The sequence below is a fragment of the Microbispora catharanthi genome (assembly GCF_006334915.2).
Classification (GTDB): domain Bacteria; phylum Actinomycetota; class Actinomycetes; order Streptosporangiales; family Streptosporangiaceae; genus Microbispora; species Microbispora catharanthi.
This window is the reverse complement of sequence record NZ_VDMA02000004.1, coordinates 1-111,553: the sequence shown is the minus strand read 5'-3', so window position 1 is coordinate 111,553 and position 111,553 is coordinate 1. Positions and strand designations below refer to the sequence as shown.

General features: G+C 70.0%; 116 protein-coding genes, 2 tRNA genes and 2 pseudogenes (1 of these 120 cut by a window edge). 68 read left to right on the top strand and 52 right to left on the bottom strand.

Translation table 11 applies throughout. The features are described 5' to 3' along the window. The 4 genes in view from FH610_RS08870 to FH610_RS08855 are tightly spaced (at most 13 nt apart) and all read left to right on the top strand, a layout consistent with a single transcriptional unit that may run on beyond the window. Positions 1–2,538, top strand: the 3' portion of a protein-coding gene (locus FH610_RS08870; protein WP_161627951.1) for a sensor histidine kinase. It extends 81 nt beyond the left edge of the window; 2,538 of the gene's 2,619 nt are visible here — the last part of the coding sequence; its start codon lies off the left edge, out of view; its stop codon occupies positions 2,536–2,538. Next, the gene (locus tag FH610_RS08865) at positions 2,535–2,942 is read left to right on the top strand and encodes a roadblock/LC7 domain-containing protein (RefSeq protein WP_030507694.1); all 408 of its coding nucleotides are present in this window, start codon (positions 2,535–2,537) and stop codon (positions 2,940–2,942) included. The genes FH610_RS08870 and FH610_RS08865 overlap by 4 nt, the downstream gene beginning before the upstream one ends. A gap of 13 nt (positions 2,943–2,955) precedes the next feature. Continuing rightward, a complete protein-coding gene (locus FH610_RS08860) occupies positions 2,956–3,321 on the top strand; it encodes a DUF742 domain-containing protein (protein ID WP_139573806.1) in 366 nt (121 codons plus the stop codon). Next, positions 3,302–3,877: a GTP-binding protein gene (locus tag FH610_RS08855; RefSeq protein ID WP_139573805.1), complete on the top strand. Its 576-nt coding sequence runs from the start codon at positions 3,302–3,304 to the stop codon at positions 3,875–3,877. Before FH610_RS08860 ends, FH610_RS08855 begins: the two co-directional genes overlap by 20 nt. 145 nt (positions 3,878–4,022) lie before the next feature. On the opposite strand, the gene FH610_RS08850 is transcribed toward FH610_RS08855, so the two are convergent. Next, positions 4,023–4,235: a DUF4287 domain-containing protein gene (locus FH610_RS08850; protein WP_139573804.1), complete on the bottom strand. Its 213-nt coding sequence runs from the start codon at positions 4,233–4,235 to the stop codon at positions 4,023–4,025. Between the two features lie 137 nt (positions 4,236–4,372). Between FH610_RS08850 and FH610_RS08845 the strand changes: the two genes are divergently transcribed. After that, the gene (locus FH610_RS08845) at positions 4,373–5,398 is read left to right on the top strand and encodes a PLP-dependent cysteine synthase family protein (protein ID WP_139573803.1); all 1,026 of its coding nucleotides are present in this window, start codon (positions 4,373–4,375) and stop codon (positions 5,396–5,398) included. Between the two features lie 134 nt (positions 5,399–5,532). On the opposite strand, the gene FH610_RS08840 is transcribed toward FH610_RS08845, so the two are convergent. The 3 genes from FH610_RS08840 to xylA all read right to left on the bottom strand — a co-directional run bounded on the left by FH610_RS08840 (position 5,533) and on the right by xylA (position 8,880). Further along, positions 5,533–6,186 (bottom strand): DUF998 domain-containing protein, encoded by a 654-nt coding sequence (locus FH610_RS08840; RefSeq protein ID WP_240808848.1) that lies wholly within the window; start codon positions 6,184–6,186, stop codon positions 5,533–5,535. 149 nt (positions 6,187–6,335) lie between these two features. Then, a complete protein-coding gene (gene xylB, locus FH610_RS08835) occupies positions 6,336–7,706 on the bottom strand; it encodes a xylulokinase (protein ID WP_139573802.1) in 1,371 nt (456 codons plus the stop codon). Between the two features lie 28 nt (positions 7,707–7,734). Next, the gene (gene xylA, locus FH610_RS08830; protein ID WP_139573801.1) at positions 7,735–8,880 is read right to left on the bottom strand and encodes a xylose isomerase; all 1,146 of its coding nucleotides are present in this window, start codon (positions 8,878–8,880) and stop codon (positions 7,735–7,737) included. A gap of 189 nt (positions 8,881–9,069) precedes the next feature. On the opposite strand from xylA, the gene FH610_RS08825 reads away from it, so the two are divergent. Together FH610_RS08825 and FH610_RS08820 are read left to right on the top strand one after the other, a co-directional pair. Further along, complete coding sequence (locus FH610_RS08825) at positions 9,070–10,422, top strand: ROK family transcriptional regulator (protein WP_139573800.1); 1,353 nt, start codon at positions 9,070–9,072, stop codon at positions 10,420–10,422. Between the two features lie 166 nt (positions 10,423–10,588). Continuing rightward, the gene (locus FH610_RS08820; RefSeq protein ID WP_139573799.1) at positions 10,589–11,002 is read left to right on the top strand and encodes a hypothetical protein; all 414 of its coding nucleotides are present in this window, start codon (positions 10,589–10,591) and stop codon (positions 11,000–11,002) included. A gap of 102 nt (positions 11,003–11,104) precedes the next feature. Here FH610_RS08820 and FH610_RS08815 read toward each other — a convergent pair whose 3' ends face one another. Then, positions 11,105–11,317 carry a hypothetical protein gene (locus FH610_RS08815; RefSeq protein WP_139573798.1) on the bottom strand — a complete coding sequence of 71 codons (213 nt, stop codon included), beginning with the start codon at positions 11,315–11,317 and terminating at the stop codon, positions 11,105–11,107. Positions 11,318–11,511: 194 nt separating this feature from the next. On the opposite strand from FH610_RS08815, the gene FH610_RS08810 reads away from it, so the two are divergent. The 5 genes from FH610_RS08810 (at position 11,512) to FH610_RS08790 (ending at position 18,788) form a co-directional block, all read left to right on the top strand. Beyond that, positions 11,512–12,015, top strand: a complete 504-nt coding sequence (locus FH610_RS08810; protein ID WP_139573797.1) for a VOC family protein — start codon at positions 11,512–11,514, stop codon at positions 12,013–12,015. Between the two features lie 163 nt (positions 12,016–12,178). After that, positions 12,179–13,036 (top strand): SAM-dependent methyltransferase, encoded by an 858-nt coding sequence (locus tag FH610_RS08805; protein WP_139573796.1) that lies wholly within the window; start codon positions 12,179–12,181, stop codon positions 13,034–13,036. A gap of 199 nt (positions 13,037–13,235) precedes the next feature. Further along, positions 13,236–13,586, top strand: coding sequence for an STAS domain-containing protein (locus tag FH610_RS08800; protein ID WP_139573795.1), 351 nt, complete (start codon positions 13,236–13,238; stop codon positions 13,584–13,586). A gap of 442 nt (positions 13,587–14,028) precedes the next feature. Further along, complete coding sequence (locus FH610_RS08795; RefSeq protein ID WP_139573794.1) at positions 14,029–18,429, top strand: HAD-IC family P-type ATPase; 4,401 nt, start codon at positions 14,029–14,031, stop codon at positions 18,427–18,429. A 146-nt stretch (positions 18,430–18,575) separates the two neighbouring features. Beyond that, a complete protein-coding gene (locus FH610_RS08790; protein ID WP_139573793.1) occupies positions 18,576–18,788 on the top strand; it encodes a hypothetical protein in 213 nt (70 codons plus the stop codon). 143 nt (positions 18,789–18,931) lie between these two features. On the opposite strand, the gene FH610_RS08785 is transcribed toward FH610_RS08790, so the two are convergent. Both FH610_RS08785 and FH610_RS08780 read right to left on the bottom strand, forming a co-directional pair. Then, positions 18,932–19,465: a hypothetical protein gene (locus FH610_RS08785; protein ID WP_139573792.1), complete on the bottom strand. Its 534-nt coding sequence runs from the start codon at positions 19,463–19,465 to the stop codon at positions 18,932–18,934. Between the two features lie 129 nt (positions 19,466–19,594). Then, the gene (locus FH610_RS08780; RefSeq protein WP_240808847.1) at positions 19,595–21,025 is read right to left on the bottom strand and encodes an aldehyde dehydrogenase family protein; all 1,431 of its coding nucleotides are present in this window, start codon (positions 21,023–21,025) and stop codon (positions 19,595–19,597) included. Positions 21,026–21,125: 100 nt separating this feature from the next. Here FH610_RS08780 and FH610_RS08775 point away from each other — a divergent pair, with 100 nt between their 5' ends. Then, a complete protein-coding gene (locus FH610_RS08775) occupies positions 21,126–21,668 on the top strand; it encodes a hypothetical protein (RefSeq protein ID WP_139573791.1) in 543 nt (180 codons plus the stop codon). A 90-nt stretch (positions 21,669–21,758) separates the two neighbouring features. Here the strand turns inward: FH610_RS08775 and FH610_RS08770 are convergent, their stop codons facing one another. Next, positions 21,759–22,367 (bottom strand): cupin domain-containing protein, encoded by a 609-nt coding sequence (locus FH610_RS08770; protein ID WP_167538704.1) that lies wholly within the window; start codon positions 22,365–22,367, stop codon positions 21,759–21,761. A 205-nt stretch (positions 22,368–22,572) separates the two neighbouring features. On the opposite strand from FH610_RS08770, the gene FH610_RS08765 reads away from it, so the two are divergent. After that, positions 22,573–23,661: a L,D-transpeptidase gene (locus FH610_RS08765; protein ID WP_139573790.1), complete on the top strand. Its 1,089-nt coding sequence runs from the start codon at positions 22,573–22,575 to the stop codon at positions 23,659–23,661. An 85-nt stretch (positions 23,662–23,746) separates the two neighbouring features. Here the strand turns inward: FH610_RS08765 and FH610_RS08760 are convergent, their stop codons facing one another. Beyond that, positions 23,747–24,235 carry a DUF5946 family protein gene (locus FH610_RS08760; protein ID WP_139573789.1) on the bottom strand — a complete coding sequence of 163 codons (489 nt, stop codon included), beginning with the start codon at positions 24,233–24,235 and terminating at the stop codon, positions 23,747–23,749. 131 nt (positions 24,236–24,366) lie between these two features. On the opposite strand from FH610_RS08760, the gene FH610_RS08755 reads away from it, so the two are divergent. From FH610_RS08755 to FH610_RS08735, 6 genes are all read left to right on the top strand, one after another. Next, positions 24,367–24,858, top strand: a complete 492-nt coding sequence (locus FH610_RS08755; RefSeq protein WP_139573788.1) for an SRPBCC domain-containing protein — start codon at positions 24,367–24,369, stop codon at positions 24,856–24,858. Positions 24,859–24,953: 95 nt separating this feature from the next. After that, a complete protein-coding gene (locus tag FH610_RS08750) occupies positions 24,954–25,577 on the top strand; it encodes an RNA polymerase sigma factor (RefSeq protein WP_240808846.1) in 624 nt (207 codons plus the stop codon). Beyond that, complete coding sequence (locus FH610_RS08745) at positions 25,570–26,931, top strand: CU044_5270 family protein (RefSeq protein ID WP_139573787.1); 1,362 nt, start codon at positions 25,570–25,572, stop codon at positions 26,929–26,931. The genes FH610_RS08750 and FH610_RS08745 overlap by 8 nt, the downstream gene beginning before the upstream one ends. Positions 26,932–27,106: 175 nt before the next feature. Then, positions 27,107–27,232: a hypothetical protein gene (locus tag FH610_RS45120; RefSeq protein ID WP_276607641.1), complete on the top strand. Its 126-nt coding sequence runs from the start codon at positions 27,107–27,109 to the stop codon at positions 27,230–27,232. 113 nt (positions 27,233–27,345) lie between these two features. Beyond that, the gene (locus FH610_RS08740) at positions 27,346–28,185 is read left to right on the top strand and encodes a CDP-alcohol phosphatidyltransferase family protein (RefSeq protein ID WP_338104525.1); all 840 of its coding nucleotides are present in this window, start codon (positions 27,346–27,348) and stop codon (positions 28,183–28,185) included. Positions 28,186–28,243: 58 nt separating this feature from the next. Further along, positions 28,244–28,690 carry a hypothetical protein gene (locus tag FH610_RS08735; RefSeq protein WP_139573785.1) on the top strand — a complete coding sequence of 149 codons (447 nt, stop codon included), beginning with the start codon at positions 28,244–28,246 and terminating at the stop codon, positions 28,688–28,690. Positions 28,691–28,819: 129 nt separating this feature from the next. Here the strand turns inward: FH610_RS08735 and FH610_RS08730 are convergent, their stop codons facing one another. Then, positions 28,820–29,161 carry a winged helix-turn-helix transcriptional regulator gene (locus tag FH610_RS08730; RefSeq protein ID WP_139573784.1) on the bottom strand — a complete coding sequence of 114 codons (342 nt, stop codon included), beginning with the start codon at positions 29,159–29,161 and terminating at the stop codon, positions 28,820–28,822. 97 nt (positions 29,162–29,258) lie between these two features. On the opposite strand from FH610_RS08730, the gene FH610_RS08725 reads away from it, so the two are divergent. The 7 genes from FH610_RS08725 (at position 29,259) to FH610_RS08695 (ending at position 35,942) form a co-directional block, all read left to right on the top strand. Continuing rightward, a complete protein-coding gene (locus FH610_RS08725) occupies positions 29,259–30,137 on the top strand; it encodes an NAD(P)-dependent oxidoreductase (RefSeq protein WP_139573783.1) in 879 nt (292 codons plus the stop codon). 92 nt (positions 30,138–30,229) lie between these two features. After that, a complete protein-coding gene (locus FH610_RS08720; RefSeq protein ID WP_139573782.1) occupies positions 30,230–30,745 on the top strand; it encodes a DnaJ family domain-containing protein in 516 nt (171 codons plus the stop codon). Positions 30,746–30,874: 129 nt separating this feature from the next. Next, complete coding sequence (locus tag FH610_RS08715) at positions 30,875–32,359, top strand: serine hydrolase domain-containing protein (protein ID WP_240808878.1); 1,485 nt, start codon at positions 30,875–30,877, stop codon at positions 32,357–32,359. Between the two features lie 29 nt (positions 32,360–32,388). Further along, on the top strand, positions 32,389–33,063 hold the full coding sequence (locus FH610_RS08710; protein ID WP_139573780.1) for a response regulator: 675 nt from the start codon (positions 32,389–32,391) through the stop codon (positions 33,061–33,063). Between the two features lie 4 nt (positions 33,064–33,067). After that, positions 33,068–34,681, top strand: a complete 1,614-nt coding sequence (locus tag FH610_RS08705; protein WP_205825637.1) for a sensor histidine kinase — start codon at positions 33,068–33,070, stop codon at positions 34,679–34,681. 166 nt (positions 34,682–34,847) lie between these two features. Next, positions 34,848–35,501 carry a DUF6461 domain-containing protein gene (locus FH610_RS08700; RefSeq protein WP_139573778.1) on the top strand — a complete coding sequence of 218 codons (654 nt, stop codon included), beginning with the start codon at positions 34,848–34,850 and terminating at the stop codon, positions 35,499–35,501. A gap of 45 nt (positions 35,502–35,546) precedes the next feature. After that, positions 35,547–35,942, top strand: a complete 396-nt coding sequence (locus tag FH610_RS08695; RefSeq protein WP_139573777.1) for an ACT domain-containing protein — start codon at positions 35,547–35,549, stop codon at positions 35,940–35,942. Positions 35,943–36,007: 65 nt separating this feature from the next. On the opposite strand, the gene FH610_RS08690 is transcribed toward FH610_RS08695, so the two are convergent. Continuing rightward, on the bottom strand, positions 36,008–37,450 hold the full coding sequence (locus FH610_RS08690) for a pectinesterase family protein (protein ID WP_240808845.1): 1,443 nt from the start codon (positions 37,448–37,450) through the stop codon (positions 36,008–36,010). Positions 37,451–37,768: 318 nt separating this feature from the next. Then, positions 37,769–38,254: a DUF2000 domain-containing protein gene (locus FH610_RS08685; protein WP_139573775.1), complete on the bottom strand. Its 486-nt coding sequence runs from the start codon at positions 38,252–38,254 to the stop codon at positions 37,769–37,771. 110 nt (positions 38,255–38,364) lie between these two features. Here FH610_RS08685 and FH610_RS08680 point away from each other — a divergent pair, with 110 nt between their 5' ends. Further along, positions 38,365–38,817: an Lrp/AsnC family transcriptional regulator gene (locus FH610_RS08680; protein WP_139573774.1), complete on the top strand. Its 453-nt coding sequence runs from the start codon at positions 38,365–38,367 to the stop codon at positions 38,815–38,817. A 276-nt stretch (positions 38,818–39,093) separates the two neighbouring features. After that, positions 39,094–39,795, top strand: coding sequence for a helix-turn-helix domain-containing protein (locus FH610_RS08675; protein ID WP_139573773.1), 702 nt, complete (start codon positions 39,094–39,096; stop codon positions 39,793–39,795). 18 nt (positions 39,796–39,813) lie between these two features. Here the strand turns inward: FH610_RS08675 and FH610_RS08670 are convergent, their stop codons facing one another. Next, positions 39,814–40,317, bottom strand: a complete 504-nt coding sequence (locus FH610_RS08670) for a nucleotidyltransferase domain-containing protein (protein ID WP_139573772.1) — start codon at positions 40,315–40,317, stop codon at positions 39,814–39,816. A 72-nt stretch (positions 40,318–40,389) separates the two neighbouring features. Then, the gene (locus FH610_RS08665) at positions 40,390–41,424 is read right to left on the bottom strand and encodes a zinc-binding dehydrogenase (protein WP_139573771.1); all 1,035 of its coding nucleotides are present in this window, start codon (positions 41,422–41,424) and stop codon (positions 40,390–40,392) included. Positions 41,425–41,595: 171 nt separating this feature from the next. Between FH610_RS08665 and trpD the strand changes: the two genes are divergently transcribed. Then, positions 41,596–42,648: an anthranilate phosphoribosyltransferase gene (trpD, locus tag FH610_RS08660; protein ID WP_139574111.1), complete on the top strand. Its 1,053-nt coding sequence runs from the start codon at positions 41,596–41,598 to the stop codon at positions 42,646–42,648. Positions 42,649–42,694: 46 nt separating this feature from the next. Here the strand turns inward: trpD and FH610_RS08655 are convergent, their stop codons facing one another. After that, positions 42,695–43,681, bottom strand: a complete 987-nt coding sequence (locus FH610_RS08655; protein WP_139573770.1) for a LacI family DNA-binding transcriptional regulator — start codon at positions 43,679–43,681, stop codon at positions 42,695–42,697. Positions 43,682–44,197: 516 nt separating this feature from the next. Here FH610_RS08655 and FH610_RS45450 point away from each other — a divergent pair. Beyond that, positions 44,198–44,602, top strand: a pseudogene (locus FH610_RS45450) (cellulose binding domain-containing protein); the annotation flags it as partial. A gap of 222 nt (positions 44,603–44,824) precedes the next feature. Beyond that, positions 44,825–46,405, top strand: a complete 1,581-nt coding sequence (locus tag FH610_RS08650) for a cellulase family glycosylhydrolase (protein ID WP_240808877.1) — start codon at positions 44,825–44,827, stop codon at positions 46,403–46,405. 228 nt (positions 46,406–46,633) lie between these two features. Here FH610_RS08650 and cpt read toward each other — a convergent pair whose 3' ends face one another. The 4 genes from cpt to FH610_RS08630 form a co-directional block, all read right to left on the bottom strand. Next, positions 46,634–47,170 carry a chloramphenicol phosphotransferase CPT gene (cpt, locus tag FH610_RS08645; RefSeq protein WP_240808844.1) on the bottom strand — a complete coding sequence of 179 codons (537 nt, stop codon included), beginning with the start codon at positions 47,168–47,170 and terminating at the stop codon, positions 46,634–46,636. Between the two features lie 182 nt (positions 47,171–47,352). Beyond that, on the bottom strand, positions 47,353–47,811 hold the full coding sequence (locus FH610_RS08640; RefSeq protein WP_139573769.1) for a nuclear transport factor 2 family protein: 459 nt from the start codon (positions 47,809–47,811) through the stop codon (positions 47,353–47,355). A gap of 196 nt (positions 47,812–48,007) precedes the next feature. Further along, entirely contained in the window at positions 48,008–48,655 is a 648-nt protein-coding gene (locus tag FH610_RS08635) for a hypothetical protein (RefSeq protein WP_139573768.1), read from the bottom strand. Further along, positions 48,652–49,200: an RNA polymerase sigma factor gene (locus FH610_RS08630; RefSeq protein WP_205825635.1), complete on the bottom strand. Its 549-nt coding sequence runs from the start codon at positions 49,198–49,200 to the stop codon at positions 48,652–48,654. Before FH610_RS08630 ends, FH610_RS08635 begins: the two co-directional genes overlap by 4 nt. A 364-nt stretch (positions 49,201–49,564) precedes the next feature. Here FH610_RS08630 and FH610_RS08625 point away from each other — a divergent pair, with 364 nt between their 5' ends. Next, positions 49,565–50,608: an NBR1-Ig-like domain-containing protein gene (locus FH610_RS08625; RefSeq protein ID WP_240808876.1), complete on the top strand. Its 1,044-nt coding sequence runs from the start codon at positions 49,565–49,567 to the stop codon at positions 50,606–50,608. Between the two features lie 60 nt (positions 50,609–50,668). Here FH610_RS08625 and FH610_RS08620 read toward each other — a convergent pair whose 3' ends face one another. The 3 genes from FH610_RS08620 to FH610_RS08610 are packed head-to-tail and all read right to left on the bottom strand — an operon-like array spanning position 50,669 to position 53,437. After that, positions 50,669–51,619: a SpoIID/LytB domain-containing protein gene (locus FH610_RS08620; protein WP_139573766.1), complete on the bottom strand. Its 951-nt coding sequence runs from the start codon at positions 51,617–51,619 to the stop codon at positions 50,669–50,671. 34 nt (positions 51,620–51,653) lie between these two features. Beyond that, the gene (locus FH610_RS08615; protein WP_139573765.1) at positions 51,654–52,550 is read right to left on the bottom strand and encodes a peptidase inhibitor family I36 protein; all 897 of its coding nucleotides are present in this window, start codon (positions 52,548–52,550) and stop codon (positions 51,654–51,656) included. Positions 52,551–52,591: 41 nt separating this feature from the next. Then, complete coding sequence (locus tag FH610_RS08610) at positions 52,592–53,437, bottom strand: peptidoglycan-binding domain-containing protein (protein ID WP_139573764.1); 846 nt, start codon at positions 53,435–53,437, stop codon at positions 52,592–52,594. A gap of 499 nt (positions 53,438–53,936) precedes the next feature. Here FH610_RS08610 and FH610_RS08605 point away from each other — a divergent pair, with 499 nt between their 5' ends. After that, the gene (locus FH610_RS08605) at positions 53,937–54,653 is read left to right on the top strand and encodes a Clp protease N-terminal domain-containing protein (RefSeq protein WP_139573763.1); all 717 of its coding nucleotides are present in this window, start codon (positions 53,937–53,939) and stop codon (positions 54,651–54,653) included. Between the two features lie 196 nt (positions 54,654–54,849). On the opposite strand, the gene FH610_RS08600 is transcribed toward FH610_RS08605, so the two are convergent. The 4 genes from FH610_RS08600 to FH610_RS08585 all read right to left on the bottom strand — a co-directional run bounded on the left by FH610_RS08600 (position 54,850) and on the right by FH610_RS08585 (position 57,214). Then, entirely contained in the window at positions 54,850–55,722 is an 873-nt protein-coding gene (locus FH610_RS08600; protein ID WP_139573762.1) for an IS3 family transposase, read from the bottom strand. After that, positions 55,719–56,024, bottom strand: coding sequence for a transposase (locus FH610_RS08595; protein ID WP_139573761.1), 306 nt, complete (start codon positions 56,022–56,024; stop codon positions 55,719–55,721). Before FH610_RS08595 ends, FH610_RS08600 begins: the two co-directional genes overlap by 4 nt. Before the next feature lie 506 nt (positions 56,025–56,530). Further along, positions 56,531–56,603, bottom strand: a tRNA-Arg gene (locus FH610_RS08590). 152 nt (positions 56,604–56,755) lie between these two features. Further along, entirely contained in the window at positions 56,756–57,214 is a 459-nt protein-coding gene (locus FH610_RS08585) for a MaoC family dehydratase (protein WP_139573760.1), read from the bottom strand. 209 nt (positions 57,215–57,423) lie between these two features. Between FH610_RS08585 and FH610_RS45115 the strand changes: the two genes are divergently transcribed. Further along, entirely contained in the window at positions 57,424–57,546 is a 123-nt protein-coding gene (locus FH610_RS45115; RefSeq protein ID WP_276607638.1) for a hypothetical protein, read from the top strand. A gap of 53 nt (positions 57,547–57,599) precedes the next feature. On the opposite strand, the gene FH610_RS08580 is transcribed toward FH610_RS45115, so the two are convergent. Continuing rightward, positions 57,600–58,115: a DUF4142 domain-containing protein gene (locus tag FH610_RS08580; protein WP_139573759.1), complete on the bottom strand. Its 516-nt coding sequence runs from the start codon at positions 58,113–58,115 to the stop codon at positions 57,600–57,602. 110 nt (positions 58,116–58,225) lie between these two features. Beyond that, on the bottom strand, positions 58,226–59,047 hold the full coding sequence (locus FH610_RS08575; protein WP_167538697.1) for a glycoside hydrolase family 16 protein: 822 nt from the start codon (positions 59,045–59,047) through the stop codon (positions 58,226–58,228). 153 nt (positions 59,048–59,200) lie between these two features. Here FH610_RS08575 and FH610_RS08570 point away from each other — a divergent pair, with 153 nt between their 5' ends. Beyond that, positions 59,201–59,614 (top strand): ribonuclease domain-containing protein, encoded by a 414-nt coding sequence (locus FH610_RS08570; RefSeq protein WP_041952780.1) that lies wholly within the window; start codon positions 59,201–59,203, stop codon positions 59,612–59,614. Positions 59,615–59,622: 8 nt separating this feature from the next. Beyond that, complete coding sequence (locus FH610_RS08565) at positions 59,623–59,991, top strand: barstar family protein (RefSeq protein WP_139573758.1); 369 nt, start codon at positions 59,623–59,625, stop codon at positions 59,989–59,991. Between the two features lie 28 nt (positions 59,992–60,019). On the opposite strand, the gene FH610_RS08560 is transcribed toward FH610_RS08565, so the two are convergent. Together FH610_RS08560 and FH610_RS08555 are read right to left on the bottom strand one after the other, a co-directional pair. Beyond that, complete coding sequence (locus FH610_RS08560) at positions 60,020–60,649, bottom strand: GNAT family N-acetyltransferase (protein ID WP_240808843.1); 630 nt, start codon at positions 60,647–60,649, stop codon at positions 60,020–60,022. Between the two features lie 127 nt (positions 60,650–60,776). Next, positions 60,777–61,472, bottom strand: coding sequence for an SDR family NAD(P)-dependent oxidoreductase (locus tag FH610_RS08555; RefSeq protein ID WP_139573757.1), 696 nt, complete (start codon positions 61,470–61,472; stop codon positions 60,777–60,779). A gap of 113 nt (positions 61,473–61,585) precedes the next feature. Between FH610_RS08555 and FH610_RS08550 the strand changes: the two genes are divergently transcribed. Continuing rightward, positions 61,586–62,446: a helix-turn-helix domain-containing protein gene (locus FH610_RS08550; RefSeq protein ID WP_139573756.1), complete on the top strand. Its 861-nt coding sequence runs from the start codon at positions 61,586–61,588 to the stop codon at positions 62,444–62,446. A gap of 12 nt (positions 62,447–62,458) precedes the next feature. Here FH610_RS08550 and FH610_RS08545 read toward each other — a convergent pair whose 3' ends face one another. Then, positions 62,459–63,100, bottom strand: a complete 642-nt coding sequence (locus tag FH610_RS08545; protein WP_139573755.1) for a hypothetical protein — start codon at positions 63,098–63,100, stop codon at positions 62,459–62,461. 233 nt (positions 63,101–63,333) lie between these two features. On the opposite strand from FH610_RS08545, the gene FH610_RS08540 reads away from it, so the two are divergent. Together FH610_RS08540 and FH610_RS08535 are read left to right on the top strand one after the other, a co-directional pair. Then, positions 63,334–65,406: a sensor histidine kinase gene (locus FH610_RS08540; protein WP_139573754.1), complete on the top strand. Its 2,073-nt coding sequence runs from the start codon at positions 63,334–63,336 to the stop codon at positions 65,404–65,406. Then, positions 65,396–66,052, top strand: a complete 657-nt coding sequence (locus FH610_RS08535; protein ID WP_139573753.1) for a response regulator — start codon at positions 65,396–65,398, stop codon at positions 66,050–66,052. The genes FH610_RS08540 and FH610_RS08535 overlap by 11 nt, the downstream gene beginning before the upstream one ends. 21 nt (positions 66,053–66,073) lie before the next feature. Here FH610_RS08535 and FH610_RS08530 read toward each other — a convergent pair whose 3' ends face one another. Together FH610_RS08530 and FH610_RS08525 are read right to left on the bottom strand one after the other, a co-directional pair. Next, complete coding sequence (locus tag FH610_RS08530; RefSeq protein WP_139573752.1) at positions 66,074–66,847, bottom strand: SDR family NAD(P)-dependent oxidoreductase; 774 nt, start codon at positions 66,845–66,847, stop codon at positions 66,074–66,076. Between the two features lie 168 nt (positions 66,848–67,015). Further along, entirely contained in the window at positions 67,016–67,717 is a 702-nt protein-coding gene (locus FH610_RS08525) for a GntR family transcriptional regulator (RefSeq protein ID WP_139573751.1), read from the bottom strand. A 150-nt stretch (positions 67,718–67,867) separates the two neighbouring features. Between FH610_RS08525 and FH610_RS08520 the strand changes: the two genes are divergently transcribed. Continuing rightward, positions 67,868–68,401 carry a YbhB/YbcL family Raf kinase inhibitor-like protein gene (locus FH610_RS08520; RefSeq protein WP_041952786.1) on the top strand — a complete coding sequence of 178 codons (534 nt, stop codon included), beginning with the start codon at positions 67,868–67,870 and terminating at the stop codon, positions 68,399–68,401. A 56-nt stretch (positions 68,402–68,457) separates the two neighbouring features. On the opposite strand, the gene FH610_RS08515 is transcribed toward FH610_RS08520, so the two are convergent. Beyond that, complete coding sequence (locus tag FH610_RS08515; protein ID WP_139573750.1) at positions 68,458–69,081, bottom strand: TetR/AcrR family transcriptional regulator; 624 nt, start codon at positions 69,079–69,081, stop codon at positions 68,458–68,460. A 122-nt stretch (positions 69,082–69,203) separates the two neighbouring features. On the opposite strand from FH610_RS08515, the gene FH610_RS08510 reads away from it, so the two are divergent. Next, on the top strand, positions 69,204–69,599 hold the full coding sequence (locus FH610_RS08510) for an ester cyclase (protein WP_139573749.1): 396 nt from the start codon (positions 69,204–69,206) through the stop codon (positions 69,597–69,599). Positions 69,600–69,624: 25 nt separating this feature from the next. Here FH610_RS08510 and FH610_RS08505 read toward each other — a convergent pair whose 3' ends face one another. Beyond that, complete coding sequence (locus tag FH610_RS08505; protein WP_139573748.1) at positions 69,625–70,215, bottom strand: hypothetical protein; 591 nt, start codon at positions 70,213–70,215, stop codon at positions 69,625–69,627. Positions 70,216–70,527: 312 nt separating this feature from the next. Here FH610_RS08505 and FH610_RS08500 point away from each other — a divergent pair, with 312 nt between their 5' ends. The 10 genes from FH610_RS08500 (at position 70,528) to FH610_RS08450 (ending at position 80,791) form a co-directional block, all read left to right on the top strand. Further along, positions 70,528–72,162, top strand: a complete 1,635-nt coding sequence (locus tag FH610_RS08500) for a WD40 repeat domain-containing protein (RefSeq protein WP_139573747.1) — start codon at positions 70,528–70,530, stop codon at positions 72,160–72,162. Between the two features lie 1,729 nt (positions 72,163–73,891). Next, complete coding sequence (locus FH610_RS08490; protein WP_139573745.1) at positions 73,892–75,328, top strand: hypothetical protein; 1,437 nt, start codon at positions 73,892–73,894, stop codon at positions 75,326–75,328. A gap of 171 nt (positions 75,329–75,499) precedes the next feature. Beyond that, the gene (locus FH610_RS08485; protein ID WP_161627950.1) at positions 75,500–76,342 is read left to right on the top strand and encodes a Scr1 family TA system antitoxin-like transcriptional regulator; all 843 of its coding nucleotides are present in this window, start codon (positions 75,500–75,502) and stop codon (positions 76,340–76,342) included. A 96-nt stretch (positions 76,343–76,438) separates the two neighbouring features. Next, the gene (locus FH610_RS08480; protein WP_161627949.1) at positions 76,439–76,855 is read left to right on the top strand and encodes an ATP-binding protein; all 417 of its coding nucleotides are present in this window, start codon (positions 76,439–76,441) and stop codon (positions 76,853–76,855) included. Further along, a complete protein-coding gene (locus tag FH610_RS08475) occupies positions 76,855–77,130 on the top strand; it encodes a hypothetical protein (RefSeq protein ID WP_139573742.1) in 276 nt (91 codons plus the stop codon). Before FH610_RS08480 ends, FH610_RS08475 begins: the two co-directional genes overlap by 1 nt. A gap of 146 nt (positions 77,131–77,276) precedes the next feature. Beyond that, positions 77,277–78,119, top strand: a complete 843-nt coding sequence (locus tag FH610_RS08470; RefSeq protein WP_240808842.1) for a sigma factor-like helix-turn-helix DNA-binding protein — start codon at positions 77,277–77,279, stop codon at positions 78,117–78,119. Next, complete coding sequence (locus FH610_RS08465) at positions 78,119–78,937, top strand: integrase (protein ID WP_139573741.1); 819 nt, start codon at positions 78,119–78,121, stop codon at positions 78,935–78,937. Before FH610_RS08470 ends, FH610_RS08465 begins: the two co-directional genes overlap by 1 nt. A gap of 73 nt (positions 78,938–79,010) precedes the next feature. Next, on the top strand, positions 79,011–79,577 hold the full coding sequence (locus FH610_RS08460) for a hypothetical protein (protein ID WP_139573740.1): 567 nt from the start codon (positions 79,011–79,013) through the stop codon (positions 79,575–79,577). A gap of 190 nt (positions 79,578–79,767) precedes the next feature. After that, complete coding sequence (locus FH610_RS08455; protein WP_205825634.1) at positions 79,768–80,049, top strand: hypothetical protein; 282 nt, start codon at positions 79,768–79,770, stop codon at positions 80,047–80,049. Positions 80,050–80,095: 46 nt separating this feature from the next. Next, positions 80,096–80,791, top strand: coding sequence for an FtsK/SpoIIIE domain-containing protein (locus FH610_RS08450; protein WP_420813672.1), 696 nt, complete (start codon positions 80,096–80,098; stop codon positions 80,789–80,791). Between the two features lie 8 nt (positions 80,792–80,799). On the opposite strand, the gene FH610_RS08445 is transcribed toward FH610_RS08450, so the two are convergent. Beyond that, a complete protein-coding gene (locus FH610_RS08445; protein ID WP_139573739.1) occupies positions 80,800–81,297 on the bottom strand; it encodes an Imm21 family immunity protein in 498 nt (165 codons plus the stop codon). Between the two features lie 78 nt (positions 81,298–81,375). Between FH610_RS08445 and FH610_RS42785 the strand changes: the two genes are divergently transcribed. Genes FH610_RS42785 through FH610_RS08435 form a run of 3 tightly spaced genes read left to right on the top strand, consistent with a single transcriptional unit; the run spans position 81,376 to position 82,711 of the window. Continuing rightward, complete coding sequence (locus tag FH610_RS42785; RefSeq protein ID WP_161627947.1) at positions 81,376–81,531, top strand: hypothetical protein; 156 nt, start codon at positions 81,376–81,378, stop codon at positions 81,529–81,531. Beyond that, positions 81,528–82,502, top strand: a complete 975-nt coding sequence (locus FH610_RS45445; protein ID WP_338104523.1) for a replication initiator — start codon at positions 81,528–81,530, stop codon at positions 82,500–82,502. The genes FH610_RS42785 and FH610_RS45445 overlap by 4 nt, the downstream gene beginning before the upstream one ends. After that, positions 82,460–82,711 (top strand): tyrosine-type recombinase/integrase, encoded by a 252-nt coding sequence (locus tag FH610_RS08435; RefSeq protein ID WP_240808840.1) that lies wholly within the window; start codon positions 82,460–82,462, stop codon positions 82,709–82,711. The genes FH610_RS45445 and FH610_RS08435 overlap by 43 nt, the downstream gene beginning before the upstream one ends. Before the next feature lie 77 nt (positions 82,712–82,788). Here the strand turns inward: FH610_RS08435 and FH610_RS08430 are convergent. Both FH610_RS08430 and FH610_RS08425 read right to left on the bottom strand, forming a co-directional pair. Beyond that, positions 82,789–82,878: transfer RNA gene (locus tag FH610_RS08430), tRNA-Ser, on the bottom strand. 191 nt (positions 82,879–83,069) lie between these two features. After that, complete coding sequence (locus FH610_RS08425; protein ID WP_041952791.1) at positions 83,070–83,633, bottom strand: YceI family protein; 564 nt, start codon at positions 83,631–83,633, stop codon at positions 83,070–83,072. Positions 83,634–83,731: 98 nt separating this feature from the next. Between FH610_RS08425 and FH610_RS08420 the strand changes: the two genes are divergently transcribed. Together FH610_RS08420 and FH610_RS08415 are read left to right on the top strand one after the other, a co-directional pair. Next, complete coding sequence (locus FH610_RS08420; RefSeq protein WP_139573737.1) at positions 83,732–84,229, top strand: MarR family winged helix-turn-helix transcriptional regulator; 498 nt, start codon at positions 83,732–83,734, stop codon at positions 84,227–84,229. Positions 84,230–84,366: 137 nt separating this feature from the next. Beyond that, the gene (locus FH610_RS08415; RefSeq protein WP_139573736.1) at positions 84,367–85,386 is read left to right on the top strand and encodes a thermonuclease family protein; all 1,020 of its coding nucleotides are present in this window, start codon (positions 84,367–84,369) and stop codon (positions 85,384–85,386) included. A 3-nt stretch (positions 85,387–85,389) separates the two neighbouring features. Here FH610_RS08415 and FH610_RS08410 read toward each other — a convergent pair whose 3' ends face one another. After that, positions 85,390–85,890, bottom strand: a complete 501-nt coding sequence (locus tag FH610_RS08410; protein ID WP_139573735.1) for a SigE family RNA polymerase sigma factor — start codon at positions 85,888–85,890, stop codon at positions 85,390–85,392. 275 nt (positions 85,891–86,165) lie between these two features. On the opposite strand from FH610_RS08410, the gene FH610_RS08405 reads away from it, so the two are divergent. Then, entirely contained in the window at positions 86,166–87,155 is a 990-nt protein-coding gene (locus FH610_RS08405; RefSeq protein ID WP_240808839.1) for a hypothetical protein, read from the top strand. A gap of 3 nt (positions 87,156–87,158) precedes the next feature. After that, entirely contained in the window at positions 87,159–87,989 is an 831-nt protein-coding gene (locus FH610_RS08400; protein WP_139573734.1) for a MauE/DoxX family redox-associated membrane protein, read from the top strand. Positions 87,990–88,094: 105 nt separating this feature from the next. Here the strand turns inward: FH610_RS08400 and FH610_RS08395 are convergent, their stop codons facing one another. Next, the gene (locus tag FH610_RS08395) at positions 88,095–89,276 is read right to left on the bottom strand and encodes an ATP-binding protein (RefSeq protein WP_041952796.1); all 1,182 of its coding nucleotides are present in this window, start codon (positions 89,274–89,276) and stop codon (positions 88,095–88,097) included. A 386-nt stretch (positions 89,277–89,662) separates the two neighbouring features. Further along, complete coding sequence (locus FH610_RS08390) at positions 89,663–90,538, bottom strand: oxidoreductase (RefSeq protein WP_139573733.1); 876 nt, start codon at positions 90,536–90,538, stop codon at positions 89,663–89,665. Between the two features lie 82 nt (positions 90,539–90,620). Here FH610_RS08390 and FH610_RS08385 point away from each other — a divergent pair, with 82 nt between their 5' ends. Both FH610_RS08385 and FH610_RS08380 read left to right on the top strand, forming a co-directional pair. Next, a complete protein-coding gene (locus tag FH610_RS08385) occupies positions 90,621–91,286 on the top strand; it encodes a helix-turn-helix transcriptional regulator (RefSeq protein ID WP_139573732.1) in 666 nt (221 codons plus the stop codon). Positions 91,287–91,361: 75 nt separating this feature from the next. Continuing rightward, positions 91,362–92,414, top strand: coding sequence for a BUD32 family EKC/KEOPS complex subunit (locus FH610_RS08380; protein ID WP_139573731.1), 1,053 nt, complete (start codon positions 91,362–91,364; stop codon positions 92,412–92,414). A gap of 51 nt (positions 92,415–92,465) precedes the next feature. On the opposite strand, the gene FH610_RS08375 is transcribed toward FH610_RS08380, so the two are convergent. The 4 genes from FH610_RS08375 to FH610_RS08360 are packed head-to-tail and all read right to left on the bottom strand — an operon-like array spanning position 92,466 to position 95,777. Next, the gene (locus FH610_RS08375) at positions 92,466–92,810 is read right to left on the bottom strand and encodes a hypothetical protein (RefSeq protein WP_240808838.1); all 345 of its coding nucleotides are present in this window, start codon (positions 92,808–92,810) and stop codon (positions 92,466–92,468) included. Further along, complete coding sequence (locus tag FH610_RS08370; RefSeq protein ID WP_139573730.1) at positions 92,807–94,375, bottom strand: radical SAM protein; 1,569 nt, start codon at positions 94,373–94,375, stop codon at positions 92,807–92,809. The genes FH610_RS08375 and FH610_RS08370 overlap by 4 nt, the downstream gene beginning before the upstream one ends. Beyond that, positions 94,372–94,947, bottom strand: coding sequence for a hypothetical protein (locus FH610_RS45110; protein WP_205825633.1), 576 nt, complete (start codon positions 94,945–94,947; stop codon positions 94,372–94,374). Before FH610_RS45110 ends, FH610_RS08370 begins: the two co-directional genes overlap by 4 nt. Then, positions 94,944–95,777 carry a prolipoprotein diacylglyceryl transferase gene (locus FH610_RS08360; RefSeq protein ID WP_139573728.1) on the bottom strand — a complete coding sequence of 278 codons (834 nt, stop codon included), beginning with the start codon at positions 95,775–95,777 and terminating at the stop codon, positions 94,944–94,946. Before FH610_RS08360 ends, FH610_RS45110 begins: the two co-directional genes overlap by 4 nt. Positions 95,778–95,952: 175 nt before the next feature. On the opposite strand from FH610_RS08360, the gene FH610_RS08355 reads away from it, so the two are divergent. Further along, a complete protein-coding gene (locus tag FH610_RS08355) occupies positions 95,953–96,798 on the top strand; it encodes a M15 family metallopeptidase (RefSeq protein ID WP_240808837.1) in 846 nt (281 codons plus the stop codon). 181 nt (positions 96,799–96,979) lie between these two features. Here the strand turns inward: FH610_RS08355 and FH610_RS08350 are convergent, their stop codons facing one another. After that, on the bottom strand, positions 96,980–97,624 hold the full coding sequence (locus FH610_RS08350) for a hypothetical protein (RefSeq protein WP_139573727.1): 645 nt from the start codon (positions 97,622–97,624) through the stop codon (positions 96,980–96,982). Positions 97,625–97,902: 278 nt separating this feature from the next. Here FH610_RS08350 and FH610_RS08345 point away from each other — a divergent pair, with 278 nt between their 5' ends. Continuing rightward, on the top strand, positions 97,903–98,232 hold the full coding sequence (locus FH610_RS08345) for a hypothetical protein (protein ID WP_139573726.1): 330 nt from the start codon (positions 97,903–97,905) through the stop codon (positions 98,230–98,232). A 396-nt stretch (positions 98,233–98,628) separates the two neighbouring features. On the opposite strand, the gene FH610_RS08340 is transcribed toward FH610_RS08345, so the two are convergent. Continuing rightward, the gene (locus tag FH610_RS08340) at positions 98,629–100,263 is read right to left on the bottom strand and encodes a cellulose-binding domain-containing protein (RefSeq protein WP_240808836.1); all 1,635 of its coding nucleotides are present in this window, start codon (positions 100,261–100,263) and stop codon (positions 98,629–98,631) included. Positions 100,264–100,974: 711 nt separating this feature from the next. Between FH610_RS08340 and FH610_RS08335 the strand changes: the two genes are divergently transcribed. Genes FH610_RS08335 through FH610_RS08325 form a run of 3 tightly spaced genes read left to right on the top strand, consistent with a single transcriptional unit; the run spans position 100,975 to position 103,288 of the window. Beyond that, a complete protein-coding gene (locus tag FH610_RS08335; protein WP_139573723.1) occupies positions 100,975–101,226 on the top strand; it encodes a hypothetical protein in 252 nt (83 codons plus the stop codon). A gap of 39 nt (positions 101,227–101,265) precedes the next feature. After that, a complete protein-coding gene (locus tag FH610_RS08330) occupies positions 101,266–102,141 on the top strand; it encodes an NUDIX hydrolase (protein WP_139573722.1) in 876 nt (291 codons plus the stop codon). Positions 102,142–102,178: 37 nt separating this feature from the next. After that, positions 102,179–103,288 (top strand): calcium:cation antiporter, encoded by a 1,110-nt coding sequence (locus FH610_RS08325; RefSeq protein WP_139573721.1) that lies wholly within the window; start codon positions 102,179–102,181, stop codon positions 103,286–103,288. Between the two features lie 22 nt (positions 103,289–103,310). On the opposite strand, the gene FH610_RS08320 is transcribed toward FH610_RS08325, so the two are convergent. From FH610_RS08320 to FH610_RS08305, 4 genes are all read right to left on the bottom strand, one after another. Then, a complete protein-coding gene (locus FH610_RS08320; RefSeq protein ID WP_139573720.1) occupies positions 103,311–104,540 on the bottom strand; it encodes a glycoside hydrolase family 16 protein in 1,230 nt (409 codons plus the stop codon). 168 nt (positions 104,541–104,708) lie between these two features. After that, positions 104,709–105,554: an MBL fold metallo-hydrolase gene (locus FH610_RS08315; RefSeq protein WP_041952808.1), complete on the bottom strand. Its 846-nt coding sequence runs from the start codon at positions 105,552–105,554 to the stop codon at positions 104,709–104,711. Between the two features lie 72 nt (positions 105,555–105,626). Next, positions 105,627–106,052 carry an ester cyclase gene (locus FH610_RS08310; RefSeq protein ID WP_139573719.1) on the bottom strand — a complete coding sequence of 142 codons (426 nt, stop codon included), beginning with the start codon at positions 106,050–106,052 and terminating at the stop codon, positions 105,627–105,629. A gap of 179 nt (positions 106,053–106,231) precedes the next feature. After that, positions 106,232–107,653 (bottom strand): MFS transporter, encoded by a 1,422-nt coding sequence (locus FH610_RS08305; RefSeq protein ID WP_139573718.1) that lies wholly within the window; start codon positions 107,651–107,653, stop codon positions 106,232–106,234. Positions 107,654–107,773: 120 nt separating this feature from the next. Between FH610_RS08305 and FH610_RS08300 the strand changes: the two genes are divergently transcribed. Next, a complete protein-coding gene (locus FH610_RS08300; RefSeq protein ID WP_139573717.1) occupies positions 107,774–108,724 on the top strand; it encodes a sigma-70 family RNA polymerase sigma factor in 951 nt (316 codons plus the stop codon). A gap of 8 nt (positions 108,725–108,732) precedes the next feature. Beyond that, a pseudogene (locus FH610_RS45590) lies at positions 108,733–109,035 on the top strand (ISAzo13-like element transposase-related protein); the annotation flags it as partial. Positions 109,036–109,363: 328 nt separating this feature from the next. On the opposite strand, the gene FH610_RS08290 reads toward FH610_RS45590, so the two are convergent. Continuing rightward, a complete protein-coding gene (locus FH610_RS08290) occupies positions 109,364–111,400 on the bottom strand; it encodes a ThuA domain-containing protein (protein ID WP_139573716.1) in 2,037 nt (678 codons plus the stop codon). Positions 111,401–111,553 lie beyond the last annotated feature (153 nt).

Sequence of the window (111,553 nt, the reverse complement as noted above, 5' to 3'; positions counted from 1 at the left end):
GTGGCCTCCACCGACCTGGGCACCCAGATCCAGGTCGAACGCGCGCTGACCGCCGGCGTCCTCAGCAGCGGGCAGACGACGTCCGCCGGGCTCACCGCCCAGCAGGCCAAGACCACCGCCGCCGCGGACAGGTTCAAGAGGTCCGCCGACGACGAGGCGGCCCGCGACGCCATGAGCGACGAACTCCTGGCGCCCCTGGAGTCCCTGCTGTCCTCCCTCGAACGCCTGCCCACAATCCGGGAGGGCGTCTCGCTCGGCAGGTCCGACAGGCTGACCGCGATCACCGCGTACAACGCGATCATGGACGACCTCTTCGCGCTCTACGAGCGGCTCGTCTCGGTGCCCGACCTGGTCACCTTCCAGCAGGCCAGCGCCATGCAGGGGATGGGCAACGCGCACGAGATGATCACTCGTGAGGACGCCCTCGTGCGCGGGGCGCTCGCCAGCGGCACGATGACGGCCGACGAGCAGAACGCCTTCAGCGAGTGGGTCGCCACCCGGCGGTTCCTGTACGGCAAGAACCGGCCCGTCCTCAGCGGTGAGATGCGGGCGCCGTACGAGCAGGTGCTCACCTCGCCGCTGTTCGACCGGTTCACCGCCCTGGAGAACCAGATCGTCAACCAGGTGCGCTCCGGCGGCCCGCTCCCCGCGGACGCCGAGAAGTGGTCGCCGACCATCGACCAGCTGATCCTCCGGCTCGACTCGGCCCGGGTGAAGGCCTCGGAGGCGCTGAGCGGCTCCGCCACATCGGTCGCCACCGGGATCATGCTCCGCATCCTGGTCGCCGGCGGGCTCGGCCTCGTGGTGATCATCGCCACGATCGTCTTCTCCGTCCGGTTCGGCCGCCGTCTCGCCCGCGACCTCGCCGGCCTGCGCGACGCCGCGCTCGAACTCGCCGACGTACGGCTGCCGCAGGTCGTCGAGAAGCTGCGGCGGGGCGAGGACGTGGACGTCGAGGCCGAGGCGCCCCCGATCAAGGCGACGGGCTCCAACGAGGTCGAGGACGTCGCGCACGCGTTCAGCTCCGTCCAGCGCACGGCGGTGGAGGCCGCCGTCGGCCAGGCCGCCCTCCGCCGCGGCGTCAGCCAGGTCTTCCTCAACCTGGCCCGCCGCAAGCAGACCCTGCTGCACCGCCAGCTCACGCTGCTCGACACGATGCAGCGCCGCGCCGAGGACCCGGAGGGCCTGGAGGACCTCTTCCGGCTCGACCACCTGACCACCCGCATGCGCCGCCACGCGGAGAGCCTGATCATCCTGTCCGGCTCCGCGCCCGGACGCTCGTGGCGCAAGCCGGTGCCGCTCATCGACGTGGTCCGCGCGGCGATCTCCGAGGTCGAGGACTACACCCGCGTCTCGATGGCCCCGATGCCGAACGCCGCCATCGTCGGCGCGACCGTGGCCGACGTGGTGCACCTGATCGCCGAGCTGCTGGAGAACGCCACGGTCTTCTCGCCTCCGCAGACGAAGGTGGCGGTGCGCGGGGAGGTCGTCGCCAACGGGCTCGCGGTGGAGATCGAGGACCGCGGTCTCGGCCTGACGCCCGAGGAGTACGACGAGATCAACGCGCGGCTGGCCGACCCGCCGGAGTTCGACCTGGCGGACAGCGACCGGCTCGGGCTCTTCGTCGTCGGCCAGCTCGCCGCCCGGCACGAGATCGGGGTTGTCCTGCGGGGCTCGCCCTACGGCGGGACGACCGCGATCGTGCTCATCCCCCGGACCCTGATGATGGAGGAAGGCTCGCCCGGGGCGCTCGCGGGCCCGGCTTCCCGCGGCGCCCACGCGAAACCCGCGCTGGCACCCGGCGGCAACGACACCGACATCTCGCTCAGCGACACGCTCCAGGCCGATCTCGGGCTGGGCGGCCCCGCCGGTGAGCTCCGGGAGGTCCGCACGCTCGCCGGGGAGCTCGCGGGGGACGTGCCCGGCAGCGTTCCGGGCGGCGCTCCGGGCGGCGTCCCTGAGGGCGTTCCCGGGGAGTTTCCCTGGGAGACGGAGGACCGGGAGGAGCGTACGGGCGCGTCAGAGCCGTCCCCGTTCTTCACGCCGGCCGCCCAGCGGACCGAGGCCGTGCCCTCCGCCGCGCGCGACGACCTCTCGTCGCGGTCCCTCGGCTCCGGCTTCGAGAACCCGCGCCCGGCCGCCGCACCCTCCGCTTCGCCGTCCGTTGCGCCGCCCGTTCCGCCGTCCTCCGAGCCGGCGACCGCCGCCGCGGGGGTGTCGGCGAACGGCCTGGCGCAGCGGACGAGCAAACAGCGGGCCAGGGGCCCCGTCCCGAACGGAACCCACGCCGGCCTGCCGCGCAGGGTTCGCCAGGCCAACATCGCCCCGCAGCTGCGCGCCCAGTCCCAGGAGACGGCGCCGCAGACGCCGCCGCTGTCCGCCCCGACCGTGGAGGAGCGGTCGCCGGAGGAGGCCAGGGCGATGTTCAGCGCCTTCCAGCGCGGCGCGCTGCGGGGCCGGGAGGACTCCGATCAGCCGGGTGGGGCCGCACCCGGCGACCACGTACACAACACGCACGGCGAGAAGGGTGACGAATGACCGGCAAAGCGACGTCGACCGGCGAACTGAACTGGCTGCTCGACGATCTCATCAGCAGGGTCGCCGCCGTCCGCCAGGCGGTGATCCTCTCCACCGACGGCCTCGTCGTTGGGGCCTCCCAGGGGCTGAGCCGAGAGGACGCGGAGCACCTGTCCGCGGTCGCGGCCGGGTTCCAGAGCCTGGCGCGGGGCGCGGGGCGGCACTTCGGCGGGGGCGAGGTCAGGCAGACCATCGTGGAGATGGAGGCCGCGTTCCTGTTCGTCACGGCCGCCGGCCAGGGCACCTGCCTCGCCGTCCTGGCCGCCTCCGACGCCGACGTCGGGCACATCGCGTACGAGATGGCGATGCTGGTCAAGCGGGTGGGCCAGCACATCTCCACCAACCCGCGGCGGATCTCCCCATGAGATGGGCGGCCACATGACGGGACCCCAGTGGATGGACGAGGAGGCCGGGGCGTTGGTCCGGCCCTACGCGCTGACGGGGGGCCGGGCGCGGCACTCCGGGGCCAAGCTCGACCTGATCACCATGGTGACGACCACGGGCTCACCGAGGGACGTCCCCGGCATTGGCCCCGAGCAGCGGCGGATCCTCGAGCTCGCGCGCCGCGGCGCGTCGGTGGCGGACATCGCGTCCGACATCGACCTGCCGCTGGGCGTGGTCCGCGTCCTGATCGGGGATCTGCACGACCTCGGGCTCGTCGACGTACGGGCTCCGGGCAAGGTGGCGCCGCTGCCAAGCGAGCGCATTCTCAAGGAAGTGATCAATGGCCTTCGCGCCCTCTGAGGAGCCGGTCGCCCTCAAGATATTGGTGGCCGGCGGCTTCGGCGTCGGCAAGACCACGCTGGTCGGCGCGATCAGCGAGATTCGCCCCCTGCGCACCGAGGAGGTGCTGTCCGATCGCGGCGTCGGCGTCGATGACACCGACGGCGTGGAAGGCAAGACGACCACGACGGTGGCCATGGACTTCGGCCGCATCACCATCAGGGAAGGGCTCGTGGTCTACCTGTTCGGCACCCCCGGACAGGAGCGCTTCTGGTTCATGTGGGACGAGCTGTCCTACGGCGCGCTCGGGGCCGTCGTGCTGGCCGACACCCGCAGGCTGACCGACTGCTTTCCGTCGATCGACTACTTCGAGCAGCGCGGCACGCCGTTCATCGTCGCGGTCAACTGCTTCGACGGCGCCGACCGGCACGAGCCCGACGACGTGCGGATCGCCCTCGACCTCGACCCGGAGGTCCCCGTCCTGCTCTGCGACGTACGGCGCCGCGCCTCGGCCAAGGTCGTGCTCGTCACGCTCGTGGAGCACGCGCTCAAGATGCTGACGGCCGCCCAGCGCTGATCGGCCCAGCGCTGACCGGCCCAGCGCTGACCGGCCCGGTTCTGATCGGCTTGGTTCTGATCGGTGCAGTTCTGATCGTCCGGTGTGGCCGGGGCCCGGCTCGGCCCCGGCCCCCGGCTCGGTCCCAGCCACGCGGACGTGTCCGCTACTTGACGCCGTCCTCGGCCAGGGTGTGCGCGACGAGGGCGTTCGCGTGACCGTGTCCCAGCCCGTACTCCGCCTTGAGCCAGGAGACGAGTTCCATGTGCTTGGTCAGCGGCGAGCGGCGGATGAGCTCCTTCCACTCGGCGATCGGCCGGCCGTGCTTCTTCTCGATGGAGGGGAAGTAGCTGGCGGGGCCCTTCACGGCTTCGGTCATGTGGTGTCCCGTTCATCCTCGTTCGCGGTCAATTGCCGCGTGCGACAGTGTGCCTCACAGGAGCACGGAAGGCATACGCAGGTGGACATCAGCCGCGGTACGGCGATGGCCGGAGAAACCGATCTCAGGGACGGAACATGATCGACGGATGGGCGGCCGAGGCCGTCGCGCGCCTGGACCGGGAGCGCGAAGACGCGGGCCCCACGCCGCTTCGCGACTTTCCGCTGCCCGAGGCGTGGGGCGTGCGGCTGCGGCTGAAGGACGAGTCGGCGCAGCCCACCGGTGGTCTCAAGCACAGGCTCGCACGCGCCCTGTTCGCCCAGGCCATCGCCTCCGGGCGGATCACCGAGGGGACGACCGTGGTCGACGCCACCGGCGGTCCCATGGCCGTCGCCGAGGCCTATTTCGCCCGGCTGCTCGGCCTGCCGTACATCGCGGTGATGCCGAAGAAGTCCTCCGGGGCCGGTGTCGAGCGGCTCGGCGGGACGTGCCGGTACGTCGATCCCCCGCTCGCCGTGTACGAGCAGGCCGCCCGCCTGTCCGAAGAGATCGGCGGTCACCACCTCGACCACTACCGCTCCGCGGCCGAGGTCGACTGGCGTGGCGCGAGCCTTGCCGACGAGCTGTTCGGGCAGGTCGGCGACTGTCCCCGATGGATCGTGGCCGGGGCGGGCACCGGCGCGACGTCCGCCGCGATCGGCCGGCTCCTGCGGGCCCGCGGCCTGCGGGGAAGGCTGGCCGTGGCCGATCCGGAGAACTCCGCCTACTTCCCCGGCTGGGCCACCGGCGCCCCCGACTACGCCACGGGCATGCCGAGCCGCATCGAGGGCGTCGGCCGGCCGCGGATGGAGCCCGCCTTCGACTCGGCGGTCGTCGACCTGGTCGTCCCCGTGCCCGACGCCGCGAGCGTGGCCGCAGCCCGGCACGTACGGCAGGTGACCGGGCTCGCGGTCGGCGCCGCCACGGGGACGAACCTGTGGGCCGCCCTCGAACTGATCACCCGGATGCGCGACCGGGGCGAGCGCGGCGAGGTGGTCGGCGTGATCGGCGACGCGGGCGAGCGCCATCTCGCGACCTGCCACGACGACGCCTGGGCGGCGGCCAGGGGCCTCGACTGGCGGCCGTACGCCGAGCGCCTGCGCGACCTGCTCGGCGAGCCCTGACGCCGCGTTCCGCACTCGCCTGCCCCCTCGGACCCGGGCGGCCCGGCGGCCGATGACGCGCACCCGGGCCGTGCGGCGCCCCCGCGCCCGCACGATCCGGAGTGCCGCCCCGCCCGGCCGGCGGTGAACACGGCTCAGCGGTGGACCAGGAAGTCGCGCGCGGCGTGCCGGTCGCCGATTCGCTCCCTGAGCGACGGCCCCCACGTGAGCTGCACGAGCCTCACGGCGAGCACTCCGAGGACGGCCACCTCCGCGGTCAGCAGCAGCCGTTCCACCAGGCCGATCATGACGCCGTGGCCGGGCAGCGCGACGTACGTGATGGCCGCCAGGCCGAGACCGGAGGCGAGCGTCAGCCACTCCAGCGGCCGGGCGGTGGCCTTCCACCGCTCGTCCTGTCCCAGGCGGCCCACCAACTGGATGGCGGCGGCGGGCACGCTCACGAAGGCCGCCGCCGACAGGACACCGTGCAGCTCTCCCTGCCAGACCGTGCCGGACGGGACCACGGCCGCGCCGATGAGCGAGACGCTCCAGAGGCCGATCAGGCGGGCGGGCCAGCCGTGCACCGGCGCGTCGAGCGCGCGCATCCCGGCCAGCAGCGCGAGCGAGGCCAGGCCGAGGACGGCCATGGCCGTCTCGATGGCGCCGCCCCCGTCGCGGGCGGCGTACTGGCTGATCGTCATGGAGACGGGGTCCAGGGAGGAATCCCCGCTCACCTGCGCCGCCACCACGGTGACGACCGCGAGCAGGATGCCGCCACCGGCGAGCAGGGGATAGAACCTCTTGACCATAAGGTGAGGATCCCGCGTACAGCCCGTTCCTAACATCCGGGACAACGCGTAGATCCCCCCGAGAAGGGGTCAGGGTCGTCTCAGGGTGGGGCCCGAACTTTCCGGGCGCGGTCCTTCGAGGACGCGGCCCGCGGGCCCCACCCGGGACGTCACTCCTGCGCGGCCTCGTGGTAGCGCTCGCGCAGGCCGGAGGTGGGATCGGCCTCGTAGCGCTCGGCGGCGCCCGCGTCCCACAGCGGCGGTTCCGGCTCCCCCGACAGCAGCCAGGCGGCCTGCTTGGCCGCGCCGTCCGCGACGTACTCCCCAGGGGTGGGCACGAGCACCGGGCGCCCGAAGACGGTCGGCGCGATGCGGCGCACCGCCTCCGAGCGGGCGCCGCCGCCGATGAGCAGCACCCGCTGCGGCTCGACCCCGAGAGCGTCCAGCGCGTCGGCGAGGCCGCAGAGCATGCCCTCGACCGCGGCCCTGGCCAGGTGCTCAGGGGTGGACGTGGCCAGCCTGAGGCCGTGCAGCGACCCCGTGGCGTCGGGACGGTTCGGGGTGCGCTCCCCCTCCAGGTAGGGCACCAGCACCAGCCCGTCCGCGCCCGCCGGCGCCCGCAGGGCGAGGTCGCTCAGCCCCTGGGGGCTCACCCCGAGCATCCGGGCGGCGGCGTCCAGCACCCGTGCCGCGTTGAGCGTGGCGACCAGCGGCAGGTAGCGGCCGGTGGCGTCGGCGAACCCGGCGACCCCTCCGGACGGGTCGGCGGACGGCGCGTCGGAGACGGCGAACGCCGTACCCGAGGTGCCGATGGACACCACCACGTCACCGGGCCGCATGCCGACGCCGAGCGACGCCCCCATGTTGTCCCCGGTGCCGGGGGCGAGCAGCGCACCGCCCTGCTCGGCCGTCCCGGCCTGCTCGGCCGGGCCGAGGACGCGGGGCAGGCCCGGCACCCGGCCCATGGCCAGTTCGAGCAGGTCCGTCCGGTAGTCACCGGTGGCGGGCGACCAGTAACCGGTGCCGGAGGCGTCGCCCCGGTCGGTCGTGATCACATCGGGCCGGCCGGCGAGCCGCCAGGTGAGCCAGTCGTGCGGCAGGCACACCGAGCGCGTACGGCGGGCGTTGTCCGGCTCGTTGCGGGCGAGCCAGCGGAGCTTGGTAACCGTGAAGGAGGCCACCGGGACGCTGCCGACGGCCTCGGCCCACGCCTTCGGGCCGCCCAGCTCGGCGACCAGCTCGGCCGCCGCCCCGGCCGAGCGGGTGTCGTTCCACAGCAGGGCGGGCCGGACCACCTCGCCGTCCTCGTCGAGGCAGACCATGCCGTGCTGCTGGGCCGCCACGCTCACCGCCGCGACGTCCGCCAGCCCTCCGGCCTGCTCGATCGCGCTCTGCAGCGCGGTCCACCAGTGCTCGGGATGGACTTCGGTGCCGTCGGGGTGGGAGGCGCGGCCCTCACGCACGAGGGCCCCGCTCTCCGCGTCCCGGATGACGACCTTGCAGCTCTGGGTCGACGAGTCGACCCCCGCGACCAGCGTCACAGTCGTCCCTTCGCTCTCGTCGTACCGGTCAGCCGCGCACGCCGAGGAGGTGCTCCAGCGCGAGCTGGTTGAGCCGGGTGAAGTGGAAGCCGCGGGCGGCCACCTCGTCCACGTCGATCGACTCCGCGAGGACGTCGTCGTAGGTCTCGCCCTCGGCCAGGGTCGGCTGGGCCAGCTCGGTGAGCTTGCTGGCGGCCAGCGCCTCCTGCACCTCGGGGTCGGCGCGGAAGGCCTTCGACTTCTCCTTGAAGATGAGGTAGGTCCGCATGTTCGCGGCCGCCGACTCCCAGACGTCTTCCTTGTCCTCGGTGCGCAGCGGCTTGTAGTCGAAGTGGCGCGGGCCGTCGTAGCCGCCGTTCTCCAGCAGGTCGACGAGGAAGAACGCGCTCTTCACGTCGCCGTGGCCGAAGACGAGGTCCTGGTCGTACTTCGGGCCGTGCTGGCCGTTAAGGTCGAGGTGGAACAGCTTGCCGTGCCACAGCGCCTGGGCGATGCCGTGCACGAAGTTCATCCCGGCCATCTGCTCGTGGCCGACCTCGGGGTTGAGGCCCACCATCTCCGGGTGCTCCAGCGAGTTGATGAAGGCCAGAGCGTGGCCGATCGTCGGCAGCAGGATGTCGCCGCGCGGCTCGTTCGGCTTGGGCTCGACGGCGAATCGGATGTCGTAGCCCTTGTCGATCACGTACTGGCACAGGAGGTCGAAGCCCTCCTTGTAGCGGTCGAGCGCGACCCGCACGTCCTTGGCGGCGTCGGACTCGGCGCCCTCACGGCCGCCCCAGCACACGTACGTCGTGGCCCCGAGCTCGGCGGCGAGGTCGATGTTGCGGATGACCTTGCGCAGGGCGTACCGCCGGACGTCGCGGTCGTTGCTGGTGAAACCGCCGTCCTTGAAGATCGGGTGGGTGAACAGGTTGGTCGTGGCCATCGGCACCTTCATGCCGGTCTCGCTGAGCGCCTTCTTGAAGCTCTCGATGGCCTTGGTGCGGTCCTGCTCCACCGCGAGGAGGTCGTCGTCGTGGAAGGTCACACCGTACGCGCCGAGCTCAGCCAGGCGGTGAACGCTCTCGACCGGGTCCAGCGGGGCCCGGGTGGCGTCGCCGAACGGGTCGCGCGCCTGCCAGCCGACGGTCCACAGCCCGAACGTGAAGCGGTCCTCGGGAGTGGGGGTGTACATGAATCGCCTCCGAATTAGTCTACGTTGTGGACTAAATATCCGACGTGATGAGGCGCAGGGTCAAGAGGGCGTGTCCGTATTCTCAACGCCCGGCAGTGGAGGATGTGATGAGGCAGCCCGTACGGCGTGACGCGGCTGGCGCGTGGAGGTGCGGATGACGCGGGCCGTTCGGTGTGCGCGGAGGGTGCGATGACGCAGGCCCTGCGGCATGACGCGATGCGCGCGCGGAACCTGGCGCTCGTCCTCGGCGCGGTCGGCGCCCGGGGATCGGTGACCCGGGCCGCCCTCGCCGAGATGACCGGCCTGACCAAGACGACCGTGTCCAAGCTCGTCGGCGACCTCATCGAGGGCGGGCTCGTGGTGGAGACCGGCACGGTCCGGGACGGCGAGCGCGGCCGGCCGGGGGTCGAGATCCGGATCAGCGGGCAGCGCGTCGCCGCCCTCGGGCTGGAGATCAACGTCGACTACCTCGCGGTGTGCGTGGTCGACCTCGCCCGGACGGTGCGGCTGCGTCGTACACAGGCTGTGGACAATCGGGCCGCGCCTCCTGTGGATGTGATCGCGCGACTTGGGGATTTGGCCTCCGCGGTTGTGGACGAAGCTGTGGAGAAGGGCCTGCGGGTGGTCGGCGGCGTGCTGGCCGTGCCCGGCCCTGTGGACATGACCAGCGGGGTCGTCCACAACGCGCCGAACCTCGGCTGGCGCGACGTGCCACTGGCGTCGCTTCTGCGGTTCCCCTTCCCCGTACGTGTGGAGAACGAGGCCAACCTGGCCGCGCTCGGCGAGCTGTGGTTCGGGTCGGGGCTGCCCGACTTCCTGCACGTGTCGGGAGAGATCGGCATCGGTGCGGGCCTCGTGGTCCGCGGCCGGCTCTTCCGGGGCGCGCACGGCTTCGCCGGGGAGCTCGGGCACGTCGTCGTCTCCCCCGCCGGACCGCCGTGCCGCTGCGGCGGCCGGGGCTGCCTCGAACAGTACGCCGGCCAGGACGCCCTCCTGACCGCCGCCCGCGCCGCCACCTCGGTCCGGGCCGCCACCTCGGTCCGCCCCGCCGCCGATACGCCCCCGGCCGGAGCGTCCAGGAACGTGCCAGCCGGGATTCCGCACGAGGACGCGGCCGAATCGGCCGGAGCGGCACACGAGGGGCCGGCCGAAGCGGCCGGAGCCGCACGCGAAACACCCCCGCCCGAGATGCTCCTGCCCGCGCAGCAGGGCGTGTCGTGGGTGCTGTCCCGGCTCCGGGAGGGCGACGAGAACGCGCGCGCCGCCTGTGAGCGGGCGGCCTGGGCGCTCGGCGTGGCCCTGTCGTCGGCGGTCAACCTCGTCGATCCCGACGCGATCGTCCTCGGCGGGATCTACGCGCCGCTCTTCCCCTGGATCGGCCACATGGTCGCCGACACTCTGAAGGCCCGCCTCGGTCAGATGCGCGGCGCCGTGCCGCCCGTGGTCGTGTCACGGCTCGGGGCCGAGGCGGCCGCCCTCGGCGCGGCCGGCCAGGTGATCGAGCAGGTCATGGCCGACCCCGCCGCGCTCCTGCACACCTGACGCGACGCGAGCGCTCCGGCCGGGCGCCAAGAACCCGTAAGGAGCTGCGCCGATCTTGTCCAGCTCGGGGCACGGCCCTGCTCCGGCGGGGTATGAGGCCGCCGTTCCACAGAACCGGACGGGCGACGCTCACCGTCGGTCGTCCAGCAGGAAGGCGTATACCGATATGTCCCGCTACTGGACGCGGCCCCCCATCGACACCGTGGTCCTCACGGCCCGGCGGCTGGCCCTGGCCGCGCTCGTGATCCCGGCGACGGGGATCTGCGCCGCGCAACCGGCGACGGCGCGTGTCACCCCGCCGCCCCTACGAGAGGGGCTCGCGGCCTTCCGTGTCCACGGGCCCGGTGGAGGCGGAGGTCAGGTGATCAAAGGAGGGCGAGCGAGCGGCAGCCAGAGCAGGTCCGGCGCGGGCAGGTTCAACCAGAGCCTCAACGGGGCCGTCTCCCCCACCTTCGTCATGGGACAGTCGCAGCAACCGATCACCAAGACCCGCTCGCTCGACCTGCAGGCCGCCTTCTGCGGATCGCAGCCCACCATCTGCGCCACGGGACAGAACATGCCGATCCACTGGAGGAACTGACACTTCCGCCGTCCGCGCGCCACGGTTTCGGCGGGGACCCGCTCCGGTTCCACCGCGTGCGTCCCGAGAGGCTGGGACGGTCACGCGCAGGCGCTCAGCGGCTCACAGGCCGGAGGGGTCGCGGCCGAGGCTGATCTCCTCGGCGATGCGCCGCAGTTCGTCGGCGGCCAGCCGGGGCGTGCCGGGCAGGTCGGCGGTCAGCGCCGAGATCACCTGGTGATAGGGCGCGCCGGCATGACGGACCGCGACCTCGTGCACCGCCCGGAACAGCACCAGATTGTCCTCGTGCTCCCGCGTCGCCCTGTCCACGATCATGACGTCCCCCCTATGCCGGCCTCGTCACCGGCACCCCTCGCCGGACCGCCCTTCGGCGCCGTGCGGTGCGCCGGTGGGCGGCTGCGCCACCCCTGGCGCCTGCCCGGTGGCCACGGTACGACCTGCCACCGACAGTTTCCGGGAAACCCACCGAGGTACAATTACTTGAGAGTTCAAGTTTTCGGGAGGGCGTCATGCCGGTCCAGCGACTCAACCACGCCGTGCTGTACGTGCGGGACGTCTCCCGCAGTGTGGCCTTCTACCAGGAGGCCCTCGGGTTCCGCGTCGTGCAGGCGTTCCCCGGGGCGGCGTTCCTGCAGGCCGAGGGCTCCTCGAACGACCACGACCTCGGGCTGTTCCAGATCGGGGCGCAGGCGGGGCCGTCGTCCGCCGGGCGCGCGACGGTGGGCCTCTACCACCTCGCCTGGGAGGTCGACACGCTCGCCGAGCTGCACCGGATCGCGACCAGGCTGACGGAGATGAACGCCCTGGTCGGCGCGTCCGACCACTCCACCACCAAGGCCCTCTACGCGAAGGATCCGGACGGGCTGGAGTTCGAGGTCTCCTGGCTGGTGCCCGCCGATCTGCTCACCGACGAGATCCTCGACGGGCGCGCCCAGATCAAGCCGCTCGACCTCGCGAAGGAACTGGAGCGATACGGCGCGCAGACGCGTGGCGGGGTCGGCGTCAGCGTCTGATCCGGCGCTCGTGGGCGGCCTCTTCCCGCGGCCGCCCACCGCGGCCGGCCTTATCCGTTGACCGACCTGTTCGCGCCACTTATCGCAAACATCCTTCATGCGGCGCCCGGCGGCCTTACCATGATCATGATCTGAACCGGTGCAGCGAGGGACAGGACGGGTCATGGCCGACAACGACCAGCACGCGGGCGACGCCCCGGCCGAGCACGACCGGGATAACACCAGGATCGACACGAGCAAGCCGAGCATCGCCCGTGTCTACGACTTCTTCCTCGGCGGCAAGGACAACTTCGCCATCGACCGGCAGGTGGGCGAGGCGACGCTGCGGATCGCGCCGGACGCCCCGGCGGCGGGCCGGGCCAACCGCGCCTTCCTCCGGCGCGTCGTCCGCCACCTGGCGGCCGAGGCGGGCATCCGGCAGTTCCTCGACATCGGCTCGGGCCTGCCCACGCAGGGCAACGTGCACGAGGTGGCCCAGGAGGTCACCCCGGGGGCTCGCGTCGTCTACGTCGACAACGACCCCATCGTGCTCGTGCACGGCCGGGCGCTGCTCGCTACCAACGGGAGCACCACGGTCGTCGAGGCCGACATCCGCGACCCTGAGTCGATCCTGACGCACCCCGGGATCCGCGCGCTCATCGACTTCGACCAGCCGGTGGCCCTGCTGCTGTTCGCGATCCTGCATCACGTCAACGACCACGAGGACCCCCAGGGGATCGCCGCACGCTTCCGCGAGGCTCTGCCCTCCGGCAGCTATCTGGCGCTGTCCCACTTCCACAACCCGGGGCCGGGCATGCCCGAGGTGTCGGCGCAGGCGACCTCGGCCGAGAAGCTGTTCAACGAGAACCTGGGCACGGGCCGGTGGCGCACCCGCGACGAGATCCTGGCCTTCTTCGGCGACATGCCGCTCCTCGAACCCGGCCTGGTGCCGCTCGCCGAATGGCGGCCGGAGCCCGACGCGTTCGTCGAGCGCGGCATCACTTACCACACCTTCGTCGGCGGCGTGGCGCGCAAACCCTGAAACGTTCTTCTTGCGATAAACGTGATTTGCGTCACTGCTGAGCCGTACGGCCGGGAGCGCGTCGTCGCAGGCAGCGGGTCTGCGACGACGGAGCGGCGATCGGGCGTACGGCCGCCCGGACGGCCGTTCGGTTGACATCGGTGAGCAGCGACGGTGATGCTCGGAGGTGGCTGCCCCTCTACAGGAAGGCGGCACCGACATGATGACCGTCAACGGGTCGTTCGAATCGGCTCTGAACAAGAAGACCTTGCTCTACCTCGACAAGCAACTGGTCGTACGCACCTCCAGGAACGGCTCCGTACGGCTGATCGGGCAGATCGACCTCACCAACGGCGACGCCATCGCCGACACTCTGCACAGGGAGTGGACGAGGCCGGGGACAGGAACCGTGGACGTCGCCGAACTCCAGTTCATCGACCTCTACGGCCTGCGCGCCCTGGCCCTGCTGTCCGACATCCCCCTGGGCCGGCCGATCCGGCTGCGCAACGTCAAGCCCGGCCTGCACAAGCTGCTCACCCTGCTCGACTGGCCCGCCTTCACCATCGGGTGACCTAGCGGCCCGGCGCGGACCCCCCACCGCGCCGATCGCGGGCGGCGCCTTTCTCGCACCCCCGCGTCTCTCACACCCCCCTGCGGCTCTCGTACTCCGGCGTTTCTCGCACTCCGGCGTTTCTCGTGCTCCGGATGGAGGAAAGGTATCCCAGGACGGTCGTACGACCGTTATGACCAGCGCCTGAGCCTTCGTACGGGTTCGGGTGAAATCCATCCGTGAGTTCCCCCCGACTCTCGCGAGGAGGGGTGATGAGTTGTTTCCGGGTACTCCGGCAGCCCGCCACCGATGTCGGCGGCCATCCGCCGACGTGGCGCAGCCACCGCCGCGCGTTCGCGCCGCGGTGACGAGGCGACCTGGCCCGACCGGCTGATCCGCCGGTGCGGCCGCCCGCTCCGCCCCGGACCCGGCGTCCGGGCGCTCCCGTCTGCTGGAGAGCCGAATGTTCCTGAATCAGGTGCTCACGACGTCCGCGGCCCTGCTGCGCGGCGTGCTGCCCGAGCCGTTCCGCGACCTGCTTCCTTGCCCTCGTGAGGTGCACGTCTGCCCCGGCGGGTTGCGCATCCACCTGCGCGGGATCGGCCGGCCCGGCTCCGAGGCGGCGGCCGGCCTGCTGGAAGAACAGCTCGAGGCGGTCCCCGGCGTCGAGCGGGCAGAGGTCAACGGCCGCATCGGCGCCGTCTTCGTCGCCTGCGACCCGGAGCGGGTCGACCAGGACGAGCTGGTGGCCGTCACCGCGAAGCTCGACGAACAGGAGGAGCACGCCCACGAGAGCCCCGTCCACCTCGTGGAGGAGCACCTGCGGGCGACCGTGCGGCTGACGGCCGGCGTCACCGGAATCGGGCTGATCTTCCTGGGCAAGGCGATCCGGGCCCCGCGGCTCCCGGCGGTCGTGCCCGCCTTGCTGCAACTGGCCAACGCCACGCCGGCGATCCGCGAGCAGCTCGACCACCGGCTGGGGCGCCGTCCCACCGACGCCCTTTTCACCACCGCCAACCTCGTCACCCAGACCCTCACGCTTCGCCCCGTCGCGTTGTTCGTGCAGGCCGTCGCGAACGTGGGCCGCTACATCGAGGCCAGGGCCAGCCGATACGCCTGGGAGGGCCTCGAGGAGCGGCTGGCCGCACGGCCAGGGGCCTACCACCACATCCGGGCGGCGACCCGGCCGCGCCCGGTCCACCTGCCGCACGGTCCGATCGAGCGCTACGCCGACGTGGTCGCCCCGATCAGCGCCGCCGCGTACGCCGTGACGCGGGTGCTCACGCGGGGCGAACGGTCCGTGTCCATCCTCATCTCCGCCACTCCGCGGGTCGCCGACCTCAGCCGGGAGGCGTTCGCGGGCGCGATCAGCCGCGCGCTGGGCAGGCACGACACGGTCGTCTTCGACGCCGACTGCCTGCGCAAGATGGACCGTGTCGACACCGTCGTCCTGCACGCCGACGCGCTGACGACCGGCTCGTGGACGATCGACCGGGTCGAGCCGCTGCGTGAGGGGGAGGACACCGACGAGCTGTACTCCCGGCTCTACTCCCTCATCGACTTCTCCGACCCCGGCCACGCCAGGACCGTGGAGGGCTGGTCGGTCCGCCCGCTGCCGGACCCCGATCCCCTGCTCTCGGACGCCGGCCTCTGGCGGTCACGCGGGCTGCGTGCGGTGGAGGTGTCCAGGGACGGCGCCCGGGTCGCCGTCGCCGGTCTCGCCCCGGAGATCGACGCCCTGGCCGTACCCGTCGTCGGGGCGGCCAAGGCGGCCGGCACGGTCCTGCTCGCGGGCGGCGACGAGGGCCTGGCGCAGCGCCTCGCGATCGGCCGGACGCTGCCCGGAGGCCCCGAGCTCGCCGAGCACGTGCACGACCTGCAGGCGGCGGGCCACTGCGTGGTCGTCGTGTCCACGGGTGCCTGTCACTCGCTCGCCCAGGCCGACATCGGCCTCGGGGTGGTCGATCCCGCGGCATCCGAGCCCGGACGCATGGTGCCGTGGGACGCCGACATCGCCGGCGAGCTGCACGGCGTCCACCTGTTCCTGCGCTGCCTGCCCCGGGCGCGCGGCAACAGCGGGAACGGCGTGAAGCTCGGCGCGGCGGGCGCGTGCGTCGGCACCCTGCTGGCCGTCGCGGGCCCGGCCGGCACCGCCCTGCGCCGGGCGCAGCTCGCCAGCGCCGCCGTGTCGCTGGCCGCCATCGTGCTGGGCGAGTGGGACGGGCAGAACGCCGGCCGCATCCCCACGCCGGCCCGCGCCGACACCACCCCGTGGCACGCCATGTCCGCGCGTGAGGTGCTCTCCCGGCTCCGTTCCTCCTCCGAGGGCATCGCCGAGCAGGAGGCGGGCAGGCGCCGCGCGGAGGCCGCGCCCGAGGAGGTGGAGGGGCCGCACTCACTGGCCCGGGCCACGGTGGAGGAGCTGGCCAACCCGCTCACGCCTGCCCTCGCCACCGGCGCGGGCATCTCGGCCCTCGTCGGCTCGGCCCTCGACGCCGTGCTGATCGGCGGCGTCATGGTCATCAACGCGTTCCTCGGCGGCGTGCAGCGGTTCAAGGCCGACAGGGCGCTGCACCGCCTGACCGAGTCCACCGAGGTCCTCGTACGGCTGCGCCGTCCCGAGGGCGTCGTCGAGACGACGAAGGACGAGCTCGCGCCCGGCGACGTCATCGAGCTGCGCGCCGGGGACGCCGTGCCCGCGGACGCCCGCGTCATCAAGGCCGTGGGGCTGGAGGTGGACGAGTCCACGCTCACCGGCGAGTCCCAGCTCGTCGCCAAGACGGCCGCGCCGACCGTGGCGGCGGCCATCGCCGACCGCAGCTCGATGGTCTACCAGGGCACCTCGATCGCGGCGGGCAGCGGCCGGGCGGTGGTCGTCGCGACCGGCGACATGACCGAGTCGGGGCGCAGCGCGAGGCTCGCGGGCGAGCCGAGCCCGCCGACCGGCGTCGAGCTGCGCCTGCGGGAGCTGAGCAGCCGCATCCTGCCGCTGTCGATCGCCTCGGGTGTCGTGCTGCTCCTCACCGACCTCCTGCGCGGACGGCCGCTGGCCGCGGCGCTCACGCCCGCCGTCAGCCTGACGGTCGCCGCCGTGCCCGAGGGGCTCCCGTTCGTCGCCACCGTGGCGGAGCTGGCCGCTGCGCGGCGGCTGTCCAGGCGCGCCGCCCTGGTGCGCAACCCGTCCACCATCGAGGCCCTCGGCCGGGTCAACGTGCTGTGCTTCGACAAGACGGGCACGCTGACCGAGGGCCGCATCAGCCTGCGGCACCTGTCGGACGGGCGGGCGGGCCGTCCGATCGAGGAGGCGGACACCAGGCTACGGCGCGTCCTCGCCGCGGCCGTCCGGGCCAGCCCCAAGTCCGGCGGGGGACGGGTGATCGCCCATCCGACCGACCGCGCCGTGCTGGACGGCGCGCACCGGCTCGACGTCACGCCCCAGGAAGGGTTCGAGAGCTGGGAGCGCGTGGACGAGATGCCGTTCGAGCCGGGCCGGGGCTACCACGCCGTGCTCGGCCGCACCGAGCACGGGCACCTGCTCAGCGTGAAGGGCGCCCCCGAGATCGTGCTCACCCACTGCACCACCGTGCACCGCGACACCGGCCCTGTCGCCTGCGACGAGACCGTGCGCATGGAGCTGGAGCGCGAGGTGGAGCGGCTGGCCCGGCAGGGCTACCGCGTGCTCGCCGTCGCGCAGCGACCCGCCTCCGACCGGCGGGACCTCGACGAGTCGCGCATCGAGGAGCTGTGCTTCCTCGGCTTCCTCGGCCTGGCCGACCCGGTCAGGTCGACGGCCGCGGAGAGCGTCAGGCGCCTCGTGCGGGCCGGGGTCCGGATCGTCATGGTCACCGGCGACCATCCCAGCACCGCCGAGGCGATCGCGGTCGAACTCAACGCGCTGAACGGCCAGCGCGTCATGACCGGCCCCGAGCTGGACGAGCTCGACGACGAGACGCTGACCAAGGTGCTGCCCGACGTGGCGGTCTTCGCCCGCACCACGCCCGCGCACAAGGCCAGGATCGTCACGTGCCTGCGCCGCGCGGGTGAGGTCGTCGCCGTCACCGGCGACGGCGCCAACGACGCGCCCGCCATCCGCACCGCCGACGTCGGGATCGCCCTGGGGTCGCGCGCGACGCCCGCCGCGCGGGCCGCCGCCGACCTCGTCGTCACCGACGACCGCATCGAGACGATCGTGGACGCCATCGTCGAGGGCAGGGCGATGTGGACCTCGGTGCGCGACTCGCTGAGCATCCTTCTCGGCGGCAACATCGGCGAGATCGCGTTCACCGTGGGGACCAACCTGCTGGCCGGCGGGAGCGCGCTCAACGCCCGGCAGCTCCTGCTGGTCAACCTGCTCACCGACATGGTGCCGGCCATGGCGGTCGCCGTACGGCCGCCCGCCTCGACCGATCCGGACAAGCTGCTCGCCGAGGGCCCGGAGGCGTCGCTGGGCGCGTCGCTGACCCGCGACATCTACCTTCGCGCGGCGGTCACGACGGCGGCGGCGACGGCCGCGTGGATCCTGGGACGCATGACCGGCACCCGCGTGCGCGCGAACACCATCGGTCTGGTGGCGCTCGTGTCCGCGCAGCTCCTGCAGACGCTCGCGGGTGGCGGCCGGGACAGGATCGTCGTGCTCGCGGCGCTGTCGTCGCTGGCCGTCCTGTGGCTCATCGTCACGGTGCCGGGAGTCAGCGCCGTCTTCGGATGCCGGCCGCTCGGCCCGGCGGGCTGGGTCATCGGGCTGGGCAGCGCGGCCGCCGCCACGCTGGTGGGGATGCTCGTGCAGCGCCCGGTCAGGGAGGCGACGACCCGCGCCGAGGCCGAACGTCGCAGGACCACGGCCCACCTGCCCGTCCCGGCCTGACCGCGCCGGCCGCCGCCCGCCGGTGGGTCCGTACGGCGGTCAGGGGCGGGCCGCCTCCGCCGGCCGTATGGACGTGCGCGTGGTCCGTGCCCCGGCGGCGGGGTGGCCGGGCCACCAGAAGCGGTCGCCCCGCGCTCACCGTGATCATGGACGCCTCGCGCGAGGGGCGACCGCTCACCCCCGGGGCTCTGGGCGCGGCGGCCCTCGCGAGCCGGTTCTTCGCACCGCTCGGGCGGCGGATGTCGGCGGCGCTCGAAGATTTCACCCCAGAGGAGCGCCGGGTCATCGGACGCTTCCTCGGACGGGGCATCGAGGCCGTCGTCGCGGCCAGGCAGGAGACGGCCGACGACGACGCGTGACGGCGGAGCGGCCTCAGTGGATCACGGCCGACCGGGAGACCGCCCTCACCACGGGACCGGGTTCCGTCTCACCTGGCCCACAGACGCTTCCTGTGACGTCACCACGAGAGTTCGAGCACCGATCGTGGCGGCCGGCCTGATCCTCAGCGGTGGCGGCGCAGGCCCTTGCCGCCGTGACGGTGCTTCTTCCCCTCTCCCCGGATTGCACGGTGCTGCCGCGCCGTGTGGTCGTGGGACTTGTGCGTGCGCGGGGTGTGGGCGTGCGGAGTGTGGGCGCGCGGCTTGTCCGTCACCTGGAACTTCTGGAACCCGAAGTCGGGCAGCGTGATCGGCTTGGAGGGGTCGTCCGAGATCGGGACGATGAACACGTCTTTCCGCACGCCGTCCTTGCTCTTCGTGTGATAGACGGCCTGCTTCGGCTCGCCGGCCTGCCCCATGAGGGGAGCGGGGCCTGCGGCGACGGGCATGGCGACGGGCATGGTCACGGGCGCGTACCCCGGGCCGTTGTCAGGGCCGGAAGGGCCGTAGTAGGGGTTGTAGACCGCCGTGTCGGGCGGCGCCGCGATCGGCGCCGTGCCGCCCGTGGAAGGGCCCGCGGGCGGCGCGGGGTCCGCGGACGCGACCGGTCCGGCGATCAGGGTCGCGGCGAGGGCGGCGGCGGCCGAGCAGATGATCATGAGTCTCCCCCGAGGTCACGGATCGTACGAGGAAGACGGTAGGCAGCACGCCGCCGCCGATCGCGCGCCCCGTGCTCAGTGTCGGGTCAAAGCTCAGAATCTCTTGGCAGCGGGCCCCCGACGATCGACTCAGGGGAGCGGGCTCAGGTGGACGACCTTGGTGTGGGTCATCTCGTCGAGCAGCTCCGGGCCGTACCCGAAACCGTGCCCGCTGGCCCGGAGCGGCTGGGCCGCGCCGCCGGGCGCTCCGCCGAAGACCGCGTTTATCTTCACCGTGCCCACCGGCAGCTCGCGCCAGGCCCGCTGGGCGTTGGCCATCGACGGGGTGAGGACGGTGGCCGCCAGGCCGTACCTCGACTCGCGGGCCAGTTCAAGCGCCTCGTCGAACGACTCGACCACCCGCACCGCCGCGACCGGCCCGAACGTCTCCTCGCGCATGACGTCCATGTTCTCCGTGCAGTCGGCCAGGACGGTCGGCGGATAGAAAGCCCCCGGCCCCTCGGGCACGTATCCGCCGGTCAGCAGTCGTGCCCCCGCCTCGATCGCGCCGCGTACGTGCCGGTCCACGACGTCGCGCTGGGCCCGGTCGACGAGCGGCCCGAGCGCCGTCTCCTCGTCCATGCCGGGCCCCATGCGCAACTCCTCGGCCCGCTGCGCGAGCGCGGCGAGGAACTCCTCGGCGACGTCGCGGTGGACGTAGACGCGCTCGGCGGAGGTGCAGATCTGCCCGGCGTTAGCGAAGCAGCCGGTCGCCGCCTGCCCCGCGGCCCACTTCACGTCCACGCCCGCGTCCACGATCAGCGGGTCCTTGCCGCCGTTCTCCAGCAGGGTCTTGGCGCCGGTGCGCGCGGCCACGGCGGCGATGGCCCGGCCCGCGGCGGTCGAGCCGACGTGCGCGACGAGGTCGAGGCCCGGGTGCGCCGCCAGGGCCTCGCCCGGGTGGCGGTCGCCCGGCACCATGGTCAGCACCCCCGGCGGCAGCTCCGCCGCCATCAGCTCGGCGAGCAGCGCCCCGGTGTGCGGCGTGCGCTCCGACGGCTTGTGCACGACCGTGTTGCCGGTCACCACGGCCGCGCCGACGAGCCCGCAGGCGATGGCCACCGGGTCGTTCCACGGCGTGATCACCGCGACCACGCCGCGCGGCTCGTGGACCATCAGGTCGGTGGCGTCCCAGCCGCCCTGCAGGCTCCGTCCCCGGTGCAGCGGCCCCAGCTCGGCGTACTGCCGGAGCGTGCCGATCCCCGCCGCCACGCCGCCGCGGCTGTCGCCGATCGGCTTGCCCATCTCCCTGGTCACCAGCTCGGCCAGCTCGTCCGCGCGGGCCTCGATCCGGTCGGCCATCCGGTGCAGGCACGCGGCCCGCTCGGCGGGAGCCGTACGGGCCCAGCCGGGCTGGGCGCGGCGGGCCGAGTCGACCGCCCGCTCCACGTCCTCGGCGCACCCGGCGGGGAAGTCGCCCACCGGTTCCCCGGTCGCCGGGTCGGCGACCGTGCGGTCCCGCTCGCTCGCGCTCGCCGTCCACGCGCCGTCGGTCAGCACCCAGCGATCCCTGTCCCGCACCCCGGTTCTCCTCCCGTTACTCGCACAGCCGCGGTCGCTCTACCCGTGCTCGCTACCCCCCGGCACGTACGGTTATCACCCGGCTTCCTACACTTCCCGTATGCGACGGCTGAGCAGCACAGTGGTCGTGGTGGCCGGGGAGCGGGCCGCCGAGGTGATCTCCGGGCTCGTCGGTCTGCACAACGTGCGGGCGATCACCCGGGGAGAGCGGACCCCCGCCGAGATGACCGACGTGGTCACACGGGCGAGCGCGACGTACGTGCTGCACGACGCCGATCCCCTGGCCGAGGTCGGCGAGGCGTGGACCGGCTTCTTCGACGGGACGACGCCGGTGGGCGGCCTGGAGGTCGCCGTCGAGGCGGCGGTCGGCGCGCTGCGCGCCGAGCGGCTGGTGCTGCCCGACTACTACATCGTCCTCGACCCCGACGGCCTGACGCCCACCCGGCGGCACTGGTGGCTCGGCGTGCTCGCCGGGGCCGCGCCGACCCGGGTGGTGCCGAGCCCCGCCTCGGCCGGCGCCGTGAAGGAGACGTTGCGCGGGCTGTCCGCGGGTCGCTGGTGGCCCGCCGACGTGGAGGGGTGGCTGCGCGGCCTGCCCCGCCAGGTGCCCGACCGGGTCGGCCTCCCCGGCGCCACCGCCTGACCGGCGGCCCGGGGCCGCGCCGGGCCGATCACCGGGCTGATCACCGGGCCGGTCGCGGGCTGATCACCGGGCCGGTCGCGGGCCGGTCGCTCAGAGGGCGGTGAAGTCGGCGAAGTCGAAGCCGGGTGACACGACGCAGCTCACCAGCACGCCCTCGGCCCCCGCCGGACGGGCCGCCTGCCAGGTGCCCGCCGGCACCACCGCCTGCGGGACCTGTCCGTTCTCCACATCCGGGCCCAGGACGACGACGTCCTCCCGGCCGGGCCGCTCGCCCGCGCCGCCGAGCACGAGCGTGAGCGGCCCGCCCCGATGCCACAGCCACACCTCGTCGGACCGCACGGCGTGCCAGACCGACTCCTCGCCCGGCTCGAGCAGGAAGTAGATGCCCGTCGCCGTCGCCCGCGCGCCGCCGTACCCGGGAGGCTCGACGGAGGCCGCCGCCCGCCACGTCTCGCGATACCACCCGCCCTCGGGGTGGGGCAGCAGGCCGAGAGCCTCGGCGACCGGGGGACGCGCCTGGATCGCCACGAACGCCCCGGAGACGTCCCGGCGCAGGAAGCGGAGGGGGGCGCCCGGGTCGTCCTCGTCCACCGCCACGACGGGATCCGTGCCGGCGAAGGCCGCGGCGGCGATCCGCAGCGCCTCCTCGTCGTCGCGGGCGGACAGCCCGGGGCCGCCGGGGTAGGCGTCCAGCGTCATCAGCAGCACGCGGCCGATCGTACGGCAGGGCGGCGCGCCGGGTCCGCGGGCCTGGCGGGGCCGCCTCGACGGGAACGCATGCGCCGACGGCGCCGTCCAAACCGGCGTTACTTGATCGTTATGGAATCGGCCGCACAAAACAGCGGTTTCGCACGTTCCAAGTCAGTGCAATTCCCTGTGAAACACCCCCAATGAGGAGTAGACCGTGAATACCCTCCGGCGGGCGGCCCACGTCACACTGACCGTCGCCGCCATCGCCGTCGCTACGGCCTGCTCGGCGGGAGGCACAACCACTCCCGCCGCATCAGTCACTGGTGCGGCCGGTACGGCCACTCAGGCTCCGGCCACTCAGGCCCCGGACGCCAAGGCGGCGGCACTCGCCCCGCGCGCGGCGTCCCAGACGGCACGCAAGGCAGGAAAGCCGAAGCTCGGCATCGCCGACATCACGCCCATGGGCGAGAAGGTCGAGCGGGTCGGCGTCGGTTTCCCCATCATCGTCACCTTCGACCGCGCGGTGCGCGACAGGGCGGCCGCGGAAGCGGTGCTGCAGGTCCAGGCGGAAAAGCCCGCCGAGGGCGCGTGGCGCTGGGTCTCCGACCGCAAGGTCGTCTACCGCACCAAGACCTACTGGAAGCCGCACCAGAAGGTCCTGTTCACCGCCAGGCTGAGCCAGATCCCCGGCAACGAGGCCGCCAAGGACGTCTCGCGCCGCTTCGCCGTCGGCACCGCCAACATCTCGGTGGTCGACACCAGGAAGCACGTGATGAAGGTGCGCCGCGACGGGAAGCTCGCCAAGACCATCCCGATCAGCGCGGGCCGCGGCGGCCTGCCGCGGGGCGGCGTCGACGTCTACCTCACGACCACCGGCGTGCACCTCGCGATGGGCAAGAAGCGGGTCGAGACGATGACCTCGTCCTGGCTCGGCGTCACCGACCCCAAGGACCCGCTCTACTACAAGCTGGAGATCCCCTGGGCGGTCCGGATCTCCGACAGCGGCGAGTACGTCCACCAGAGCGCGGGCGACTACCAGTTCCTGGGCAAGTCGAACCAGAGCCACGGCTGCGTGCGCGCCACACCCGCGGGTGCCAAGTGGTTCTACGGCATCAGCCAGCGCGGCGACGTCATCGAGGTCACCGGCACCAAGCGCAAGCTCGACTGGCGCAACGGCTGGAGCTACTGGCAGCTGAACTGGAGCCAGTGGAAGCGGGGCAGCGCGCTGCCCGCCGGCTCGGCCTCGGCCTCGGCATCGCCCTCGGCCTCTCCGTCCGCCGACCAGGACGCCCTGCAGGGATAGGCCCTCCGCTCCGCACGGCGCTCCCGCCCCCGGTCCGTACGGCCCAGGGCGGGAGCGCCGCCTGCTTTCCTGCGCCTTTCGAGCCTCAGGTCGTGAGGGTTCTCCAGGACTCCACGGTCGCCTCGGCGATGCTCTCCACGCGGCGGCCGTACGCCGGGTATCCGTCGGAAACGAGGCTGCCGTCCTTGAACGGCAACCCGCAGAAGCCGGCGCGGAAGGGCCCGGGGGATCCGCCCCGCGGGAGCGGCGCATACTCCGCGAGCGGGGCCATGTCATAGCCCGACCGCGCCCCGTGCCTGTTCCGCGCCACCTGATGCGCCGCCACGCGGAGCAGCGCGTCGAGGCCCTTGTCCAGGTAGAGCTGCAGCAGGCGGAACTGACCGTCGAGGTACTTGTCGTGGGCCCTGGCGGGGTGCTGCAGGAGATACGCGCAGACCACGGGCGTGTGCCACCTGTACATCTCAGGATCGGCCTGCTCTTCGGCCAGGATCGCGTGGTAGTAGTCCGCACACTCGCCCAGCGGACCCGCGGGCGCGCCGCACTCGCACCGACCCATACCGGAGCTGTCCGTCATGCCCCGCACCATAGGCAGCCGGCGACAGCCGTGTCGACGGCATTTCGCGCAACTCAGAGAGCACTGCTCTTGACATGTCTCACGGAGAAGAGAGAGCATTGCTCTCGTTAAAGAGCACTACTCTCTCGGAGATGTCCATGTCGCTGCTCTATTCGGGTCCGTCCCTGGCCGTCCTGCACGACGAGTACGCCGCGCGGGGACGCGTCGACCCCGACGCCCAGCTGACCTCCTCGTCCCGGCTGGTCGTGGACGTGCCCGTGGACCGGGTCTGGGCGGTCATGGCCGACCTGCGGACGTGGCCGTCGTGGGTCTCCGGCATCCGGATCCTCGAACTCGGCGACGTACGCCCCGGTGCGTCCTTCCGGTGGCGCCTGAACGGCGTGCCCCTGCGGTCGCGGTTCGCGGTGGTCGACCCCCAGCGGGAACTCACCTGGACGGGCACCTTCCTCGGCCGCTACCGGGCGGTGGACCGGCACGTCCTGGAGCCGCTGGAGGGCGGGCGCACGAGGATCACCGTGGAAGAGTCGCTCGCCGGTCCGCTGCTGCCGCTCTTCTACCGGAAGTCCATGCTCCGGGCCAACCACGAGCAGTGGCTCGCGGATCTCGCCCGCGCCGCCGCCTGAGCCGTCCCGCCCCGCCGCCGGTCTGGGGAGCGGGGAGTGAGCCTCCTGGAAAGACCGGCGTGAAAGCGATCGGGCCCTGCGGCGGAGTAGAGGTGATGACCCACAGAAGGGACGCCTCGCGAATGCCCGCTCCCCCGGAAGCTCCGGCGGATCTCGACGACGCCGTGCTCATCGAGCGGTCGTGGCATCGGCCGGAGCTGTTCGCTGCGCTTTACGAGCGCTATTTCGGCGAGATCCACCGTTATGCGGCGGCGCGGCTCGGCACGCAGGTCGCCGACGACCTCGCCGCCGAGACCTTTCTCGTCGCGTTCCGCAAGCGCGACGGCTTCGACCCCGCCCGCGGCTCCGTACGACCCTGGTTGTACGGCATCGCCACGAATCTCGTCGCCCAGCACCGCAGGAGCGAGCGCCGGAGGCTGGAGGCGTTCCAGCGGGCGCCGGTGGACCGCGGAGCGGTGTCCGGCCACGAGGACCGGGTGGCGGCGCGGGTCACCGCCGCGAGCGCACAGGGGCCGCTGGCAGCGGGGATCGCCGGGCTGTCCAACGGCGACCGGGACGTCCTGCTCCTGGTGGCGATCGCCGGACTGAGCCATGAGGAGATCTCCCAGACCCTCGGCATCCCCGCGGGCACCGTCGGTTCCCGGCTCAGCCGGGTGCGCCGGAAGCTTCGCGGGGCTCTGGGAGGCGTCAACCCCCTGATCGGAGGCACCGATGGATGACCTGACCCGCCCGACGGGCTCCCCCCGGACCTCCGAACCCGACGAACTGGCCGCCGTCCGCGACCTCCTCGTCGAGCCAGCACCCACCGCCGCAGCCTTCGACGCGGGCCGCGCCCGGCTGATGGCCGCGCTGGCCCTCGCCGCCCAGGACGGTCCGTACGCGCCGGACGGCGACCCGCACCGGGACGGAGCGGGTCCCGGGCCGGATCACGGCCCGTCGGAGCCGGAGCCGGCACGCTTCGGGAGGGGCCGGCGACAGTCTCGGGCAAGGGGCGTGCGCCGCTCCCCCGAAAGCCGCTCCCCCGAGCACCGCCTCACCGGGCGGCGGGTCACCGTGGGAGCACTGCTGGCGGGGGCGGCCGCTGCGGCCGCCCTGATCGTCACCACGGCCGTCGCACCTGAAGGCCGGGTGGTGCTCACTCCCACCAGTGGGGCATCGACGGGAACGCCGGCCGCCGAAACCATGGGCGGTGCGGGGAACGCCCGACAGATCCTGCTCGCCGCCGCCTCCGCCACGGCCAGGACGTCCGACCGGCCCGGCGCCTACTGGCGCATGAATACGACCTATATCCAGCGATTTCTCTCGCCCGACCGTCGCTACCTCCTCCAGAGGGGAGTGTCCGGGGAGATGTGGCTCGCCCCCGACCCCGCCCGGCCGAGCTGGAGGATCACGCGGCCTCTCGGTGTGAAGCCGGCGACTCCCGAGGACGAGGCGGCCTGGCGCGACGCCGGTTCGCCCCGCGAGTGGCGCTATCCGCACGACGTCGACGGCCTCGGCGACCTCGGCCCGGAAGAGGAGGTCCGTTCCGCACCGGAGGAGCCCACAGGGTCACGGCTTGCCGGGCGGTGGATCGGCTCGGCCGGTGTCCTGGCCAAGCAGCCGATCACCTGGGCGGAGCTGGGTCGCATTCCCAGCGGCACGGAGAAGCTCAGGAACTACCTGAAGGCACGGATCAGCCGGCAGACGAAGAAGTATCACGCGCTCGACCCGCAGCGGGAGATGGACAACCGGCTGCAGGGAGCCTGCGTGGAGATCCTCAGGGGGCTGCCCGTCTCTCCCGAGGTGCGGGCGTCGGCGTACCGGATCCTGGCCGAGCTGCCCGGCATCACCGCCGTGGGAGAGGTCACCGACGCGCTGGGCCGTACCGGCCAGGGCCTCACCTATCGGGCGGGCGCGGAGGGCACCGACGTCACGATGGTGGTCGACCCCGGCAGCGGGCTGTTCCTGTCGGCGGAGACCCGCAGCGCGGGCGTGGACGCCGGTGGCCGGACGGTGACCGTCGGCACCTTCGTCGCGTACGACGACAGCAGCTGGACCGACGAGGAGCCCGACCTGCCGGCTCAGCACGACTGACCCGCGCCCGACCCGCAGACGAAACGTAGATATACCGAAAAAGCCGAAATTCGGCTCTTCGGATAATTCCACATACCCAGAGGGGCTGTGGAAAAAGTCGACGGGCGATGCCGGGCGATGCTTTGATGAGCAGTAGCGAAACAAACGCCGGCCAAAGGGCAAAAACATGCTTAAGATGCTTCTCCAGCAAATGGCGGCACTGCTCGAACCCGACGACGACCTGCACCTGGGCGACGACGCGCACGCCCTTGACCAGAATGACGACGCGGACGAAACGGAAGATCTGGACGACGACTTCTGACGTTTCCCCTGAAATCCCCCCACAATCTAGAAAGCCCCCAAATGACGTTCACGCTTCATGACGTACGCTCTCGGACATATAAGGCGCGCGACGCCTGGTGGACCGTTTTCCTGGTGGATCCCCTGGCGGGCCGGCTGGTGCTGACGACCGCCAACCGCACGTCCATCACCCCCAACCAGATCACCTGGGGCGCTTTCGTGCTCGGCCTCGGCTCGGCCTGGTGCTTCCTTCAGGCCGAGTGGCCGTGGCTGGCCGCCGGGGCCGCCGTCTACCACGTGAGCTTCGTCCTCGACTGCATGGACGGGAAGATCGCGCGACTCAAGGGAACGGGGACGGTCCTCGGCGGCTGGCTCGACTACGTGTTCGACCGGATCCGGGTGCTGGCCTGCACCGCCGCGCTCATGTGGGGGCAGTACCGCGCGACCGGGCAGGAGGTCTATCTGCTCCTCGGCATCGCAGTGGTGTTCCTCGACATGCTGCGCTACGTCGACGCCCTGCAGATCGCGAAGGTCCGGCGCCAGATGCGCCGCACACTACGGCACGCCTACGAACAGTCGGTGTCCGGCGATCCGGCCGCGCTGCCGGCGTCCCTGTTACACGAGGACCTTGACACCGACCCCGACGAGATCAGGGTCCGCCTGACGCAGGCCGTGGACCTGCAGCAGGAGTTCCGCAGCCGCTTCTCCTGGTACCCCGGCATGCGGGAGTGGCTGCGCGAGCACCGGATCCGCACACACCTGGTCAGCGGCATCGAGTTCCAGATGGCGGTGTTCATCGTCGGCCCGCTGCTCGGCGCGGTCATCCCGGTCACGATCGGCGCGGCCGCCCTGCTGCTCCTCTTCGAGGCCCTCATCATGTACAAGCTCCTGCTGTCGTCGCGTGATCTGAACCGCGCGCTGGCCGCGATCCGCACGTCCGCCGAACCGTCCGCCTCGGGGACGCCCGCCGGTTGAGCGTCCTCACCGCTGACCGCACGGATAGAGGTGCCGCCGCGAGGGGTAGCGGTGGGACATGACCGAACGCGAGGAGCCCGCCGGCCGGCCCGATCCCGGCCACCGCCGCCCCGAGGGGCTGGACGACGTCACCGTCGACGCGCTGGGCAGGCTCAGCAAGGCACTGGAGACGATCCATCGGGTCAGAGGCCACCTGTACTCCTTCCACCAGCTCACCGGGACGGCGGACTTCGAGCTGGACAACGCCGTACGGCTGCTGCGGCAGGCCGGGCACGACAAGTGGGCCGACCGGATCGAACGCGAGCTGATCGGCCGCAACGTCATCCAGGGCCGCTGGACCTTCCAGATCGTCGAGGAGTACGACGACGGCTACTACGCGACCTTCCAAGAGCTGGAACGCCAGGCCCGCAACGAACTGGCCGGAGGGCGCCGCCACCTCTACGAGGCCGAGTTGAAGCAGCAGCGGCGCACGCCCGGGCAGCCCGGCCACGAGACCACACCCTGAGACCCGGATTCCCGTCCGGTAGTCCACGAACGTTCACCGGGAGCGAGGGAGGGAGCGGAAGGAGCGAGGACCGGAGGTTGCTTCCGGCGCAGCGACCGACCCGGCCAAGGTCCGTGAACACCCCACTGGTCAGTGATCGTCGCGTCCGCCGAGGAGATGCACCCGTCCCCACACGCCGAGCGGCGCCAGCGCCTCGTTCAGCGTGACGCCGAGCGGGGTCAGCGAGTATTCGACGTGCGGCGGCACCTCGTCGTACACCTCGCGGTGCACGATGCCGTCGGCCTCCATCTCGCGCAGGTGCGAGGCGAGCACCTTCTCGGTCACGCCCGGGAGCATCCTGCGCAGCTCCCCGAAACGGCATGGGCGTTCGTTCAGCGTCCAGAGGATCGAGCTCTTCCACTTGCCGCCGATCACCTCCATCGCCGCGTCGATCCCGCATTCGGCCGCTCCCGGACGCCGCGCGGTCCGCATGGTTCATCCCCTCCTGGCTGCTCGCTCACCCCGGGGTAAGCACCCACTTCGAAGTGCGTACTTGATCGTCTCGGGGCTCGTGACCAGCCTAATCGGCATGACCCACAACACTGAGAAGTCTCCGCTGTCCCTTCTCGGGCTGGGCGCGATGGGCGGCGCGCTCGCCCGCGCCTGGCTCGCCGCCGGGCATCCGCTGACCGTCTGGAACCGCACCGCCGGCCGGGCCGAGGCCCTCGCCCGCGAGGGGGCGCGCGTCGCCGCGACCGCCGCCGAGGCCGTGGCCGCGAGCGACCTGGTGGTCGTCTGCCTGCTGGACCACGCCTCGGTGGACGACGCCCTCGCCGTCGCCGACCTGTCCGGCAAGGACCTGGTCGACCTCACCACCGGCACTCCGGAGGAGGCCCGCACCCGCGCCCGGTGGGCCGAGGAGCGCGGCGCCCGGTTCCTCGACGGCGGCGTCATGGCGGTCCCGCCCATGATCGGGGTGCCGGGCTCCGGGGCGTACGTCTTCTACAGCGGCTCCCCGGCGGTGTTCGAGGCCCACGCGGGCACGCTGGCCGCACCCGCCGCCACCGTCTACACGGGCGAGGACCCCGGGCTCGCCGCCCTCCACGACGTGGCGCTGCTCAGCGCGATGACGGGCATGTTCGCGGGGGTGGCGCACGCCTTCGCGCTCGTCCGGGAGGAGATCCCCCCGAAGGACTTCGCCGACCTCGTCGTGAGCTGGCTGAGCGCGATGACCCCGTACGCGTACGGGATCGCCGAACATCTGGACAGCGGCGACTACACGAAGAACGTCACGTCCAACCTCGCGATGATGGTGCGGGGCAACGCGACCCTGCTGCGTACGGCCGAGGAGCAGAAGGTCAGCCCCGAACTGCTCACGCCCTTCACGACCCTCATGGAGCGGCGGCTCGCGGACGGCCACGCCGACGAGGGCACCACGGGGGTGATCGACCTGCTGCGGGTGCCCTGATCCGTCTCCTGGCCCGTCCCCTGGCCCTGGCCGCCCGCGCGGGAAAGTTATCCTCACAGGAGGATGCCGACCACGTCGAGCGAGGTGAGGCCGTGACCGAACGCAAGCCCCTCGGAGTGAGTTTCGAGTCGTGGATCGACCGGCAGATCCGCGAGGCCACCGAGCGTGGTGAGTTCGACGACCTGCCGGGCGCCGGCAAGCCGATCCCCGGCCAGGGCGAGCCGCACGACGAGATGTGGTGGATCAAGCAGAAGATGCGCGCGGAGAACCTGTCGTTCCCGCTGCCGGGGACGCTGGCGCTGCGCAAGGAGGCCGAGGAGGCGAGGGCGGAGGCGCTGGGCGCGCGCACCGAGGCCGAGGCGCGCAGGATCACCGAGGAGATGAACGCCAAGATCCGCGACAGCTACCGCACGCCCCTGTCCGGTCCGCCCGTCGTGCAGCCGCTCATCGACGTGGACGAGGTCGCCGCCGAGTGGCGGGCCCTTCATCCGGTCGCCGAGAAGAAGCCCGCTCCTCCGAAAGACCCGAAAGACCCGAAAGACCCGAAGCGCCCGAAGCGCCCGAAGCGCCCGAAGCGCTCCTTCCTCCGATGGTTCGGCCGCCGCTGACCCGCCCGGTCCACGACCTGACGAAAGTCAGGTGAGGACCTCCCGATCGCCCGCTGTGCCGCCCCTCCGGCCGCTCGTACCGTACGTGACCTGCGAACGGAAAGAGCTCGGAGGGGAACCACGGTGCGCATGCGCGAAATCGCCGCGACCGCCGGTCTGGCCGGTGTGCTGCTGCTCACGACGGGAGCGACGGCGGTGAGCGCCGCGACGCGGGCGGCACCCCCGGACGGACGGCGCGGCCTGACCGCGGAGTCCGTCGACCGCTACGTACACGACTACATCCGGCGCACGGACCTGCCCGGTGCCGTCGTGACGGTCGTCAAGGGCGACCGGGTCGTGTACGCCGCCGGGCACGGTCACACGGCCGGCGGCGAGGCGATCACCGCGGACACTCCCATGCCGCTCGCCTCGCTGTCGAAGTCGTTCACCGCCCTGGGGGTGCTGCGCCTCGCCGACGAGGGCAGGATCGACCTCGACGCGCCGGTTCGGCGATATCTGCCCGAGTTCACCATGGCCGACGCCCGGGCTGAGAAGATCACCGTGCGGCAGCTTCTCCAGCAGACCTCGGGCATGAGCGACCGGACCTTTCCCGAGCTGACGCTCCCCGCGCCGGACGACCTCAAAAGCGCCGTCGCGATGCTCAGGACCGCGCCGCTCGCCGCGGCGCCGGGCACCAGGATGATCTATCACAACCCCAACTACGCGGTCGCGGCGCGGCTGGCCGAGGTGGTGTCGGGGATGCCGTTCGCCGACTTCATGGCCGCCACGGTGTTCACGCCGCTCGGCATGACGTCCACCCGGACGGTGGACACCACGGAGGAACTGCCCGGCGCCGGCGCCGGATACGTCCGCGCGTACGGCCGGGTCGTCGAGCGCGCGCACCCGAAGTGGTTCGTCAACGGCTCCTACGGGGTCGTCAGCACCACCCACGACCTGGCCAAATGGCTGATCACGCAGAACGGCCACGGCGGCGTCCTCCCCCGGGACCTCGTCGAAGCCACCCAGACCCCGTCCGGCGTGGGCGGCAGCACGTACGGCATGGGGTGGTCGGCCGAGCGCACGGCCGGAGGGGCGCCGATGCTGCGGCACACCGGCTGGCTGCTCACCCACAACTCCGCGCAGACCCTCCTGCCCGGGAGCGGGTGGGGCATCGCGGTCGTCACCGACACCGGGATGATCTCCGGCGACGACGCGCTGATCATCAGCGACGGCCTGGTCGACCTGATCGAGGGACGGCCCGACGCGGGCGCGGCGCCCTTCACCACGAAGGCGGACCCCTGGCTGGGTGGCCTTTCGCTGCTCAACCTGGCCCTCGGCGTGACCGGAGTGCTGCGCTCCGGCCGCTGGGCCCGCCGCCGCGCACACCGGCGCGCCTGGCGGGTGATCGCGCGGCTGGTGCCCTACGCGCTGCCGGTCGCGTTCTACCTGGGGCTGGCGGAGCTGGCCGGGGTGCTGCTGAACCGGGTGGGCACGCTGGACCAGCTCACCTACGTCTGGCTCGCGCTGTACGTCTGGGCCGCCACCGGCGCGCTGGCCGCCGTCACCGTCGTGGCCGCCCGTCTCGTCCACGCCGTACGCCTCCGGCGACGGGCCGTTGGTAACGTCCACATATGAGAGGTAGGGCGGATTTTGGGCAGAATGCGATGATCCGCGTCCTGCTGGCGGACGACGAGGCACTGATCCGCGCCGGCATCGCGAGCATCCTCGCCACGGCCGGCGACATCGAGGTCGTCGCCGAGGCGGCCGACGGGCACGAGGCCGTCGACCTCGCCCTGCGGCACCATCCCGCCATCTGCCTGCTCGACATCCGGATGCCGCGGCTCGACGGGCTCAAGGCCGCCGCCGAACTGCGCCGGGTCCTCCCCGAGGTCGCCGTCGTGATGCTCACGACGTTCAACGAGGACGACTACGTGACGAGCGCGCTCGGTTCCGGCGCGTCGGGTTTCCTCCTCAAGTCGGGCGACCCACGCGAACTGATCGCGGGGGTCCGCGCCGTCGCCGCGGGTGGCGCCTATCTGTCCCCCGCCGTCACGCGGCGGGTCATCACCCGCCTCCGGGCACGCCCGCTCGGCACGGAGGCCGCCGCCCGCGCCCTCGTGGACGAGCTCGGCGACCGCGAGCGCGAGGTGCTCACGCTGGTCGGAGCCGCCATGTCCAACGCCGAGATCGCCCGGCGCCTGCATCTCGTCGAGGGCACGGTCAAGGGGTACGTCAGCCAGATCCTCAGCCGTCTCGGCCTCCGCAACCGCGTCCAGGCCGCGATCCTCGCGTACGAGGCGGGTCTCGTGGCCGATGCTCCGCTCGACCGGAGGGCGTGAGGTGGTGCGGCCGTCCCGTCTGCTCGACCTCGGGCTGTGGCTGGCGGTGTGCGGGCCGCCCGTCGCGCTGGCCGTCGATGACGCCGACGCCCGGCAGGTGGCGGTGGCGGCCGTGGCCGTGCCGCTGTTCGGGGCCGCCACGGCAATGAGCCGGAGGTGGCCGCTGGCGGCGCTCGCCGTACCGGTGGCGGTGAGCCTGGCCCTGGACGTGCAGATGTTCGGCCCCCTGTCCTGGACGTGGGCGGCGCTGGTGGTCTTCGGCTACCTGGCCGGGCACCGGATGGCGACCGCCCGGCCGGCGCTGTGGTTCTTCGCGGCCGTCGCCCTCGCCGGGCTGCCGCTGTCCGCGCTCGTCCTGCGCGACCTGTGGGGCTGGCCCACGCAGCTCATCACGCTGCTGCTCGCGGTGGTGGTGCCCTGGCTGCTCGGCCGCTGGCGCCGCCAGCACGCCGAACTGGTCCGCACGGGCTGGCTGCTCGCCGACCGGCTGGAGCGCGAGCAGCGGGCCGTCGCCGACCGTGCCCGCCTGCGGGAGAGGGCGCGCATCGCGGGCGACATGCACGACTCGCTCGGCCACGACCTGACGCTCCTCGCGGTGCGCGCCGGCGCCCTGGAGCTCGATCCGGGCCTGGACTCGCGGCAGCAGACGGCCGTACGCGAGCTGCGTGAGGCCGCCGCGGCCGCGACCGAGCGGCTGCGCGAGATCATCGGCGTGCTGCGTGCGGACGACGACGAGGACGTCGCCGTGCCGCCACGTGAGGAGAGCGTCGAGACGCTCGTCGAGCGCGCCCGCGACTCCGGTGTGCCGATCGTCGTCGAGCACCCGGACGACCCCCCGGGCGACCACCGGGGCGACCACCGGGGCGACCACCGGGGCGACCACCGGGGCGACATCGACGGACTGCCCCCGATGACCGCGCTCGCCGTGCGCCGCGTGCTTCAGGAGGCCCTGACGAACGCCGCCAAACACGCTCCCGGCGCGACCGTACGCGTCCGGCTCGCGTCCGGCGACGGCGTCGTCACGCTCCGCGTGGTCAACGACCCGGCCCCGGCGGCGGCCCCACCGGGCGTGGCCTCGGGCGGTTCCGGGCTCGTCGGGCTGGCGGAACGGGTGCGCCTGGCGGGCGGCGTCCTGGGGGCCGGCCCGGCTCCCGGCGGGGGTTTCGAGGTCACGGCCGAACTGCCCGTCACCGGCGTCCGGGCGGCTCACGAGCAGGTGCGGACAGCGGCCGGCCCCGGCACGCCCGAGACCACGGCGACCCGGGAACTGCACCTCGCCCGGCGGCGGGTGCGGCGGCGCCTGGCGCAGGCGGTGGGGATTCCCACGGCCGTGCTGACCGGGATCTTCGCGCTCCTGATCCCGTTGCACTTCGTCAGCTCGTCGTTCTCCGTCCTCGACCCGGCGACGTACGAGGGGCTGAAGGTGGGCGAACCACGCGACGACGCGCGGTCCCGGCTGCCCGCGTTCACCAGGGACGGCCCGCCGGACGGCACTCCGGCTCCACCACGCGGCCAGGACTGCGTCTACTACACCATGAAGACCGGTCCCGACCGCGCCTACCGCCTGTGCTTCGCCCGCGACCGGCTCGTCTCGAAGGCCGTCGTGCCCACCCCGTGACGACGCGGGTTTCAGCAAGATCCAAGCCGGTTCCAGGAGCGCGCCGCGATCCTCTTGACATCGGCGGCGTCCCGCTGCCGGAGGACAGGAACGCGGCGAACGGCCATGGCCCCGATTTTGTCGGCGGCGGCTGCCACGATGTCGCGAAACGACCAAGGGAGCCCAGGTGCCCGATCGTCTCGCCCCCTTCCGGTGGCTGACGGCCCCGGCGACGGACAACGTGCGCAACCCGCTGGGCGACATCTTCACCGTGTCGTTCTTCCACGGGGTGGAGCCCGCCGATGTCGCGGCCCGTTTCGAGCCCGCCGGAGCGGCGGTCCGCTCGATGAGCTTCGGCGAACTCGACGACGAGATCGCGGAGTTCATCGAGGAGACCGACGGCGGCGACGGCGGCGGATACGTCGGCATCACCCGCATCGGCGAATGGAGCATGGCGATCGAACCGTGTGGCTGGCACACCGCGCTGGGCGAGAACCTCGCGCGCCTCGCGCAGGGATGCGAGGCGGTGGCCGTCGGACGTCACGACTACGCCGAGCACAGCTTCCTGTACGCCGTGGACGGCGAGATCCTCACCGCCTTCACACCGCACGCCTCGGTCAACCGCTGGGGCAGCGACCCGGACCGGCTGAAGGAGCCGATGCGCAGGGTCGGGCTGCCGCTGACCGCCACGACCGGCAAGGCGGCCTGGGACACCCGGTGGGACGACGCGCTCCCCAAGGCGTTCGCGCTCGCCGCCAGGATCACCGGGGTGGCCCTCGCCCCGGACTCCTTCGACGGGCCGCTGCTGGTCGCCTCCATCACCGAGTGGTCCCAGGTCTAGGCGTCTTGTCTGTGTCTTGTCGGGGGGCTCTGCTACACACGGGTCATGACCTCACCCGCCGCCCAGCAGCTCGGCATCGTGCCGTCCGTGTTCGCCGTCCAGCACCTGCCGCAGGCCACGTTCCCCGAAGACGACGACTGGATCGCGCTCGTCCGCGCCCCGGAGGGCCTCACCGTGATCCGCGAGGCCTGGCCGACGGGGTCCGGCGACCGGTGGATCGGTCTGTACGGCGGGGGCACGGGACACGAACTGGACGTCCCGGGCATGCTGGCGGCGATCCTGAACCCCTTGGCCGAGGCGGCCGTCCCGGTGTTCGTCGCCTCGACGTTCCACGCCGACCTGGTCCTCGTGCCCGAGCCGAGGATCAAGCAGGCGATCACCGTCCTGGAGGAGGCGGGACACCGGGTGGACACCCGCCACCTGCGCACGCCCGACTCGTAGTGCTCGACGTCGTCGGTCATCCGGGTGTCCCGGACGGCATGCGAACCGGATGCCTCAGCCGGGACTCACCCGATCGGGTTCCAGCCGTCGGATCCGGCCAGGTACTTCTGCGGTGTGTAGTTGGACGCCTGCGAGTCGCTCATCTGCGGGCGGTTGGAATTCACCGTGGCGCCCGCGCCGGTGTTCTTGTATTCGAAGAAGCGGGCGTTCTTCCAGGAGTTGCCGGACATGTCGGTCCAAGGCTGGGAGGTCTTGATGGTCGAGCTGAGCGACGACTCCCGGTAGAGCACCTGAGCGCTGGGGCCCCAGGGCCTCCCCAGCTGGGTGGTGTTTCCGGCCGCGCCGGTGATGCGGGACCGGTAGACGAGGAAGCCGTAGGTCTTGGCGGCGTCGGTCCTGGCGGCGGTGATGGGGGCGCCGCTGCTGCGCTTCTCGTAGATGTCGCAGTCGTTCAGAACCGCGGTGCCACCCCCGAAGATGAAGTCGACGGTGCCCTCGATGTAGGAGCTCTTGACGTAGGTGCGGGCGGAGTCGTTGATCAGGAAGGTGTCCTGGTCGCCGAGCAGGCGGACGTTCGACAGGACCGCCCGGTCGGCGTTGAGGTTCAGCGCGACGGCCTGCTGGTTGACGGTGGTGCCGTCCTCCACGTAGTCGTTGGAGATCGTCAGGTTGGTCAGGGCGGAGTCGTGGCCGTTCACGAACGCGGTGGCGCTGTTGAAGGTGCCGCCGTTCCCCCCGGCGTAGTGGTTGTCGACGATCACGACGTCCCCGGGCGACGAGCCCAGACCCTGCAGCGTGATGTACGGCTTGTTCGCCGGGATCGTGACGATCTCCCGGTACGTGCCCGGCTTGATCGTGATCACCTTCCGGCTGGAGTTGCCCGAGGCCACCGCGTCGATCGCCGCCTGCACGGTCCGGTACGTGCCGGTCCCGTCGGCCGCCACCGTGGGCTTCCCGCTGGTGGGCGAGGGTGTGGGCGACGGCGAGGGTGAGCGCGTGGGTGAGGGCGAAGCCGAGGGCGAGAGCGTGGGGGTGGGCGAAGCCGAGGGCGAGAGTGTGGGGGTGGGCGACGGTGTGGGTGAGGAGGTGATGGTGGAGCCGGTGCAGGTGACGCCGTTCAGGGTGAAGGAGGCCGGCGTGGGGTTGGATCCCGACCAGCTGCCGTTGAAGCCGATGGACACCGATCCGCCGGTGGCGATGGCGGCGTTGTAGTCCACGTTCGTGGCCGTGACGTTCTGCCCGCTCTGGCTGAAGGTGGCCGACCATCCGGTGTCGACCTTCTGGCCGCTGTCGGGGAAGGTGAACCCGAGGGTCCAGCCGTTGATCGCGCTGCCCAGGTTCTGGATCGTGATGGCGGCGGTGAAGCCGCCCGGCCAGTCGTTGGTGGTGTAGGTCACGGCGCATCCGGTCGCGGCCTGCGCCGTTGTGGCGGTGGCCAGGCCGGTCAGGGCGGTGACTCCGGCGAGGACGCCGATCAGCCCGGCGCCGGTTGTGGTTCTGCTTTTCAAACCCGAGCTCCTTGCAGGTCGTGCAGGGCCCCTGACCGAGGATTGATTCCTGGCCCCACAAGGGTTTTCATGCACCTGAACAACGTTCATCTACAGGAACATCGCGCATCAAGTTACGAGCCCATCGATCACCGGTCAACGACGCGCCGCGGCGGCTTTCCGCGTACGACGGCTCTCACTTGCACAGGAACCACCGAAGACGACGGACGGGATCCAGGACCGGCTGAAACTTTCAGGGAGAATATTGGAAAGTCAGGACGCACCACGCCGTCCGCCGACAGCTCCCGCACCGAGTCGGCACCGTCCCGGCATGCCCGGTCACGGCATCAGGGGCAGCTTTCCCACGATCTTGTCCACCCGGTTGCGCGGCCCGACCACGCCGACCGCGTAGTACTCGACGTCGTCGGCCGCGGTCTCCTTCATCGTCGCGAGGTAGTCGGCGTAGACCCGCGTCCGCTGGGCCGCGGCGGGCATGTCCGCCACGAAGCACCCGGCGGACGACGCGGCCTTGGCACGGATGACGCGCAGCGTGGCGGCGTCCGCGGCCAGCACCGAGCAGCCCGCCCACGGCAGGCCGGGGTGGGCGCCGCCGTCGGCGTCCACCGCGTCGTCGCCGAGGAGCCCGGTCACCGTCGTCGAGGTCGCCGCGGCCACGCAGACGGCGGCGTTCACGGCACGGCCCGCGGGAAGGTCGCGGTCGACCACGATCACCCACTTCAGGCGGGCCGCCCGGGTCGGGAGGGCCGGGTCGATCTCCTCGGGGGCGAACCCGATACCCGAGGTCGTCTGTTCATCGGCCGTCATCCAAACCTCCTGTGCATGCGTTCGGGCGTACGCGGTTGATGCTAGGCACACGTACGATTGGGCTGCAAGGAATCCGTATTTATATCGAAAGCAAGGACGTGCAGGCGGGCATGGACGAACTTGATAAGGCGATCCTGGCGGAACTGCAGTCGGATGCACGGAAGACCAACCGTGACGTCGCCGCCTCGGTCGGGGTCTCGCCGACCACGGCACTCGACCGCACGCGGGCGCTCCGTCAGCGCGGCGTCATCCGGGGAGCGATCCTCGACGTCGACCTGGCGGAGATCGGGCGGCCGGTCCAGGCCCTCATCGCCATCCGCGTGCGTCCCCCCTCACGGCGCAACATCGAGGGCTTCCGCAACTGGGTCAGCGCGCTCCCCGACACCCTGGGCGTCTATGTGACGACCGGCACGGAGGACTTCATCGTGCACGTGGCGGTGCCGGACAACGCCAGCCTGTACGCGTTCGTGATCGACAAGCTCACCGAACGGCCCGAAGTCGCCGACGTCCGCACGTCGATCGTCTACGAGCACATCCGCAACACCCGGATCAGCCCCGTGTGAGAGCGGCATCGGCCCACCCTCCGGATACCTCGCCGGCGCACGTGCCGCAGGCGCTCCCCGGCCTCGGCGCCTACCGGGGCGCGGGGCTTCTTCGAGATCGTCCTGCCCGGCCCCGCGGGAGCGTTCCGACCCGGGACCGCACGGATGACCGGCGGCACGGCTCGGCGGGTGCCGCCTGCTCATCGCTCTGTCGTCCAGGGGACGTACCATGATCGGGTAAACGGCCTGGGCAGGGCCCGCATGACCATGTTCCGCGAGTCAGGGGGGAGCCACCGGATGGGCCTGCACATCGAGAGTAGATCGTCCGACTCGCCCTACATCGAGCGGGTGTGGCGTAGCAGCAGCCGTGACGTGGAACAGATGACGGCGGTCGCGACGGCCCATTGGGACCTGGTCTTCTGGGAGCACCGCGGCCAGGTCAGCGCCTCCGTCCAGGGGCCGGAGACGAGGGCGAGCCAGGCACCCGTTCCCGAGGAGGCCACCTTCTTCGGGATCAGCTTCTCCCTCGGCACCGCGATGCCCCATCTTCCCCTCGGCCGCCTCGTGGACGGGTCCGCGGAGATTCCCGGCACGACGCGCAGGTCCTTCTGGCTGAAGGGTTCCACCTGGCACCTGCCCGACTGGGACAACGCCGAGGCGTTCGTGCGGCGGCTGGTGCGCGAGGGTGTCGTGGAGCGCGACCCGCTCGTCGCCGCGGTGCTCCGCGGCGCGCCGCCGGACGTGTCCGAACGCACCGTGCAGCGGCGCTTCCAGGCGGCGACCGGGCTCACCCGCGGCGCGGTCCGGCAGATCGACCGCGCCAGGCGGGCGGCGGTCCTGATCCAGGAGGGCGTGCCGGTCCACGACGTGATCCACCGGCTCGGATACTTCGACCAACCGCACCTGGCACGGTCCTTGAGCCGTTACATCGGGCGGACCGCCACGCAGCTGGGCGATCGGAAGCCGGCGCAGCCGCTGTCGCTCCTGTACGCGACCTGACCGCTCGCCCCGGCGCGTTCAGAAGTGCGTGGTGACGCCGAACGCCGCGCGCAGGCTCGCCATGTCGTGCAGGTCACGGTCGCGAGGATCGTAGCCCTGGTGGAAGGCGACCTGCTGGCCGGCGGACAGGCAGCGCACCCGCACGCCCTCGATCGTGCCCGTGACGAAGGCCGCGGCCGGGTAGTGGAGCGCCGCGCCGCGGTCGTCCAGGTGCTGCACGGCCGAGCCGTCCTCGGCGACGTGCAGCGGATGGAGATCGAGCTCGTGCCCATGGCCGTCGGCCATGACGAACCTGGCCGGCCGCCCGGGCACCGCGCCGGGCCGCTCGGCGTACCCGGACGACTCCAGCTCGCCGATCACCAGCCGCTCCTGTTCGGCCCGATGGAGCAGGTCGAGGTCATGATGGTCCCGGGTGACGCGTCCGACCAGGACGTCGATCCCCCAGCCGCCGGCGACCCAGACCTCGCATCCGGCGGCCTCCAGCGCGTTCAGCACCCGCAGCATCTCGCCGATCGGCAGCACCGGTCCGCCCCCCTCAACTCGATCTTCGAGCCACGCTACCCCCGCGGAACCGGGGACAGCGCGGGGGACGGGTCAGGGCGTGATGAGCACCTTCAGCGCCTGACGGGCGGCCATGGCACGGTAGCCGTCGGGCACCTCCTCCAGGTTCACGGTGCGGTCGAACACGCGACCCGGCTCGATCGTGCCGTCGAGCACGTCGGGCAGGAGTTCCTCGATGTAGGCGCGGGCCGGTGCGACACCGCCGGTCAGGGTGATGTTCCTCATGAACTCCCGGGACCCCATCGGCACCTTCTCGTACTGCGGGGCGCCGACCCGGCCGACCACGCCGCCGTCGCGGACCACTCCGAAGGCGGTGTCCACGGCCTGCTCCAGCCCGACGCACTCCAGCACCGCGTGGGTGCCGTCGCCGCCGGTCAGTTCCCTGACCCTTTCGACGCCCTCCTCACCGCGTTCGGCGACCACGTCGGTGGCGCCGAACTCGCGGCCGAGGTCGGTGCGGTCCTTGTGCCGCCCCATCAGGATGATCCGCTCGGCGCCCAGGCGCCTGGCCGACAGCACCGCCGACAGGCCGACCGCGCCGTCGCCGATAACGGTCACCGTCGTACGCGCGTTCACACCGGCCCTGACCGCACAGTGGTAGCCGGTGGGGAACACGTCGGACAGGGTGAGCAGCGACGGCAGGAGAGCCGAGTCCTCGCTTACCGGCAGCCTCACCAGCGTGCCCTGCGCCTGCGGCACGCGCACGGCCTCGCCCTGGCCGCCGTCGACGCCGTTCCTGGCCCACATCCCGCCATGCCGGCACGACGTCTGCAGGCCCTCCGAGCAGAAGTCGCAGGTGTTGTCGGACCAGACGAACGGCGCGACCACCACGTCACCCCGGTGCAGCCCGCGCACCTCGGAGCCGGTCTCCTCGACCACGCCGAGGAACTCGTGGCCGATGCGGTCGCCGTGCTCTGTGGCGGCCCGCGACCGGTAGGGCCAAAGGTCGCTGCCGCAGATGCAGGCGCGCAGCACCCGCACCACGGCGTCCGTGGACTGCTCGATCACCGGGTCGGGCACGTTCTCCACCCGCACGTCGCCGGCGCCGTAAATCAAGGTCGCTCGCATGACAGCCTTCCGTCTCTCGCGTTCGTGTCACCGCTACCCGGAAACGGCCGACGCTCGCCCGGATCCATGAAGTTCGGCCAGGTCACAGGCTTGCGCCAAGGACTCACGATGCCGGTCACTACGCTGGGAGCGAGCACGCCCGACCGCCGTGCCCATGTCGAGAGGACCTTGATGACCGAGCCGTCCCGATCCTGGCCCCGCCTGCTCGCGACGCTCCTGCGCGGGCACGATCTCGACGCGGACGACACCCGATGGGCCATGCGGCAGGTCATGGACGACGCGGCCGATCCCGCCCAGCTCGCCGGGTTCCTGGTCGCCCTGCGAGCCAAGGGTGAGAGCACCGCGGAACTGCGGGGCATGCTCGACGCCCTCATGGAACGGGTCGTGCCCCTGCCCGTCGACGGCGCGGAGGTCGTCGACATCGTCGGCACCGGCGGCGACGGCGCCCACACCGTGAACGTGAGCACCATGGCGGCGATCGTCGTGGCCGCCGCCGGCGCCCCGGTCGTCAAGCACGGCGGCCGCTCGGCGTCCAGCAAGGCCGGTGCCGCCGACGTCCTGGAAGCCCTGGGCCTGCCGCTCGATCTCACGCCCGACGACATCGCCCGGTGCGTGCGCGACGTCGGCATCGGCTTCACCTTCGCCCCGCGCTTCCACCAGGGGCTGCGTTACGCCGGTCCGGTGCGCAAGGCGCTCGGCGTCCCCACCGCCGTCAACTATCTGGCGCCGCTGACCAACCCCGCCAGTCCCCGTGCCGCCCTGGTCGGCTGCTCCAATGCCGCCCTCGCCCCGGTCCTGGCGAACGTCCTCGCGGAACGGGGCGCGAGCGCCCTGGTCGTGTGCGGGCAGGACGGCCTCGACGAGATCACCACCGCCGCGCCCACGAGCGTCTGGATCACCGAGAGCGGCGGCGTCCGGCAGGAGACGCTGGACGCCGCCGACTTCGGACTGGCCCGCAGCGCGCGGGACGCGCTCCGGGGCGGTGACGCAACCTACAACGCCTCGGTCGTCCACCGGGTCCTCGCCGGTGAAGCGGGCGCCGCACGTGACGCCGTCCTCGCCAACGCGGCCGGCGCCCTCGCCGCTCATCGCGGCTTCGGCGGGGGCCTGCGTGACGCCTTCGCGACCTGCCTGGAGGACGCGCGCCGCGCCGTCGACAGCGGTGCCGCCGCCACCACCCTCGAAAGGTGGCTGAAGCTCGCGTCGTCCCTGGCCGGCCGGTAGCGCCGACCGGCCTTCCACCCAGACGGACTGTTACTGAGACGGACCTCTACTCAGGCGGACAGACCGGCGGGGAGGTGCTCTCCCGGACCGTGAGGGTGGTGGCCAGCTCGAGACCCACCTGCGGCGTCTCCTCTCCCCGGCCCAGGGCGAGTGCCAGCTCGGTGGCGGCCGCGGCCATCTCGGTGAGCGGCTGGTGGACGGTGGTCAACGGTGGATCGACGAGGGCGGTGATGGGCAGGTCGTCGAAGCCGACCACGCTCAGGTCCACCGGAATCCGCAATCCCAGCTCGCGGGCGGCCTGGTAGACGCCGAGCGCCTGGAGGTCGTTGCAGGCGAAGATCGCCGTTGGGCGTTCCGCGCGGTTCAGCAGACCGATCGCAGCCGTCCGCCCGTCCTCCCTGGTGAGGTCGGTGCGGACGACAAGGCCGGGGTCGGCGGAAAGGCCGGCGGCCTCCAGGGCGGAGCGATACCCGTCCAGCCTGGCCCGGCAGCACAGGACCCGGTCCGGACCGGCGATCATCGCGATCCGGCGGTGTCCAAGCTCGATCAGATGGCGAGTGGCCGCCCGGCCACCCGCCCAGTTCGTCGCGCCGACGAAGGGCACGCCGTCCGGCAGTTCGGTAGTGGGATCGAAGACCACGAACGGAATGTCCTTGGCGCGCAGTTGGTCGCGCTGCTCCTCCGACAGCTGGGCCACCGTCACGACGCAGGCAGGGCGGCGGGCCAGCGTCTCGTCGATCGGATGTTCCCCCGTGTCGCGTCGTGGGCCGAACTCCGTCAGGACGACCCCCACGCGGTGCTCGCGGGCCACCCGCTCGACCCCGCGGATGACCTCGATTCCCCACATGTCCTCGAGCTCGCCGAAGACGAGTTCCATCATGTTCCTGCGGTTGACCTTGCGGTATCCGTACTCGCTGATCAGTGCTTCGACGCGGGCGCGGGTATCCGGAGACACGCCGGAACGGCCGTTGATGACCTTGGAAACAGTGGGGATCGACACCCCGGCGGTCTCTGCGATGTAGGAGATGGTCACGGGTCGGGCCGGGTCGCCTTTCGGGCGCTCGTGGTCGGCAACCGGCCCATGCGACTCGGCGTACGACAACTGGCCCCCTTCCTCACCGGCCCGGCGCCGGCATCGCGCCCCGCCGTACCGTCCCCCGCCCGGTCAGTCGCCGCGGGCCATTTCACGGCGCAAGGATAACCCGTCGGGCCTCACATGGACGTCGCGCTGCTCGTGTGGTCGAACCGGTCGAATCTGCGGCGCACATGCCGATATCCGCTCCGGTGAGCCGGCGGTTCCCTCCGTCGGCACGTAGCGGCATGTCTGAAACTTTCAACACTTTTCTCCAGAAAATTTCTCTCTTGAGTTTCTGGATATTGGAAGAGGAAGGGTGATCATGCTACGACCTCGACAGAGACGGAGCCGAGCGACTTCTGCCACAAACACTGCAGATCTCCGCGTACGCCCACCCGAGGCCACAGAAGTGGATAGTGGTCGTTGACAGTCCCTGGTGCTATGTTTCCAGCGATTTTTTAGAAAGTTTCTCATGTGACGATCGGCGCCACCAAAGACTGGCGCGCACAGGGGAGAGTGACCGTGGATCCGTTCAATGTACGAAGAGCCCGTCTGCGAGTCAGCGCGGTCATCGGGGTCTTGATCGCACTGTTGTCGGCAGCGACAGTGACGGCCGTCAACGCCCAAGCGGCCGTCGGCTGCCGGGTGGCGTACGCGGTCTCGACCCAATGGCCGGGCGGATTCACCGCCAACGTGAGCGTCACCAACCTCGGCGACCCGATCAGCGGCTGGAAGCTCGCCTGGACGTTCCCCTCGGGGCAGCAGGTCACCCAGGCATGGAATGCGACGACCACCGTGTCGGGCGCGCAGGTCACCGCCGTCAACGCGAGTTGGAACGCAGCCATCGCGACCAACGCGACGGTCTCCTTTGGCTTCAACGGATCGTGGTCCGGAGCCAACACCGCTCCGGACACCTTCACGCTCAACGGCGTCACCTGCACCGGGAACACCGGCGGGCCGTCGCCGTCCCCGAGCCCGTCGCGATCCCCCAGCCCCTCGCCGTCGGCCAGCCCGTCGCGATCCCCTTCGCCGTCTCCCTCGCCGTCGCCGTCGCCCAGCCCGTCACCGTCCCCCTCGCCGTCGCCACAGCCGGGTGACGCGATGGCCACGGTGGCCGCCATGCAGCCCGGCTGGAACCTCGGCAACACCTTCGACGCCATCCCGGACGAGACCGCGTGGGGCAACCCGCCGACGACCCGGGCCATGCTGCACTACGTGCGGTCCCAGGGGTACAACAGCATCCGGATCCCGGTGACCTGGAACGACCATCAGGGCCCGGCGCCTGACTACACCATCGACGCCGCCTGGCTGAGCCGCGTCCGTCAGGTCGTCGACTGGTCTCTGGCCGAGGGCTTCTACGTGATGATCAACCTGCATCACGACTCCTGGGAGTGGATCAACGGGTACCCGGGTGACCGTACGACCGTGATGAACCGGTACACCGCGCTGTGGACGCAGATCGCCGGCACGTTCCGCGACTACTCGCCGAAGCTGGTGTTCGAGAGCATCAACGAGCCGCAGTTCACCGGCACCTCGGGAGACAGCGAGAGCGATCAGGTGCTGAACGAGCTCAACACCGAGTTCGTCCACCTCGTACGCGAGTCCGGCGGCGGCAATGCCACCCGGCTGCTCGTGCTGCCCAGCCTGAACACCAGCTCCGAGCAGGCCCGGGTGGACGCGCTGGCGGCGACCTTCACCCAGCTGCACGACCCCAACCTCGCCGCGACGGTGCACTTCTACGGATGGTGGCCGTTCAGCGTCAACATCGCCGGCGGCACCCGGTACGACAGCAACGTCGAGCAGGACCTGGTCGGCAGCTTCGACCGGGTGTACAACACGTTCGTGTCCCGCGGGATCCCCGTGATCGTCGGAGAGTGGGCGCTGCTCGCCTACGACTACACCCGGCCCGGCATCATCGAACGCGGCGAGTTCCTGAAGTACATCGAGGCCGTCGGCTACCACGCCCGCATCCGGAAGCTCACCACCATGCTCTGGGACGCGGGTTCGTTCCTGGACCGCAACGAGCTGCGCTGGCGGGACCAGGGCGTGTACGAGATGATGAAGGCCGGCTGGACCACACGATCCGGCACGGCCTCGTCAGATCAGGTGTACGTGCCGCGCAACGGCGCGATCACCAGCAAGGCGCTCACCCTCAACCTCAACGGCACCTCGTTCCAGGGCCTGCGGCAGAACGGTGTCAACCTCGCCAACGGCGCCGACTACACCGTGTCCGGCAACACCCTGACCCTCACGGCGGCGGCCCTCACCCGGCTGGCCGGAAACCGTGCCTACGGCGTGAACGCCACCATCGAGGCCCGCTTCTCCCAGGGCGCTCCGTGGCAGATCAGCATCATCACCTCCGACCCGCCGACCCAGTCCGCCGCCACCGGCACAACCTCCTCGTTCGCCATCCCCACCCAGTTCCGCGGCGACCAGCTCGCCACCATGGAGGCCAAGTACGCCGACGGCAGCCCCGCCGGACCGGCCAACTGGACCCCGTACAAGGGGTTCTGGGACCACTTCCAGCCCGACTACAGCGCCAACACCGTCATCCTCAAACCGGATTTCTTCGCTGAGGTGAACGACGGCCGCGTGACCCTCACCTTCCACTTCTGGAGCGGGGCGCAGACCACGTACTACATCACCAAGTCCGGCACCACGGTGACCGGCGGCACCAGCTGACGAACCATACGGCGCACGCCGCGGCCCTACCGGCCGCGGCGTAGGTCGTCGAGGAGCGCCGACTGGAGTGACCGGTTGGCGGCGGCCTCCATGACGGCTTCACCGAACGGCTCATCAACCACAGGCGTCGACATGTTCCTGAACTACTACCGGGCTCACGCGTCGCCGATCACTGCTCGTGACGATTGGCGACAGCGGCCGTCTGCCGAACTGCCGGAAACGCCGGCGTCAGCGGCGCACCCGGGCGGCGATGGTCTGCGCGCACGCCAGGGACTCCGTGTGCGTGGTGTCCACCACGAGGTCGTAGACCACGCCCTCGTGAACCACCTCCGCCTGCAACTCCGCCATCCCCCTGACACGGTCGCCCCGCGCGATCTCTCGCCCTGCGGCGACCGCGCTGTCGCACCTCACACCGACCCAGAGCACCTCCAGCCCGGCGAGGACTTTCTGCCAGCGTTGCTGAGACGCCGCTCCGCCGAGGAACACGTCGTCCACGATGACCCGGGCGCCCGCAATGGCCATCGCGGCGACCCCCGTCGTCCACGCCGCATCCAGCGTCATGAATGCCGGCCCGACATCGACCCGCCCGTCCGATGCGAAAGTGATCCCCGCATCCGATGCCCGCATGGAGGCAGGCATCGCGTCGACCATGGTGTCGACCGAGAGGGCAAGCCACGGATCCGGCAGGACCGCCTGCAGGCACCGGGAGATCCCCGACTTGCCCGAACTGGAGCCGCCGTTGAGGACAATCACCTGTGTCGCCACCGCGTCACCCTAGAGGGTGGCCCTGCACGTCTCAAACGGTTTTCGCGTGGCGCATCCGTGCCGTCCACCGGCCGGCGGCAGAGGCGCTCCACCCGGGGTGCGGCAAGCGAACGGCCATGGAGCGTGTCTGTGGGAGCCACCCTGGAAGACGGCCGTTACGGCCGGACCGGCAGAGCGGCTTCTCATGGCGCGGACTCGGCGTGCACCTGGTCGAAGAGCTGGGTCAGACGCCCGAGCCCGGCCGCGGTCCGCAGCACGTCCGAGTAGTCGCGCAGGTGGACGATACGGCCGTCGCGGGCGCGCAGGACGAGCACGAATCGGGAGGTGAAAGGCCGCCCGGTCGCATGGTTGACAGCGTCCATCTCACCCTCAGAGATGATCACTTCGGCGTCGGCCGTCTCGTGAACGCACACCGCGCGGACTCCGGTCAGCGGTGGATCGGATACCGACCCCCATGCCGCCCTGAAGCCGGCGCGGATCTCCTCGCGCCCGTCGTACCGCTGCGACGGACCGCGATGCGGCGCCCAGAACACGAACTCATATATCGCCTCATCGGCGAACAGATCGGCCAGCGCGTCGGGTGAGAAGTCCAGCATCGCCTGCTGGAAGCGATCGAGCAGGTCGCGTGGAGTCGCGGGCATCCCGCCCCCTTCATCGGCGCAGTTCTGGGCTCAACAAACGTAGACCGAAGGACAACCACGGTCAACAAGCGTAGAGCGAGCGCATGGCCGAGGCATTCCAAAAGCCGTGGGGTCCTCGGGCTTTCATCGGGTGGCTCCCGGGAACCGGGGCAGGTGAGCTCACCAGAGGCCGGCTCCCTACGAGAAGCTTCTTTTCCTAACTTCCCGCCATCTCTCTCGCCTGCTCCGCGTCGGTCCCTCCCTCATCCACGAGCGCGCAAGGCCGCACAGGGCTGCCGGGCTTCGCCAGATAGGTTCCCAGGCTCCAGCCCACTCCCGGGGCGTTGCCAAGCCTGAACTCCAAGACCAAGGTCTCTCCAGGCTGCATCAACTTCGGTGAGATCATGAACTTGTCCCTGGTGATGGGACGGGTGACATCCCTGGAACGCCAGTGCTCCGGCCGGTTGAACTCCTCAAGCTGCTCTGCGGTCATGTTCTTGGGATTGGGCGAGACGTAGCCATAGTCCGCACCGATGAATCGTCCGGGCGCGCACTTCTTATCCCGTGGGGTGTAGGTGACATCGGCCCTGATGCCCTGGGCGTTCAGCTCAGCCTGGAGACCTTCGGGGTCCTGCAGTTCCTTGACCGTCACGATGAGTGTGCCGTCAGGGTTCTTCACCACCGCGTAGGCGGCCGCTCCTCCCCCCAGCGTCAGGGGAACCGCGACAGCGGCCGCCGTTATCCCCGCCACCGCGAGGATACGTGCGCGGGTCATGATCCCTCGCGGCCTGCGGATGGGTTCCTGCGTCGCTCGCGTAGCCATCTCGGCCTTGAGCTCCATGAGCAGCCTCTCCTCGAAGTTCATCGGAGTCCTTCCAAGACGGCGGGAGGCATCACGCCGGGAGCCTGGCGTAATGCTTGACGGGCACGGTGTAGGCGGACCCTGGCGGCCCCCTGTCTGATCCCGAGAGCCGCTGCCGCCTCTCCTACGGTGAGCTGGTCGATGGCCACCAACTCCAGGACGGCCCGCTCACTCTCGGGCAGCACAGCCATGGTGGCGAGCGCCTGTCGCGCAGGACTCTCCGCGTCCAGGCGCTCTTCAAGACGCGACAGATCGTCGGCGTCGAGCAGCCTGCGGCCACTGATCCGCTGAGTCAGCCGGAACTCACGCGCAGAGCGCTGCCGTTCAGCGGAGAGCATGTTGCGCGCGATGCCGTACAGCCAGCCGACCTCACTGCCCAAACTGGGACGGTAGGTATGCGCCGAGTCGAGCACTGCCATGAAGACCTCTGCAACCAGATCGGCGACTGTGTGAGGATCGTCGACCCGCCGGGCCATGAACCGCGTGACGGCTTCGACGTGCCTTCTGTAGAAGGCTTCGAAAGCCACGGGATCGGTGGAGATCTCCACCGATCCCTTTCGTCTGAGGCGCACGGCCGGCTCCCCTTCGTGGTCCTCCCGCGTTACACCCCTACTTGAAAGAAGCGGGACGAAGCGTTACATGGGGCCATTGCCGAAGCCTGCTACGCCGGCCGCTCTCTTCTCGGTCGCTACAGGTCATCCCGGCGCAGGGGGGCGGTGCCTGCCCCGGACTCCGGACGGACGAGGCCTGGACACTGACGGTCGATGAGGCGCGCGAGCTCCTCTTCGAGCGGCCGAGAGGACTCGAACCCCTGATTGCCGCGGCGAGGCGAGGCGCGCGAGGACGTATGCGAGATGCTCCATAAGCTTGAGTGGTTACCGTGGGCGCTGTTAGCTTCACCCGGTGGACGACATGCCTGCACGGGCGGAGGCGATCGAGGACTTCGCGGCGGCACTGCGAGAACTTCGCAAATCGGTCGGCAACCCACCTTTTCGAGAAATGTCTGGCCGGTCGGGGGCGATTTCACACACGACGTTGCACGAAGCCACGAAGGGCAACCGGCTCCCGAGTTGGGAGACCACCGTCGAGTTCGTCAAGGCGTGCGGCGCAGACCCGGCCGCGTACCGCGAACGCTGGGAGAGGGCGAACTTAGCGGTCAGATCGGCGAGCGCCGGAGATCCTTCGAGCCGCGCGGGCACCTTGGGGGCCCGGCCGCCTGACGGATTCGAAGCCTCCGCCACGGATGTCGCGGAAGGTCGCACCGTGCACAGCGCCACCGGGTCGCAAGCCCCACGGTGGGCTGGTCAGACCCCGGCATCTCTGCCTATGCCGCCGCCACCGCCCGACGAGATCGCGGGAGACGTCCAGCCGGTCCCGTCCGCGTCAGGGGGCCGGGGGCGATTCCGACCAACCCGCCCGGCTGCGGCCGCGCTCGCAGTAGCGGCCGTCGGTGTGGCGACAGTCCTCATCGCGGTCGCCGTCAATCGTGGCTCCGGGACCGACGGGCACAGCTTGAACCCGTCCGAGAGCCCATCGAGGACCGGGCTGTCGGCAGCCGACTGCCCGGTGCGCGCCACCAACCCGCCGTGGAGCCCGCCTGCGCACGAGGGTGATTCTGCGAAGTTCATCGGGGACATCACGCTGCCCGACTGCACGCGCGTCGACCCCCGCCAGACCGTGACCAAGGTATGGCGGCTCAAGAACGCCGGAACCGTGCCGTGGAAGGGATATTCGTTGCATCGCCTCGACCTCCCGCAGCAACCTGATCAATGCCAGACCGTCTCCGACGTACCGATCAAGGACACGCGACCCGGAGAGATGGTCGACATCCGGACCGCCATCACCACGCCGAGGAACCCCGGCTTGTGCTACGTGCGGTTCAAGATGATGGACGGTTCGGGACGGGTCGCCTTCCCCGGCGGCCGGCCGCTCAACTTCCAGGTCATCGTCGGCTGACAGCGATTCCCCGCCGTGTGTCACACGGCGGGGAACCAGGAGCGGACGGTCTCCGCGGGTTCAGGATGTGAGAACGATCCCCTTGTAGTAGTACTTCAGGATCCTGGAGTAGCTCCAGCCCGCCTCGGCCTTGTCGCGAGAGCCGTTCTGCGACATCCAGTCACCGGTGACCCAATGGCGGCAGGCCGTCGTCGTGGAGCAGTACTGCGCCTTGAAGATCTTCCCGTTGCGCGTCATCCGGATGCCCCAGGTCGCGTCCACCGCGGCGTTCGTCGCCGCCGTCGCCGAACCCGGCTTGTACATCTGGCTGGACGTGTGGTCGGTGACGTCGTAGCACTGGCCGCTCGGCGTCTTGCTCGCCGACCTCAGCGCCCAGTACCAGCCGAAGTTCTTGACCGCGATCGCCCCGGCCCTGAGAGACTCCCTCGGCCAGTGCGACCGCCACTCGTTGGGCAGGACGTTCTTGATGTAGGTCTTGAACTCCACCCGGTCCACGCGATTGAGGGATTCCCGGTAGACGAGGATCGTCGTGGGCAGTCTGCTGTCCGTGCCGTCGGTCTTGCACCCGGTCGGCGGTGCGGAGCTCAGGAACCGGTGGGAGGCGTTCTGGTTCTTGAGGCCGGGCTTGAGGTTGCCCTTGGCGCCGGGCGCGAAGTCCTGGTAGACGCTGCCGCCGTAGTTGCTGTTGAAGTAGACCCGGACGGTCTTGCCGCTGCGGTTCCAGACCGAGGCGGCGGCGTTCTTGACGCACTTGCCCTTACCGGCGCCGGGTCCCTTGAAATCGAAGCAGGAGGGCTGCCGGGTGCCGTAGTCGCCGACGGATCCGGCGAAGTCGGAGAGCGATCCCTGGTTGTTGCTGTTGAAGTAGTAACAGAACTCGCCGGCCTCGCACACGCCGTTGCGGGTGGCCGCCGAGGCGGGCGAAGCGGTGGCGAGCACCGCCCCGCCGACCACCATCGCGGCGGCCGCCGCGGCGAGCCGCGAGATCAGCCGTGCAGTTCGTGGAGACACAGTTGCCTTCCTCTTCGTCAGGGGCCGCGCTGCGCTAGCGGACGTTGTAGCCCTGGGAGTTCCAGAACGAGTTCGGGTTCGGGTTGCTCAGATTCGGGTCGCCGACGCTCTTGGCGGCGAGCGTCTGCCGTCCGGGGCGCATCTCGACGTGGGTGTGCGCGGCCTTCTTGGACGACACCCCGTGCCACGCCTCGTTCGCGATGATCTGGCCGCGCGAGATCTGCTGGCCCACACGCAGCGAGGACAGCGGAGCGGAGTGCAGGTAGATGATCGTCTTGTTCAGCGAGGCGTTGTAGACGGCGATCGTGGAGAGCCCGGAGCCGCCGTTGCGCCCGTACACGACGTTGATGATCTGACCGCTCACCAGGGCGTGGACAGTCGAACCCACGCTGCGCTTGATGTCGATGCCCTCATGCCGGCCGGAGGTGTGGACGTAACCGTCGAAACCGCAGCTGATGTAGCCGCCGCCGGTCTGGTACAGCGCGTACGACATGTTGGCACGCGCCGATGACGACGGGCCGAACTGGTGGGAGGCGTTCTGGTTCTTGAGGCCGGGCTTGAGGTTGCCCTTGGCGCCGGGCGCGAAGTCCTGGTAGACGCTGCCGCCGTAGTTGCTGTTGAAGTAGACCCGGACGGTCTTGCCGCTGCGGTTCCAGACCGAGGCGGCGGCGTTCTTGACGCACTTGCCCTTACCGGCGCCGGGTCCCTTGAAATCGAAGCAGGAGGGCTGCCGGGTGCCGTAGTCGCCGACGGATCCGGCGAAGTCGGAGAGCGATCCCTGGTTGTTGCTGTTGAAGTAGTAACAGAACTCGCCGGCCTCGCACACGCCGTTGCGGGTGGCCGCCGAGGCGGGCGAAGCGGTGGCGAGCACCGCCCCGCCGACCACCATCGCGGCGGCGGCAGTGGTGAGGATCTTGTTGAGCGTTCCCATGGTGTTCTCCTTCGTGTCTGTGCAGCCTGGGTTTCGGATGGTCAGCGGCGCTGGTACTCCTCCCAGGTGCGGATGGTCACCTTCGGGCCGTCGTCCGGGCCACGGCCGGCGAGCCCGTTCAGGCCGAGGTAGTAGTCACCGATCTGATGCTGGGCCTGGCTGGAGAGGTCGGTGTCGTTGATGGCGGCGGCGTGGATGTGCCACGGCCAGTCGGCTTGATCGGGGCTACGCACCCATGCCGCGAAGCCGACACGTCGCAACGCACGGACGGCGGCGACGCGGGTGGCGGAATTCATCCCCTTGACCGAGATGTCGACGACGCCGCCGCCATCGTGGGTGCCCGCGGACGTGGGGTCGCCGCCGCGGTTGTACGACCCCTGCAACAGCACGAGGTCGCGGCCGAGCAGCCGCTTCGCCTCGACCAGCATGCTCCGCGTGCGGGTGTCGATGACGGCGCCGCCGGCGGACACCCGAGCACCCGGCCCGATGATGTGGGTGACCGTGAAACGGCCGGCTCCGAGCCGGGTGAGCGACGCCTTGCCCGGAAGGCCGTTGGCGGCGAGGCCGGTGAAGCCGAGCGACTTTTGGAACTTCGTGAAGGCGACGACCGTTGTGGTGCCGAAATAACCGTCCACCCACTTCGCGTCGAGCAGGTGCCGGTCGCGCAGCGCCTGCTCGACGAGGAGCACGCCGGCCTTGGCGCCCGGGGTCAGCGTGTCGTCAGACCGCCGCGGGTCGATCTGGGCCGCCTTGACAGTGGCTTCCATGTTCACGCTCGGAAGGGCCCCGGCGTCGGCTGCCTGTGCCGCCGACATCCCGGACGCTCCGGTCAAGCAAGCGAGCAGGGCGGCCGCCCCGAGGGCGGCGGCGCATGGCGGCAGCTTCATCGTTTCTCCTGGTGTCGAACGCCGGCAGGTGATTCCTGCGGCGGATCCACGGTTTCGGATCGCTCGCGCTGTCCACAACGAGATCGTGTTGTCAGCCTGTCCGACGGGCTTCCCGTACAGGCGTACGCGCCGCCTGACAGGTAATCCCACGGCGAGCGAGACGCACAGCCTGACGTAGGGCGGTGCTCAGGCAGGTCGACGCCATCAGGACGCTGGATGCTGCATCCGGTCCTGGCACCGCAGGTAGCTTCGGAGCTCATGGCAGACGAGGACGTGTTGCAGGACGCCCCGCACCGCAGGGTGGTACGTGTCGGTGACACCGTCCGCAGGCCGACCCACCCGTGGACACCCGCCGTTCGCACAGCGACGGGCGTCATCGGCCATTCCGCCGAAGCACCGGCTTACCGCCACCACTTAAGGCGTCAAGGCGCACCCTTACATCGCAAGAAGTGTCAACGTTAGCATTGACGATAATGAAAGCGTCAAGCATGATATTGACATGAGCGACCTTATCGAGCTGTACGCACTCATCGAACGGGTCGACCGCAACGAAACCGACCCGCTCACCAAGATCACTAAAGCGGAGGAACTCAGCGCCGAACTGAACCGCCTCGGCGACCGGCTTGTCGGCTACTTCATCGAACAGGCGCGCGCCGCCGGCCACTCATGGTCGGACATCGGGGCACACCTGGGCATGAGCCGGCAAGCCGCCCAGCAGCGGTACACGCCACGCCAGTCCGCACTGACCATGGATGACGTTCTGCACGGCGGCGCATTCAAGGGCCTCGCACCGCGGGCGCGCGCCGCGGTAACCGACGCCGTCGAGCACGCCCGGCGGTTAGACCATCCCACGGTACGACCGACAGACCTGCTCCTCGGCCTGCTCGGAGACCCCCAAGCACTCGCCGTACAAATGATCATCCGCCTCGGCGCCGATCCAGACACGATCCGTTCCGGACTACGACAGACCGGCGACGGCGCACCGGTCGTCATCCCGGTCGAACCGGCGACCCGCACTGCCCTGGGCAAGGCACTGAGCGAGGCCATCGGGCTGGGACACAACTACATCGGAACCGAGCACCTGCTCCTCGGCATTCTGAACGACCCGAACAGTGAAGCAAGCCAGGCGCTCACCACAGCAGGCGTCACGCTCGACGCCGCCCGCGAAACACTCCGACGGATCGTCGAGGAGATCGTGCGCAGCCGCACTGACTAGACCATTTCCCACCGCCGCGTCCGGATCTGCCGAGATCCGGGCGTCTACACGCACTACTTCGGCGAAGGAGGCCATCGGGACCCGTGGGCGGAAGTGAAGCCAGAGCGGTACGGGCTGTGATCAGGGGCCTCACGGGAAGCCGCGGGAGCGGTGAGGTGAGCTTGTTCCGCTTTGACGGACACCGTTGGTGTGGTGGTCAGGCCGCGCGAGTTTCTTCGTAGGCGGCGGGGCTAACGTAGCCGAGGCTGCTGTGGAGGCGGCGGAGGTTGTACCAGCTTTCGATGAATTCGAAGATCGCGCTGCGGGCGGCGGCCCGGGTGGGCCAGCGGCGTTCGTCCAGGAGTTCGACCTTGATCGTGGCGAAGAACGACTCGGCCAGCGCGTTGTCCCAGCATTGGCCCCGGCGGCCGACCGACAACCAGACTCCGAGCCGCTCCGCCAGGCGGGTGTAGGCGGTGCTGGTGTATTGGCAGCCGCGGTCCGAGTGGAAAATCACTGGTGTGGTGGGGCGGCGGTTGCGCCACGCCTGCTGCAAAGCGTCCGCGACCAGTTCCGTGCGCAGGTGGTCGGCGGTGGCCCAGCCGACCACCCGGCGTGAGGCGATGTCGATGACTGTGGCCAGATACAACCAGCCCTCATCAGTGGCGATATACGTGATGTCGCCACACCAGCGAGTGTCGACCCCGTCGGGTTCCGGCTGGAAGTCGCGGCCGATCAGGTCCGGCCGCTTGGCGGCGTCCGGATCGGGGATCGTGGTGGTCTGCCGGCGGCGCCGATACCGGCCCTGCAATCCCAGCGCGCGCATCAGCCGCGCGACGCGACGGCGTCCGCATCGTTCGCCTTCGTGCTGAAGGGCCGCGTGGATGCGTGGCGCGCCGTAGGTTCCACGCGATTCACGGTGGACACCACCGATGCGTTCGCTCAACTGTTTGTCGCGGACAGCGCGGGGGCCGGGTGTGGGGTTGCGGCGGGCGTAGAAGGCGGCGCGGGAGACTTCCAGCAGTTCACACGCCCGTTTGACGTTGTGACCGCCCTGCTTCTCCGCCTCGATGAACGGGTCCACGCTCACCGGGTCTCCCGCACGAAGAAAGCCGTGGCCCGCTTGAGGATGTCGACGTCCTCGCGTAGCCGGCGGTTCTCCCGCCGCAACGCGGCCAGTTCCTCCCTTTCGCTGCTGGTCAGCCCGTCAAGCTGCCCGGCGTCGACCTCGGCCTGGCGGACCCAGTCCCGCACCGCGGTCTCGGTCAGGTCGAAGTCCTTGGCCACCTGACCGATCGAGCGATCACCGCGCTGGCACAGCTCGACGATCTCGGCCTTGAACTCCGGCGTGAACGAGCGGCGAGGACGCTTCTTCTTCCCCATGCTCTCCATCTTGGACATCCTTCCGGGGACGAACCCCTGATCTCAGATGTCCGTCAAACCGGATCAAGCCCAGAGGCTCGTCAGGTGATCCACCTGGCGGGCCTTTCGCTGCTCGGGGACGTGACGCCAGGCCGGGCAACCTGTTCGAGCTCACCACCGCATCATGGTTCGCCGCAGCGCTGTGACAGCTCACAACAAACAGTGGCTGCGCCGCGCCTTCACGCGCGCATTGTGTGACCTGCTCTTGCGTCAGATTGCAAGGAGAGCTGCCAGCGGCATGCTTATCAGCGCCAATACCAACCACTGTCTCGGGATTATCACTTTCCGAATCGACTGGGTCTCTCGTCTCCGCAAGTCCCTCGGCGACGAGTGAGACGGTCGGTCATCTCGCCCCGGCAACGGTGCGCCTTTGGCGGGCCGGCGATTGACGGTGGTAGAGCCGGTTGCTGTATGGGACTGCTATACAAAGATCAAAAAGGCCCATCCCGGTGATCGGAATGGGCCTTTGAGCTGGGCGCGGCCGAGAGGACTCGAACCCCTAACCTTCTGATCCGTAGTCAGATGCTCTATCCATTGAGCTACGGCCGCTTTGCTGCCTGTTCACCTGCGGTGCCCTGCAACGGGTGTAACTCTACCAGACCCGTCACCCCTGCTTGCGCCAATAAGTCGCTCCGCCCCCGGTCAGGCCGACTCCGTACGCACGGAGCGCGGCGAGCGGACGGACCGAGGGCGCGGCGGAGTCACTCCTGCGGAACGAAGAGCGTGAGCATGTCGGCGATACACGCCGGCCTGTCGACTCCCTCGACCTCGATCGTGACGCGGAGGTTCGCGAGGGTGCCCGAGGGAGTGCCCTTGACGTCGGTGACCTCCGCCCCCGCCCGCACGCGGGACCCGACAGGAACCGGCCGGGGGAAGCGCACCTTGTTCAGCCCGTAGTTGATGGCCATGCGCAGGCCGTCCACGCGGTACATCTCGCCGAGCAACGACGGCAGCAGCGAGAGCGTGAGGTATCCGTGGGCGATGGTGCCGCCGAACGGGCCGTCCTTCGCCCGGTCGGGGTCCACGTGGATCCACTGGTGGTCGTCCGTCGCGTCGGCGAAGGCGTTCACCCTCTCCTGACCGATCTCTCGCCAGTCGCTGTACCCGAGATGCTCGCCCTTGGCCGCCTTGAGTTCGGCGAGGTTCGTGAAGATCCGCATGACCGCACCCTATTCACGCAAACCCGGGACCGGCAGGAATCGGGGGACTCGGAGCGCGTTGCCGTCCACACTGGTTCCATCGGGGAGCGAGCGAGGGTCGCCACTCATGGCTACACACCCATAACTGTCAGTGACGAACGGGTCCTGACCTGCGGGGTATCAGCACAAGGCGGGGTGCACGCCGGAACACACCCCGACGTGGAGGAGACGTGGACGAGCAACCCGGCTCACCCGGCAAGCGGTATCGGCTCCGCGGACTCATCGCGGTCGTGGTCGCGGGTCTCCTCTGCTGGGCGCTCATCATCCTGCTGCTGGTCAAGCTGTTCGGATGAGGTTGCGGGAGGGGACGTGCCGGCCGGAGACCAGCCCCGGCCGGCACCGGTCGTCACTCACCGCTCTGAATGCTCTCGACCAGGTTGAGATGCTCCCGGACCACCGGCTTGGCGTCCCGGGCCAGGTTCTTCACGTCCTGGGAAGAACCGGTCGAGATCTCCTTGTCCAGGGAGTCCAGGGTCTTGCGGTGGTCCTTGACCTGCGCGTCGATCCACGCACGGTCGAACGCGGTGCCGCTCTTGGCGGCGAACCGCCGCAGTTCGGCCTGCTGCTCCTCGCTCGGCCGGCTCGGCAGGTCCACGCCCAACTGCTCGGCCACCCGCTTGAGCTGGTCGTCGAGAGAGGTGTGGTCCTCCACGAACTTCCTGCCGGCGTCCCTGACCGACTGCTTGCCGGCCTGCCGCTCGGCGAGCTGCCCGCCCTGGATCTCCGCGAGGTTGTCCTGGTGCGCACCGACCAGGAATGCCTTGTCCTGGTCGCTGACATCCGGCGGTGCCGCATACCCTGCGGTGACCCCTGACAGCGCCGCGACCACGGCCGCCACCAGGACGATGAGCCATCTCAGCATCAGATCCCCCGATCCTTCACCGGACGGCCGAGCACCGGCTGATCGGCCTCGACCATCCGGGCATGACGCTTCAAATGCCTCATACCCATCAGCCGCGCCTCTCGTACGGCTCAATCCGTCACGGGCCGATAGCCCCTCACGTAGTCGACCACGAACTCCTTGGGGTAAGGCCCCACCCGCTCGGGCCCCTCCGCGTCGGGAAACTCGTAGATCCCGAGCATGAGCTGCATCGGATAGTCCGGCGACTGCCGGATGGTCTTGACGTGCCGGCCGTCCACGAAGAACGTCACCCGATCCGGGGTCCACTCGACCGCGTACACGTGGAACTCGCGCGCGTCGATGGGGAGGACCTCGGCGGTGAACTCGTCGGTGATCGTGGGATCGCCGAACGGGTGGACCCCCATGCCGACCGCCGTCGCGTCCGGCCGCACGTCACGCCCGAAGATCTCGCAGACGCAGATCTCCGCGGACCGCTCGGGCGCGTCCTCGAAGCCGATCATCCAGAGCGCGACCATGGCACGCGGATCGTCGGTGGCCCGGGCACGCATCTCGATCAGGCCGAAGTGCGGGGTGTAGAGCCGCGCCTCGTCCTGCGCCTCGCGGACGACGGCCCGTCCGCCCCGCCCGTGCTGGCCGACGACGCTGCCCACCGGCCCGGAGAACACGCCTGTCTGCAGTGAGGACACGCGCATCCGGCCCTCCGTCTCCGGCGACCACGGCGGCTGATCCTCCTCGATCAGCAGGCGCAGGCGACCGTCACCTACGCGATAGCGGGCCGCCGAGGCGGCGCGTGTGGTCCATTGGGGCAGATAACGCGGGATCCAGCGACTCTCGTCGAGCCCCTCCCCGTCAAAGGCGTCCTCGAACTCCAGCACGTAGCCGGCCTTCGTCGTCGAGTCCGGCGCGTACGTACCGTTTGTGGCTTCGCTCATGCGTCAATCCTGGATCGATCTATAGAGGAACGAAGCACACCCCGGGGCATACGGAAAAAGACGACGGGAGTTCACCAATCTCTACCTTGGTTCGTCCCGGTTTCGAGGTGATGCTGGCGAATGTCTGTCCCCTCGCCCCCACAAGGAGGTCTCGTGCAGACTCCGCGACGCTCCCGGCCGTCCTGGCCGGGACGGCTCACCGTCGTGATCGCCGCCATCGTGTCCCTCACCGGAGTGACCGGAACCGTCCCCGCCCACGCGTCGGTCTACAGCTCCTGCACAATCTCCCGCTGTGCCGACGCCCGCTCGGCGAACGCGATCTGGGCCGGGAAGGGCTATCCCACCAGCAGCGGCTGGTACTCCTGGCCGGACGGCAAGTACAACTACACCGGCGGGCGCTTCTACAACCGGGAGGGCCAGCTTCCCAGCGGCGCCACCTACTACGAGTACGACGTCTACTCGCGTGCGCTCGGCGCCTCGCGTGACGCGTACCGGATCGTCGTCAACCGCAGCACCGGCGTGACCTGGTTCTCGCCCAACCACTACACCGACTTCTACAGGCTCTAGGACCTCTCATGGCCTCCGCCGCGCGTCCGCTGCCTCCGTGGCTCACGGTGACCACCGATCCGGCCCCGGCGGTCGTCGACGGGCGGGCCTGCCGGACCCGTGCCGCCTTCTTCGACGAGGTGGCACGGGCCCTGCGCCTCCCGGCGTACTTCGGCCGCAACTGGGACGCCCTCACCGACTCCCTGCGTGACATCGGGCCGGTCCACCTGGCCGTGGAGCACGCCGAGGAACTGCTCGACGCCGAACCTCCCGGGCAGTTCGCCACCCTGCTGGCTGTCCTCGCCGGCGCCGCCGAGGCCGGGCTGACCCTGACCCTCCACACGGACCCCGCCGACGCCCCCCGGCTCCGCCACCGCCTGATCGACGCCCTGCCCTGATCGCCCGTACGATCCCCCAGCCGGATCGTCATGCGGAAGACGGGACGAGGAGTGCCTCGGCGCCGATCGGAACGTAGCCCGCGGCGAGGAACGCCCGTACGCTCGCGGCGTTGCCCGGAGCGATCTGCGCCCAGAGCGGGTGCGCGGTGAGATGCCGGGCCGCACGGGCGAGGGTGCGGCCCAGGCCACGCCCACGGCCTTCCGGCTCGACCTCGAGCGCGACCTCCCACCGCCCGCCCACTCCCCGTCCGATGAGCACGAGCCCTCCCGGGCAGGTCCAGACGCGTACGTCGTCGCGGTAGCGATGGGCGCGCTCGACGCGTGGATGGGCCGCGTCCGTGACTTCGACCAACTCGATGGGCGGGGGACCTTCGGTGGGGGCGGCCAGGGCGAGCATGTCGATGTTGTTGACCCGGCGTCCCGTGCGTTCTTCCAGATCTCCCAGGAACGGCGGGTTGAGCGGCGCCGACAGATCGTCGTCGGGCAGCCGGGACCTGATCCAGTCCTCGCCGACATCGGCGAAGATCACGTTGTGCGCGGTGAAGGCGATGACTCCCGCATGACGTGCGGACGGCTGCGGAACGATGGTCGGCCCGGCACCCGGCTCGGGCAGGTGCCCGCAGGCCGCACGAGCGAGGACATCAGCCAAGGTGATCACCGTGACACGGTAGTCATCACCCGCAACGCCGCTCAAGACGATCTCGTCCAGCCGGTGGCACGCCGACCGGTCGGCCGGTGCCGCCACCCGACACCGCTCGACCGCTCAGCCGGCTCCGGCCCCGCCGTCACCAGGGCACGGGCCCGAAGCGGTCGATGAACCGGCCCGTTCCGCCGTCGGCTCCCTCGGTCGCGAGCGTCACGATCGCGTCTGTCCCCTCGGTCACGGTCTGGGGGCCGCTGTGCCCGTTGAGGTCGGTCGCGGTGTAGCCGGGGTCGGCGGCGTTGACCCGGATGCCGGGCAGCGCCTTCGCGTACTGCGTCGTGAGCATCGTCACCGCGGCCTTCGACGACGTGTACAGCGGCGCCACGACCGTCGATTCCACCCGCTGCGGGTCGTGGGTCAGCGCGAACGACCCCGTGCCGCTGCTCACGTTGATGATCGCCGGGTGCTCCGACGTGCGAAGCAGAGGCAGGAAGGCACTCGTCACGCGGACGATGCCCACGACGTTCGTCTGGAAGACCTCGAGGGCGTGGTCCGCGGTCAGCTCGTCGGCGGGCACGTGCGGGCCGAGGATCCCGGCATTGTTGATCAGGATGTCGACGCGGCCCTCGTGCGCGGCGACGTCGGCCGCCGCGGCGTCGACGGACGCGTCGTCGCTGACGTCGATCCGCACGAAGCGTACGCCGAGCTTGTCGGCCGCCGTCTGGCCGCGTTCGGTGTCCCGGGCGCCGAGGACGACGGTGTGGCCGAGGTCGACGAGGCGGCGGGCGGTCTCGAGCCCGAGGCCCTTGTTGGCCCCGGTGATGAAGGTGATGGGCATGTGTCGAGCGTCGGCCCTCGGGGCGCGGGCAACCAGGGAGAGCTCGCCGGTAGGAAAGGCAGTACCACCCTGGCCTCTCACCGCCAGTCCCACCGCCGACGCAGAATGAGCGCATGACGACAGACGAGACGAGCCTCGGCGCGACGATCCGCGCCTGGCGCGACCGGCTCTCCCCCGCGGCTGTCGGCCTGCCCGCCGGCCGCGTACGCCGGGCCGCCGGGCTGCGCCGCGAGGAACTGGCCGACCTGGCGGGCGTCTCGGTGGACTACGTCGTACGGCTGGAGCAGGGCCGGGCGACCACACCGTCGGCGCAGGTCGCCGCCGCGCTGGCGCGGGCGCTGCAGCTCGACCGCGCCGAGCGCGATCATCTCTACCGGCTCGCCGGGCTGCAGCCGCCCTCGGACGGCGTGATCAGCGATCACATCCCGCCCGGGATGCAGCGTGTGCTCACCCGGCTGGGCGACGCGCCGGTCGCCGTGTTCGCCGCGGACTGGCGGCTGCTGTGGTGGAACCGCAGCTGGGCGGCGCTCCTCGGCGACCCCTCCGTGCTCGCGCCCGAGGAGCGGAATCTGGTGCGCTCGCGTTTTCCCGTTCCGTCCGATCGGGGGCATCTCGCGGCATGGCCCGTCGTCTCCGAGAACGCGGAGGCGACCGACCGGGCCATCGTCGCCGACCTGCGCCGCGCCTCCGGCCGTTACCCACAGGACGCGCGCCTCAGCGGGCTGATCCGCCGAAGGCTGGACGGCAACCCGCGGTTCGCCCGGTTGTGGCACTCCGGCGCGGTCGGCAGGCACGCCGAGGAACGCAAGACGATCCGGCACCCGGCGGTCGGGGAGATCACCGTCGACTGCGATGTGCTCTCCGACTCGGACACCGACCTGAAGATCGTCGTCTACACGGTCGTCGCCGGCAGCGAAGACGAGACCAAGCTCGACCTCACCCGCGTCGCCGGTGTCACGGCCCTGCGATTTTGACGGCTCCGTCGTTCAGTCCTCGCGGCGTACGAGCTCGGGACGGAACGCGATGATGAGGCCGAGCGTCGTGTAGCCCACGAGCAGGTGGGCCGCACCGACGACGTCCGACACGGAGGTGCCGAGGATCGCCATGGCCGGGAGGGTCACGACCACCCAGCTTTCGGCGACGAGCGGCCAGAATCGGGCCGCTCCGCGCCACCGTCCGCTGATGGCGACCTTGACGCCGATCACGAACATGCCCAGCATCGACAGCGGCCAGAACGCGTCGAGGATCCCCATCCAGACGCTGTCACGCGCGGCGGGCAGGAAGGCGTGGGAGACGCTCCACGCCATGGCCAGGGCCAGCAGCACCCGCTCGACCTGCAGCATGACGCGCGCCACGCGGCTCACGCCGGTCGCGCGGGTACGACCCATGATCGCGAGGAGGGACAAGGCGCCGAACTGGAACGCCAGACCGCCCAGGTCCGTGATCTTGGTTCCCATTTCGGTCGCCGGGTTGAAGCCGTAGACGAAGCTGACGGCCGACCAGGCCAGCGCCCCGGTGGAAAGGCCCAGGGCCAGCCGGCGTACGGTCGTCTCGGTGAGCGGCGCGGACGGGGACGCACCGGCGGTGCCGGCACTGCGCTGGGCGTGAACGGACGAGGTCTCGGTCATCGTTGTTCCTTGGCTGAGAGGCTCGGAGGCGGCGGCGGTCGCCGCGGCAACGAGGACGATCCTTATGAACGACCGACCCAGACGGTCAGGGCATCGTGTCCCGATTCCCGGCATCTCTCGTGTCCCAGGGCAGGTGGGACCCGCGTCCTAGGGACATCGGCCACCTGCTGGGGCACACTTTCCTGGTGCAGATTGTGACGGTTCGTCGGCCTTCGCGCCTGAGCCTCGGGCCTGTGCTCTTCGCGATCGCCGTGACCGCCACACCGGTGGCGGCGCTAGTCGATCTGCGGGTGCCGCAGGCCCACCGTGCCGTGCTCGAACTACAGCCGGGCGGGTTCGACGCGATAGCGGGTGTCGCACTGGCCGCGGCCGGCATGGTGGTGCTCCGCCGTTATCCGCGCCATCCCCTCGGCCGCCTGATGTCGGCCTTCGGCGCCTGGTGGGCGCTGGACGGCGTGGCGTCGTCGTGGCTCGCCTACGCCACCGCGCACGATCCCGCGCTCCCCGGCGCGTCCGCGGCCTTCATCGTCTACCAGCGGCTCGGAGCGGGACTGGTGCTGCTGCTCCCCCTGGTGCTGCTGCTGTACCCGGACGGGAAGCTGCCCTCAGGGCGGTGGAGGGTCGCCTCGCTGCTCAGCCTCGCGCTGACGAGCCTGCTCCCGCTGGCCCTCGTCGCGGCGCCGTCCGCCATCGCCCAGGCCACCTCGGCATCCACCCCGCTGCCCGCGCCACTGCGCAGGCTGAACCTCGAGGCGCTCTATCTCCCGCTGCCGGACGCCGTCTGGACCGGTGTGCTGCTGGTGGCACAGCTGTGCCTGCCGCTGAGCCTCGTCACTCCGTTCGTCGTGGTGGTGCGGCGCTACCGTACGGTCACCGGCGTCGACCGGGCCCGGATGCGCTGGCTGCTGTGGGCGGCCGTGGTCGACCTCCTGGTCATGCTGACGTTCCGGCTGCTGCCCAACTGGTTCGGCGCCGTCGGCCTGACCGCCGCCGTGGTCCTCACCTCCGCGTCGGTCGCGATCGGGATCGTGCGCCCCGACCTCGTCGACGTCGACCGGCTGCTCGGCGGGACGCTGGTGTACGGCCTCCTGCTCGCCCTGACGTTCGTCCTCGACCTGCTGGTCCTGGGCAGCGCCGGTCGACTGCTCGGGCCACGCCTGAACGAGGGAGAACGGCTGGTCATCGCCGTTTTCGCGGTCGCCATCCTGTACGCGCAACTCCGGCACCGGCTGTGGCGTCTGGTGCGACGCTGGATCGTCGGCGATCGGGACGATCCGTATCACGTGATGTCGGGGCTCGCCGAGCGGCTGGAGCGGACCGACGACTCGGAGGCGCAACTCGTCACGCTGGCCAAAACGGTGGCCCGGGCCTTCCGCACGCCCTACGTGGGCGTGGAGATCACCCAGGTCAGCGGCGAGGTGCTGCTCGTCGAGGACGGCGAGCGTCCCGCCGAGACGCAGGCGCTTCCCATCACCTATCGGGGCGAGATAATCGGGCGGCTGTTGCTGCCGCGCCGGGCCGCCCGCCGCAGGCTCACGTCCAATGACGAACGGCTGCTGGCCGACCTGATCCGCCAGGCCGCCGCGGCGTCCCGTGCCGTACGGCTCGCGGAGGAACTGCAGCGCAGCCGTGAGGGCATCGTGTCGGCCGTGGAGGACGAGCGCCGCCGCCTGCGTCGCGAACTCCACGACGGGCTGGGACCGGCCCTCGCGGCGGTCGCGTCCCGGATCGACACCGCCCGGATCACCGCCCGCAGGTCGAACGAGGACGCCGACCGCATCCTCGGCCTGGCTCGTCAGGAGCTCACCGGAATGCTCGCCGAGGTGAGGCGGCTGGTGCACGGCCTGCGCCCGCCCGCGCTCGACGACGTCGGCCTGGTCGGGGCGATCCGCCAGCAGGCGGAGCGGCTACGCGCCCCCGGGCTGACCGTCCGGGTCGAGGAGCGGGGTGACCTCACCGGCCTGCCGGCCGCCGTGGAGGTCGCCGCCTACCGGATCGCGTCGGAGGCGATCACCAACGTGGTCCGGCACGCGCAGGCCGGCGAGTGCGTGGTGTCGCTCACCCGCGACGTCGAAGGCGGGCACCTCGACGTGGAGATCGTCGACGACGGCGTCGGCCTCGCCGCCGAGGCGGTGGCCGGTGTGGGACTGGTGTCGTTGCGCGAACGGGCCGCCGAACTCGGCGGGTCGTGCACCGTGACCTCCGCGGAGCCGGCCGGTACGCGGGTGTGGGCGCGGTTGCCCGTCACGCCGTCCGGGCGGACGCCCGTGCTCACGGCTCCAGGAAAGGTGGGAGATGACCGGTAAGCGGCCGGTGAGGGTCCTCGTGGTGGACGACCATCCGGTGTTCCGTGAAGGCTTCGCGGCACTGCTGAGCAGCATCGACGAGGTCGAGGTCGCCGGGACGGCCTCGACCGGCGTCGAGGCCATGCGGCAGGCCGCCGAGCGAGAGCCCGACGTGGTGGTCATGGACGTGCAGATGCCCGACATGGACGGCATCGAGGCCACCCGTCGCATCCTCGAGAAGCACCCGGAGATCGGCGTCGTGGTGCTCACGATGTCCGAGGAGGACGGCACCATCTTCGACGCGCTCCGCGCCGGTGCCCGCGGCTATCTGCTCAAAGGCGCCGAGCCGGACGAGGTCGTCCGCGCGATCACCACGGTGGCCGGCGGCGGCGTCGTGTTCGGTGCGGTCCTGGCCTCGCGCATCGCCGACTTCCTGGCCCCCAGACCGCAGGCCGGCAGCGTCTCGCCGTTCCCGACCCTGACCGCCCGGGAACACGAGGTGCTCGACCTGGTGGCCGCCGGCCTGTCGAACAGCCAGATCGCCGCGCGGCTGTTCCTGTCCCAGAAGACCGTACGCAACCACGTGCACGCGGTGCTCACCAAGCTCCAGGCCGCCGACCGGGCGGAGGCGATCATCCGCGCCCGCGACGCCGGCCTCGGCCGCTGATGGCCGCGGATAAGCCGGGTTTCAGGCTTCTTCGGGGTCGCGTCCGAGTATCGACCGGCCTCCGTCGACCGGAACGGTCGCGCCGTTGATGAAGCTCGCCTCATCGGACAGCAGGTAGGCGACGGTGGCGGCCACTTCCTCCGGGCGTCCCACCCTGCCGACCGGGTGCAGCAGGCTCATCTCGTTCTCGACGCGTGCGGCCGCCATGGGCTCCTGGCCGCGGAGGAACGCCTCATAGCGTGCGGTGCTGATCGAGCCGAGGGCGACGGCGTTGACCCGGACGCCGCGCGGTCCGTAGTCGACGGCGAGCGCACGGGTGAGTCCTTCGACGGCGGCCTTGGCCGTCGCGTACGGCAAGGAGCCGCGCACCGGGCGCTGCGCCTGGTGGGAGGAGACGTTGACGATCGCCCCGCCCGCACCGGCGCCCAGGAAGCGGCGGATCGCGGTCATGCATCCGACGACCGCCGGGTTGAAGTTCGCCCCGATCAGATCCAGGACCTCGCGCGCCGACGGGGAGTCCAGTGAGGCCTCGCGGAACACGGCGGCGTTGTTGACCCAGCCGGCGAGCGGGCCCGCCGCCTGCGCCAGGTCGGCGGCCCGCTCCGCGACGGCCTCGTCGGCGGCATCACCGGCCACCGCGATGACCCGGGAACCGGCCGGGTGGGTGCGGGTCCACTCGAGCGCCGACGGGTCGAATTCGATCACGACGACGCTGTCGGCGCCTTGAAGGAGTCGTTCGACGAGCGCGCGTCCGACGCCGCGGCCACCCCCGGTGACAACGTACGAAGAGCCCACATCCGCCCCTTTCGTGGATCGAGATCTACGTGGCCGGCGAACGACATACCCGGATGACCCATATATAGATCATCATTACTGTTCGCGCCGTGATGAGAAAAATGATCTCGATGGCCGCCCAGTCGCTGTGGCTCGCGCGGACGACCGGTGTGCGACAGCCCGCGAGGCCTACAAGACTTCCTTCGCCTGCCGGGAAGAGCCGGTCAGTGCGGCCGCGGTCAGGGTGAGGTGCCGGGCCAGCACCTCGGCCGCGGTGTCGGCGTCGCGGGCCAGCGCCGCCTCCTCCAGCCGGCGGTGCTCGCCGACGGCGTCCCGATCGGGATCGCGCTGCGCCGCCCAGCGGCGAGCCAACTCGCTCGCGGTCCACATCCGGTCGAAGGTCTCCAGCAGGACCGGGTTGCCGCAGCCCTCCAGCAGGGTGCGGTGGAAGACCCGGTGGGCCTCGGACCATGCGCTGCTGTAGTACTCGCCATCCTCCGGCACGAACGCCGGGGTGCGGGCCAGCCGGTGGTGGGCGGCTCGCACGCGGGCCTCCCAGTCGACGTCACCACGCTCGATGGACATGCGCAGCACGACCGGTTCGATGGTCCGGCGGGCCTCCGCGATCTCCTGCCAGCGGCGATCGGAGAAGGCCGGGACGGCGAAGCCGCGGTTGGGCAGCCGGTCGGCGAGGCCCTCGCCGACGAGCCGTACGAGCGCCTCGCGCACGACGGCCAGACTCACGCCCTGCTCCTTGGCGATGTCCTGCGGTTTGAGAGCGTCACCAGGGGCGTGGTCCCCGCGCATGATCGCGTCCCGCAGGTGTGCGTAGACCTGTTCGGAGAGCATCTGCTTGCCCGGGGAGGTCAGGGGGTGGGCCGTCCGAGTCATGCGGTCAGCATAGACGATTCGACAAATAATCGATTATCCGTGTTATGGTCGATTGCGACGGAAGACGCCGACATGCCTCTTCGCGGACCGCGGGCTCTCCGTCGGCCGCATCACCGTCACCTCACAGCACGACCGGAAAGGAACGACGCGATGACCGCCAACGACCCCTTCGCCCGCCTCCCCGAGGCGGCTTCCTTCACCGTCACCAGCACCACCGTCACCGACGGCGCCGCCTGGCCGCCCGAGCAGTTCTCCTCCGGCGTCCCCGGCGGGAAGGACATCTCCCCGCAGCTGTCCTGGAGCGGCGCCCCCGAAGGCACCAAGAGCTACGCCGTCACCGTCTACGACCCCGATGCCCCCACCGGGTCCGGCTTCTGGCACTGGGCGGTCGCCGACATCCCCGCCGCCGTCACCGAGCTGCCCGAGGGCGCCGGCGACGACACGGGCTCGGGCCTGCCCGAGGGCGCCTTCCAACTGCCCAACGACGTCCGCGCGGCCCGCTTCATCGGCGCCGCGCCGCCGGCGGGACACGGCCCGCACCGCTACTTCGTCGTGGTGCACGCCCTCGATGTCGAGTCCATCGGCGTCCCCGCCGACGCCACCCCGGCCCTCCTCGGCTTCACCATGGCCGGCCACACCCTCGGCCGCGCGGTCCTGACCGCGACCGCCGAAACCCCCGCCTGAGCAAGTCCGGGCTCATCGACAGCACGGAATGGAAGAACCGCTTCCCTCGGTGCTGCTCACCGGGGCTGGGGCCGTAGCCCGTCGAGGATGAGCTGGGCGATGTGCGCGGAGCGCTCGCGGCTGGTTTCCGCGCCGGCGTGGCGGATCGCGGCGAAGGCGCCGGCGACCAGCGCCATCACCTCGTCGACGGTGAGGTCGGGGCGCACGGCGCCGGCCGCGTGTGCGCGATCCAGCAGGTCCGCGACATGGCGCGTGAGATCTGCCGCGACGTCCGGGGCGGCGGTGCGCAGGTCGAACTCCGCCGCCACCAGTGCGCTCTTCACCGCTACGTTCTCGGCGCCGCTGGCCATCATCGCGGACAGCAGCGTGAACAGGGCCGAGGGATCGCCGGTGGCGGCAAGTGCTTGTGCTTCCGCCACCAGTTGCCTGAGCTGGTCGGTCGCGACGGCGAGATAGAGCGCTTCCTTCGTCGGGAAGTGCCTGTGCACGGTGCCGGGGCCGACGCCCGCGCGGCGGGCGATCTCATCGAGCGAGACACCGAGACCCTCCGTCGCGAACAACTGCTGCGCGGTTCGCAGGACACGCTCGCGATTGCGGCGCGCGTCGGCCCGCAGCTCCCGGTCGCTCCCGTGAGCTGCCGCCGGGTTCGCCGGGGCCGGCTGAGGTGGCTGGCTGGACATGTCGATATCAGCATAACCGGGGCGCCGCACCGAATAGTATGGCCACAACCGGGGCGGCGCACCGGTTAGAGCTCGCGCCGCTCATCATGACCCGATCCGCCGACCACGAGGAGACCACGCCGATGACCACACGCGAGGACGCGACCGCCCTGGTGCGGCGGATGCAGGAGTGCTTCAACAGCCGGCAATTCGACCAGGCCGCCGACCTGCACACCCCCGGCTTCTTCAGCCATCCGCTCGGCACACCGGGGTTCGAAGCGGGCAAAGACGCCTGGCGCGCGCTCGTCGCCCGGTTTCCCGGCGTACGTGTCGTCGCCCAGGACATCCTGGTCGACGGCGACAAGGCCGCCGTCCGCTCGACCGTCGAGGGGATCACGGCCCCGGACGGCGACGCGCAGCCCATGCTGTTCGAGATCTTCCGCATCGACGACGGCCGGTTCGCGGAGATGTGGGGGGCCAGCACGGGATTCCCGCCCGCAGCCAGCCCCGAGGATGTGACCGCTAGAGCGGGCTCTTGATCTGATCGGCTCCTCCCGCAGCCACTCACGGCCCGTGCTCTCCAGCTCGGCGCCGCCCCGGAGCCGGAGCCCCCCGTTGGAGGCGCTGTGGATCGCGGTTCAGTGCCGGCTCCAGATGCGGTGGGTCTCGAGTGCGTCGGAGAGTTCCTGGGCCACTTCTGATGAGCTCGCGGAGAAGAATGCGCGCTCCAGGATCGCCGCGGGTGCCGTTCCCCTGATCCAGTTGTCCAGGAGCGAGGGTGTGTCGCCACCATGCGCCGACTGTGCCGATGACGGCTTCCCGCTCGATCTTTCTCCAGCTTTGCCATCTGACGCCGACGTGCAGCATCAAGGAGCGGGAGTGAAGGCCGTCGAGCTCTTCGAGGATGAGCAGCTCCAGTAACCGGGGCAGATAGTGCTTGAACTCTTCGACGTCTCCCCATGTGTACAGGGCATTCCAGGCGTAGGGCTCCAGTGCGGATGCGGTGAGCATGCGGAGGGGTGCGGCACGCGCCGCGCGAACCCGCTCATCGGACACGCAGTGGTCACACACGTCGGTCTTGGCTGGAAGCGGATACCGAGAGAAGGCCGCGTAGAGAGCCTCCAACGCGCGGTCGAGATCAGACGGCGTGTCCACGCTCGGATGCTATTGCGCGGTCGCTGGGGCGTGTCGCCTCGTCGGCCGGCAGAGCGGTCTTGGCCGCCGTCGGGTGTGTCATGCCATAGGTGACGGCCGAGGGACGGGTCCGCCCTTCGAATCACGACACCGAAGGTGCCCTGGACGACAATGCCGCACTATGCGAATATATGTTCGATTCACGGAGATCGTCAGCAGAAGCGAGTCCCTTAGTCATGTCAGGGTGCTCGCTTCTCCCCTGTCATCCAGAACGGAGTGCATGTGCGCCCCTCAACCTCTGGCCGTGCTCCTCTTTCCCACCGATTACTCGCCTTGGCCGGATCCCTGCTCCTGACGTCGGGCCTGCTCGTCGCTCAGGCGCCCGCCGCCGCGGCCGCCGGGATCGTCACCGACCTCGGTGTCGTCGCCAAGAGAGGCGGAGACGTGGTAGCGCGCGGCAGTAAGGTCTTCGTCGCCGCCGACGACCGGATCGTGGTCGCGTCCCTCGACGGACAGCCCATCAGCACGATCAGCGGCCTGTCCGGCGCTGTGGCCCTGGCCGCGCCGGACAGCAGCAGGAAGGTGTACGCGGCGCTGCGCGATTCGAACGAAGTGATCGAGATCGACACCGCTACGGTCACCATCACCCGGCGCATCGACCTCACCGCGTACCCATGCCCGTCGACTCTGACGCAGTCCCACAGCCGGCTGTGGATCGGATACGGGTGCGGCGAACCGGGGGAGGGAGGTGTCGTCGGCCTCGTCCTGTCGGAGACGACACCGACCCCCGTCCGGGTCGGGCCGGGCACGACCCAGCCTCCGCTGGTCGCCGTCGCCGGGGACACGCTGGTGGCCGGGGAGCCGGGAGTCAGCCCCGCCACGGTCAGGGTGTACGACATCAGCACCACCCCGGCCACCCCGCGCGGCGAGATCCGCGGAGACGCGAACGGGCTGCCGCCCCTGCGGGATCTCGCTATCACCGAGGACAGGTCGACCGCGCTGTCGGCGTTGGCCGACACCCACCAGTTCGACGCCTGGGACACGACGACCCTGACGCAGGCACGTGCCTACAACGGCAGCGGGTCGAGCGAGCACGGTGTCCCCACCGCTGTCGCGGCCAGTCCGGACGGCGCCTATGTCGTGGGCGGCTGGAACTCCTCTGCGGGTGACTCGGCGAAGCTCGTGGTGTACGACGCGACCACGGCAGAGGTTATCTACGAGGCCGACCACCAGGGGAAGGCGTTGGTGGCGGGCAGCATCGCCTTCTACGGCACACTCACCTGGGCAGTGCTGCAGGAGCCCGACACCGGTCGCATGCACCTCTGGCGGCTGCCGCCTTCGCCCTACCACTCCTCCACGCTGACCTTGACGGCGCCCTCCGAGGCGACCGCGCTCAAGCAGGTGACCTTCAGCGGACGGCTCACGCTGAGCACCGGGTCGCTGCCCGGCGTACAGACGCTCGAGCTGTACCGCTGGCTCCCCGACGGCACCTCCAGGCCCTACCAGGAAATCACCACGGCGGCGGACGGGACCTATGAGTTCACCGACACCCCACCGTCCAGCGGGACGTTCGCCTATCAGGTGTTCTGGCCGGGCAACTCATGGTTCCGAGGTCGCGGCGCCTCCGCGACCGTCACAGTGGCCTTGTATCAGCCGGTGCTCACCGTGAACGGACCGGCGACAGGCGTCGTCGGCGAGCGACTCGAATTCAGCGGAACCTTCGGCGCCGACGGCGTCGTCTTCCCGCCAACGACGATCGTCGTCGTACGCAAGGTCGTCAGCCCGGATGGCACCGTCACCTCGAAAGCCCTGGCAAAAGTGGCTCCCGCCGCCGACGGGTCGTTCGGCTTCACCGATACGCCGACCACGTCCGGCCAACACACCTACACCGTCAGGCTGGTCGGGAACTCGGTCATCGAGCCGGCGAACACCAGCCACGTGGTCACCGTCCTCCAGCCGACCGCTTGAACATCCCGACGACCGGGTGACGGCGATCCGAATCGCCGTCACCGATAGTCAAGCACTCTCGGCTGTCCGCCATGGTGTCCGCGCTCAGAGCCCGGCCTGGCCCTAGCGATCTTTGGTCGCCGTCTTTCGGCAACGCAAGGGCCGCAGTCGTGCTGACCCTTCGGGCCGCCCGAGCTGCTTGACACCCGCGTCGTGCAAGAGATCCTCGGCCACGCCCGCGTCACGACGACAGAGCGCTACACCCACATCGCCAGTCCCCAGGTGAAGGACGCCAGCGAGCGCATGGGGGCTGCCCTGTGGGGCGAGGACTGAAAGCGCCTGCGGGACGCAGGCTGAGAGCAACTGCAACCAGAGGCCCCTGAGAGATCAAAAAGCCCCTCTCGCTGAAGTCAGCGAGAGGGGCTTTGAACTGCGGAGGCTCGGGGATTTGAACCCCGGATGGGCTTAAGACCCAAACCGCATTAGCAGCTCGGCTCTTGGCCGTCCCGATCCGTTCCACCTGGACCAACACCGCTCGACGGTCCACCTGGAACGGCCTGGGACGGCGGGGAACTGCAACTAAAACTGCAACTAAAGCGGACTCCTGACCTGCGCGGACGCGCACGCCTCGCCCTTCCGCGCATCCCGTATGCCGTCGACCCACCGCGAAGCGGCAGCGGGCCGGCGACGGAGGGGCAAGCCCGTCTTCGCGTGTACCTTAGCCGGTCGCCGTTCCTCGGCAATTGGACGCCAAGGGTCACAGACGGGCTTGAGCCGAAGGAGTCGGTTTGCTGGGCTGTGCCTGGGTCGATGGCAGAAGGGATGCGCGGCTCCTACCTCAGCCATCTACGGCCCGCGCTCCCTAGCTCCCACCATCCCGGAGCCGAAGCGCCCCCGCCGGAGGCGGTGTTTCTACTTCGATCGCGCGTGAACTAAGACAGTCCAAGCCATGGATAGACGCATCATGATGCGTATCCCGAGATGATCCTGCCGATGGAGGGTATCGGATCGCACCTGCTTACCATTTCCAAGAGAGATGTAAGCACGCAAGCTTCCTCTAGGTATTCGGCGCCCATCTTCAATCAGATATCGAAGTTGTAACTCGTCGACGATATCCGAGGCAACATTGTCGATGGGAATCAGCCATCGCTTCGTTGAGCCCGCTTCTAAGCGAGTGGGTGGGGGCTCACTGGATCGGTCAGTCACCACTCGTGGTATGACGTCTACTCTAGTGGTCTGATCAGTACCGATCCTTACGGCCTCAATATCAACGGAGGCCCTTCCCCTGTTGGTAACCTCTATGAAGTAGTGGTCCCGCCACTTCCGCTCAGCTTCGTTGCGAGCCTTCTGCTCGGGGGTTGGCTCGTCGCTCCATATCCAAACTCCATTGTAGGCATGCCTAAACGCGACGTTTATACGCGGGCCCTCTGAGTGCCATGACCAAGCTTGCCATGCAAGCGCGATGATGCTGAGGGCTAGAGCCAGCGCCGCGATGATGTCACCGGCATCCATGGCCATGACCATAGTCGCGTCCAACTACGTTGGCTATCGTCACGCGGACTTCTTCCGAGACTTTCGAGGTCCGAGCCGCCGCCGGCCGGGACCGGCCCCCAGGCCGCATGCCCGGCCGGCGAGCGGGCGAAGGGCCGCGAGGCGGCGCGCAGCGCCGCCCTTGATCCCTACAAGGACGATTCGGCAGTGGAGTCGATGCTCTTACAGGAACGCTCTCGCACCGGACATAATCTCGGACGTGGAAGCTAGAAGGGTCGACGACGTAAGGGTTAGCCCAGCCGTTATCGCTGCCGCGGTTCCCTCGGCCACCCCGGAACGACTTCTATGGCGCAGAACTCGATTTGGCCTGGGCATATTAGGGATTTCGGCCATCCTAATTTGGTGGGCCAAGACGACAATCGGGGCGAATTGGCCACTCTTGGCACTACCTCTTATTTTTTTGGCGGCTGTGAAGTTCTCAGATGGCATGGAGCTTCTTCAGCGAGATGCCGAGCAGAGCGGCCTTGCATTCAAAAGACCAGACACACTGTTCGCTCGACCACAGGGAAACTCAAGGCGCGTGGCTATCAGTGATCTCCGGGTCGGCGACTGGGTTTGCCCAGAATCTGAATATCTAAAGCATACTAGGCGCATTCGAGAGCGCAGAGAATATCTAGAGAGCGACTACAAAAGAAGGCTAGAAGAGCACGCAGCACGTGAGAGGGACGAGGAAGCCCGGTTCAATCGCGAACTCCAGGAATGGAATCGACAGCAGAGCGCAGGTGATGGTCGCCATCCTGGACCTGCCCCACAAAGGCGTTTGTTTGACCCGCCTTACACCCCGGATCTTCCAGAGCTGCCTGAGCCAGACACTTTTCCGATACTAGTCCTGCACACCAAAGGCAAAGAAGACGCCGTCGATATCTGGTGCATGGGGAGAGACGTATTCACGCTACACCCAGATGACTTTGCATTACGCATAGATCCTGATTCTCGTATAACTGCACCCAAGGAAGCGACCGAGTATGCCGACGCCATATCCGATCTACTCTTACTTGCACCGACAACATGGAGCAAGGAATCAGCCCTCACCAAGACACTGCGACAGCGTAGTCATTCTGATAAGAATATTGAGCACGCCATACGTGCTTGCATCGCTAGCGGCTTCCTCCTACACGGCCGAAAGACGGGACGCAGACGTCTGGACACGTTGCCTAGAGTTCGGAGCCTCTTGCGCGTTTCTCACACCACAAAGAGAGAGCGCCAAATTAGACTTAGTCCCCTTGGGGAAGCGTGGGCGCGTACACACCTATACCCGATGTACCCGGAAGCAATTCCTCCAAGCAGGGACACAATGACCTATAACTTTATGATTTTCAACGCTCCCGTCAGCGGGTCGAACATCGGAGGGGTCGGCAACACGATCAACAACGGTCAATCAGTAAGCCTTGCAGATCTGGCTGCCGCAACCGTTGCATTACTCGACGCAGAGCGACACCGGTTCTCAGAGGCAACCGATCCCAAAGCACTTATAGATGCACTAGAAGAACTACGAAGCGCAATCAATGAGTCGCAAGTTCCAGAGTCAAGAGTGAAGAAAGCTCTCGGGGTAGTGGTGAGTGTCGCAGGCAATCTAAGCATGGGAGTCGCCGGGAATTTCATCTTTGAAGCAATCAAGGCCACCTTGAGCAATTGATCACTCCGATTCGCATCTGGTTTTCAGTTGAGCGCCGTTAGCACGTCGCCGCTGGGACAGGCATCTCATCGGGCCACCCGCCGCCTATGCAGGACGTACGGCAGTCGGGGAGCTTTCGCCCACCCCACGGTATGGCTTCGACTTCATACAGGAGGTGATAGAACCCTCCCTGTGAAGGAGCGGCGGGATCGGTTGCGGGAGTTGGGTGAGCTGCTGCGGCGGCTTCGCAAGGATGCGGGGCTGACGGGTAAGGAGCTGGCGCAGCGAGCTGGGGTGGCGCAGCCGACGATCTCGCGGATGGAGACCGGGCGGCTGCTGCCTACGCCGGAAACGGTTGAGCGGGTCTCCGCGGCCTTACAGCTCGACCGGGACGCGCGACGGGAGTTGGACACCTTGCTCGTGCGGCTGCGTGACGAGGTGTCGCGGCTGAGGAATGGACTTGCCGGCCGGGAGGCGGCTAATGCTGCGCGGGTGCGCTCGTCGAAGTGGGTGGCGGTCTTCTCTTCGGCGATGATCCCGGCCCTGTTGCAGACGGCGGAGTACGCACGGCTGGCGGTGGCGGTCGGTCGGGATGCCGATGAGGACGATGCAGCCAAGGCGGCGGCCGTGCGGGTCGATGCGCAAGCGGTGCTGTTTGAGGAGGGCCGGCGGTTCGCGTTCGTGCTGACTGAGGGTGCGGTGCGTACCTGGCCGGGGTCGCCGTCGTTGATGCTGGCCCAGCTCGATCGGTTGGCCCAGGTGTCGACGTTGCCGCATGTCCGGCTTGGCGTCGTGCCGTGGAAGACAGAGGCACCGGCCTTCCCGCTGCACGGGTTCACCATCTTCGACGGGTCCGTGAGCGTGGTGGAGAGCCTGACCGGTGACCTCACGCTGACCGAGCCGGCCGAGATCGGCGCTCACGAAGAGGCGTTCGAGGCATTCGCGGGTGCCGCCGTGTACGGGGACGACCTGCGGGCGCTGCTGGGCGAGATCGCGTCGGACTTCCGGGAGCTGGCGAAACAGCTCGACGACTGACGCATTTATGCGTCGCATTCCTTGAGATAGTTCTAGCGTTGGTCATACGCTCACGTCGAAGGCATGTCTAGCCCCCTATACGACGGAGCGTGTTCCATGCCCCCATGGCGCCTGTCCCGGCACTTCCTCGGCCGTCCCGCCTCAGTCACCGAAGCCCGCCGCTTCATCACCGCAACCCTCGGTGCCTGGCCGGTCGTCGAGTCGGCCGAACTCATCGTGAGCGAACTGGCGACCAACGCCGTCCGGCACACCGCCTCGGCCAGGTTCGGCGGCAAGTTCATCGTCAGCATCCAGGCCGAACCCGATCAGGTCTGGCTCGGCGTCGCCGACGAAGGCGGCCCCGGCCTCCCCCGGCTCGTCCGGCCCAGCGACGACGAGGGCGGCCGCGGCCTGCTGCTGGTCGCCTCCCTGGCCGACAACTGGGGCGTGTACGGCAACCAGGCTGGTCGTACCGTCTGGGCGCTGCTCAAGGTCGACCCCATCACCGCCGCCGCACAGGCGACGTGCCGGTGATGAGCTGCGTAAGCCCGCACGTCCCCGATCGCCGGCAACCCGGGGGCAAGAAGCTGGCCTGGTTCGGCCCCTCGGACGGAGCGCGAGTGCGCGTGCTCGCCTGGACCTGCGACTGCCTGGCCACGGTCTATGAGCTGTGCCAGGCGGGTGGACAGGGGTTCATCCGGCGCACCCTCCAGAACGAGGACGCACCCGAGATCCGCGAGACCCACCGCTGGCCCATCGCCCGGGCGCGTGAGGTCTGGGCGGCCCTGCTGACGGGAATGGCGCGATGAGCCCGCGCGGTGTCCCCAACCGGCGCTCAGCGATCCGGGCCGTGGATCCAAAGAGCGGCAAACCCCTCAAAACCGTACTGTCAAGAGGGATAGACGGCATTTCGTCTAGGGGCCTAGACTCGGCTGTGCACCACTGAGGAGGAACCGTGCCACCGAGCGACCTGGACAAAATCGCCGCGATCGACGATCCCTATCTGCTGCTCCGGGTCGCCACCGAACGACTCAACGCCGCCCAGCAGGAAGTCACCGAACTGGCCCGGCTCCGACGCCGCGTCATCCAAGAACTCCACGCCCAGGGCATGTCGTATGCGCAGATCGCCGAGAAGGCCGGCCTGTCGCGTGGGCGTATTCACCAGATCCGTCACACCGGCCCCGCCCCCGAAGGCGCGTTCCTCGGCATTGGGTCGGTCACCGTGGTGACCCCGCTGCGGCACGATGCCGCGACCGGCCGCTCCATGGTCGCCCTGGACGACATGCGCGCCGGCAAGCGCCTGGAAGACCTCGCCCGGACCTTCGGTCTGACCGTGGCCACCGACAACGTCACCGTTGATGGGCAGATCGACCTCAACCGCCCGGGGCTGCTCGTCATCTGCGGCCCCCGCATGTCCGAGGCCGTGCGCACCGCGTACGACGCCGACCCAGTCATCCGCTGGGACCGCGACGATATCGGCTGGAAGCTCGTCGACACGCGCACCGGTCTTGACTACCGCTCCGGCTCCCAGCTCGACCCCGCCCAGCCGACCGACTCGGCCTTCCTCGGTCGGTTGCCCCGCCCGGACGGGGAGGGCTCGTTCCTGGCCATCGCCGGTATCCACCCCAACGGCTCCCTCGGCGTCATCCACCTACTCGCCAACGAGATCGCCACCCTGTGGGGGCAGGTCGGCGACCGCCGCTTCTCCTGCGTGGTCGGCGTCGAATACGACCCGCAAACCGGGGAACCAGTGCGGGCGGAACTGGCCAGCCCGCTCTACCGGCACGAGGACACCTGATGCGCGTCGCCTTCGCCAGCGAACCCGCCTACCCCGACCGGCCCAACGAAGACTTCACCGGCGCCACCGCCGACGCCATCGTCCTGCTCGACGGCGCCAGCATCCCCCCAGGTGTCACCTCGGCCTGCTCGCACAGCGTGCGGTGGTACTCCCACACCCTCGGCTCCACCCTGCTCGCCGAGATGGCCCAAAGCGCCGGCCCCCTGCCCGAACTCCTCGCCCAGGGCATCAAGCACGTCACCTCACTGCACGACTTCACCTGCGACCTGACCCACGGCGGCTCCCCCTCCGCCACTGTCATCATGCTCCGCCAGGCCGCCGACCACCTCGATTGGCTCGTCCTCGGAGACTCCACCCTCATCCTCGACACCGGCACACCCGAGCCGGAAGTGATCTGCGACGACCGGCTAGAACAGGTCGCCGCACCCCACCGCGCACGGCTCGACAGCCTCCTCGGCGGCACACCCGAGCATGCCGAAGCCCGCCGCGAGTACGTCGAAACCCTCGGCCAGTACCGCAACCGCGACGGCGGCTTCTGGGTCGCCTCCACCGACCCCCTCGCCGCCGACCACGCCCTCACCGGCACCATCCCCACCGACCAGGTACACGGCGCGGCCCTGCTCACCGACGGAGCCGCCGACGCCATCAGCCGGTACGGCCTCATGACTTGGGCACAGCTCCTCGACGTCCTTACGCAGGACGGACCGGCCGAGCTCATCCGTCAGGTACGCGAAGCCGAGCGCTCCGACCCCCAAGGGAAACGCTGGCCACGCAGCAAGCCCCATGATGATGCGACGACTGCGTACTGCCTCTTCTGACGCCCTAACGACTGCTGCACGGGACTCAGGATCGATTTTCAGATTTGTCGGCGTCTGATGTGATCATGCGCCCATGGCCCATGAAGATGTTGTCCTGCACTACGAGCGGATGCTTGATGCCGCCCAGTACCTTGATGTCGGAACCTCCTGGACAGTCGTTCAGTCGCTTGGTGAACCGATCAGCATCAATGACGTAGCCGCCTTGGTCGCAGGGCCCCACTTCAAGATTGAGGAATCTGAGGTGGAGGGCTTCGGGATGTTCATCGACGAGTCTGGCCCTTCGATCATGCTCCTCGATCTTGAGGGCGGTCTCTTCTCTCCCTACAAGCCCTCCGGCTTGGAGCGACTGAGCCTCGGCGCTCGCGTGTGGCATCTGGAGTGGAATGTCAACGGAAATGGCTCCCTGACCTACGCGGCTGATGGATGTGTGCGTCTCGCCATGCCTGGTCTGGACCCTGGCGAGGTGTACGGGCCAGAACCCCACGCGCTGGACCACCTGCTGCGCAGGCTGCCGCAGCCCTTTACTCGGCTGTCGCATGCGAGCGCGATGGCGCTCGTTACAAGGGATAGCGGGGCGTATCTGGACCTGGAGTGGCTGGACAGCCCGCAATTCAGGGTGATCTTTGCCGGAGAGGAATAGAGCGCCATCGCCGAGGCATCGAATCGCAACTCCTGATCAAGAGCCGTGCTGGGAGACAGACGCGATCACCGTCAATCCCCCTAGACAGTCCTCTCGTGGCTTGCTATTGTCTTCCGCATAGCCCCCCAGACAGTTCTCGTGACGGATCGACCGCCGCCGTCTAGGGGGGTGGACAAGGAGGTGGTGAACGATGGCGCTGCAAGGACCCATCCCGATCAGCTTCGAGCTGCTGTTCCCGCACGGCTGCTACGTCGTCGGCGAGGTTACCGCGGCCAAGGACAAGGCCACCGGCCTGCCGGTCTGGCAGGTCCCGGTGATGGACGCCGACCCCTCGCTCAAAGCCGCGCAGAAGACGGTAACCGTGAAGATCCTGTCGGAGGTTCAGCCGGTCGTCCCGCCGTCGCTGCCCGGGGTGCCGCTGGCCCCGGCCGAGTTCGACGGGTTGGAGGTCAAGCCGTACGTGCACCAGTGAGGACGGCACGCCGTACCGGCTCAAGGTCCACGGCACTCACGTCCTCATCGCGGGCGCGACCGGGGCCGGCAAAGGCTCGTGGCTGTGGTCGACCATCCGCAGCCTCCTCCCCGCTATGCGGGCGGGCCTGGTCCAGGTCTGGGCGCTCGATCCCAAGCGGATGGAACTGTCCTTCGGGCGGGCGATGTTCGGCACGAGGTACGCGGCCGATCCAAAAGAGTGCGCCGACCTGCTCGACGAGGCCGTGTGCGTGATGCAGGAGCGGGCCGACCGGTTCGCCGGCCTCCAGCGCTCACACACACCGACCGTCGATGACCCGTTCGTCCTGGTGCTCGTCGACGAGGTGGCGTTCCTGACCGCGTACCAGTCGGGTAAGGGCCTTCGCCAGCGGATCACGGCGGCCCTGGCCACGCTCACTACACAGGGCCGGGCGGTCGGCGTCGGGGTCATGGCCGCGCTACAGGACCCCCGCAAGGAGGTCATGAACATCCGCAACCTGTTCCCCGACAAAATCGCCCTCCGTCTCGACGAGTCGGAACAGGTGGACATGGTCCTCAGCGACGGCGCACGCGACCGGGGCGCACTCGCCGACCACATCTCACCCGTCCCCGAGCTGGGCGCGGGCGTCGGCTACGTCCGTCTCGAAACCTCGCCCGATCCCATCCGGGTCCGGGCGGCCTACGTCTCCGACGTCGACATTCGGCAGATGGTCGCCGAGTACGGCATCGAGGGAGACCGCTGATGTTTCCTTCACTCGCCCTCATTGACGAACCGGTGCAGACGGAAGCACGTGTGTTCGTCAGGCTGCACATCGGCCGACTCAACCTGATACCGGCCCGGAGCGATGTCGATGCTGAGCGCCTCTGCTCCGAAGCCGTCTTGCCTGGGTTGATCGAGAGTTACATCGGCTCCCGGCAGAGCTGCATCCAGGAGAACCAGTGGGCCGGAGATCTCAAAGATCGGCCCCGTTTCCCAGCGAGCATCCGTCACCGTCCCCAGCGCCCGAATGACGTCGACTCCAGGATCGGCGTACATCCACTGCACGAACGTGTCCATTTCAGGCAGGAAAGCAGTTGCGGCCGGCTCGTCTCCGAAGATGAGCGCCTGGGCGTCTCCGCCGAACGGAATCACGTCGACAAAGTCGACGGCGCAGGCGCGTTCGTAATCCCCCTCGTAGCCGGTCCACTCGCCCACCGAACTCGTCTCTATGAGGGCCAAAGGCCCTCCGACCGATTCCGCCCAAATCATCCTTGTGAGTCTCCCCGGCCGTCGTGCGCAGATGAGATCACGTGCCAGCGAGGACGACAAGTACGGCGGATGGTCGGCATGACTGGCCTAGCGCACTTCCTCGACGGCCTGCGCTGCTCCATCTGCGGCGCGCTCAACGTCCTGTGGCTCGACCCCCTCCGCGGCCTGGTCGAGTGCCACGAATGCGACCAGACCGCCCTCACCATCCCCGAGACCGCAGAGGAGGACAGTTGATCGATCTCACCGACGCCCACCAGGCCGGGGGAGACCAGCCGATCTCCCCCGCTCGCCTCAACGACCGGTCCACTCCCCGCGCCGTGCGGATGGCTCAACCGCTCGGGCGGGACGTGGTCGAGGAGATCGCCAAGCAGCACGGCGTGTGTATCCGGCCGGTTCCGCTTCGGCGGCAGGACATCCTCACCCGGCAGGTTGAGGTGATCGACGTGCCCTGCGGTGCCACTTTGGAGAGCAAGTGCCCGCCGTGTGCCAAGCGCAACCGGCAACTCCGTAGGGCGCAGTGCCGGGAGGGCTGGCACCTCGACCACAAACCCGTGAACCTCCCGGACAACGCCGACGTGGACGCGCCGGTCGCGGCCGATCCTGATCTGGAGCCGCTGACGCGGAACGAGGCGCGCAAGATCCTGGAGGCGGCCAAGTCTCGCCGGAACGCGGCCCGTTGGTCGGTGGCCCTTGCCCTCGGCATCCGCCAGGGCGAAGCGCTCGGCCTCCGGTGGTCCTTCGTCGACCTGCAGACCGGCGTGATCAAAGCCTGGTACCAGGCGCAGCGGTCACCGTGGAAGCACGGCTGCGATGACCCCCACGAGTGCGGCAAGGAGTGGCACCGTTGGCCGTGCAAGCCGCGGTGCAGGGTCCACAAGCACGATCCCGACTGTCCACTAGGCTGCACGAAGCGCGGCCATGTCTGCCCGACCCGTACATGCGCGAAGGACTGCACCGGCCACGCCGACCGGTGCCCGAAGCGTACGGGCGGCGGCATCGTCTTTCGGCAACGCAAGGGCCGGAGTCGGCTGACCCTCCAATGCCCACCCGAGCTGCTTCCGATCCTCCGCGAGCACAAGAAGCGCCAGGATGCCGAACGCGCGGGGCCGGTGAACTCTGGGAAGATCACGAGCTGCTCTTCCCGACCAGGCGGGGCCGGCCGATGGGGCGCAGCGAGGACTACAAGATGTGGAAGGCGCTCCTGAAGCAGGCCGGGGTCAGGGAAGCCCGCCTCCACGACGCCCGCCACACCGCCGGGACGCTTCTCGTCGAGCAGGGCGTCCACATCCGCGTCGTGCAAGAGATCCTCGGCCACGCGCGGGTGACGACCACTGAGCGTTACACCCACATCGCCAGTCCCCAGGTGAAGGACGCCAGCGAGCGCATGGGGGCTGCCCTGTGGGGCGAAGACTGAAAGCAACTGCAACTAGAGGCCCTGTGGAGATCAAAAAGCCCCCCTCGCCGAAGACCGGCGAGAGGGGCTTTGAACTGCGGAGGCTCGGGGATTTGAACCCCGGATGGGCTTAAGACCCAAACCGCATTAGCAGTGCGGCGCCATAGACCTGACTAGGCGAAGCCTCCTGGTAGCGCGTTGCTCAGCACAGCGTACCGGCGATCGTCCAAGGCGGCAAAGCGGATTGCCGAGTGCCGCACTGGATCACACCGAGGATCCACGCTGCGGGGCGTTTGGATCGATGCACAGCCCTTGTCCACAAGATGTGGACAAGGGCTGTGCACACAGTGTGGATAACCCGCCTCAGCGTCGGCACAGGCTACGCCTGGCGGACGGCCTCGCCCTCGATCTCGATCTTGACCTTCTTGCCGACGAGGACGCCACCGGTCTCCAGGGCCTGGTTCCAGGTCAGACCGTACTCCTCGCGGTCGATCTCGGTCTCCGCGCCGAACCCGAAGATCTCCTGGCCCCACGGGTTGTTGGCTGCGCCGTTGAACTCGACCTTGAGCTTGACCTCCTTGGTCACGTCGCGGACCGTGAGGTCGCCGACGAGCGTGAACTCGTTGCCCGACAGGTCGGTCACCCGCTTGCTGCGGAAGGTGATCTCGGGGAACTTGTCGGCGCCCAGGAAGTCGTCGCTCCGCAGGTGGCCGTCGCGGTCGGCCGCACCGGTCTCGATCGTGCCCGCCTTGATGACGACGTCCACGCTGGACTCGAGCGGGTTCTCGGCGATGACGATCTTGCCCTCGTAGTCGGCGAAGTGGCCGCGGACCTTGCTGACCATCATGTGCTTGACGACGAAGCCGACGCGCGTGTGGGCCTTGTCGAGCGCGAACTCGCCGGCCGTCGGGACCTTCAGGCCCTCCCACTCACGGATGCTCATGGCTGCTCCCCAGATTGTTGCTGTGCGGATGTCTCACTAAGCAAATGTCTACCCGAGAAATATTCCTCGCGTCAACTATCGTGCCGTAGACTTGGGTCATGGACCCATTCGACGACCCCCGGCTCACGGCGATGGGCCTGTTCGCGGAGGTCTACACCGGGCTGTCGAGCAAGACCAGCCCGACACTGGCCGCCGCCGGACTCTCCGAGGTCGACTTCGAGACCCTGATCCGCCTTGCCCGTTCGCCCGAACGACGGCTGCGGATGAGCGACCTCGCCGCCCAGACGTCGCTGTCCACGAGCGGGATCACCCGCGTGGTCGACCGTCTGGAACGCGACGGGCTCGTCGAGCGGCACGCCTGCGCCAGCGACCGCCGCGCCTCTTACGCCGTGCTGAGCGAGGCGGGGGCGGAACGGTTGCGGGCGGTGCTCCCCCAGCACGTCGAGGACATCGAGACCTGGTTCACCGGGCTGCTGACCGAAAACCAGCTCGCCGATTTCCTGCAGGCGCTGCGCGTGATCCGCGACGTCGTACGGCCCTGCGCGACCGCAGGCATACGGGAGGTGAGCAGGGCACCTCGGGCGAAGACGGGCTGAGCCCGCCGGAATCGGGATTAGAGGGAACTGACCGGACGGACTGGCGTAAACGATCGATTTCTGGTGGACTCCGTAATTCAGGAAACGGCTCCACGACAGCCGACGCAGTCCCCCGTACCCGAGCCCATGGAGCGCCCGTGCGTTTCCCCTCACACGCACTCGCCGTCCTCGCCACCGCGGTCCTCGCGGTTCCCGTCGCCGCTTCCACCTCCGCGTTCGCCGCGGCCGCGGCCTCACCCAGCCCGAGCCCGAGCCCGAGCCCGACGCCCACACAGACGCAGACGCCCGCCGCGACGAGCCCGAGCCCGCAGCCGGTGGTCACCGTCACCAAGACGATCACCCCCAAGGCCACCCCCAAGACGACGAAGACCACGACGGCCAAGACGACGCGACCGAAGTCCGTGCCGAAGGACGCCGTCCAGGTGACCGTCAAGAAGGTCCTGGACGGCGACACGGCCGATGTCGTCACCGAGAGCGGCAGGACCGTTCGGATCGGCCTGCTGGAGGCGGACGCCCCCGCCAAGGGCGCCTGCTGGTCCGAGGAGGCGTTCGCCCGGTTGATGACCTTGCTCCCGCCAGGCAAGCCGGCCTACGTCCGGGCCGCCGAGCAGGTGCCCGAGCAGGGGCGCATCCTGATCTACCTGTGGTCGCCCACGGGCGTCTACGTCAACGGCGACATGGTCAGGAGCGGCCTGGCCCAGACCGTGAACTCCTTCCCCGAGCGCAGCTACACCGATTGGCAGTACTGGGAGCAGGTGCGCGCACAGACCGACAAGCTGGGATTGTGGTCGGGCTGCTGGGCGGCCGACACGTACGACAAGCGTGAGAGCGTCAAGGTCCCGTCCGGGACCGGCGCCGCGACTCCGGCGCCGATCGAGCCGGCGGACGCGTCCCCGGCCCCGCCCGGCACGACGTACTCTCTCGAGCCCATTCCGCAGGGGGCCACTCCCGGCTCGGTCGCCACCGTGCGGCCCTCCCCGAGCCCCACGCCCAGCCCGGCCCCGAGCCCCAGTGCTTCGAACGGGTCGCTCGACCCCAAGTACGACACCTGTGAGGACGCGAACGCCAACGGCTACGGCCCGTACTACCGCGGGACCGACCCCGAGTACGTGTGGTACGAGGACCGCGACAACGACGGCGTGGTCTGCGAGAGGTGACAGTCAGTTGACCCTCTTGCGGGCGTCGGGCACGACCAGGTCGCCGCGCAGCTTGGCCATGCCGCGCGAGACCGAGCTCTTGACCGTGCCCACGCTGATCCCGAGGGTCCTGGCGATCTCGGGCTCGGTCATGTCCTCGTAGTAGCGCAGCACGATCGCCGTACGCTGCCGGGCGGGGAGACGGTCGAGCGCCTGCTCCAGCTCGTCGTACCGGTGCCGCGCGTCCTGCTGCACCGGTATGTCGGGAATCTCCTCGGAGGGGTATTCCTCCAGCTTGCGCCGCCGCCACCAGGAGATGTTGATGTTCACCATCGCCCTCCGCACGTAGCCGTCGAGAGACGACCGGTCGCGGATGCGGTCCCACGCGAGGTACGTACGCGCGAGGGCGGTCTGCAGGAGGTCCTCGGCGTCGCTGGGGTTGCCGGTCAACTGGTTGGCCACACGGAGCAGGGCCGCCCCGCGAGACTGGACGTACGTGCGGAACTCCTCATGGTTCACGATCAGGGATCACCAACCCGGCCAGAGAGGCATCTCGTGCCAGAATCGCAGCCGCGCCCCTGGATCCGGCTGAACCGAAATCCAGGTTTCGCACCCGCCTGGGCAAAGAGCGGGCAAGCCGGGTGGCGGCCCGTCACGCGTGCCGTACGTCCTGTCGGGCAGTGGTTTGCCCGAAACAGGTGGCAACGCCTTGCACCGGGAGGAGGAATATTGATCCCGGACGCCACCATCGCCGGGAAAACCGCCTCTCCATCCCCGTCCGGCATGTGAGGCTGGAGAGCGTGGAAGGGGCGATGCCGTACCGGGCCGGAGAGCGCAGGCGGAAGCTGGCGGCGGCGGTTCTCGGCCGCGATCCCGGGCCCGCGCCGCGGTCGCGGGAGGAGACGGAGCCGTTCGACGTGGTCAGCGGCGACCTCCTCGACGTGAGCCCGCACCTGATCATCCTCGAGACCGCCGACGGCGAGCAGCGGCGCCTGGTGATCGCGCCGTGGGCGACCGCGTGGCGCGGGGGCACGGTGGCGCCCGCCGATCTGCCGGCCGGAGCCCGGGTCGTCGTCCGGGCGCTGCGCGGCGGCACGGTCGCCGAGCGCATCTGGGCCGACATCACCCGGATCACCGGCGTCATCCAGGAGGTCAGCGGGCGGCGTGACCTCACCGTCGAGCTCGACTGCGGTCCCCATCGCCGGGAACGCTCCATCGTCGTGCCCTACCGCTCCTCCGGGCGGATCCGGGTGCGGCATCCCAAGCTGGAGCCGGGCTACCTGTTCGACGCGATCGGGCTGCTCGACCAGGGCACGTCGTTCGCGCATCTGCCCGCGACCTCGCAGCCGCCCTACCGGGCCACGGCCGTGCCCCCGCCCACGGTGACGTACGGAGGAAGCGAGGCGGGCATCTCGGGCACGGCGGTGTGGGCGGACCTCACTGACCTCAGGGACCTCACGGACCTCGCGGAGGAGGGCATCACGGAGGGCGTCGCCTATCCCATGCTCGAACGCGAGGACACCGGCTGCGGCGACGCCGGCGTCTCCTGCGCCGGCCTGCCGTACCTGGCGCTGGGCTCGCTGCTGCGCGTACGCAACGTGTGCGACGGCCGGGCGGACGCGCTGCCGATCGTCGCGTGCGGGTGCCTCGCGGGGCGGTTCTGCGACCGATGCCTGGAATGCGGCACGTCCCCGCGCGGCAGGATCGTGGAACTGGCCGCGTGCTCGTACGTCGCGCTCGGTGGAGACTTGACCAAGGGCTGCTTCAATGCCCGCGTCGGATTGGGGTGACCGGTGCTTTCGATCATCGCGGCTGCCGCGCTGCCGATCCTCGTGGTGACGCTGGCGCTGGGCGGCGTCGCCAAGCTGGCCACGGTCGGGCGCGAGGCGTCGCCGGGCGCGCTGGCCCGGCTCGGCCCGGCGGTGCTCATGCCCGAGCGCTTCGCCAGGCCCGCCACGATCGCCTGCGCCCTGGTCGAGTTCGCGCTGGCAGCCGATCTGCTGGTCGTGGGTCACCCGGTCGCCCGGTGGCTGCCGGTCGCGTTCTTCGCCATGGCGACGTACGTCCTGTGGGACCTGCGCAGGCGGCGGCCGGACGCGGGGTGCGGCTGCTTCGGAGACGTGAGCGACACCCCGGTCGGGCTGCGGTCGATCGGCCGGGCCGCGGCGCTGACCGCGATGGCGGCTCTCGTCGCGGCCGCGGGCGTCATGGGACTGCCTCATGTCACCGCGGAGACGGCGCCCTGGATCGGCGGAGGGGTCGCCCTGCTGCTCGCCTGCTCGCCCGAGATCGACGGGGTCGTCTCCCGCCTGCGTCACCGGGCGCCGTGCGAGCAGCGGCCCATGCCGCCCGGACGGGCACTGTCGCGCCTGCGGACCAGCGGGGAGTGGCGGGCCCATGCGGGGTCGCTGCTGGCGGACGAGCCGTCCGACATGTGGCGTGAACTGTGCTGGCGCTTCTTCGTCTTCCCCGCCCAGGGCGACGCGGAGGTCGTGTTCGCCGTGCATCTCGGCGGCCGGCGTCCCGCCGTACGCGCCGTCGTGGTCGGCGCCGACGGCCAGGTGGCCGCGCCCGACGATCGCGGCGATGCCTATCTGCGGGAATCTACGCCTGTATCGGCCTGACGCTATACAAGCGTAGATTCCCGCATCGAGGACTTTCACTTCAACTCTCTACGGCTCTCTAGCTTCCCCTCTAGAAAGCCGTAGAGAGGTCGATGGGCGCGCCGCTCACAGCGGCTGCGCGCGGAGGAACCTCCCGAAATGCGGAACGGTGAACCCGATCACGCCGCGCTCGGCGCTGTAGATCAGGCCCTTCTTGATCAGGCTGTCGCGGGCCGGGGACAGGCTCGACGGCTTGCGGCCCAGCGCCTCGGCCACCTCGGCGGTCGGCACCGGGTCGTCGCCGAGCTGGGCCATGGCGTGCATGTAGTCCCGCTCGGCGGGGGTGGCCCGCTCGTATCGGCTGCCGAAGAAGCCCACCGCGAGCTCCTCCTCGGCCTCCGGGGCGGACACCTTGATGTCCTCGGCCGTGATCGGACTGCGCGGGGCGAGATCCCAGGCGACCTTGCCGTACGCCTGGACGAAGTAGGGGTAGCCGTCGGCCGCCTCGTACAACGCGTCGAGCGCGTCGGCGGTGAACTCGACGTCCTCGCGAGCGGCCGGGGCGATGAGCGCCAGATCGGCGGCGTCCCGGTCGAGCCGGTCGATGCGCGCGTATCGGAACAGCCGCTCGGAGTAGCTCTTGCTCGCCGACAGCACGCTCGGCAGATGGGGCAGGCCGGCGCCGACGACGATCAGCGGGCCGCCGTTCTGCGACAGCTCGTGGCAGGCCGCGCACAGGGCCGAGACGTCCGGCGCCTGCACGTCCTGCATCTCGTCGATGAACAGCGCGATGCCGACGCCGAGGTCCGTCGCCACGCCCGCGGCGTCGACGAACAACTCGGTCAGGTCGATCTCCAGGTCGCCGGAGTCGGCCCGGCCGCGCGCGGCGGGCACGTCGATGCCGGGCGACCAGTGTGAGGTGCCCTTCGCCGCGGCGGGATCGCGCATCGCGAACGCCTTGAGCACGCCGAGGAACTCCTCGATGCGCTCGGGAGCGCGGTGCCGGGGGGCCAGCTCCCTGATGGCCATGTGCAGCGCGGCGGCCACCGGGCGGCGGATCGACTGGTCGGGCCTGGCCTCGATCTTGCCGGTGCCCCACAGCCGCTGCATGGCCATGGACTTGAACGTGTTGAGCAGGACGGTCTTGCCCACGCCACGCAGGCCGGTGAGGACCATGCTCCGCTCCGGGCGGCCCCGGGCCACCCGCTCCAGCACGATCTCGAACTGCTGCAGTTCGCGGTCGCGTCCGGCGAGTTCCGGGGGGCGCTGGCCGGCGCCGGGGGCGTAGGGATTGCGCACGGGGTCCACGCTCTCGGACTTTATGACGGGATATAGCGGCCGTCGTAGATTTCCGTAGAGAGCGCTACGGCGTGTCGCCCGGCGCGGCCGCGGCACGCACCGCCCGGCGGTGGGCGGAGCCTGAACCGGGACGACCGGGACGACAGCGGGCGGAGCCGGGGAGGGCACGACCGGATCGAAGGCCACGGGAACGGCGAGGGTCGAGACGGGGGCGGCGGACACCGTGGGCACAGCCATCACACACCCCTTACCTGCCAGGACTCGACCGAACCCGTGTTCGATCCGATGGCCATGACTGTAGCGCGTCATCGAACACCTGCGCGAGCTTTCCGCGAAAGCACCGTCAAACGCCGTCGTTCACCGGCTCCCCAGACCTCGCACCGACCCCCGCGGGGCTAAGACTCAAGGGCGGCGAAGTCCTCCGGCGTCAGCCGGATCCGTCCCGCCCCCATGTTCTCCTCCAGATGGTCGAGGGACCCCGTGCCGGGGATCGCGAGCGCCGCGGGCGAGGTCGCCAGCAGCCACGCGAGCGCGATCTGTGCGGCGGTGGCCCCGTGGCGCCGCATCACCGCCGCCAGGCGCGCCTGGTCGATGGGCCGCCACCCGCCGCCGAGCGGGAAGAACGGCACGAACGCGATGCCGTCCTTCTCGCACCGGGCCAGGAGCTCGGTGTCGCCCCGGTCCTGCACGTGGAAACTGTTCTGCACGGCGGCCACCGGGGCGATCGCCAGCGCCTCGTCCAACTGGGCGGCGTCGACGTTGCTGACGCCCAGATGCCGGATCAGCCCCTCCTCGCGAAGCTCGGCGAGGACCGCGAACCTGTCGGAGATCGATGCGCCGCCCGGGGGGTGCATGCCGCCGACCCGCAGGTAGACGAGGTCGAGCCGCTCCACGCCGAGGGTGCGCAGGTTGTCCTCCACCAGCCCGCGCAGCTCGGCCGGGCCGGCCTCGCCGCCCGGCACGCCGGTCTCGTCGAGCAGGGGGCCGACCTTGGTCGCGATCACCAGGTCGTCCCCGTACGGTGCGAGCGCCCGGCGGATCAGGTCGTTGGCCGCCACGCCCCCTCTCCGGTAGAACCAGGCCGTGTCGATGTGGTCCACGCCGAGCTCGACGGCGCGGCGCAGCACGGCGACACCCGTCTCCGGATCGCGGACGGCGCCCAGGAAGGTGCCGGTCGGCAGCCGCATGGCCCCGAAGCCCAGCCGGTGAACGGGAAGGTCGCCGCCGAGGAGGAACGTGCCGCCGAGCGCGGCGTTCGTGTTCGTCGTCATACCCGTCAGCCTCGTGCGGCCGAGGACGACGGCCAACGCGGTGGCAGCAAGCTGCCACGTCCGGCGGGGTCATAATGAGTGGGTGACAGCCGATAAGGTCATCACGGTCCGCGGCGATGCGGAGCTCGTGGCCCGTGCCGGTCATCTGTTCGCCGGTGCCCGGCACGAGTTCGTGTGCGCGGCCCGCGACCTCGACACGTGGTCGCAGCCCGAGGCGCGGCGGTCCGTGGCCCGGCGGATGCCCGGCCCCGGCGCCTCCGGCTTGGCCGTCAAGAAGCTGTTCACCCCGGTCGCCCTCGCCGACGAGGCCGCGCGGGCGCACCTGCGCGAGGTCTTGACCACCGGCGTCGAGGTGCGCATCAGCTCCACACCGCTGCCGCACGAGACGATCGTCATCGACCGCCGCGTGATGATCCTCGCGGGACGCGACGCGCCCGGCCCCCGCGAGTACACCGTGGCCACCTCACCCACCCTGGTGAACGGCGTGTACTCCCTGTTCGCGGCCGCCTGGGACGCCGCCACCGAGCTGACCGCCTACCTGCGCGGCGACGCGCCGAACCTCGACGACGACAGCCGGGCCGTCCTGCGCGCGCTCGGTGCGGGCTACACCGACGAGACCGCGGCGCGGCATCTCGGCCTGTCGTTGCGTACCTACCGCAGGCGTGTCGCGGAGCTCATGGACGCGCTGGAGGCCGGCTCACGCTTCCAGGCCGGACTGCGCGCGGGCGAACTCGGGCTCACGGGATAGCGGCGACCCCGACCCTCGACCCCGCCGACAGTGCGACGATCAGTGCCAGGGGCCGATGTGGAGAGAGGGGCACCGATGGCTTATCCGGAGCGGCGGCGCCTGGCACGTGTCGCCGCCTATGCCGAGGTGTCCACCGCGCTCGCCCTGATGAGCGACCACCGGCTTGCCGCGCTCTTACTGGAGGCCACCCCGCTGGGCACCGGCATCGGCGGGACGTCGGCCGTCCTGGACGTCGAGGGCGCACGGATCTTCGTCAAGCTGATCCCTCTGACCGACCTCGAACTTCACCCCGGCAACCGCATGTCCACCCGGAACGTGTTCGGGCTGCCGGGCTTCTACCAGTACGGCGTGGGGTCGGCGGGGTTCGGGGCCTGGCGTGAACTGGCCGTCCATCAGATGGCGACCAACTGGGTCCTGGCCGGCGAGTTCGCCGGCTTCCCGTTGGCGTACCACTGGCGGGTGCTGCCCGCTCCTGCCCCTCCTACCGGACTGTTCTCGGAGTTCGGCGGCCTGGAGGGCGCCGTGGCGCACTGGGACGGCGTACCAGCCGTCCGAAGGCGTCTGGAGGCGCTTGAACGCTCCACCATGAGCATCGCCGTCTTCCTGGAGCACATCCCGCACACCTTGGGCTCCTGGCTCGCCGACAAGGAGGTCTCGGCGTTCCCCCGAGTGGAGAGGGAACTGGCCGAGGGTGTCGCCTTCATGAGGAGCCGGCGCCTGATCCACTTCGACGTGCACTTCCGCAACGTCCTCACCGACGGAGACCACCTCTACTTCTCCGACTTCGGTCTCGCGCTCAGCTCCCGTTTCGAGCTCTCCGCCTCGGAGTCGGACTTCCACCTCACGCATCGGGACTACGACCACGACTACGTCATGGCCCACCTGGTGAACCAGCACCTCGCCGAGCGGGTTCGCGGTGGCGCGGACCGGCGGCGCTTCGTCCGGGGCTGGGCCGACGGCGACAGGCGTTCCGGCGTCGCCGCCTCCGCCGCCGTGATCCTCGACAGGCATGCGGGAACGGCAGCGGTGATGGACGATTTCCATCGACGCCTCTGTGAGAGCAAACAGGCGCGCTATCCGGCGGAGGAGTTCGGCCACATTCGGTGCGGGGCCGATCCCGGCTCCTGATGACGCTCTTGCTCCGCATCCTGGTGTTACCAGCGCTCGTGGTCGGAACGCCTAACGCAGCGTGTGCGGGAGCACGAGGGCCGCGGCGGCGACCAGGGTGATCAGTCCCAGGTAGGCGAGGACGAGCCGGGTGTCCCTGAGATAGCACTTGCTCCTGGTGAGCCCCGCGCGGCGGGCCCGCCAGTATCCGGCGAACCCGAGGGCCGCGAACCCGAGCACGGCCCACGCCCCGAACAGCCAGGCGAGCAGCGCCACCGTCGCGTAGACGCACAGCTTCAGCGGATCGTACGGCTTGGCCTGCCCGCCGTCGGACGCCTGGGCCGCGAGGGCCTGCTCGTACGCGACGCCGGTCGGGCCTGTCTCCCCGTCGCCGGGCTCCCCGTGCGGGAGGCTCACGTGATCTCCAGCAGCGGGAGCCGTACGCCGGCGTCGGCCGCGGCGACGGCGGACAGCCGCTGACGCGCGAGCGCGGGCCAGGCCTGCACCGCGCAGAACGGCGCGCACTGGTCCTGGTCTGAGCGGGTGCCGACGTGGACGCAGCACTGCACCAGGCGCTCCTCCAGCATCGTGGACATGTCCATGAAGGGCTTGATCGTGATGCGTACCACCCTCTCGCCCAGCAGCCGCCGCAGCCGCCGCTTGCGCCCCGGCAGGGCCGAGGACGCGAGCGTCAGCAGGGTCGTCAGCCCGAGGTCGCAGTTCTCGCAGATGTCGCGCCAGACCTTGCCGATCTCGGGGTGGGACAGCGACGACTGCTCCGACAGCAGGCCGAGCAGCGACTCCTGCACGGCTATGCGGAGCTGGTGGGGGATCTCGGAGTCGGCGATGCGGTTGGAGACGAGCCCGAGGTTCTCCTTGAGGCGGTCGTGCCCGATCAACGCGGTCAGCGAGCGCCACTGGCCGGAGTCGTCCTTGATCATGTAGCCGACCGAGCAGCAGTGCGGATGCGAGCACGGCAGGGCGGTCAGGTCGCGCCAGGTGACCAGGCCGTCCGTCTGGGGGCCGAGGCGCTTGAGCACCCCGGTGTGGGTGAGCCGGTCCATCGGGTCGATCGCATTCGAGCGCCCCGAGCCGAACTGCGGCTGGATCGAGACCCCTCCGACGTACGGCGTGTCGAGGGCCAGGCGCACCACGTCGCCGATCTCGCCGTCGTTCACTCCGAGGGCGGCCGTCATGACCAGCGTCGTGAAGATCTCCCGCTCCGAGAGCCGCCGCAGCGCCTCCGCCTTGAGCCGCCGCAGGTCGCCACCCCGGTGGTGCCGGGACGCCTCGGCCGACAGGCCGTCGTACTGCAGGTAGACCTCGACGCGCTCGCGGTGCTCGGTGAGCAGGTCGAGCAGGGCGTCGTCCCGGGCCACCAGGAGGCCGTTCGTGTTGATCAGGATGCGGGTGACGGGCCGGGCCGTCAGCTCGGCGAGCAACTCGGGCAGATCGGGGTGGAGGGTCGGCTCGCCGCCGCTGAGCATGAGCACGTCGAGACGGCCGTTCTCGCGGGCCAGGCGCTGGTCCACGTTGGCGAGCACCTCCCGGACCGGCACGATCCCCCGCAGATCGGGCGAGGAGTCGGTGAAGCAGGTCGGGCAGCGCAGGTTGCACGCCTCCGCCACGTCCTCAAGGAGGATGCACGTGTGCTGGGTCTGCATCTCCGGCAGCCCCCGCAGGTACGCCTCCGGGACCGGATCGAAGTTCCCCGCGACGTCGGGCAGATGCGCCTTGGTGGGGGCGGTCCACTCCTCCAGGTAGGCGAGGATCTCCGGGTCCTCGTCGTAGAGCGTCCTGACCATGCCGTGGGTGCGGCAGCCGCGCTCCAGGTAGACCCGGCCGTCGCGGGCCGCGAGCCAGCCGGACAGGCGCGGCACCTCCGCCAGCGGACGGTCCGGCCGCTCGTCGTGGCAGCGGGGGCAGAACGCGTTGACGTAGCGGAGGATGCGATCTCCACGCAGGGGCATTCCCGCGGTCACAGGGCACCGTCCGTGTAGAGCGAGGGGTTGACGCCGGTGCAGAAGCCGGCGGTGAAAATCGTCATGAGCGCCCAGCCGATCATCAGACCCATCCCCAGCCCCCGCGACCAGGGCTTACGGAGAAGGATCAGCAGCGTTCCGCCGCCGAACGCGATCACGGCCAGGATCACGGATCCACCGATGAGCGCGACGTTCTTGTGATCGCTCGCGACTCCGTCGGCCGCCGCGAGGGTCGCGAGGAAGAGCACGAAGTTGACGACCACGTAGGCCACGATCCCCACGATCGTCATCGCGATGACCACGCCGGTCGTGTTCGGGGGCGGGGGCGGCGGCCACGCGCGCGGGCCACCCGGGCCGTACGGCCCGCCGGGACCGGGCCCGTACGGCCCGCCCGGGCCCTGAGGGGGTGGCCCACCCGGGCCCTGAGACGGCGGTCCGGCCGGACCTTGAGACGGCGGCGGGTCGGCCGGGCCGTACGGCGCGCCGGGAGGCGGCGGCACGGGCGGATGGCCGGGGGGATCGCCCGGCTGCGGGTCGTGCGGCCGCTCGGGCGGCTCGGGGGGTGTGCTCATCTCTCCTCCTCGCCGGCAGGCGACAGCCGGGCGGCCGGTAACAGCGGTCGCCGCTCGCCCCGCCGGGGGAGCAGCCGATCGTAGAAACCCTTGCGATATCCGAGCCCGAGGCGGACGGCGAGGAGCGTGAGCCCCGGGACGAGGAACCACTGCGGGCGGGTCAGGTCGAGCCAGACCGTCTCGTTCGCCCTGGTGAACTCGACGAGGAACCGGAAGACGGCATACGCGCCCAGATACAGGGTGAACAGCTCGCCCGGCCGGTCGACACGGCTCCGCGCCCACAGCAACGCGCCGAAGGCGGCGAGCTGGAAGACGGTCTCGTACAGGTACGACGGGTGCATGGCCTGCCCGGACACGCAGCCGGGGCACTCAGGAACGGTGGCGGGCGCGTGGACGCCCCAGGGAAGGCTGGTGGGACGGCCGGGGGCCTCGGTGAGGAAGCAGCCGATGCGGCCGACGGCCATGCCGAGCGCGACGGCGGGCGCGAACAGGTCGCCGGTCCGCTCCCGGTAGCCGATCAGCCGTTTCGCCACCAGCACCCCGACGTACGCGCCGGTCAGGCCACCGAGGATGCTCCGGGCGCCGAACATCCACGCCTCGAGAAGGCCGGGGTTGAGCGCGGGGTCGAGATGCTCGGCCCAGCCGGACAGCCGCATGCCTATCGCCCCGCCGACCAGCGCGCCGGTGACGGCGACGAGCGACTCCTCCCGCAAAGCCCCCCGGCGCCGCGCCTCAAGGACGAACACCACGCTCGCGAGGATCACGCCGAGACCCACGAAGAACGCGTGGGTCGGCACGGTCACCCCGCCGAAACGCAGTTGCTCAAGCACGACGCCACCCTAGCGGCGGACCGCGACGATTCCGATCGTCAATTTGTACGGCTTGCGCCCCTTTCCTACGGCGATTCCGGCCAACCGCCCGGGGGCTTTGTCCACAGGAGTCCCGCTGTCCACAGGAGCGTGCGCGACCGCCTGCGCACGCCTCGGCCACGGGTAATCTGCGCCTATGACCACCTTGTGGAACCGCAGGTCAGCGGTAGTGATGGCGGCGCTCGTCGGGGTGACCGGCTGCGCCGGGGTCGGCGACGCCGGCGCGTCCGCCACCGCCCGGACCCGGGTGTCGGTGCCCGCACCGGCGTCACCGGCACCGGGCTCGTCCACGCCTGCCGCTCCCTCCGCCGGGCCGACCTCCTCCGCGTCCGCCACCCCGTCGTCCGTCACGCCCTCGTCCGCGCCGGTCTCGCCCGCTCCCGGGAACGGGCCCACGCCGAGCCCAAGCGGGCCGCCTCCCTTCTCCGCGAAGATCGACAAGGTGTCCCGTGACGACGTCCGGCACTCCTGGCGTCCGGGCTGCCCGGTTCCGCTGAGCGGGCTGCGTAAGATCACCATGACCTACTGGGGCTTCGACGACCAGGCGCACACCGGCACACTCGTGGTCAACAAGAAGGTGGCCGAGGACATGGCCTCCGTCTTCGGGAAGCTCTACGACATGCGCTACCCCATCCGCCGGATGGAGCCCGTCGACGTCTACAAGGGCAGCGACAACGACTCCATCGACGCCGACAACACCTCGGCCTTCAACTGCCGCAACGCCACCGGCTCGGGCAGCTGGTCCAACCACGCGTACGGCCTGGCGGTGGACCTCAATCCGCGGGAGAACCCGTACGTCTACGCGAACGGTTCCAACGCCCACCGCAACGCGGACGCGTTCGTGGACCGGCCGCTCAAGAAGCCCGGCGTGATCAACAGCGGAGACCGCGTGGTGCGGGCCTTCCAGCAGATCGGCTGGGGTTGGGGCGGCTCCTGGTCGGGCGCCAAGGACTACCAGCACTTCTCCGTCAACGGCCGCTGAGACCAGTGCCGATATCGCGGACAGGCCTCTGACCTGCGATTCGGCCCCTTGTCGTTTCTCGACGTTTCCGGGCGTTTCGCGCCTTCCTGTGCCTCCGTTGTGCCCTCGCCAGTAGAAGTTCGGTCCCCGCCGTGCGGAGTTGAGCCGCCCCCTTTGTAGACAAGTCAGGTCGGCAGGTGGCTCAAGCGCTCAAACGGGCGACGGGGTCGGTGGCCAGACGACGAAGGGTCGTCGCCGTCCGAGTCGCCTGCTCGACGAAGGTTTCAGGCCGCCTACCGGACTCGATCGCCTCGGCGAGAGCCAGAAGATCGCCTGGTGGCATCAGCGGGGTGCCTACATCCCGGAGGAAGAGTCGGCCGCGACCGGAGGCGGGATCGTAGATCCGCAAGTATGGGATTCGCCGGATGGTTAAGGCATCCATGTCCACCTCGGCTGACGACAGGTCGAACCGCTTGGCCTTCAGCGCCCCCTGCATAACGAGCACCGTGCCGCAGAGCTCCACGCGGTAGCGCAGCACACGTACGCTCAGGTACGCCATTGCGATCACGGAGATCAAGTCGAGCATCACGATGCCTACAAAAAGGATCAGCACGAACGAGCCGTCGCATCCCAGATAGTCCGGGATCTCCCCCTGCCCGCTCGCCGAAGCATCCGGTAGGTAGTCGCAAATCAGCGGTCCATGCAGAGATTCCTGAAATGACGATGACCGCACAAGCATGATCGCGTATACGGCCTGTTGGAGGACGATTAACAGAGTGCCGGCCGGGGCGATAATCTTCGCCCGGATGGACGGGCCCACGCGAAGCCGTAACGGGGTAGCGGACACGCGATCAAAGGTACAGATACGCCGTCTCTTCTCACAGTCGGCGCTCGCTGACGCATGGCTCTCGAATGCCTGCTTGCAAACGGAGCCAGTCACGACGTAGCGGTCTCATCGTCCTGCTCAAGAGGTAGCTGAGGGCCGGTGGCGTCTGATCGCGTGGAATGACGTTGCTGTACTCCGCTGCTGTACAGCATTCCAGGGCCTTAGCACGATCCGCCCGCAGCCCTCCTGCCGCAGCCGGAGTGCCCCATCGGCCTTAATTGTTAGGGCACTATAGGTCCATGGCCAGCCTTGTTGTGGAGATCCACGTCCCGCTGCATGAGAGCGAGAAACTCCCGGAGACCGCTTATGCGTTCCCCTGGATCGACGAGATCGACGAGTTTCTATTCGAGATAGAGGAGCAAGGGCAGGCGAAGGTCTTCGACGATGGCGAGGAGTTCGGGGACGTGTATGTCTTCTTCATCACCGGTGCGGATGAAAACACGCTCCTGAGGGTCGCTTCTCGTGCCGTGACCCTGGGTGGGGTGCCCCACGGTGCCTTCGCCATGGTCACTGACGATGAGGCCGGGGAGTTCGGCTTGGGGCGTCGGGTAGACCTACCTCTACCCTGAGGCATTCGGCATGGGCGGCGCTCGATCGCCCGATACAGCCTGTTATCGTCACCGACCTCAGATGGACTGAAGGTGGACGAGTTGGCCTGTGGGCCGGGTTCGAATTCCACATGCTCGCTACGTGCACGAATTCGCACTGCATCAGAAGCGACCTTCAAAAACAGTTTCGTTTGTTGTCATCGCTTGCCGGTAGCCGAGGCTGCTGTGGAGACAGCGGAGGTTGTACCAGCTTTCGATGAACTCGAAGATCGCGCTTCGAGCGCCGGCCCGGCTGGGCCAGCGACGTTCAGCCAGGCCCCCGCCCACCGTATGCGGCACGGTGGGCGGGTCGCCCTAGCGGTACCCCTGGGAGAGGTCAGTCCGCCGGGGAGGCATGCCGGGTGACGAGACGACCGGTTACGGCGTGACCGGCTTGCCGCCGAAGGTCACGACGAGGTGACCGTCCGAGGCGTAGGACCAGCCCAAGGCGCCGGTGTAGGAGGAGCACCGGGACCCGTTGGAGCCCGACCAGAACTGGTTGGAGCTGTCGGCGTTACCGACGATCTTGTCGTTGCTCCCGCTGCCGCTGCGGCAGGAGGTGTTGTTGCGGAACACCGAGGTGCCGGCGTCGAAGGAGAAGTTGCGCTCGGCGTTGTCGATGCCGACGTTGTTCGATATCGACATCGTGCCGGGGTTGCTGTTGTAGGTGAACCCGTGGTGGCCGTTGTGGTAGGCGATGCTGCGCCGAACGACGTGGTTGACGGCGATACTGTCGCCGCCGAGCTTGTAGCCGTTGCGGTCGCCGGCGCCGGCCTGGCTGCCGTCGGTGAGGGTGCCGTTGTTGTACGACAGGGAGTCCTCGATGGTGACCGGCCCGATGGCTCCCGTGTCCGTCTTGGTGTAGAGGTCCCAGCCGTCGTCGATGTTGTTGTGGGACACGTCGTAGCGGAAGACGTTGCCTGTGCCGGTGGTGAGCTTGGCGGCGAAGCCGTCGGCGTCCTCACCGTCGGAGTCGGCGTTGTCGTGCGACTCCGCGCTGAGGATGAGGTTGTTGGACGGCCACTGGTCGCGGGGGGTGTCGGAGGCGATCCGCCCGAGCTGCAGCCCGGTGTCGCGGTTGAACCGGGTTACCGTGCGTTCGATGATGTTGTTGCTGCCGCCGACGTAGATTCCGTTGTCACCGGCACGCTCGACGACGACGCCGTACACATGCCAGTACGAGCCGTTCACGGTGAGCCCGCGGTTCGACGAGGACTCGCTCTGGGCCGAGAAGTTCAGCACCGGAGTCTCACCGGGGTAGGCGGACAGCGTCTTGCGGGCGCTCGAGGTGCCGTTGTTGCCCGGCGCGATGGTGACCGTCTGCGCGAAGTTGTACCGCCCGCCGCGCAGGTAGATCGTCCCGCCGGGGGCGACGCGGCTGATCGCCGAAGTGAGGGTCGTCGGGTCCGACTGCGTCCCCGAGGCGCCGTCCCTGCCGCTCGGCGAGACGTACAACGCGCCACTCGACGGTGTCGTCGTGGGCGACGGCGAGGGCGAGGGTGAGCGCGTGGGGGTGACCGAGGCCGAGGGTGAGGGTGAAGGCGAGGCGGAGGATGATCGCGTGGGGGTGGTGAGCGGGCTGGGGGAGGCGGTGGTGGTGGAGCCGGTGCAGGTGACGCCGTTGAGGGTGAACGCGGTGGCCTTGGGGTTGGAGCCCGACCAGGTGCGGTTGAACCCGATGGACACCGATCCGCCGCTGGGGATGGCGGCGTTGTAGTCCACGTTCGTGGCCGTGACGTTCTGCCCGCTCTGGCTGAAGGTGGCCGACCATCCGGTGTCCACCTTCTGGCCGCTGTCGGGGAAGGTGAACCCGAGGGTCCAGCCGTTGATCGCGCTGCCCAGATTCTGGATCGTGATGGCGGCGGTGAAGCCGCCCGGCCAGTCGTTGGTGGTGTAGGTCACGGCGCATCCGGTCGCGGCCTGCGCCGTTCCGGTGGTGGTCACGCCGGCCAGGGCGGCGGCTGCGGCAAGGACGCCGATCAGCCCGGCGCCTGTTCTGGTTCTGCTTTTCAAACCCGAGCTCCTTGCAGGTCGTGCAGGGCCCCTGACCGAGGATTGATTCCTGGCCCCACAAGGGTTTTCATGCACCTGAACTACGTTCATCTACAGGAACATCGCGCATCAAGTTACGAGCCCATCGATCGCCGGTCAACGACGCGCCGCGGCGGCTTTCCGCGTACGACGGCTCTCACTTGCACAGGAACCACCGAAGACGACGGACGGGATGCGGGATCGAGTGAAACGTTCAGGCGGGCACTCGAAAACAGGGCGGCAGCCGCAGTCGGACCCGGCGTTCATCGAGCCACCGCTGTCGAAGACCCCGCCCGGCCGGACTGCCGGCGCCACCCTCATACCCGTGACGGCGGCGACCCCCTGCCGATACCGATGTACCGGCAGGGGGAGAGAGCCGAGCCGCGGAAGACGGCGATCGGCGACAACCACCACCCGCACCGGCGACGGCGCGAGAAGGCGGAGAGAAAGGGGAGGACAACGCCCGCTCCTCCGGCCGCAGGAAGCGGGCGTCTCTCCAGATATGACATCTCCTGATTCTCCGCGACAAAGGGGGAATCACGAGTGAGGGCTCAAACGCTAACGGGCTCCGGACTCCGGGTTGGAAAGGATCGCTTACCGGTTAATAACGATCGGCCTACGACCCCATCACGCACTGGCGATCAACCAGGTCTCACAGGTCAACTGCTGTGAAGACGGCATGACGGGAGAGACATGTCCGGTTGGCAGCACTCCGCTCCCCTTCCCCCCGCATGGCCGCCGGACCGGTTCGAGGTTCGCTCGACCCGGCCCATCCCGGACGGCGCCGCGGCTGATCGCTACCACTTTCCGCAAACCGCCCGCGAAGCCGCCACGCGCCTTCGGGACGTACGCTTCGCGACACAGATCCAGGTCGTCCGCATCGAGGACGGAGCGACCCTCTTCGACCTGGTCGCCGGGGTGGAGGTCCCCCTCGAACACTGGTGACCATCAGAGCGCGCCGGCGGGCTGCGGCAAGATGGGTGCATGACGGCGAAGGACGGCGACGGCTGGGCCCTGTGCGCGCTGGGGCACCAGCACTGGGGACTGTACGGCGCCGCCGGTCTGCTCACCGTGCACCACACGCTCGACGGCATGCCGTACGTGCTGATGCAGAAGCGCGCCTGGTGGAGCCATCACGGCGGGACGTGGGGGCTGCCGGGCGGCGCGCGCGACAGCCACGAGGACGCCATCACCGGCGCGCTGCGCGAGGCCCGGGAGGAGGCCGCGCTGGACGCCGATCTCGTCCGGGTGCGCGGGCTCTACGTCGACGACCACGGCGGCTGGTCGTTCCAGACGGTGATCGCGGAGGCCGAAGGGCTGCTCGACGCCGCGCCCGCCAACGGCGAGAGCGCGGACATGCGCTGGGTGGAGGCCGACGAGGTGGTGTCGAAGGAACTGCATCCCGGCTTCGCCGACTCGTGGCCGAGGATCCGGCCCGCGCTGAGCCCCGTGGTCGTCGTCCTCGACATGGCCAACATCATCGGCGCGCGGGCGGAGCACGGCTGGTGGAAGGACCGCGCGGGCGCCGCGAACCGCCTGCTCAACGAGCTGATCCCGCTCTGCGGGCAGGGCCTCGGCGAGATGCCGGAAGGGGTGCCCGCCCTGACCCGATGGTTCCCGCGCATGGTCGCGGTTCTCGAAGGTGCGGCGGCCGGCGCCGCCGACCCGGGGCCGGTGACCGGGGACTTGACGGTCGTGGTGGCCGGAGGCAGCGGAGACGACGCGATCGTGGAGGCCGTGCGCGACGTGCGGCCCTGGGAGACCACCCTCGTCGTCACCGCCGACCGAGGGCTGCGCGAGCGGGTGACGGCCCTCGGCGCCCTGGTCGCCGGTCCTCGCTGGCTGCTCCAGCAGCTCTGAACCGAGATTTTTATACCGTTCGTCCTATTTGGGCAGGATGAAGCATGTGATCCTGCTCTTCCGCCGACTGGCCACCACCTGGTCCGTGCCCGTTCCGATCCTCGCCGTGGCAGTGCTCGCGCTGGCGTGGGGGCGGGCCCTTCCTCCCGTCGTCGTGGTCATCGCGGCGGTCTTCCTCGCGGCTTCCGTGCTCGCGGCCGTGCACCACGCCGAGGTCATCGCCCATCGCGTGGGCGAGCCGTTCGGGTCACTCGTGCTCGCCGTGGCGGTCACGGTGATCGAGGTGGCACTGATCATCAGCCTCACCGCGTCCGGAGGGCCGGCCGCGTCGTCGCTCGCCCGCGACACGGTGTTCGCCGCCGTGATGATCACCTGCAACGGGATCGTCGGCCTGTCGCTGCTGGTCGCGGCGCTGCGGAGGCGGGTGGCGGTGTTCAACGCGGAGGGGACCGGAGGCGCGCTGGCCACCGTCGCCACGCTGTCGACGCTGAGTCTCGTCCTGCCGACGTTCACCACGAGCAGGCCCGGGCCCGCCTTCACCCCGGCCCAGCTCGCGTTCGCCGCGCTCGCCTCGATCACGTTGTACGGCCTGTTCGTGCTCACTCAGACGTTGCGGCACCGCGACTACTTCCTGCCGGTGGAGCCCGGCGGCCAGGGCGAGGACGCCGCCGGGCACGCCGACCCGCCGACCACACGCGCCGCCGCGGCCAGCCTTGCGCTGCTGCTGAGCGCGCTGATCGCGGTGGTCGGCCTGGCGAAGATCGAGTCTCCCGCCATCGAGACGGCCGTACGCGCGGCGAGCCTCCCGCAGTCCGCGGTGGGCGTCGTGATCGCGCTGCTGGTGCTGCTGCCGGAGACCCTCGCCGCCGTACGCGCGGCCCGGCGGGCCCGGGTGCAGGTCAGCCTGAACCTCGCCTTCGGCTCGGCCATGGCCAGCATCGGGCTCACCATTCCGACGATCGCCGTGGCCTCGCTGTGGCTGAAGGGGCCGCTGCTGCTCGGGCTCGGCCCGACGCACATCGTGCTGCTCGGCCTGACGGTCGTCGTGGCGACGCTGACCGTGGTGCCCGGACGGGCCACCCTCCTGCAGGCGGGCGTCCATCTCACACTGTTCGCCGCCTTCCTGCTCCTGGCGGCGAGCCCGTGAGCGAGGGCGATGCGGCACGCGGTCAGCCGCGGGTCCACTTCTGGTTGGCTCCGCCGGTGCAGTCCCACAGCTGGAGGGGCGCGCCGTTGGCGGGGTTCACGTCCACGATGTCCACACATCGGTTGGCGGCGGTGTTGACGAGGTCGCCGGCCGGGGTGAGCGTGAAGCGCTGGGCACCCGTGCCGTTGCACGTGTAGAGCTGGATCGGCGTGCCGTTGGCGGTGCCGGCCGCCGCCGCGTCCATGCACTTGCCCATCGCGCGGACCGTGCCGTCGCCGTTGATCGTCCACTGCTGAGCGGCGGTGCCGTTGCAGTCGTACATCTGCAGCCGGGCGCCGTCGACGGGGTTCGCGCCCGGGATGTCGATGCAGCGGCCGTTCAGGTTGGACTTCAGCGCGCTGCCGGTCCCGCCTCCCCCGTCGCTGGTCCAGGCGGAGACGCGGACCCAGTCGATCAGCATCGTCTGCGGGAACGACGTGGTGGAGTCGGGGTTGCCCGGCCAGTAGCCGCCGACCGCCACGTTCAGGATCAGGAAGAACGGGTGGTCGAAGACCCACTGGTTGCCGCGGATGTCGGCCGGCGTGACGCGGAAGTACTCCGAGCCGTCCAGATACCAGACGATGAGGTTGGGCGACCAGTCGACGCGGTAGGTGTGGAAGGCGTCGCCGAGCGGCGCGCCGATCGTCCGGTTGCCGCCGACGCCGCTGCCGCCGGAGTAGCCGGGCCCGTGCACGGTGCCGTAGACGGTGTTGGGCGTCTTGCCGACGTTCTCCATGATGTCGATCTCGCCGGTGTTCGGCCAGTCGCCGCCGCCGAGCATCCAGAACGCCGGCCAGATGCCCTGGCCCTTGGGAATCTTGATGCTCGCCTCGAAGCGGCCGTACGCCTGGCTGAACTTGTCGGCGGTCAGGATGCGGCCGGAGGTGTACTGGCAGGTGCCGTAGTGGCACTGGTAGTTGGACGGGTTCTCCCGCCGGGCGGTGATGGCGAGGTGTCCCTGCCCGTCGTGGTACACGTTGCGGGTCGAGTCGGTGTAGTACTCCAGCTCGTTGTTGCCCCAGCCGCCACCGCCGATGTCGAACTTCCACTTGGAGCCGTCGACGGGCGTTCCCGCCGCGGCGTTGAACTCGTCCGACCAGGTGACGGGGCCGATGGCGGCTTCGGCCCGGTCGGCGCCCGTGCCGGCGACCAGGCCGCCGCCGAGGGTGACGACCATGGCCGCGGCCATGATGAGGAGCCGGGGTTTGCGCATGGAGATCTCCGGTTGGTGGGGGGATGCCAGCAGGATCTCCGGCCCGCGCCGTCGCGGTCCGCGGGGGCGCGCGCCGGGGTGTCCAGCGCTTCAGGTGAGCTTTAGAGCTTGAATTAAGATGCAACACCCTTACCGCACGGGCTGTCAATAGGTCTTGACTTCTACCTGTCAGCCGGGCCCGATGACCGGGCGGTGCGGGCGTACGCCGGCCTGCCGTACGGGAAGGCGGTAGGTCTCACCCCGCATGAGGTAGTGGACCAGGTGCGACAGCCCCGACCGCCGGACGTGCTGCTGGAAGTCCTTGAGTGGGGAGGCGAACGCCTCGTAGTCGTCGTAGTGGACGGGCAGGGCCGACTCCGGCTGCATCAGCCCGAGCCACTCCACCCCCTGGGCTCCGTCCATGGTCACCGTGACGCCGAGGATCCGCGTGCCGCCGAGGTGCACGATGCCGACGTCGATGTCGGGGAAGCGGCGCGGGATCTCCGACAGGCACTCGTCCATGATCGTGTCGCCGCTGATGTGCAGGCGCAGGTCCACCTCGCCGGCGTGGGCGAAGTCGAGCACGCTCCCCATCACCGGCGGCATCAGCGCGTTCGCCGGGCCAGGCGCGTGCCGGGCGGGCGTGGCGGTCACCGTCAGCGTGCCGTCCCCGTGGCGCTCGTGGTGGTACTCCCAGGGTTCCAGGCCGACGGCGTGGCCGAACCCCTGCCGTCGCAGCCGGGCCGCCGCGTGGCGGGTGGTGACGATCGGCACGTCCTTGTCGAGGCCCTTCCTGGCGATCCTGTCCCAGTGGTCGCCGTGCAGGTGCGACAGCACGACCAGATCCAGGGGCGGGAGCTCCGAGATCTCCATCGCCGGCTCGGTGCGGCGGCGGGTGCTCAGCCCCCAGCCGAGATGGGCCCGCTGCCCCTTGTGCAGGAAGTTCGGATCCGTCAGCACAGTGAACCCGTGAGAACGGATGATCATGGTGGCGTTTCCCACGAAGAACACGGTCGCGTCCGCTGGATCGGGCATGACGCCTCCCCTCTCCCAGGCTTTCAGGCTACGTAAACCACCACAAATAACCCGAAAGCGGGGTGCGGTTAGCTAGCCGGGGACGAGTGAGAACCCGAGCTGGGAATACAGCTCCAGCAGGTCGAAATAGTCCCGGTGGGCGACCACGAGGCCGTTCTTCGCGTGACACGCCCCGCAGCCGCGTACGGTGATCCGCCGGCCGCTCGCGCCCGCGACACCGCCGTCCGGCAGCGCGAAGGACCCGGTGTGCGTGCCCGTCATCGTCCACTCGCTGAAGCCGGGATCGGCGCACTCCACCCTGTTCCAGACCGTCATGGCCATGTCGGTGAAGCCCTTGAACATGCTCTCCCAGTATCGGACGATCTGCTCGCGCCCCTCGCACACACCCAAGGGTGTGGCCAGGACGGCGTGCCGGTCGTAGTACGTCGACAGCCGGTCCAGGTCATGAGCGTTCACCGCGTCCAGCACGCGGTCCGCGAGCTGTCGGCCGTCAGGCATGGCGGATCACTCCCCAGGGCGTACACCAACGGTAACGCCGCCATGGCAAAGGCCGTCCGCAGGAGACGCAACACCGCCGGATGCAACGTGTGAAGCGCCTGCGGCGTCGCTGGAGTCGTGGACGACACGCCACGGGACCCCGGTGAGCCCGGGGTCCACATGGCGTGGCGCGTCAGGGGTCACGCCGGCCGGGGCCGCGCGGCGCGGGCCAGGGCGACCGCGCTCGCCGCGCCTAACGCCGCGGCCAGCGCCAGCCACCAGGCGGTCGTGCCCATCGCCTCCGGCCGCGGCGGGTCGGCCAGGGCGAGGAACACCGCGCCGAAGACCGCCACACCGCTGAGCTGGCCGAACTGCATGGTCGTCGTGAGCAGGCCGCTCGCGTCGGCGGCGCGGGCGGGCGGCACGTGGACCAGGGCGTGGGTGAGCAGGCTGGTCGAGACGCCCAGCCCCGCGCCGTACACCACCAGCGCGGCCCACATCACCGGGCCGCCGGTCGCCGAGACGGCCAGGCCCGCCGTGCCGAGGACGCTGAGCGCCAGCCCGGCCGGCGGCAGCAGGTGGTGGATCCGCCCGGGGAGCCCGCGCCAGTAGAAGCTGCCCAGCCCGAACGCCCCCGCCATGGGCAGGAACGTGAGCCCGGCCCGCAGCGGGCTCTCCCCCAGGACGCCCTGCAGGTGCACGGCGAAGGTGAACAGGAACCCGCCGTAGGCCACCATCAGCGCCATCAGCGTCGTCAGGCCCGACGGCATGCCGGTCGCGCGCAGCACGTCCAGGTTCAGCAGCGGGTCTCCGCCCCGTGCCGCCGTACGGCGCTGCGTCACGACGAACACGGCGGCGAGCGCGACCCCCGCGGCGATCGAGGCGTACGTCCAGGCGGGCCAGCCGGCCTCCCGGCCCAGCACGAGCGGGAGCACGACCAGCAGCGTGGCGGGCAGCGCGAGCGCGAGGCCCCGCAGGTCGAGCCGGCGCGAGCCGCGCGGCCGGTCCGACGGCGCGTCCGACGGCACCAGCCGGGGCACCGCGAGCGTCAGCAGGACGCCCACGGGGACGTTCACGAGGAACACCGGCCGCCAGCCGGTGCCGGCCACGTCGGCGCCGACCAGCACCCCGCCCAGCGCCAGCCCGACGACCGAACCGGCCGAGAGCACCGCGGTGTACGCACTCAGTGCGGTGGCCCTCGCCCTGCCGGTGAACCGGGTCTGGATCACGCTCATGATCTGCGGGACCATGACCGCCGCCGCGGCCCCCTGGACGAACCTGAAGGCGATCAGCGTCCCGACGTCGGGCGCGAGCCCGCACAGCAGTGAGCCCGCGGTGAAGCCGGAGACCCCGATCACGTACATGCGGCGTCTGCCGTACAGCTCGCCGAGCCGGGCGCCGGTGATCAGCAGGGTCGCGTACGCGATGATGTAGCCGCCGACGACCAGTTGCAGGGCGGCCCCGGACGCCCCCAGGTCGGCGCCGATCCTGGGAATCGCCACGTTGACGATGTAGAGGTCCAGCAGCCCCATGAACTGGCCGGCGAGCAGCACCGCCAGCATCGGCCAGGGCCGTACGGCACGGGCCGGGGCGGCGGGGCGGACGGTATGGCTGATTGTCACTCTTTGTCCTTCCGCAGTGGGTCCGCCGGTACATACCGGCGCTGGGCGGAGAACTCATCGATGAGTTCCGCCGAGCGCGGCGGTAGATACGGGTGACGGCGACGCGACGCGGGAGAGCACATGTGGAGTGACGAGGAGTTCGAGCGGATCACCGGGCCCTACCGGCGTGAGCTGATGACGCACTGCTACCGGATGCTCGGCTCGGTGCACGACGCGGAGGACCTGCTGCAGGAGGTCATGCTGCGCGCATGGCGGGCGTCCGGCGACTACGACGAGCGGCGAGCCTCCCCGCGCACCTGGCTCCACCGCATCGCGACGAACGCCTGCCTCACGGCACTCGAACAGCGCGGGCGCAGGGCCCTGCCGTCCGACCTCACCGGCCCCGGCGACGACCCGGACGCGGGACCGCAACGGCGGCTGCCGGAGGTGACCTGGCTGGAGCCCGTCCCCGACGCGCTGGTGGACCCCGCCGCGGTCGTCGCGTCGCGGGGCGGGATCCGGCTGGCGTTCGTCGCGGCCCTGCAGCACCTGCCGCCGCGGCAGCGGGCGGTGCTCATCCTGCGCGAGGTGCTGGCCTGGCGGGCGAGCGAGGTCGCCGACCTGCTGGAGACCTCGGTCGCCGCGGTCAACAGCGCCCTGCAGCGCGCCCGTGCCCAGCTCGCCCGGGTGGCTCCCGCCGAGGACGACCTGGCCGAGCCGGACGACCCGGCCTGCCGCGACCTGCTCGACCGGTACGTCGCGGCGTTCGAGAAGGCCGACGTCGAGGCCCTGGAGCGGCTGCTGCGTGAGGACGCCGTCCTGGAGATGCCGCCGTACCTGTCGTGGTTCTCCGGGCGGGAGGCGTTCGGCCGCTTCATCCGCTGGGTCTGCGCCGCCCGGGGCCCCTGGCGGATGATCCCCACGCGCGCCAACGGGCAGCCGGCGCTCGCGGCCTATCTGGACGGCGGCGACGGCGTCTTCCGGGCGCACTCGCTCCAGGTGCTCACGATCGCCGAGGACGGCATCGCGCGGAACGTCGTGTTCGGCGACCCCGCCCTGTTCGCCGTCTTCTCGCTGCCGTCCACGGCCTAGCCGTGGCCGAGCTTGCCGCCCTGGCCGCCGAGACCGGCCTGGCGATCACCGTGTGTCATTTCCCGCCGGGCACCTCGAAATGGAACAAGATCGAGCACCGGCTGTTCTCCCACATCACGATGAACTGGCGTGGACGGCCGCTGACCAGCCACCAGGTCGTCGTCAACACCATCGCCTCAACAATGACCCGCACCGGGCTGCGGGTCGAAGCCGAACTCGACACCACCTCGTATCCACTGGGCGTCACGGTGAGCAAGGCCCGATTCACCGAGCTGCCGATCCACGCCCATCCCAACCAAGGCTCCTGGAACCTCGGCCATGGTCTTCACCATGGATCGCAACAGATCCGGGTCACCGGCCTCGATCGGCTTCGCCAGCCAGGCGCCAGGGTCCACACTGTCGTTCACGGCCATCGCTTTGGTTCTCCTTGGATCTTGACTTGCAATCACGAAGGATCACGCGATGGCCGTCCTCATTTCACGACCCATCACCGCTCCCTTCGGAGGATGGGTCGCGTGCGGCACCTACCGATGTTTCGTCGATGATCATGAGAAGGTCGTGCATAAATCCGCGATAGTGGTGCGCTCCAGCGTCAGCGCGGCGGGAGCGGCGATCCACCGCCCCCGCCGCGTGAACGGGTCAGCGGTTGAGGTTCTGCATCCACTCCCGCAGCTCGCGCGCCTGCCGCGCGAGCTCGGAACGTGCCGCAGCGTCGCCGGAGGCATTGTCGTTCGCCAGGTCGACGATCGAGTTCAGCGCCGGGATGGCGGTGGTGTAGTTGGTTGCCAGGTAGCTGTCCCGCGCGATGTCCAGGGCGGCATCGGCGGCGTCCGCGGCGGCCGCGGTCAGCAGCCCGGCCGCTCGGTCAGCCTCGATCAGCAGGCTGGTCTCGCGGTAGGACGAGCAGTTGGCGTCCTTGCGGTCGGCGGTCGTCTCGATCCCGCCGAGGATGATCCGCATGAACGAGTCGTCGTAGTACTGCGTCCGGAAGTGGCCGAGGATGTTCGAGAACGCCTTGCCACCGCCCCAGTTCTGGCACCACGCGATCGGGTGGTCGCCGTTCATCAGCCGCAGCGGGTTGGTGGCCGCGTTGCCGCTGTTGAGGCTGCGCTGGTAGCTGTCCTCGTTGAGGCTCAGCAGCGTGTGCACGTCGGCCCGCATGTTGCGGTCGAAGTTGTAGAGCTCGTCGACCGTCATCCACCGGTCAGGGAGATGCGCGGTCGCCGGGTGCGTGTTGTCCTCGGTCACCACCTCGGTGTGGATGCAGCTGCCGCACTGGCCGAACCCGTTCTGGCCGTTCGGATGGTTGGTGAAGAACCCACCGACGAGGTCGCCGTACCACGGCCAGGTGCCGATCTCGAACGAGTCGGCGGCGCCGTGGATGCCGACATAGCCGCCGCCCTGGTGCATGTAGGCCTCGAAGTTCGGCTGCTCGGTGATCGGATTGAGCGGGCCCGGGTGCCCGACGTTGGACTCGAAGACGATCGTGTCGTACTGCTTGAGCGTGTCGAGGCTCAGGAACGGGCTCGTGGGCAGCGTGACGGTCGGGAGTTGCGGGTCGTAGACGTCGACGTTGAAGTTGTGCGCGATGCCGAGCTTCTGGATCGCGGCCACGGTGTGCGGGATGTGGTCGTGCCGGAAGCCCGTCGTCCTGGAGAAGACCAGGACGTTGTAGTCGGCGTTCGGGTTGTGCGGGAGCGGGGCGAGCACCGGGTCCGGGATGAACTTCGGGCCCTCCGCGGGCTCAGACTCGAGGCCCGTCGCGGGCTCCGCCGCGAGCCGGCCGTTGAGCTGGTCGATCAGGTAACGCGCATCGCCCACGAGTGTGCTGCGGGCCGAGCCGGGCGCGATCTGGTCGCCGGCGATCGAGACGAACTCGTTGAGGACCTGGCTCGCGCGCTTGGCCGAACCGGCGTCGGCGAGCGCCTTCGCCTGGTCGAGCTTGGCTTGGAGCGCCGTGCCGACCTCCGCCGGGACGCTGCCGGCGGTCACGAACCGGGTGATCAGCGTGCCGACGTCCGCGAACGATGTCGTCACGATGAACGTCTGCGTGTACTTCGCGCTGTTGGAAGCAGCGTCAGACAGATGCACCGCGAGCGTGTGCACGCCGAGCGACAGGTCGGAGGTCTGCACCGGCAACGGCGGGACCAGCTTGCCGTCGAGGTACATGTTCAGCACAGCCACTCCGCCCGAGCCGGGGGCGGGGTCCGTGCGCGTCGGGATAAGTGTGGCGACGTGACCGACGTGACCGTCGGTGATCGCCGGGTAAGACGCAGCCGGCGCGCGCGTGTCGATCCGGACCGAGATCGAGCGGATCGCCGAAACGTTTCCGGACGTGTCGACCGCGCGGTACCGGACGCTGGTGTTGCCCTCCTGCGTGATCACCGCCGACGCGGTGGCCGACGCCGGCGCCCCCTCGACGGGCACGTCGATGTAGGCGGCGCCGCCGTTGAGCGAGTACTGGAACTTGGCGATGCCGACGTCGTCGGTCGCCGACACGTTCAGCGTCACCGGGCCGCGATACCAGTTGTTCTGGCCGGTCGGCGCAGAGGGCGACAGCGTCGCCACGTTGATCGTCGGCGGTGTCGTCTCCTCTGCCCACGACGGTGCCGCGGGGATGAGTGCGACCGCCGTCACGCAGGCGGCCACTGCCGATGTGCGAAATCTTCTCCGCATGAGTGTCTTCTCTTTCTTGCCGCTATACGGGCGGGTTCGCTAGGTGCCGATGCCTGTGCCGACGAACTCGGCCCAGTTGAGGTTGAACAGGTTGCCGCCCGTGGCGCCACCCGTGACCGAGCGGAACACCAGGAACAGCTCATGCGTCCCGGA

Coding starts and splice junctions, on each gene's coding strand:
- FH610_RS08550 (WP_139573756.1), top strand. CDS start 61,586: ATGACGACAGACGAGACGAGCCTCGGCGCGACGATCCGCGCCTGGCGC.
- FH610_RS08795 (WP_139573794.1), top strand. CDS start 14,029: ATGTTCCTGAATCAGGTGCTCACGACGTCCGCGGCCCTGCTGCGCGGC.
- FH610_RS08725 (WP_139573783.1), top strand. CDS start 29,259: ATGACCCACAACACTGAGAAGTCTCCGCTGTCCCTTCTCGGGCTGGGC.
- FH610_RS08845 (WP_139573803.1), top strand. CDS start 4,373: ATGATCGACGGATGGGCGGCCGAGGCCGTCGCGCGCCTGGACCGGGAG.
- FH610_RS08850 (WP_139573804.1), bottom strand. CDS start 4,235: ATGACCGAAGCCGTGAAGGGCCCCGCCAGCTACTTCCCCTCCATCGAG.
- FH610_RS08805 (WP_139573796.1), top strand. CDS start 12,179: ATGGCCGACAACGACCAGCACGCGGGCGACGCCCCGGCCGAGCACGAC.
- FH610_RS08635 (WP_139573768.1), bottom strand. CDS start 48,655: ATGAACTTCGAGGAGAGGCTGCTCATGGAGCTCAAGGCCGAGATGGCT.
- xylA (WP_139573801.1), bottom strand. CDS start 8,880: ATGTACACCCCCACTCCCGAGGACCGCTTCACGTTCGGGCTGTGGACC.
- FH610_RS45110 (WP_205825633.1), bottom strand. CDS start 94,947: ATGAGCACACCCCCCGAGCCGCCCGAGCGGCCGCACGACCCGCAGCCG.
- FH610_RS08695 (WP_139573777.1), top strand. CDS start 35,547: ATGACCTCACCCGCCGCCCAGCAGCTCGGCATCGTGCCGTCCGTGTTC.
- FH610_RS08735 (WP_139573785.1), top strand. CDS start 28,244: ATGACCGAACGCGAGGAGCCCGCCGGCCGGCCCGATCCCGGCCACCGC.
- FH610_RS08815 (WP_139573798.1), bottom strand. CDS start 11,317: ATGATCGTGGACAGGGCGACGCGGGAGCACGAGGACAATCTGGTGCTG.
- FH610_RS08520 (WP_041952786.1), top strand. CDS start 67,868: ATGACCGCCAACGACCCCTTCGCCCGCCTCCCCGAGGCGGCTTCCTTC.
- FH610_RS08790 (WP_139573793.1), top strand. CDS start 18,576: ATGGACGCCTCGCGCGAGGGGCGACCGCTCACCCCCGGGGCTCTGGGC.
- FH610_RS08565 (WP_139573758.1), top strand. CDS start 59,623: ATGGCCTCCGCCGCGCGTCCGCTGCCTCCGTGGCTCACGGTGACCACC.
- trpD (WP_139574111.1), top strand. CDS start 41,596: ATGACCGAGCCGTCCCGATCCTGGCCCCGCCTGCTCGCGACGCTCCTG.
- FH610_RS45120 (WP_276607641.1), top strand. CDS start 27,107: ATGCTTCTCCAGCAAATGGCGGCACTGCTCGAACCCGACGACGACCTG.
- FH610_RS08390 (WP_139573733.1), bottom strand. CDS start 90,538: ATGACGACGAACACGAACGCCGCGCTCGGCGGCACGTTCCTCCTCGGC.
- FH610_RS08610 (WP_139573764.1), bottom strand. CDS start 53,437: ATGAAGCTGCCGCCATGCGCCGCCGCCCTCGGGGCGGCCGCCCTGCTC.
- FH610_RS08820 (WP_139573799.1), top strand. CDS start 10,589: ATGTCCCGCTACTGGACGCGGCCCCCCATCGACACCGTGGTCCTCACG.
- FH610_RS08480 (WP_161627949.1), top strand. CDS start 76,439: ATGCCCCCATGGCGCCTGTCCCGGCACTTCCTCGGCCGTCCCGCCTCA.
- FH610_RS08545 (WP_139573755.1), bottom strand. CDS start 63,100: ATGACCGAGACCTCGTCCGTTCACGCCCAGCGCAGTGCCGGCACCGCC.
- FH610_RS08745 (WP_139573787.1), top strand. CDS start 25,570: ATGGATGACCTGACCCGCCCGACGGGCTCCCCCCGGACCTCCGAACCC.
- FH610_RS08750 (WP_240808846.1), top strand. CDS start 24,954: ATGACCCACAGAAGGGACGCCTCGCGAATGCCCGCTCCCCCGGAAGCT.
- FH610_RS08310 (WP_139573719.1), bottom strand. CDS start 106,052: ATGCCTGACGGCCGACAGCTCGCGGACCGCGTGCTGGACGCGGTGAAC.
- FH610_RS08595 (WP_139573761.1), bottom strand. CDS start 56,024: ATGGAGAGCATGGGGAAGAAGAAGCGTCCTCGCCGCTCGTTCACGCCG.
- FH610_RS08685 (WP_139573775.1), bottom strand. CDS start 38,254: ATGACGGCCGATGAACAGACGACCTCGGGTATCGGGTTCGCCCCCGAG.
- FH610_RS08425 (WP_041952791.1), bottom strand. CDS start 83,633: ATGAGCATCCGTGAGTGGGAGGGCCTGAAGGTCCCGACGGCCGGCGAG.
- FH610_RS08715 (WP_240808878.1), top strand. CDS start 30,875: ATGCGCGAAATCGCCGCGACCGCCGGTCTGGCCGGTGTGCTGCTGCTC.
- FH610_RS08535 (WP_139573753.1), top strand. CDS start 65,396: ATGACCGGTAAGCGGCCGGTGAGGGTCCTCGTGGTGGACGACCATCCG.
- FH610_RS08855 (WP_139573805.1), top strand. CDS start 3,302: ATGGCCTTCGCGCCCTCTGAGGAGCCGGTCGCCCTCAAGATATTGGTG.
- FH610_RS08675 (WP_139573773.1), top strand. CDS start 39,094: ATGGGCCTGCACATCGAGAGTAGATCGTCCGACTCGCCCTACATCGAG.
- FH610_RS42785 (WP_161627947.1), top strand. CDS start 81,376: ATGACTGGCCTAGCGCACTTCCTCGACGGCCTGCGCTGCTCCATCTGC.
- FH610_RS08455 (WP_205825634.1), top strand. CDS start 79,768: ATGGCGCTGCAAGGACCCATCCCGATCAGCTTCGAGCTGCTGTTCCCG.
- FH610_RS08380 (WP_139573731.1), top strand. CDS start 91,362: ATGGCTTATCCGGAGCGGCGGCGCCTGGCACGTGTCGCCGCCTATGCC.
- FH610_RS08580 (WP_139573759.1), bottom strand. CDS start 58,115: ATGCTGAGATGGCTCATCGTCCTGGTGGCGGCCGTGGTCGCGGCGCTG.
- FH610_RS08770 (WP_167538704.1), bottom strand. CDS start 22,367: ATGACGCTGGACGCCTACCCCGGCGGCCCCGGGCTGTCCGCCCGCGAC.
- FH610_RS08515 (WP_139573750.1), bottom strand. CDS start 69,081: ATGTCCAGCCAGCCACCTCAGCCGGCCCCGGCGAACCCGGCGGCAGCT.
- FH610_RS08355 (WP_240808837.1), top strand. CDS start 95,953: ATGACCACCTTGTGGAACCGCAGGTCAGCGGTAGTGATGGCGGCGCTC.
- FH610_RS08840 (WP_240808848.1), bottom strand. CDS start 6,186: ATGGTCAAGAGGTTCTATCCCCTGCTCGCCGGTGGCGGCATCCTGCTC.
- FH610_RS08320 (WP_139573720.1), bottom strand. CDS start 104,540: ATGCGCAAACCCCGGCTCCTCATCATGGCCGCGGCCATGGTCGTCACC.
- FH610_RS08650 (WP_240808877.1), top strand. CDS start 44,825: ATGGCCACGGTGGCCGCCATGCAGCCCGGCTGGAACCTCGGCAACACC.
- FH610_RS08435 (WP_240808840.1), top strand. CDS start 82,460: ATGGGGCGCAGCGAGGACTACAAGATGTGGAAGGCGCTCCTGAAGCAG.
- FH610_RS08475 (WP_139573742.1), top strand. CDS start 76,855: ATGAGCTGCGTAAGCCCGCACGTCCCCGATCGCCGGCAACCCGGGGGC.
- FH610_RS08825 (WP_139573800.1), top strand. CDS start 9,070: ATGACGCAGGCCCTGCGGCATGACGCGATGCGCGCGCGGAACCTGGCG.
- FH610_RS08460 (WP_139573740.1), top strand. CDS start 79,011: ATGGCCCATGAAGATGTTGTCCTGCACTACGAGCGGATGCTTGATGCC.
- FH610_RS08680 (WP_139573774.1), top strand. CDS start 38,365: ATGGACGAACTTGATAAGGCGATCCTGGCGGAACTGCAGTCGGATGCA.
- FH610_RS08605 (WP_139573763.1), top strand. CDS start 53,937: ATGAGCGACCTTATCGAGCTGTACGCACTCATCGAACGGGTCGACCGC.
- FH610_RS08315 (WP_041952808.1), bottom strand. CDS start 105,554: ATGCCCGATCCAGCGGACGCGACCGTGTTCTTCGTGGGAAACGCCACC.
- FH610_RS08300 (WP_139573717.1), top strand. CDS start 107,774: ATGTGGAGTGACGAGGAGTTCGAGCGGATCACCGGGCCCTACCGGCGT.
- FH610_RS08775 (WP_139573791.1), top strand. CDS start 21,126: ATGCGACGGCTGAGCAGCACAGTGGTCGTGGTGGCCGGGGAGCGGGCC.
- FH610_RS08290 (WP_139573716.1), bottom strand. CDS start 111,400: ATGCGGAGAAGATTTCGCACATCGGCAGTGGCCGCCTGCGTGACGGCG.
- FH610_RS08755 (WP_139573788.1), top strand. CDS start 24,367: ATGTCCATGTCGCTGCTCTATTCGGGTCCGTCCCTGGCCGTCCTGCAC.
- FH610_RS08810 (WP_139573797.1), top strand. CDS start 11,512: ATGCCGGTCCAGCGACTCAACCACGCCGTGCTGTACGTGCGGGACGTC.
- FH610_RS08625 (WP_240808876.1), top strand. CDS start 49,565: ATGCCTGCACGGGCGGAGGCGATCGAGGACTTCGCGGCGGCACTGCGA.
- FH610_RS08335 (WP_139573723.1), top strand. CDS start 100,975: ATGTCCGGTTGGCAGCACTCCGCTCCCCTTCCCCCCGCATGGCCGCCG.
- FH610_RS08800 (WP_139573795.1), top strand. CDS start 13,236: ATGATGACCGTCAACGGGTCGTTCGAATCGGCTCTGAACAAGAAGACC.
- FH610_RS08615 (WP_139573765.1), bottom strand. CDS start 52,550: ATGGGAACGCTCAACAAGATCCTCACCACTGCCGCCGCCGCGATGGTG.
- FH610_RS08760 (WP_139573789.1), bottom strand. CDS start 24,235: ATGACGGACAGCTCCGGTATGGGTCGGTGCGAGTGCGGCGCGCCCGCG.
- FH610_RS08525 (WP_139573751.1), bottom strand. CDS start 67,717: ATGACTCGGACGGCCCACCCCCTGACCTCCCCGGGCAAGCAGATGCTC.
- FH610_RS08510 (WP_139573749.1), top strand. CDS start 69,204: ATGACCACACGCGAGGACGCGACCGCCCTGGTGCGGCGGATGCAGGAG.
- FH610_RS08445 (WP_139573739.1), bottom strand. CDS start 81,297: ATGATTTGGGCGGAATCGGTCGGAGGGCCTTTGGCCCTCATAGAGACG.
- FH610_RS08575 (WP_167538697.1), bottom strand. CDS start 59,047: ATGAGCGAAGCCACAAACGGTACGTACGCGCCGGACTCGACGACGAAG.
- FH610_RS08860 (WP_139573806.1), top strand. CDS start 2,956: ATGACGGGACCCCAGTGGATGGACGAGGAGGCCGGGGCGTTGGTCCGG.
- FH610_RS08345 (WP_139573726.1), top strand. CDS start 97,903: ATGGCCAGCCTTGTTGTGGAGATCCACGTCCCGCTGCATGAGAGCGAG.
- FH610_RS08640 (WP_139573769.1), bottom strand. CDS start 47,811: ATGCCCGCGACTCCACGCGACCTGCTCGATCGCTTCCAGCAGGCGATG.
- FH610_RS08330 (WP_139573722.1), top strand. CDS start 101,266: ATGACGGCGAAGGACGGCGACGGCTGGGCCCTGTGCGCGCTGGGGCAC.
- FH610_RS08420 (WP_139573737.1), top strand. CDS start 83,732: ATGGACCCATTCGACGACCCCCGGCTCACGGCGATGGGCCTGTTCGCG.
- FH610_RS08865 (WP_030507694.1), top strand. CDS start 2,535: ATGACCGGCAAAGCGACGTCGACCGGCGAACTGAACTGGCTGCTCGAC.
- FH610_RS08730 (WP_139573784.1), bottom strand. CDS start 29,161: ATGCGGACCGCGCGGCGTCCGGGAGCGGCCGAATGCGGGATCGACGCG.
- FH610_RS08555 (WP_139573757.1), bottom strand. CDS start 61,472: ATGCCCATCACCTTCATCACCGGGGCCAACAAGGGCCTCGGGCTCGAG.
- FH610_RS08710 (WP_139573780.1), top strand. CDS start 32,389: ATGATCCGCGTCCTGCTGGCGGACGACGAGGCACTGATCCGCGCCGGC.
- FH610_RS08665 (WP_139573771.1), bottom strand. CDS start 41,424: ATGCGAGCGACCTTGATTTACGGCGCCGGCGACGTGCGGGTGGAGAAC.
- FH610_RS08785 (WP_139573792.1), bottom strand. CDS start 19,465: ATGATCATCTGCTCGGCCGCCGCCGCCCTCGCCGCGACCCTGATCGCC.
- FH610_RS08465 (WP_139573741.1), top strand. CDS start 78,119: ATGCGCGTCGCCTTCGCCAGCGAACCCGCCTACCCCGACCGGCCCAAC.
- FH610_RS08325 (WP_139573721.1), top strand. CDS start 102,179: ATGAAGCATGTGATCCTGCTCTTCCGCCGACTGGCCACCACCTGGTCC.
- FH610_RS08585 (WP_139573760.1), bottom strand. CDS start 57,214: ATGCGGATCTTCACGAACCTCGCCGAACTCAAGGCGGCCAAGGGCGAG.